General features: G+C 41.1%; 79 protein-coding genes. 36 read left to right on the top strand and 43 right to left on the bottom strand.

Annotated features, from left to right (window positions below; translation table 11 throughout):
• Positions 1-104 precede the first annotated feature (104 nt).
• The 3 genes from P8629_RS10265 to P8629_RS10250 are packed head-to-tail and all read right to left on the bottom strand — an operon-like array spanning position 105 to position 6,016.
• Positions 105-3,959, bottom strand: a complete 3,855-nt coding sequence (locus tag P8629_RS10265) for a YhdP family phospholipid transporter (protein WP_442908698.1) — start codon at positions 3,957-3,959, stop codon at positions 105-107.
• Positions 3,960-5,432, bottom strand: a complete 1,473-nt coding sequence (gene rng, locus P8629_RS10255; protein ID WP_278166043.1) for a ribonuclease G — start codon at positions 5,430-5,432, stop codon at positions 3,960-3,962.
• Between the two features lie 5 nt (positions 5,433-5,437).
• Complete coding sequence (locus tag P8629_RS10250; RefSeq protein WP_278166042.1) at positions 5,438-6,016, bottom strand: Maf family protein; 579 nt, start codon at positions 6,014-6,016, stop codon at positions 5,438-5,440.
• 114 nt (positions 6,017-6,130) lie between these two features.
• On the opposite strand from P8629_RS10250, the gene P8629_RS10245 reads away from it, so the two are divergent.
• Positions 6,131-6,520 carry a hypothetical protein gene (locus tag P8629_RS10245; RefSeq protein ID WP_278166041.1) on the top strand — a complete coding sequence of 130 codons (390 nt, stop codon included), beginning with the start codon at positions 6,131-6,133 and terminating at the stop codon, positions 6,518-6,520.
• A gap of 24 nt (positions 6,521-6,544) precedes the next feature.
• On the opposite strand, the gene P8629_RS10240 is transcribed toward P8629_RS10245, so the two are convergent.
• From P8629_RS10240 to rfaD, 6 genes are read right to left on the bottom strand one after another with little or no spacing between them, the layout of a single operon-like run.
• Positions 6,545-7,639, bottom strand: a complete 1,095-nt coding sequence (locus tag P8629_RS10240; RefSeq protein ID WP_278166040.1) for a glycosyltransferase family 9 protein — start codon at positions 7,637-7,639, stop codon at positions 6,545-6,547.
• Positions 7,640-7,654: 15 nt separating this feature from the next.
• On the bottom strand, positions 7,655-8,392 hold the full coding sequence (locus tag P8629_RS10235; protein WP_278166039.1) for a hypothetical protein: 738 nt from the start codon (positions 8,390-8,392) through the stop codon (positions 7,655-7,657).
• Complete coding sequence (locus tag P8629_RS10230; RefSeq protein ID WP_278166038.1) at positions 8,385-9,644, bottom strand: O-antigen ligase family protein; 1,260 nt, start codon at positions 9,642-9,644, stop codon at positions 8,385-8,387. The genes P8629_RS10235 and P8629_RS10230 overlap by 8 nt, the downstream gene beginning before the upstream one ends.
• A 13-nt stretch (positions 9,645-9,657) precedes the next feature.
• Positions 9,658-10,710, bottom strand: a complete 1,053-nt coding sequence (locus P8629_RS10225; protein ID WP_278166037.1) for a polysialyltransferase family glycosyltransferase — start codon at positions 10,708-10,710, stop codon at positions 9,658-9,660.
• Positions 10,703-11,743: a lipopolysaccharide heptosyltransferase I gene (gene waaC / locus P8629_RS10220; protein WP_278166036.1), complete on the bottom strand. Its 1,041-nt coding sequence runs from the start codon at positions 11,741-11,743 to the stop codon at positions 10,703-10,705. The genes P8629_RS10225 and waaC overlap by 8 nt, the downstream gene beginning before the upstream one ends.
• A gap of 2 nt (positions 11,744-11,745) precedes the next feature.
• On the bottom strand, positions 11,746-12,714 hold the full coding sequence (rfaD, locus tag P8629_RS10215; protein WP_278166035.1) for an ADP-glyceromanno-heptose 6-epimerase: 969 nt from the start codon (positions 12,712-12,714) through the stop codon (positions 11,746-11,748).
• Between the two features lie 101 nt (positions 12,715-12,815).
• Here rfaD and P8629_RS10210 point away from each other — a divergent pair, with 101 nt between their 5' ends.
• From P8629_RS10210 to panD, 5 genes are all read left to right on the top strand, one after another.
• Entirely contained in the window at positions 12,816-13,499 is a 684-nt protein-coding gene (locus P8629_RS10210; protein ID WP_278166034.1) for a tyrosine-protein phosphatase, read from the top strand.
• Positions 13,500-13,503: 4 nt separating this feature from the next.
• A complete protein-coding gene (msbA, locus tag P8629_RS10205; RefSeq protein ID WP_278166033.1) occupies positions 13,504-15,252 on the top strand; it encodes a lipid A export permease/ATP-binding protein MsbA in 1,749 nt (582 codons plus the stop codon).
• A complete protein-coding gene (locus tag P8629_RS10200) occupies positions 15,239-16,159 on the top strand; it encodes a lysophospholipid acyltransferase family protein (protein ID WP_278166032.1) in 921 nt (306 codons plus the stop codon). Before msbA ends, P8629_RS10200 begins: the two co-directional genes overlap by 14 nt.
• A gap of 140 nt (positions 16,160-16,299) precedes the next feature.
• Positions 16,300-19,089, top strand: coding sequence for a phosphoenolpyruvate carboxylase (gene ppc, locus P8629_RS10195; protein ID WP_278166031.1), 2,790 nt, complete (start codon positions 16,300-16,302; stop codon positions 19,087-19,089).
• 130 nt (positions 19,090-19,219) lie between these two features.
• The gene (gene panD / locus P8629_RS10190) at positions 19,220-19,609 is read left to right on the top strand and encodes an aspartate 1-decarboxylase (RefSeq protein ID WP_278166030.1); all 390 of its coding nucleotides are present in this window, start codon (positions 19,220-19,222) and stop codon (positions 19,607-19,609) included.
• A gap of 66 nt (positions 19,610-19,675) precedes the next feature.
• On the opposite strand, the gene P8629_RS10185 is transcribed toward panD, so the two are convergent.
• From P8629_RS10185 to pcnB, 6 genes are all read right to left on the bottom strand, one after another.
• Positions 19,676-20,458 (bottom strand): OmpA/MotB family protein, encoded by a 783-nt coding sequence (locus tag P8629_RS10185; protein ID WP_278166029.1) that lies wholly within the window; start codon positions 20,456-20,458, stop codon positions 19,676-19,678.
• Entirely contained in the window at positions 20,458-21,225 is a 768-nt protein-coding gene (locus tag P8629_RS10180) for a motility protein A (RefSeq protein WP_278166028.1), read from the bottom strand. Before P8629_RS10180 ends, P8629_RS10185 begins: the two co-directional genes overlap by 1 nt.
• An 82-nt stretch (positions 21,226-21,307) precedes the next feature.
• Entirely contained in the window at positions 21,308-22,159 is an 852-nt protein-coding gene (gene panC, locus P8629_RS10175) for a pantoate--beta-alanine ligase (protein ID WP_278166027.1), read from the bottom strand.
• 4 nt (positions 22,160-22,163) lie between these two features.
• Positions 22,164-22,949 (bottom strand): 3-methyl-2-oxobutanoate hydroxymethyltransferase, encoded by a 786-nt coding sequence (gene panB / locus P8629_RS10170; protein WP_278166046.1) that lies wholly within the window; start codon positions 22,947-22,949, stop codon positions 22,164-22,166.
• 8 nt (positions 22,950-22,957) lie between these two features.
• Positions 22,958-23,461: a 2-amino-4-hydroxy-6-hydroxymethyldihydropteridine diphosphokinase gene (folK, locus tag P8629_RS10165; RefSeq protein ID WP_278166026.1), complete on the bottom strand. Its 504-nt coding sequence runs from the start codon at positions 23,459-23,461 to the stop codon at positions 22,958-22,960.
• Between the two features lie 10 nt (positions 23,462-23,471).
• Entirely contained in the window at positions 23,472-24,926 is a 1,455-nt protein-coding gene (pcnB, locus tag P8629_RS10160) for a polynucleotide adenylyltransferase PcnB (RefSeq protein WP_278166025.1), read from the bottom strand.
• Between the two features lie 302 nt (positions 24,927-25,228).
• Between pcnB and P8629_RS10155 the strand changes: the two genes are divergently transcribed.
• From P8629_RS10155 to P8629_RS10140, 4 genes are all read left to right on the top strand, one after another.
• Positions 25,229-25,813: a rhodanese-like domain-containing protein gene (locus P8629_RS10155; RefSeq protein ID WP_278166024.1), complete on the top strand. Its 585-nt coding sequence runs from the start codon at positions 25,229-25,231 to the stop codon at positions 25,811-25,813.
• A 193-nt stretch (positions 25,814-26,006) separates the two neighbouring features.
• Positions 26,007-27,011, top strand: coding sequence for a tryptophan--tRNA ligase (gene trpS / locus P8629_RS10150; RefSeq protein WP_278166023.1), 1,005 nt, complete (start codon positions 26,007-26,009; stop codon positions 27,009-27,011).
• A gap of 296 nt (positions 27,012-27,307) precedes the next feature.
• Positions 27,308-28,513 carry an efflux RND transporter periplasmic adaptor subunit gene (locus P8629_RS10145; protein WP_278166022.1) on the top strand — a complete coding sequence of 402 codons (1,206 nt, stop codon included), beginning with the start codon at positions 27,308-27,310 and terminating at the stop codon, positions 28,511-28,513.
• A 2-nt stretch (positions 28,514-28,515) separates the two neighbouring features.
• Positions 28,516-31,665 carry an efflux RND transporter permease subunit gene (locus P8629_RS10140; RefSeq protein ID WP_278166021.1) on the top strand — a complete coding sequence of 1,050 codons (3,150 nt, stop codon included), beginning with the start codon at positions 28,516-28,518 and terminating at the stop codon, positions 31,663-31,665.
• Between the two features lie 278 nt (positions 31,666-31,943).
• Here P8629_RS10140 and P8629_RS10135 read toward each other — a convergent pair whose 3' ends face one another.
• The 7 genes from P8629_RS10135 to aroC all read right to left on the bottom strand — a co-directional run bounded on the left by P8629_RS10135 (position 31,944) and on the right by aroC (position 38,925).
• Positions 31,944-33,521, bottom strand: a complete 1,578-nt coding sequence (locus P8629_RS10135; RefSeq protein WP_278166020.1) for a SulP family inorganic anion transporter — start codon at positions 33,519-33,521, stop codon at positions 31,944-31,946.
• Between the two features lie 346 nt (positions 33,522-33,867).
• Positions 33,868-34,182 carry a pyrimidine/purine nucleoside phosphorylase gene (ppnP, locus tag P8629_RS10130; protein WP_278166019.1) on the bottom strand — a complete coding sequence of 105 codons (315 nt, stop codon included), beginning with the start codon at positions 34,180-34,182 and terminating at the stop codon, positions 33,868-33,870.
• An 84-nt stretch (positions 34,183-34,266) separates the two neighbouring features.
• Positions 34,267-34,716: a DUF2721 domain-containing protein gene (locus P8629_RS10125; RefSeq protein ID WP_278166018.1), complete on the bottom strand. Its 450-nt coding sequence runs from the start codon at positions 34,714-34,716 to the stop codon at positions 34,267-34,269.
• A gap of 27 nt (positions 34,717-34,743) precedes the next feature.
• Positions 34,744-35,139, bottom strand: coding sequence for a lactoylglutathione lyase (gloA, locus tag P8629_RS10120; protein WP_278166017.1), 396 nt, complete (start codon positions 35,137-35,139; stop codon positions 34,744-34,746).
• Positions 35,140-35,187: 48 nt separating this feature from the next.
• The gene (locus tag P8629_RS10115) at positions 35,188-36,465 is read right to left on the bottom strand and encodes an O-acetylhomoserine aminocarboxypropyltransferase/cysteine synthase family protein (protein ID WP_278166016.1); all 1,278 of its coding nucleotides are present in this window, start codon (positions 36,463-36,465) and stop codon (positions 35,188-35,190) included.
• 84 nt (positions 36,466-36,549) lie between these two features.
• Positions 36,550-37,728: an MFS transporter gene (locus P8629_RS10110; RefSeq protein WP_278166015.1), complete on the bottom strand. Its 1,179-nt coding sequence runs from the start codon at positions 37,726-37,728 to the stop codon at positions 36,550-36,552.
• Positions 37,729-37,824: 96 nt separating this feature from the next.
• The gene (gene aroC / locus P8629_RS10105; protein WP_278166014.1) at positions 37,825-38,925 is read right to left on the bottom strand and encodes a chorismate synthase; all 1,101 of its coding nucleotides are present in this window, start codon (positions 38,923-38,925) and stop codon (positions 37,825-37,827) included.
• 109 nt (positions 38,926-39,034) lie between these two features.
• Here aroC and P8629_RS10100 point away from each other — a divergent pair, with 109 nt between their 5' ends.
• On the top strand, positions 39,035-39,457 hold the full coding sequence (locus tag P8629_RS10100) for an acyl-CoA thioesterase (RefSeq protein ID WP_278166013.1): 423 nt from the start codon (positions 39,035-39,037) through the stop codon (positions 39,455-39,457).
• Between the two features lie 6 nt (positions 39,458-39,463).
• Here the strand turns inward: P8629_RS10100 and P8629_RS10095 are convergent, their stop codons facing one another.
• From P8629_RS10095 to mog, 8 genes are all read right to left on the bottom strand, one after another.
• On the bottom strand, positions 39,464-39,850 hold the full coding sequence (locus P8629_RS10095) for a hypothetical protein (RefSeq protein WP_278166012.1): 387 nt from the start codon (positions 39,848-39,850) through the stop codon (positions 39,464-39,466).
• Between the two features lie 153 nt (positions 39,851-40,003).
• Positions 40,004-41,044: an NADP(H)-dependent aldo-keto reductase gene (locus tag P8629_RS10090; protein ID WP_278166011.1), complete on the bottom strand. Its 1,041-nt coding sequence runs from the start codon at positions 41,042-41,044 to the stop codon at positions 40,004-40,006.
• Between the two features lie 67 nt (positions 41,045-41,111).
• Complete coding sequence (locus P8629_RS10085) at positions 41,112-42,299, bottom strand: pyridoxal phosphate-dependent aminotransferase (protein ID WP_278166010.1); 1,188 nt, start codon at positions 42,297-42,299, stop codon at positions 41,112-41,114.
• Complete coding sequence (ovoA, locus tag P8629_RS10080) at positions 42,300-44,429, bottom strand: 5-histidylcysteine sulfoxide synthase (protein WP_278166009.1); 2,130 nt, start codon at positions 44,427-44,429, stop codon at positions 42,300-42,302.
• 45 nt (positions 44,430-44,474) lie between these two features.
• Positions 44,475-47,279 (bottom strand): DUF748 domain-containing protein, encoded by a 2,805-nt coding sequence (locus P8629_RS10075; protein WP_278166008.1) that lies wholly within the window; start codon positions 47,277-47,279, stop codon positions 44,475-44,477.
• A 150-nt stretch (positions 47,280-47,429) separates the two neighbouring features.
• Positions 47,430-48,383, bottom strand: a complete 954-nt coding sequence (locus tag P8629_RS10070) for a carbonic anhydrase (protein ID WP_278166007.1) — start codon at positions 48,381-48,383, stop codon at positions 47,430-47,432.
• A 114-nt stretch (positions 48,384-48,497) separates the two neighbouring features.
• A complete protein-coding gene (prmB, locus tag P8629_RS10065) occupies positions 48,498-49,430 on the bottom strand; it encodes a 50S ribosomal protein L3 N(5)-glutamine methyltransferase (RefSeq protein ID WP_278166006.1) in 933 nt (310 codons plus the stop codon).
• A 42-nt stretch (positions 49,431-49,472) separates the two neighbouring features.
• Complete coding sequence (mog, locus tag P8629_RS10060) at positions 49,473-50,018, bottom strand: molybdopterin adenylyltransferase (protein WP_278166005.1); 546 nt, start codon at positions 50,016-50,018, stop codon at positions 49,473-49,475.
• 200 nt (positions 50,019-50,218) lie between these two features.
• Between mog and lon the strand changes: the two genes are divergently transcribed.
• Positions 50,219-52,855 (top strand): endopeptidase La, encoded by a 2,637-nt coding sequence (lon, locus tag P8629_RS10055; protein WP_278166004.1) that lies wholly within the window; start codon positions 50,219-50,221, stop codon positions 52,853-52,855.
• Between the two features lie 121 nt (positions 52,856-52,976).
• On the opposite strand, the gene soxB is transcribed toward lon, so the two are convergent.
• The 4 genes from soxB to dapA all read right to left on the bottom strand — a co-directional run bounded on the left by soxB (position 52,977) and on the right by dapA (position 61,125).
• A complete protein-coding gene (gene soxB / locus P8629_RS10050; protein WP_278166003.1) occupies positions 52,977-54,887 on the bottom strand; it encodes a thiosulfohydrolase SoxB in 1,911 nt (636 codons plus the stop codon).
• Between the two features lie 228 nt (positions 54,888-55,115).
• Complete coding sequence (gene purL / locus P8629_RS10045; protein ID WP_278166002.1) at positions 55,116-58,994, bottom strand: phosphoribosylformylglycinamidine synthase; 3,879 nt, start codon at positions 58,992-58,994, stop codon at positions 55,116-55,118.
• A gap of 73 nt (positions 58,995-59,067) precedes the next feature.
• Positions 59,068-60,261 carry a hypothetical protein gene (locus P8629_RS10040; protein ID WP_278166001.1) on the bottom strand — a complete coding sequence of 398 codons (1,194 nt, stop codon included), beginning with the start codon at positions 60,259-60,261 and terminating at the stop codon, positions 59,068-59,070.
• Positions 60,262-60,264: 3 nt separating this feature from the next.
• The gene (gene dapA, locus P8629_RS10035) at positions 60,265-61,125 is read right to left on the bottom strand and encodes a 4-hydroxy-tetrahydrodipicolinate synthase (protein ID WP_278166000.1); all 861 of its coding nucleotides are present in this window, start codon (positions 61,123-61,125) and stop codon (positions 60,265-60,267) included.
• Between the two features lie 192 nt (positions 61,126-61,317).
• Between dapA and P8629_RS10030 the strand changes: the two genes are divergently transcribed.
• Both P8629_RS10030 and P8629_RS10025 read left to right on the top strand, forming a co-directional pair.
• Complete coding sequence (locus P8629_RS10030; protein ID WP_278165999.1) at positions 61,318-61,797, top strand: peroxiredoxin; 480 nt, start codon at positions 61,318-61,320, stop codon at positions 61,795-61,797.
• A 42-nt stretch (positions 61,798-61,839) separates the two neighbouring features.
• Positions 61,840-63,249, top strand: coding sequence for a PhoH family protein (locus tag P8629_RS10025; RefSeq protein WP_278165998.1), 1,410 nt, complete (start codon positions 61,840-61,842; stop codon positions 63,247-63,249).
• A gap of 144 nt (positions 63,250-63,393) precedes the next feature.
• Here P8629_RS10025 and P8629_RS10020 read toward each other — a convergent pair whose 3' ends face one another.
• The 6 genes from P8629_RS10020 to P8629_RS09995 form a co-directional block, all read right to left on the bottom strand.
• On the bottom strand, positions 63,394-64,350 hold the full coding sequence (locus P8629_RS10020; RefSeq protein ID WP_278165997.1) for a LysR family transcriptional regulator: 957 nt from the start codon (positions 64,348-64,350) through the stop codon (positions 63,394-63,396).
• A gap of 141 nt (positions 64,351-64,491) precedes the next feature.
• Complete coding sequence (locus tag P8629_RS10015; RefSeq protein WP_278165996.1) at positions 64,492-65,478, bottom strand: ion channel; 987 nt, start codon at positions 65,476-65,478, stop codon at positions 64,492-64,494.
• Positions 65,475-66,722 (bottom strand): UbiH/UbiF/VisC/COQ6 family ubiquinone biosynthesis hydroxylase, encoded by a 1,248-nt coding sequence (locus P8629_RS10010; protein ID WP_278165995.1) that lies wholly within the window; start codon positions 66,720-66,722, stop codon positions 65,475-65,477. The genes P8629_RS10015 and P8629_RS10010 overlap by 4 nt, the downstream gene beginning before the upstream one ends.
• Positions 66,719-67,894, bottom strand: a complete 1,176-nt coding sequence (locus tag P8629_RS10005) for an FAD-dependent monooxygenase (protein ID WP_278165994.1) — start codon at positions 67,892-67,894, stop codon at positions 66,719-66,721. The genes P8629_RS10010 and P8629_RS10005 overlap by 4 nt, the downstream gene beginning before the upstream one ends.
• An 11-nt stretch (positions 67,895-67,905) precedes the next feature.
• Positions 67,906-69,237 (bottom strand): Xaa-Pro aminopeptidase, encoded by a 1,332-nt coding sequence (gene pepP, locus P8629_RS10000; RefSeq protein WP_278165993.1) that lies wholly within the window; start codon positions 69,235-69,237, stop codon positions 67,906-67,908.
• Positions 69,237-69,806 carry a YecA family protein gene (locus P8629_RS09995; protein WP_278165992.1) on the bottom strand — a complete coding sequence of 190 codons (570 nt, stop codon included), beginning with the start codon at positions 69,804-69,806 and terminating at the stop codon, positions 69,237-69,239. The genes pepP and P8629_RS09995 overlap by 1 nt, the downstream gene beginning before the upstream one ends.
• Before the next feature lie 295 nt (positions 69,807-70,101).
• Here P8629_RS09995 and P8629_RS09990 point away from each other — a divergent pair, with 295 nt between their 5' ends.
• A complete protein-coding gene (locus tag P8629_RS09990; protein WP_278165991.1) occupies positions 70,102-70,371 on the top strand; it encodes a cell division protein ZapA in 270 nt (89 codons plus the stop codon).
• Between the two features lie 374 nt (positions 70,372-70,745).
• A complete protein-coding gene (locus P8629_RS09985) occupies positions 70,746-71,324 on the top strand; it encodes a 5-formyltetrahydrofolate cyclo-ligase (protein WP_278165990.1) in 579 nt (192 codons plus the stop codon).
• A gap of 59 nt (positions 71,325-71,383) precedes the next feature.
• On the opposite strand, the gene ilvA is transcribed toward P8629_RS09985, so the two are convergent.
• Positions 71,384-72,907 (bottom strand): threonine ammonia-lyase, biosynthetic, encoded by a 1,524-nt coding sequence (ilvA, locus tag P8629_RS09980; RefSeq protein ID WP_278165989.1) that lies wholly within the window; start codon positions 72,905-72,907, stop codon positions 71,384-71,386.
• Positions 72,908-73,255: 348 nt separating this feature from the next.
• On the opposite strand from ilvA, the gene P8629_RS09975 reads away from it, so the two are divergent.
• From P8629_RS09975 to P8629_RS09935, 9 genes are all read left to right on the top strand, one after another.
• Positions 73,256-75,349 (top strand): TonB-dependent receptor domain-containing protein, encoded by a 2,094-nt coding sequence (locus tag P8629_RS09975; RefSeq protein ID WP_278165988.1) that lies wholly within the window; start codon positions 73,256-73,258, stop codon positions 75,347-75,349.
• Between the two features lie 79 nt (positions 75,350-75,428).
• Complete coding sequence (locus P8629_RS09970) at positions 75,429-76,055, top strand: SCO family protein (RefSeq protein ID WP_278165987.1); 627 nt, start codon at positions 75,429-75,431, stop codon at positions 76,053-76,055.
• Between the two features lie 16 nt (positions 76,056-76,071).
• Entirely contained in the window at positions 76,072-76,548 is a 477-nt protein-coding gene (locus tag P8629_RS09965; RefSeq protein WP_278165986.1) for a copper chaperone PCu(A)C, read from the top strand.
• 130 nt (positions 76,549-76,678) lie between these two features.
• Complete coding sequence (locus P8629_RS09960) at positions 76,679-77,173, top strand: hypothetical protein (protein WP_278165985.1); 495 nt, start codon at positions 76,679-76,681, stop codon at positions 77,171-77,173.
• A 177-nt stretch (positions 77,174-77,350) separates the two neighbouring features.
• Positions 77,351-78,013: a ribose-5-phosphate isomerase RpiA gene (gene rpiA / locus P8629_RS09955; protein ID WP_278165984.1), complete on the top strand. Its 663-nt coding sequence runs from the start codon at positions 77,351-77,353 to the stop codon at positions 78,011-78,013.
• A gap of 74 nt (positions 78,014-78,087) precedes the next feature.
• The gene (locus P8629_RS09950; RefSeq protein WP_278165983.1) at positions 78,088-78,591 is read left to right on the top strand and encodes a peroxiredoxin family protein; all 504 of its coding nucleotides are present in this window, start codon (positions 78,088-78,090) and stop codon (positions 78,589-78,591) included.
• Positions 78,592-78,662: 71 nt separating this feature from the next.
• On the top strand, positions 78,663-79,943 hold the full coding sequence (gene hemL, locus P8629_RS09945; RefSeq protein WP_278165982.1) for a glutamate-1-semialdehyde 2,1-aminomutase: 1,281 nt from the start codon (positions 78,663-78,665) through the stop codon (positions 79,941-79,943).
• 49 nt (positions 79,944-79,992) lie between these two features.
• Positions 79,993-80,538 carry an elongation factor P hydroxylase gene (locus P8629_RS09940; protein WP_278165981.1) on the top strand — a complete coding sequence of 182 codons (546 nt, stop codon included), beginning with the start codon at positions 79,993-79,995 and terminating at the stop codon, positions 80,536-80,538.
• A gap of 181 nt (positions 80,539-80,719) precedes the next feature.
• Complete coding sequence (locus tag P8629_RS09935) at positions 80,720-80,947, top strand: SHOCT domain-containing protein (protein ID WP_278165980.1); 228 nt, start codon at positions 80,720-80,722, stop codon at positions 80,945-80,947.
• Positions 80,948-81,138: 191 nt separating this feature from the next.
• Here the strand turns inward: P8629_RS09935 and P8629_RS09930 are convergent, their stop codons facing one another.
• Together P8629_RS09930 and mpl are read right to left on the bottom strand one after the other, a co-directional pair.
• Positions 81,139-82,158 carry a GGDEF domain-containing protein gene (locus tag P8629_RS09930; RefSeq protein WP_278165979.1) on the bottom strand — a complete coding sequence of 340 codons (1,020 nt, stop codon included), beginning with the start codon at positions 82,156-82,158 and terminating at the stop codon, positions 81,139-81,141.
• Between the two features lie 66 nt (positions 82,159-82,224).
• Positions 82,225-83,601, bottom strand: a complete 1,377-nt coding sequence (gene mpl, locus P8629_RS09925; RefSeq protein ID WP_278165978.1) for a UDP-N-acetylmuramate:L-alanyl-gamma-D-glutamyl-meso-diaminopimelate ligase — start codon at positions 83,599-83,601, stop codon at positions 82,225-82,227.
• A gap of 143 nt (positions 83,602-83,744) precedes the next feature.
• Here mpl and P8629_RS09920 point away from each other — a divergent pair, with 143 nt between their 5' ends.
• From P8629_RS09920 to P8629_RS09870, 11 genes are all read left to right on the top strand, one after another.
• Positions 83,745-84,902 (top strand): ribonuclease D, encoded by a 1,158-nt coding sequence (locus P8629_RS09920; protein WP_278165977.1) that lies wholly within the window; start codon positions 83,745-83,747, stop codon positions 84,900-84,902.
• 95 nt (positions 84,903-84,997) lie between these two features.
• The gene (locus tag P8629_RS09915) at positions 84,998-86,272 is read left to right on the top strand and encodes a 6-phosphofructokinase (protein WP_278165976.1); all 1,275 of its coding nucleotides are present in this window, start codon (positions 84,998-85,000) and stop codon (positions 86,270-86,272) included.
• A 176-nt stretch (positions 86,273-86,448) separates the two neighbouring features.
• Positions 86,449-87,288 (top strand): mechanosensitive ion channel family protein, encoded by an 840-nt coding sequence (locus P8629_RS09910; protein ID WP_278165975.1) that lies wholly within the window; start codon positions 86,449-86,451, stop codon positions 87,286-87,288.
• A 22-nt stretch (positions 87,289-87,310) separates the two neighbouring features.
• Positions 87,311-88,039 (top strand): DUF481 domain-containing protein, encoded by a 729-nt coding sequence (locus tag P8629_RS09905; protein ID WP_278165974.1) that lies wholly within the window; start codon positions 87,311-87,313, stop codon positions 88,037-88,039.
• Between the two features lie 354 nt (positions 88,040-88,393).
• The gene (locus P8629_RS09900; protein ID WP_278165973.1) at positions 88,394-89,191 is read left to right on the top strand and encodes a motility protein A; all 798 of its coding nucleotides are present in this window, start codon (positions 88,394-88,396) and stop codon (positions 89,189-89,191) included.
• 8 nt (positions 89,192-89,199) lie between these two features.
• The gene (locus P8629_RS09895; RefSeq protein ID WP_278165972.1) at positions 89,200-89,991 is read left to right on the top strand and encodes an OmpA/MotB family protein; all 792 of its coding nucleotides are present in this window, start codon (positions 89,200-89,202) and stop codon (positions 89,989-89,991) included.
• A 57-nt stretch (positions 89,992-90,048) separates the two neighbouring features.
• Positions 90,049-91,563: a multicopper oxidase family protein gene (locus P8629_RS09890; RefSeq protein WP_278165971.1), complete on the top strand. Its 1,515-nt coding sequence runs from the start codon at positions 90,049-90,051 to the stop codon at positions 91,561-91,563.
• Positions 91,564-91,576: 13 nt separating this feature from the next.
• Positions 91,577-91,801 carry an SHOCT domain-containing protein gene (locus P8629_RS09885; protein ID WP_278165970.1) on the top strand — a complete coding sequence of 75 codons (225 nt, stop codon included), beginning with the start codon at positions 91,577-91,579 and terminating at the stop codon, positions 91,799-91,801.
• A 168-nt stretch (positions 91,802-91,969) separates the two neighbouring features.
• Entirely contained in the window at positions 91,970-92,320 is a 351-nt protein-coding gene (locus P8629_RS09880; RefSeq protein WP_278165969.1) for a DUF3147 family protein, read from the top strand.
• A 93-nt stretch (positions 92,321-92,413) separates the two neighbouring features.
• On the top strand, positions 92,414-92,818 hold the full coding sequence (locus P8629_RS09875) for a hypothetical protein (RefSeq protein WP_278165968.1): 405 nt from the start codon (positions 92,414-92,416) through the stop codon (positions 92,816-92,818).
• Positions 92,819-92,942: 124 nt separating this feature from the next.
• Positions 92,943-93,668 (top strand): HupE/UreJ family protein, encoded by a 726-nt coding sequence (locus P8629_RS09870; protein ID WP_278165967.1) that lies wholly within the window; start codon positions 92,943-92,945, stop codon positions 93,666-93,668.
• The last annotated feature ends 70 nt before the right edge of the window (positions 93,669-93,738 follow it).

The raw sequence follows: 93,738 nt of genomic DNA, 5'->3' as shown, positions 1-93,738 counted from the left end.
GCCTTGGCTGCTTTATTTGGGCTCTGTTTGAAAGAGATGCGTATTCTAACCGCCACCCGTTTTTTTGCAACCCTTTTCTTTACTTTTTTTACAGTTTTTTCATTTTATTCTGAATCCAGAATTGATTGACCTTTAATTCCAGATTGCCCTTTAAGGTTTATTAGGTCTAGATTCAATCCCTTAGCCTTAATTTGTGGTGAATCAAATGTTCCTTTAACTTCATATCGATAAGTCACAAGATCTTCATTCACAATGGGGACTAATTTCATCAAGGCATAAGCGGCTAAACCGGCTATAGGGGTTGCCACACCACTTATCGCTGCGATAGCGGGAAGGGAACTGCCGATAGAGGGTGTAATCTCAGCTGATAAATCAAGTTCCTTTTGTACCAGATTCACTTCTCCAAACACTTTGGCTTTAGCCGCAGGTGCTTTTAGGTTGAGTTTCTCAAAACTAAACACCCCTCTATTAAATTGACCTTTTCCTTTTATTGAATCATATGCCAGTCCAGCATCAGTTACATCTTTAATATTTAATTGCAATCTTCTCGCAAGTGATTCAAAACTTAGCAACCCTAAGATTCTTGCTATACCAGGTTCTGCATCTTTGATCACTCCATCCTGCAACTCAAACGATACATCGCCTTTCAGCCCTATCAAAGAATAGCATTGGTAATTACCGTTCCAGTTCAAATCGACCGACATGTCTGCTTGTTTACCTTTAAACCCTTTCTTAAGACCTAAAAATAAAGTGACATTCTCAACATCATCAGAATCTGCTGTACCTGATAACTGACTAACGTTCTTCACTTTATCATATTGATACTGCCCATTAAAAACACCTTTGACCCCTTCAGGCTGAATATTAATCTTTGACAACGTCAACTTCTCAGAGGTATCTATTACATTAAACCTAAGTTGTGCAATTTTTTTACCATTAAGATTAATATTCTGCCCCTGGAAATAAATCTTTGTATCAGGAACAACCTCACTACTGGCCTCTTTACAGGGCTGTTTCTTCTCGAGTTCTTCTGGGTCTTTGACTGGTGAAACCATATTCAGCTTTGATAGCTTAACTTCATAGTCGCCATTTGAAAGTTTGCTTGCGACCGCCTCAACATCCTTTCCTTTAACACTGATCGCCAAATTTTCTAACTCATTTTCCTTAAGCGTTGTCCAGTTAACATCAACACCATTAAAATCATAACCGGCTAAAATCACTTTATTTAAATGCAGCTTAGAACTTTGCCATTTTGTATTGGTGTGTTTATTTTGCTCAGAAGAAAACTTAAAACCAAGCTTATCTTTTATTTCTGGCCAGATAGACAACCAACCGTCGAGATCTAAAGTATCTAATGAACCGGCAATCAAAAAAGCATCATTAGAAGCTTTCTTAGGAATTGGTTTATCTTCCCCAATAATTGCAGACAATTGATTAAACGATTTTTTAGAAAATGAATACTGAGTTTTGGCTTTTATCAAATCACCTAGGGCGAAACTAATATCAAGCAAATCATCCGCCACTTCAATTTTTGAGTGGAAAGCCTTAGGTCGAATATTAGACTCGCGCATATTTTCTTCATTTAACGGTGCTGGAAGAGAACTTTCCATCTTTGTTAAATCGACATCTGCGACCATTTTTATTCTTTCTTTCTTTTTAAATGGGATTTGAAGTGAGGTTTTCCATGGCAACAAGCCTTTATATAAAGACTCATTAAACTTTGCTTGGCCTTCCGAATTAATAAAAGCCACGCCATTTTTAGTTAAGACAGATGTATTGACTTCTCCGCCCTGAAAGAGAGCGGATATTTTTTCAGATGAAAGACTTTGTTCAGTAAAGTTAAGCTTTCCTTGAACTTCTGTAAACACCAATCGATCATATAAAGTTAAATTCACTTTATCGAAATCGATTCGAGCTTCAATAGCTTCTTCCTTTTTATCGTAACCATAAACCGGAATCCATATTTTAGAAAACACAATCGACACAAGGCCCGACAATTCAGCATCTTCTTGTAAAAAAGGTGACACCCCAATCTTTTTAGCCAAGGGTGTTTTTAAAAGGTACTCAATAGCGTTACTAGCATTCGCTTCAGCCTTACCTTTTACTTGAACGGCAATATTCTTTGTTTCCAAGTTGTTTATATCAACCACCACATCATGCCCGGCGACTTGGCCTAAATCGACTTTTTTCGATGTAATTTGCAGGTTATAAGGGGTAAACTTCAACTTTGCCGAAAAGCCCTTCAATGCTGGCCAATCTGGCTGAAACTGCAACACGGCCTTATGAATATCAGCGGTTGCCTCAAAAACACCTTCTTGATGCTTAAATGGAAAGTCATTCAAGTTTCCTTTTACTTTCAAATGTCCAGTAATATCATCACCCCCTACTAGAGCGGTCTTTAACCATTTTTCTAATTTAGAAGACATCAAACTGTATGGAAGGTATTTTTTGACAAAAACTAGACTGCCAGGCTGGATAGTCATGTCTAAATCAAGCTTTCCTGAAAAATCTCCTGTCGCAGTTAAATTGACAGGCATTTCATCAAGCGTGAAATGAGCATTAGTCGTTCGCCACTGACGATTTTTATGAACAAGTTGAAAATGCAACCCTTGCTTTACATCTAAAGCTATTGGGTAAGAACTAATCGCATTGATTGAAAGGTTAATTGGCGAGGGCGTCTTGAGCCAAATATCTTGGTGATTTTTTTCAATTTTTAAATCTTGTAAAGCCAGGCCTGGTAAATTTTTATCAGCTGGAAGCTGAATACTAGGTATTTCCAAGCTTAAATACTTTAACTCTAGGTTATCTAAATCAAGCAATCCATCAACATTCTTTAAGCTTAAGGTATTTAATTTTTTACCAAACCCTTGATAGTCAAACTTTTCCATCAGTAAGCTAAAAAAAGGTTTTACAACATTAAAGTCGACCTCATTTGCTTGAAACTTTAAGGTTTTATTATTTTTTAAACTTAAATAGATGGGGGATACGGTTTTTAAGTACTCTTTTCCAAAACGAATTTTTTCTAACTCAAATTGCCAGTTTTCTAACGCATCACCACTGAATTGGTTCGTCGCCACCCAGTTCAGTTCAGCCCCTATACTTTTTGGCAATAAATGATCATTTTCAGGCCAGGTTAAGTCCTGAGCATTACTGGTAATATGAAGCTTAGACAACTCTCCTTTTTTGACCTCAAGAGAAAGGTCTCCCAACAACTCACCGGTCGGTAAAATTTTAATCCAGCTCTCAGGCATCACTTGATATAAATTAGCCAAATTAAGAGGTGTCAAAAAATTAGCAGACAAGTCTCCTTCCTCAAGTCTCCCCCACAAGTTAATATCAAAATCGCCTTTTAACTGGAGTCGAGTAGAAAGCTTTTGCTGGGTTCGTACACTTAAAATGCCCCCGAAAGACCATTTAACACCCCGATACGCTTGAAAGGAATCAATGCCTAATGTGATTTTCCCTTTCTGTTTTGTTGTTGAACTAAATACAATATCTTCTAGGTTAACAACTTTCCATACCTTATTAAATGACACCGCCTTCCAGCTTGTCAAAACGGTATGCCATATATCCTCCCTGTTAGAAGGAGACGGCGCCTCTGAGTCTTCATTTACAGAACGTATTTCTGCATTCAAACCAGACACAACCAAGCGATTACCAAAACTTATATCAGGAACAAAAGGAGAAAATACATTTAAATCACCACTGGCAGATGCCAAACTTGCCGATAATGTAGCGTCTTGATAACTTACGCCTTGAACTTCAAAATCTAATCCAAGCCAGCTTTGGTCAATAGAAATTTTTTGAACTTTAATAGTGGAGTCATTCCACTTTTCAACATAAGACAAAAATTGGTCAGGCGCATATTGAACCCAGGTAATAACCCCCCTGACAATTAATAAATAAATAACAAAAAGGGCTAATAAAAAAAACAATAGCTGTTGAACGCGTTTCAACATTTAGGAAATCACCACATCGAATTGCTCAATAAAATAACCACTTTCCGCCTGAAAACGGATACTTTTATTTAAAAACGTTTCGAGCTCTGCAACATTTCCAGATGCTTCATCCAAAATATACGAGACAACTGGCTCTGAAGCGATGACTCGATAGTACTCCGCATCAAATGACTTAGCCATACGGGTTATTTCTCGAAACACTTCAAATGCAATAGTCTCTGGTGTTTTGACAGACCCTCTTCCATGACAAACGGGGCAAGGCTCACAAAGAATTCTTTCCAGACTCTCACGAGTTCTCTTGCGTGTCATTTCAACCAAACCTAAATTCGATATTTCGGTAATAGACGTTTTAACCCGGTCCTTTTGCAACTCCCTTTGCAACGCAGAATAAACAGAAGCTTTGTGCTCTTTGTCGTCCATATCAATTAAATCTAGAATTATGATGCCGCCTAAATTCCTTAAACGTAGCTGGCGTGCGATTGCCTGGGTCGCTTCTAAATTTGTCCGATAAATAGTTTCTTCTAAATTTTTGTGTCCAACAAACCCACCAGTATTAACATCAATGGTCGTCATGGCTTCTGTCTGGTCAATAATTAAATACCCACCAGACTTGAGATCTACACGCTTTTCCAATGCCTGCTGAATTTCATCTTCAATACTATAGAGGTCAAAGATAGGTCGTTCTCCCGAGTAGAGACCTAACTTGTCAGATAAATCCATCACATAAACACTCGAAAACTCGACCATCTTTTTATAGGTCTCTGCGGAGTCCACACGAATAATTTCAATCCGATCAATCGGTATATCTCTCAAAATATGTAAGTACAGTGGTAAATCTTCATAAATCAAAGCCGATTTTTTGACGCCTTTTGCTTTCTCTTGGATACCCGCCCACAGTCTTTGTAAATAGATTAAGTCCGCCCTAACTTCATGAAAGTTAGCCCCTTCAGCTACGGTTCTGACAATATAACCACCTTCAGATTCTTTCACTTCCGGTATGGCATTAATAACTTCTCGGAGTCGTTCTCGCTCTTCAGCACCTTCGATCTTTTGGGACACACCAATCATTTTCTCATCTGGCATATAAACCAACATTCTCGAAGGAATGGTGACATGCATAGTCAAGCGGGCTCCTTTTGAACTGATCGGATCTTTTACAACCTGAACCATTACCTTTTGACCAGCGTGCAAAAACTTTGTAATGTCTTCACAGTCTTCTTCAGTTTCTTTTCCTATTGCTCTTTTACAAATATCCGAAACATGTAAAAAAGCGGTTCTTTCCAGACCAATATCAATGAATGCGGCTTGCATCCCAGGCAAAACCCGATCAACTTTTCCAATATAAATATTGCCGACCAATCCTCTTTTATTAGCTCTTTCAATCCAGACTTCCTGAAGCACACCATTTTCAACCCAGGCGACTCGAGTTTCAGAAGGCGTCACATTCACTAATACTTTTTCTTCGTTGTACATAAAATTTATTCCGAGTAGAAATTTGATTCTTTAAGTAATTTATCAAGCTCGTATAAAGGCAATCCCATTACAGCGGAATAACTTCCTTCAATTTTTTCAATAAACTTTGCAGCCTGCCCTTGAATGCCATAGGCACCCGCTTTATCTTCAGCTTCACCCGTTGCCCAGTATTGTTCAAACTCTGAATCTGAAATAGATCTAAAAAATACTGTCGTTTGGCAGACGTCCGAATAAACAGCCCCGTCATTGACAATGGCAATCGACGTCAACACTGTATGCTTTTCACCTGAAAATGACATCAGCATTTGGTAAGCATCCATTTTATGCTTGGGTTTGCCAAATACTTTACCGTCTTTTAATATAATCGTATCACTTCCCAATACCCAAACATCCTTTCCGGGCACTTTATTAAACCCTGACAAGGCCTTTTCCACTGCCATTCTTAATACAAAAGATTCAGGGCTTTCATTCGGCAACCCCGTTTCTTCAACAGGCGCATTAACAAAATCGAATTGAATACCTGCTTGGTCTAATAATTCTTTTCTTCGAGGAGATGAAGAGGATAGATACAACCTACGTTTCATAAAATTTCTCTAGTTCTTTTTATCACATGTCTTTTCGTTTATGATTTATTCTAGTTTTAAGCGAAGCTTTATTCTACCTTTATATAAATCAGCTATGACAGGAGTTTCCAGACTTTGGATACTATCATTACAGACCACAGCCCTAAAAACCTTGAAGAAAAGTTTGAAAATCATTTTTTATATCAGACGAAAGACTATTCTTTGATGTGTGAAGAAACCAAAATCCCTTGGTTACAGATTATTCCAAATCGAGGGTTGGACGAAGCGTATGTGGCAAGCTTATATGGCGAGATTTATCGTTTAGCGGAGTACTTAAAAGAAAAAGGATTAGGACCACATTACAATGTGGCAAAAATTGGCAATAAACTTCCTTATTACCATATTCACTTGATTTTTAGAAAAACCAATGATGAGGTTTGGCCAGAGCCTGTCTGGGGTCAAACATTAATTAAAGACATATCCACCATAAATAATTTAAAAAAAATTTTGACTTCTTTTCAATGAAATAATTTATTTTTTATTAAAGACTTACAACAAGTCTCCTTTCTCAAATTCATTAATGACACCTAAAACTCTTTCAGGTTGAAGTTCCTTCATACAAACAATGCCGTTAGGACAAATATCTTTAAACTTGTATAGATAGCAAGGTGCACAAGAAACATTTTCAGCGATTAAGGCCTGATGCTTTTTATCATGAACAGGAAATGTTGATTCGGGTGGAAGCACATTAAAAAATGCAATCACATGCGGTTTATTAACGGCTAATGCCATATGAACAAAACCTGAGTCGACTCCAACGATATAGTCGAAATAGTCTAGCATCGCTAAAGTATTGACCACTGAATGACCTTCTACCTTTATCTCGCCCAACCCCCATTCTATTAATAATTGCTTACCTTTTACCACCTCCTTAGGAGCCACCAACATAATTGGTTCAATTTGATAAGATTTCAAACTAATTAACAACTGCTTCCAATATTCATCTTTCCATCTGCGCTTAGGGTCAGTTGAAAAAGGGTTAAACCCTAATAATTTATAATTGTTATTATGATTTTGTTTTTTCCAATTTTGAGCATACTCTCTATTTTTATTAGAAGTCCATGCCTCTCGTTGATATATGTCATGAGGAGAAATACCGATTGCACGAAGTAAATCAAAAATATTTTCTGGACGATACCTTGAATGAAACTCTAAGTGAAGCTGAATAGTTAATAGATGCTTAGTGCCATCATTATCATAACCAACACGATGTTTTACCCTACCCAAAAAAGCGATGAGTGCAGTTCGAAAAGTACCAGAAGGTAAGAATGTTAAGTCAAACTGGAATGCCTTTACTTTTTTAGCAATAGCAAAGCTTTGCTTTTTATCAAACAGCCAAACTTCATCTACATATGGACAGTTTTGCATTACCTCATATGTTAAAGGCCCTACCAGATTAACAATATATACATTCGGAAATGCTCGTCTCAACTCCCGAAAAAAAGGTGTGCTCATCATTAAGCCACCTAGCTGATCAATCCCTTGAATAAGAATTCTATTAACATCTGATTTATCAAAAAATTTCTTAATAGTCAAACGTTGATTAGGCTCAAAAAAATCTGGACTTGGTTTAACTTGATTCACAAAAAATCCCACCTACTAGTTTTCAAGCCATGCTTGTTTTATCCACGGTGCATAGCGGTATTTATCGTAAGGACCATACATTACATCTTCGGGATCAGGCTTACCATGAAACAAAACAATGGAAGTATTTTCCGGAAACGGAACCTCTCCTTTCGGCATTAAAAAAGGCATCTTTTTTCTAAAAAAATGCCCCCACTTTCCAAACGAAAACGGTGTTTTACTTTTTAAATCTACTTTAAAAGATTTAATTAGCTGCTTTGGATACACAATAGCATCCAGGTAAACATGTTCAATCCAATCCTGATCTCCATGCATATTATTAACAATCTTATCAGCCTGAATTTCAAAAGAATCCCAGATAAAATGATACTTATCTGGCGAGAAACACATCACAGAACTATTATATCTATCGGGTTCATCATCAGCAGAAATACATAGCTTATCGCTCAGCTGAACAAGAGGGTCAAGAGCTCCAAGAATCACAATATCCAAATCTAAAAATAAAACTTTATCTGCCTTTTCGGCACTTAAAAACCCTGACTTGAAGATCAAAAGCTTATACCACCAACCTTTTAAATCAAAATCAGCAGGTAACGATTGAACGATAACACCTTCGTCTAACCCGGTGGCATTTTCGGTTAAACATGTAAATGAGAAAGGTAATGTAAGATGACGATTTACCATTTTAAATAAACGGTTTACATATTCAGGACCATACTTGTTCCCCCACTTCAAACAAACAACCCTAATCATCAAATTTTCTCTCTTTAGAACTTAATGAAGAAACAACTACCGCGCCAAAGGACAGCATATATAGAATAGTGGTGTAAGTATAAGTAAACATCGCTCCAAATAAGAGAATAAACCATACTGAAATGATAAACCCAACACCATAAATAGCTTCAAACTTATGCCCCAATTGAAACCATCGCATAAATACAACAGCAGGGTACAAAACAAATAATACAAGTGCTAACAGACCAATAAAACCGGACAATACCCAATCCATTAAAAATTGATTATGAAGGTGAGTAAAAGTTGTAATCTTATGCTTTATACCGTCAGGATATTTTGATTGACTTGCGTAATACTTCAAATCTTCTTTATATTGGTTTGGGCCGACTCCGAAGAAAAAATTATCTTCAACCATGTCACTTCCAACATCAAACATAACAACCCTCAACCCCAAAGATGAATAAAACTCATTTTTCTGTGCTAATTGATAATCTCGAACAACATCGTTAACCTTATCCTTTGCCATATAACTGGCCATTCCTATCAACCCTAATGCACCGATTAAAAGCACTATTTTAATGCTTGGTTGCATCTTTTTTGCATTTATAACTGCATATACAGTTATAAAAACAATTGGGACTACCAACATAACTACTGCTGTACGAGATCCAACCCAACTTGACAAAATAAAAGCAACAACAAATAAAAACATAAAACGTTTTTGCCGTCTGATTAAAAATAACAGTCCAAATAAAAATGCCGTCAAAGGCAAAAAAAATCCTGTTTTACCAATATCTGCAAGAATGTTACCGTACCTATAGTTAAAGTTCCAATTTTGCGAAGTGGACATTTCGACGACTAACAATATAACTGCAAAAAATAAAGACGAATAAGCAACAGATTCCATCACAAAATCATCTAATTCAAATTTACTTGCGATCCAGAACCAAATCAGAAGCAATAAGATAAATCCTGAAGAAGATAAGCGCCAAATACCATCATCTACATAAGGAGGTCTTAACAAAAAACTTAAAATAAACACCATGGCATAAACACCACCACTCCAAATCCAACCTTTTTCAAGAACTGAAAGGTTCTTTTGAAAACTTCTATCTTTTGCAAGGCTAATCAAAAGCAACAAAATCAATACAAATATTACACCACTTACTTGAGCTAAACCCTCAAAGTACAAAGGCGCAATAGCCGCTGCTGTCATAAGAAAAAACAAACGTTTTTTCCATTCATCAGATAATTGCTTCAATGCTTTCAATTAAGTGTCCTCTTTATGTTTTATTAACAACCGTAACGTCAAATAACTTCATAACTGACAACAAAGGTCTTTCATAATCATTTTTTGTTTCAATATTTGCGATTACATTCAAATCATTCCTAAGCATTTTCGCAGTCAACATTACCGTGGTGTAGTCCCCAATAATATAGGCATGATATTTTAAGAATGGGATCAAAAACTCAAATGCCAAGGCACTTGGAAGAATCATGACATTATCAAACTGTTTCAAACCAAATAAATCTTGATCTTCAAACCTAGGATGGTATTTAACTCCAACTATTTGGCCTTTTGCGATTTTACGTTGAATTTGAGATTTTAAATTATCAACGTAATTCGGCATTTTTTTTATATCATTCGGATGAGGCAGAATAAAACAGACATCCATATTCGAGACAGTGGCAACATCACATTGAAATGAATCCAATAATTTAGCTGTCCAACTTTTTAAACAGCTATTATTGAACTGAGATAAATCCAGCTTTTTTACTTTCCTATTAATCAGACACGATAATGCTTTTTCCGGTGAGATCAGGATTGATTGATTGATATAAGAAGAGCAGCCGGGAGTATGCGGTTCTCGCCACCATAAACCATAAAACAGTTTTTTAATTAAACTATTTACAGTATATTTCAACCACGATCTCTGCCAAGCTAAATAACTATAAAGACCATCATCCAAATAGCTTGCGGTAATATTTTTGTGTCTTAACGTTAACTGATGCACTACAAATTGAAATTCAATTCGACGATCACTTCCGGCCACAACCTCTCTAATGTCATATTCGTCTATTAATGACTGTAAAAATTTAAAATTAGACTTACGCTCTTTTAATTTTTGAATACCTGAAGCCTTCCCGTACAAAGAAAAAACTTTTTTAAATGGAGAGCATGATAACTTTTCAAGTTCTGAAACATAAGGAGTTATGAACTTCTGATCAATAAAAACAAGAATGCAATTTTCTTCTCGGCCAAGTGCATCTATGAAACTCAGTAGTAAATTAAACGGAGTTGAAGGCACATAAAGGCAAATCTGATGATTATTCATTCAACTTCTTTTCCAAAGTATAAATAACAGTCTCAACATCAAGGCTTTCTAAAGATAAACGCTTCTGTTTATTCGTTTTAAATTTTTTGAGGTAAGCTTTAGAAAGTGGAGAGCATAAACATTCTACATAGCGCCCTTGGGCACCAACAATTAAAGGATCTGTTACCCGATACAAAACCACCATGGGTACATTTAAAGCGGAAGCAACATGAGACAACCCGGTATCAACAGAAACAACAAAATCTGAAAACTTTAATATTCGAGCCATAGTACTCAAACTAAGTGGTGCATTGGGCACCCAGGCCTGGTTATTTTTAACCGATTTCGCAATACGCCTGGCACGCTCAAACTCTGCTTGTGTTCCCCAGGGCAGCACAACTTTTCGCCCGTTTTCAACCACTTTTTGAAGTAACTCTATCCAATAGTCTTCTGGCCACAACTTTGTATCCCAAGTCGTTCCGTGTAAAAACACGCTATACACATCATCGCCAAACAGCTGAGTGAGCTCAGCAGGTTTAGACCAATCGGCAGTATTCAATCCATAGCGAATAGGAGAATTTAATGAATAATCATAGTTTAACGCTGTAGAAAAAAGTTGTCTGAGTCGCTCAATGGCATGTTGACTTTTAGGTACATGGATTTTTTCATCGTAACCCAAACTGGCTAGTGGCTCACGCGCACTATGCCAATCCAGACCGACTTTTTTACCCGTTTGAATTTTTCGTACAACCCACAAGCTTTTTAACAAACCTTGTGCATCAATCACAAAATCGTAATGATGTTGATTTACTTGCTGAAAAAATGCCTGCACGGCTTGGCGTGTTTCTTTTTTCCAAAAGGTTTGGCGCCACTTTCGTAGTTCAATTGGAAATACTTCATTTACTACTGGATGCCATTCGGGGATTTCAGAAAAAGACTTTTCCACCACCCAGTCCACTTTCAAACCAGGGATGGCTTGCATTGCATCGCTTAATGCAGGAAAGGTGTGAAACACATCTCCCATTGAGGACATTTTGACAATTAAAACCCGCATTATTATTTTGAGAAGTCCAACACTCTTGGGTTATCACTTAACCAGCGCAGGTATTTCCGCACACCTTCCGCAACTGTATGGAAAGGTTTGTCATATCCCGCTTCCCTTAAGCTCGAATTATCGGCTTGCGTAAAGCTTTGATACGCCCCTTTTAATCGATCTGGAAAAGGAATATATTCAATTTCACCCTGTCCATGAAAATCAATCACGGCATCCGCAATGTTTTTAAAGGGTTCAGCCGCTGCAGGTCCTAAATTAAAAATACCCGACTGTTCAGGATTTTCCATAAACCAAAGATTTACATTCACCACGTCTTCAATAAACACAAAATCGCGCGTTTGCATGCCCGCTTCATACCCATCATACGCGCCAAATAATTTTAATTTCTCGCCCGCCAACACCTGGTTATGCAGTTTAAAGGCTACACTGGCCATATCTCCTTTATGCTGCTCACGAGGCCCATACACATTAAAATAACGAAACCCAGCAACCTGGCTTTCAGCAAGAGGCAAGATACGTCTTACATATTGATCGAATTGAAACTTTGAGTATCCATATACATTCAAAGGTTTTTCATATTGCCGTTCTTCGATAAAAGTTGGTCCATCGCCATAGACAGCGGCTGACGACGCATATAAAAAAGGAATTTTTCGATTTAAACAATAATTCAGAATATCTTTAGAGTACTCATAGTTATTGTCCATCATGTACTTTCCATCCCATTCTGTTGTCGCAGAACAAGCACCTTCGTGAAAAACACACTCAATATCAGGCAAGCCTTCTTCAGCGAAGATACGGGATTGAAAGTCTTCTTTATCCAGATAATCTGCAATATCACAATCGGCAATATTAATGAATTTTTTACCATTCTTAAGATTATCAACGACCAAAATATCCGTTCGCCCTTGGGCATTTAAAGTTTTAACGATATTAGAGCCAATAAACCCCGCGCCACCTGTAACAACAATCATCAGACTTCCTTCAAAAAATACGAATGCTACAATTTTATCATTTTATCTGACACCAAAAAGAGTAAAATACCTCCTTTTTAAAGCAATATCTTGAGAGCTCAATGGCATTATTACAAACTAGGTGGCACAAAATAAAAGCATTATTTGAGGCATGGATTATAGACCATGAAATTCTTCGTGCTTTTTACCGCAACTTCCACAAGCTTTCTGAGAATGCTTATAGAAGTAATCACCCGGCCCCAAGAACAATCAAATCACTAAAAAAAAATTTGGGCATCAAAACCATTATTAACCTAAGAGGTCAAAACAGCTCTACCTTTAACCGAAATGAGTTCTCTGGACAATATAAACTTGAATTTGATGCTTGCCAAAAACATGATATTAAACTTTATACATTTAGGTTCTCATCAAGAGATCTCCCACAAGTAGATGAAATCATAGCCTTTAAAGAATTACTTAAAAAAATTGACTACCCTGTATTGCTGCACTGTAAATCGGGTGCTGACAGAGCAGGATTAGCCAGTACACTTTATTTGCATTTCATGAAGAACCAGCCAATTGAAAACATTCACCAGCTTGGTTTAAAATTTGGCCATATAAAGTGGGCAGAAACAGGCATATTAGATTATTTTTTTGACTCCTTTAAAACTTTTCACGAAACGCATCCTGACATTGAATTTATTGATTGGGTACAAGAACACTACGATAGAGACTTATTAAACAAAAACTTTAGAACTAATGCGCTCGGAAAATTCATTGTAAATAAAATTCTGCGCCGAGAATAAAAATATGAAAAAAGAAACTCGAATACTTTATTCAAGGTTGCTCAGTTACATCAAACCTTACTGGAAAAAAGTCATATTAACACTGGTTGCATTACTCGCTGCAGCAGCAATGGAACCACTCATGCCGGCACTGCTAAAGCCACTTGTTGATGACAGCTTAATTGCTAAAGATCCCCAATCAATCATTCAAATACCTTTGCTCATTTTATTGGTATTTGTTGTAAAAGGAGTGGCTGAATATATTAGCAAGGTCTCCAGTGAATGGATTGCCCACAAGGCAATTTTAGACATTCGGTCAGAAATGTTTGTAAAAGTTAACAACATGCCTCTTCAAAAACACTATGAATATACGACAGGCAAACTCCTATCTAAAGTTACTTATGACGTTCCTCAAGTAGGAAACTCGTTAAGCGAGGCATGGATTATCATTATTCGAGATTCAATGATCATCATTGGGTTAACTGGTTTTTTACTGTATACATCTTGGCAATTAACACTTCTAATGCTTATTATTGGGCCCGTGATAGCTATAATCATTGATAGAGCAAGTAAGCTCATGCGTAACTCCAGTAAAGAAATGCAAAATAGCATGGGAGAACTAACACAAAGACTAGAAGAAGGGCTGAACGGACATCGAGATATTAAACTCTACAATGCTGAAAAATATGAAGAAAACAGATTCTTCACCACTGCAGAAACCCTCAGACGACACACGATGGATGTGGTAAAAGTATCGGCGCTTAACGTACCTCTTGTTCAAATTTTAGCTGCCACTGCTCTATCAATTGTCTTATATGCCGCTTCACTAATGTCTTCTAAGGACCTTTTCACTCCTGGTGAATTTATCGCATTTATAACGGCAATGGCCATGATTTTTGAGCCCATTAGACGCCTAACCAACATTAATGAAACAATTCAAAAAGGAATGGCTGCATCTGAAAGCATTTTTGAGCTACTTGATCAACCAGATGAACCTAATAAAGGCTCTATAAAACTAGAAAACTGCCAGGGGCATATTACATTTGATAACGTAACATTTCGTTATCCCAATTCAGAAAAAACAGCTCTAAGACAACTTAACCTAACGATTGCATCAAAAAAAACAACGGCATTGGTTGGACAATCCGGTAGCGGGAAAACAACTTTGGCCAACCTCATTTCCCGCTTTTACCAAATTAAAGACCACGATGGTAAAATCACTATTGATAATATCCCTCTCAACGAGATAGAACTTACAAACCTCAGACAAAACATAGCTTTTGTGAGTCAAAATGTCGTTCTATTTAATGATACGATTGCATCTAATATTGCCTATGGACATGAAAAGTTTGATGAACAGGCGATTATCAACGCTGCAAAAGCAGCCCACGCTTGGGAGTTTATCGAAAAACTTCCTGAAGGATTAAACACCATTATTGGTGATAATGGCACTTTACTCTCTGGAGGACAACGCCAACGCTTAGCGATTGCCAGAGCCTTTTTGAAGAATGCGCCTATCTTAATCATGGATGAGGCCACCTCGGCATTAGATAACCAAAGTGAAAAACTGATTCAAGAAGCCATGAACACACTTAGACAAAATAGAACTGTGATCATTATCGCGCACCGTTTAAGCACCATTGAGAATGCAGATAACATTATTGTGCTGGAAGAAGGTACGCTTAAAGAACAAGGAACACACGATGAACTGATTGCCTTAAATTCTATTTACGGCCAACTTTACAAACAAGGCAGTCTCAGTGAGCAAGCTTAAGCCAACACAAAAGTTTAAACTCCAATTCCTTTGTCCTAAATACTGGGGAATATGGCTTGGTTTTTTACTGCTCAGGCTGATCAGCTTTTTACCACGCACTTTAAAATTTTTTACCGGAAAAAAAATTGGGCAGTTGCTTTACTATATTGCCCCCTCTCGGAAATCACTGGCTCGAAAAAATTTACAGTTAAGCTTTCCAGACACAGCTGAAGAACAGATTGAAATTATCCTAAAAGAGCACTTTGAATCGTTAGGAATCAGCTTAATTGAAACCACCATTAATCTATGGGGGAGTCACCGACACCCTCATAAGAAAAATGAAAAAATGCCATTTTTTACCTTTCATGGCTTAGAAAATCTACAAAAGTATCCGGGTCAAGGATTGTTGTTCGTTGTACCTCATTTCACGACAATTGAAACGACTGGATTAATGTTGTCTCATGTTACCCCTTTCCGTCCAATTTACCGTCAACACGATAACCCTTTAATGGAGTACCTCATAACCAAGAGTCGAACTTCAACACAGGATTCAGGACAATCGGTAGTACCCTTAGCAAATACCAATACTCGCGCCATGATCAAAGCACTTAAAGACAACGAAAACATCATGATTCTACCTGACCAGCGCTACAGGGCAAAAGGAAGCATTAAAGTGCCTTTTTTTGGTGTTGACGCCCCCAGCAATCCGGGCATTTGTAAATTGGCTAAATTGGGAAATGCTAAAGTGCTGCCGGTCTTTACAAAACGCGCAGAGCAACATTATGAAATCACAATTCTCCCAGGCCTGGACAATTTTCCGTCCGGTGATGATTATTCAGACATTTTAAGACTACACCAACTTTATGAAGCTGAAATAAAAACGAACCCTGCACAATACTTATGGACTCACAATCGCTGGGACCTCTAAAAAGAACGTGATTTTTAACTTTTTCGTGCGCAAAATTTCGAAAACTCTATGATTTTAGCGACTCGTCGCTCATATTTATGAGTGGAAAAATGCTATAATCCCTTAATATTTTTAAATTTAAATAAGCAACGGAACAAATAATGGCTAAGGAACTTCGTGATAAACAACTTCGATCTCGTGTAAAACTACTGGGTTCATTACTCGGTGAAGTTATTGAAACACAAGTTGGTAAAACCACGCTTGATGCAGTTGAAAAACTTAGAAAAGGTTATATCCAACTGCACGAAAAAGAAAACCCTGAGTTACGCAAAGAACTCAAAGCCTTTATTGAAGCGCAAACGCCTGACAACCTAATATTGATCATCAGAGCGTTCAACCTGTACTTTAGCTTGGTCAACCTCGCTGAAGAAGAGCACCAGTTCCACGAAAGACAAAGCCAGTTAAAATCAGACGGCCCTTTATGGATGGGTTCGGTTTTGAATACCATCAGTGAATTTAAGCAAGAAGGACTAGTTGCTTCTGAAGTTGAATCATTAATTAATAAGCTTTGCTACATTCCCGTCTTTACAGCGCACCCAACTGAATCAAAGCGTCGCGCTGTAATGGAAAATTTACGTCGAATTTTCTTAACCCTAGGCGAATTGAATGAAGCAGAAGCTTACAACAACCCTTATGCACAAGAAGAAGTCATCAAAAAGCTTCAATACCAAATTCAAGTTCTTTGGAAAACCGATGAAGTTCGTCGAATGAAGCCAACAGTAGAAGATGAAATTCGAAATGGTATTTATTATTTCCGTCAATCTCTGTTCAAGGCTGTGCCGACCGTTTACAGATATATGGAGCGTGCACTTGCTCGCCACTATCCAGAAGACAATATCCAAACCCCTAATTTTCTAAATTTTGGATCATGGATCGGAGGAGATCGTGATGGAAACCCGTTTGTCACACATGATACGACCATCAATGCATTGCTCATGCAAAGTCGTGCGGCAATCTATGAATACCAAAAACGTATATATGAACTCAGTTCACATTTAACTCAGTCGCGTTATATTTCAGACATCAAACAAGAAGTTATTAATCGTGCCACGATTATTGATGCCGACTTACAGGAGCGCGTTTTTCACAAACGTTCTGATCGTTTCCGTGATGAACCGTATCGACGCTTCTTATACTTGATTCACGGCCGTCTACAAGAAAACCTGAATTATATCGAAGCCCAACTGAACGATGAAACGGCCGAAAAACCGAAATTTGGTTATAACAGTGAAAAAGATTTCTTGGATGACTTGGAACTTATCTATGACTCACTATGTAGTCATGGTGATCAAGAAGTAGCCGACGCCAACCTGAAAGACCTGATCCGTTTGGTGCAAACGTTCGGTTTCTACTTAATGCGTTTAGATATTCGCCAAGAATCAACGGTTCACACAGATGCGGTTGCTGACCTTCTGTCACATTTAGGTATCGACTACGTAAGTTTATCAGAAGCAGAAAGATTAGACTTATTAGCACAGCAAGTCTCATCTCCAACCGTCATTGATACGCAACATCTAGATTTAAAAGAAATGACCGTTGAAGTATTAGAAGTCTTCAATGTCATGCGTAGAATGCGCGAAGAAATCAGTGAAAAAGCGTTCAACAACTACGTTATTTCTATGACACATGAAGCCAGTCATGTCATGGAAGTACTCTTCCTAGCGCATCAAGCGGGACTTGCTGGGTACAATGCGGGAGAACCTTATTGTAAAATTCGAGTTTCCCCTTTATTTGAAACAATTCAAGATTTAGAACACATCGTTCCAGTAACCTCTGCACTCTTTGATAACCCGACATACCATGCGCTTTTAAAAGCGTCAGGGAATCAACAAGAAATCATGCTGGGTTACTCAGATTCCGCTAAAGATGGTGGTAACCTATCATCGGCTTGGACCTTATACCAAGCTCAGCAACAAATTATGCAGCTTGCAGATGAATACAAAATTGATTGTCGTCTATTCCACGGCCGCGGTGGAACAGTTGGTCGCGGTGGCGGCCCAACACACAGTGCCATCTTGTCTCAGCCGACAGGAACCGTTCGAGGTGAAATCAAGTTCACAGAACAAGGTGAAGTTCTGTCTTACAAATATAGCAATGCTGAAACAGCGATGTATGAGCTCTCAATGGGCGTTACCGGCTTAATGAAAGCCAGTAAATGCCTTGTTAAACCTGCTCAAAAAGACAGTCCTGAACATCTGGAGGCCATGCAAAAACTGGCCAAAGAAGGTGAGCATGCTTTCAGAGAATTAACCGACCACACCGAAGGGTTCTTTAAATTCTTCTACGAAGCAACGCCTGTAAATGAGATTGGCTTATTAAACATTGGGTCAAGACCATCGCATCGTAAAAAAGGCAACTTATCAAAGTCATCGATTCGTGCCATTCCATGGATCTTTGGTTGGGCGCAAGCGCGCCTTACTTTCCCTGCTTGGTATGGTACCGGGTCTGCATTACATAACTGGATGCAAAACCAGAACCCGGAACAATTGAAAGAAATGTATGAAAACTGGCCTTTCTTCAAAGGCTTATTGAGTAATATACAAATGGCACTATACAAAACAGATTTAATCATTGGTAAAGATTATAGTGAACTTGGTCAAGATCAGACGCAAGCACAGCATATCTATAATATGATTTCTGAAGAGCATGTTCGTTCGGTAGAAACTTGTTTAGAAATTAGCGGTAATGAATACCTAATGGCGGACACCCCACAAGTTGCTCTCTCATTAACACGAAGAACACCTTACTTAGAGCCGTTAAACCATATTCAGATAGCGGTATTAAAACGCTACAAAGATGAATCTCTTTCTGATGAAGAGCGTGAAAAATGGTTAACACCGCTCTTAAACAGTATTAATGCAATTGCTGCAGGCATGCGAAATACAGGTTAATCTATTGCAAGTTAATAATTGCACATATTGTTAATGAATGTTCGTTAACAATATGTGCTTTTAAACACTTTTAAAAAAAATAAGTTATAATCTGCCACTCGCAAATTTATTCACTGAAAAGGTTCATAGCATGCAAATTACCTTGCTAAAATCTAAACTCCATCGTGTGACCACTACGCACTCTGAACTTAATTATGAAGGTTCATGTGCCATTGACGCTCATCTTTTGGAAGTTGCAGGCATTCGTGAATACGAACAAATTCAAATTTACAATGTCAACAATGGTAACCGCTTTACCACTTATGCTATTCGAGCAGAAGAAAACACTGGGATTATCTCAGTTAATGGCGCGGCTGCACACAAGGCAGCACCTGGTGACTTGCTGATTATCGCAACCTATGCAAGCATGGATGAAAAAGAGGCTGAGGAATTCAAACCGATTATGGTTTATTTTGATGAAAATAACCAAATCAGCCATACTCGGAACACGATACCAAAGCAAATGCAGCAAATGGCTTAGTATTACCCCTCATCATTTTAAAGCCCAATTTTGATTGGGCTTTTTCTTTTGTAAGCACTCGTATTATTATTCTATTTCAATCTTCTGACCCTTGATATGCTGATGCGTATGAGGAATCAAAATAATCTCTACACGACGATTTAAAGCATAAGCCGCTTCAGTGTCTCGATCATCAACTGGATGAGTATCTGCCACCCCTATCACTTGAGCCTGGTCAGGTGTGATAATGCGATCGTCGATGAGCTGCTGAATGACGGCAGCAGCTCTCGCACTGGATAACTCCCAGTTCGACTTAAAACGACCACTGCTAATCGGTCGTTTATCAGTATGTCCAATTGCCTTGACCAAAAGCGTGTTATCAATATGTTTTTTTAACTTTTGAAGTTGCGCTGCAAAGCCGGGCTTTAGATCCGCCTCGCCGGTCGGAAATGAAATTCGTTCGGGAAAAGACACTTTAACTTGTTGCCGGTCTTCATCGATCGTCACTTCGATATTACTGTCATGTTGAGACCGTTCATAGGTTTTCGCAATGCTTTCATACAAAGGCTTAAGCTTTTCAGGCAAAGGTTTTGAATCCGAATTCTGATTTAGATTTGAACTCAGTTCTGGCTTAGCCTGTTCTGATGGAATAGGATTAATTCGTTCTGTTTTTTTGAAATACTCCAACTGAACTTGATTCAATCCAGAACCATGTCCAAGTGTATTGGTCAGTGATTCGACAATCCCTTCATATTTCTTAGCATCCAGAGTGGACATGGCAAATAATAAAACAAAAACAGCCATCAACAATGACATTAAATCTGCAAAGGTCGCTAACCAGGTAGGACAATCGTCAGACTTCTTGACCATCAGGCAATCACTTCTTCAGATGAAGGTTTATTTTCCAGATAAGGAGACAACAATTCACGCATCATACCAGGGTTACGCCCTTCACTTATTGCCATCAACCCTTCAATAATCATGAATTGACGCACAGACTCTTCTTGCACCCAAGTGTTAATCTTATCGGCCATTGGCAAAGCAAACAAATTGGCAATCATGGCACCATACAATGTCGTCAGCATAGCAACCGCCATTGCTGGACCAATCGAACTCGGATCAGATAAGTTAGACAGCATCTGAATCAAGCCTACCAAAGTCCCAATCATGCCAAACGCAGGCGCCGCGCCGCCAATTGAAGCAAACACCCCGGCACTGGTTGTTGCGCGCTCTACAAATATTTTATTTTCTTCCATTAAAGAGCGTTTAATCACCTCTTTGGAATACCCGTCTACCAGCATTCGAACACCATGCCGATAAAAATCATGATTCACTTCGTATTTATCCAATACCAAAAAACCGTCTTTTCGGGACAGTCTTAATAAATCTTCTGTTAAATCAACCAGTTCGTTTTTATCTTTAATATCATTTGAAGGTAAAAGAACGCGAAAAGACATCCCAATAGCGTGAATAGCTTCTTTAAGAGAATACCGAATCATCGTCGCCGCAACCGTACCACCAATAACGATCATCAGGCCGGGAAGGTTCACAAAAATAAGAATAGAAGATCCCATCGACATCGCAGAAATGACAATAGAGATCCCAAGGAATAATCCAATAAACGTTGAAAAGCTCATGACGTAAAATTCATACCTACTTCAATAACAGCCAGGTCTGGCTATTTTTATTTGGTCTTTATGCAAACTTTGCCAACCTAAATCACATAATGACTAAAATATTATCTAACAAACGTGTATTTCCCAGTTTTGCGGCGGCCAAAACAACCAGCGACTTATCCTCTACCCCGGGATTTTCTAAAGAAACCGAATTTAAAACCTGTATATAATCAACCGAATCAAATCCATCAGATATCACTTGTTGAACAGCTGACTGACACAAAGATTCGTAATTTCGGTTACCAGACTGAATCGCCATCTCAACTGATTGTAGCGCAACAAAAAGCTTAGGCGCGATTAATCGTTGTGATTCTGTTAGGTATTGGTTGCGTGAACTAAGTGCTAAGCCAGCTTTATTCCGCACAATAGGGGCACGAATCAATGTTATCGGCATGGCTAAATCTTCAACCATTTGTTGCAACACCGCAAACTGCTGAAAGTCTTTTTGACCAAAAACGGCAATATCCGGTTGAACCATATTAAACAATTTCGCCACCACGGTAGTCACCCCATCAAAATGGCCAGGGCGTTTGTCACCTTCTAAAATCCCAGTCATTTTTTCAGGTGCAGTCACCAGGGTTTGTGTTTGTCCATGGGGATACATTTCATCCACAGATGGACAGAAAATAGCATCTGCTTGATATTGCTGAAGTAAGCTTTTATCAGCCTCAAATGTTCTCGGATACCGATTAAAATCCTCATTCGGGCCAAACTGGAGCGGGTTCACAAATACGCTGACAATGACTTTATCGCTTTTTTGTCGAGCCTCTTCAACCAGACTTAAGTGTCCGGCGTGAAGATTTCCCATTGTTGGTACAAACCCAATGGTTAAACCAGCTTCACGCCATTTTTGAACACTTGAGCGCAAGGCATCAACCGACTCCAATACATCCATATTTTTATCCTACACAGTGCTCAATGGCAGGAAATCGAACATTTTTGACATCTGCAACATATTGCAATAAAGCCGTTTGAATCGAATCGGCTTCAGACAAAAAATTCTTTGAAAATTTCGGCGCCTTACCAATCGTTAAACCAAGCACATCATGCAAAACAAGCACCTGACCATCGGTTTCATGCCCTGCGCCAATCCCAATCACTGGAATCGATAGCTTTTGTGTAATTTGTTTCGCTAACGCTGCAGGCACACACTCCAACACCAGCATATCCGCACCGGCGTTTTCTAACATTTCCGCTTCGTCCAGTAATCTTGCAGCTGATTCAGCTTCTTTTCCGGCAACTTGATAGCCTTTCTTCTGTACTGACTGAGGCAGCAACCCCAAGTGACCACAAACAGGTACACCTAAGTCGGAAAGTGCTTGAACCATTTCAACCACCCTTTTCCCACCTTCTAGCTTCACCATATTCGCCTGGCTTTCCTTCATCAATCGAGCAGCAGCATCTAAGACCGTTGATAAATCCATATCTGACATAAAAGGAATATCTGCAATACACCAGGCCTGGTGATTTTTTCTTTGCACCATTTGCGTATGATAAACCATGTCATTCAACGTGACGGGTAAGGTATTTTGGTGGCCTTGCACCACCATGCCTAAAGAATCCCCTACCAGAATGACATCAACCCCTGCTTCGACAGCCCAATATGCTTGACTGGCTTCATAGGCGGTTAAACAAGCGATTTTCTCTCCCGCTTGTTTCATTTTATGAAGTTTTGTTAACGTCATCATCTCTTTCAACTCTTCTCTACTTTTCTATCAGTCATTATAAACCCTTCCGGCAATTCCGAGATTAAATCCTTTATTCTAGAATGGTTTGGCAAGATTAAATCAGGCGAAATTTCAGCCATTGGCAAAAGCACAAAATCTCTTTCTATCATAAAAGGATGCGGAATAATTAAACGTTCCGTATGAAGGGTTTCATGACCATACAACAAAATATCTAAGTCAATTAAACGCTCACCCCAGTGACGTTTTTTGACTTTGCCTTGAGACGTTTCAAACGCCTGCAAACGATCCAGTAATTCAATTGGGCTTAATTGCGTCTTCAATAAAGCAACAGCATTCACAAAATCAGGTTGATCCTGTGGGCCTTGCGGTCGAGAAGAATACAAGCTGGAATGAGAGACCCACTGAGTGTTTGGCAAGTCTTTTAATGAGTCTAGCGCTTTTAACACCTGCATTTTAGGATCAGAAAGATTACTTCCCAATCCAATATACACCTCTTGCCATACTTTCATATCAACCGATTTAATCGTTAGAAGCTGAGCTGGATTCTGACGCTTTATTTGGGTTTTGATTACTGCGTTTACGATACGGATTACGGTTTCGTCTTGGACGACGACGCCCGGACTGATTTTTTTTAATATCATTGGCAAAAGCGACTTGCTGAACACTGTCGAGTGTCTGATATTCAGTCCACCAGTCAAACACCTCTTTAACCGAATCATCTCCAGCTGCGACGCGAACACCCATAAAGTCATAAGCAGCTCTAAAACGAGGGTGTTCAAAAAGTTTTTGTGGACGATTCCCCTGACGGTTCAACAAACGAAATTGCAAGCTCCAAATATCTTTGATTTGAGCAGTAAAACGTTTAGGAATTGACGTCGAATAAATTTGCTGATCAATGACATCATTCGCAGATGCAAACATCGCATCTTGCCGAGTGTAATCTTCAGCCAAATGTTGTTCCATGCGTTGCAACATTGGCTCCCAGAGCATGGCAGCAAACAAGAATGAAGGGTTCACCCCTTTATTGGCTTGTATTCTGGCATCGGTACTCTTTAATGCTTCAATCACCAGCATTCTTGGGAACCCTTCAGACTCCATCGACAAAAGGTGATGCGTTTGTGGGAACAAAAACGTAAACAGACCAAAGTGTCTCAGTTTTTCAAACACTTCTATTGCAACGCCGCTGTGGAACAATTTCAGCACTTCTTCAAACATACGGGCATGGGAAACATCTTTTAAAAGATGCGCCAATTCATAGATTGGGGCCTTGGTATTTGGTTCAATTTCAAAACCAAGCTTGGCGGCAAATCGAATAGCACGAATCATCCGCACCGGATCTTCGCGGTAACGCATTTCAGGGTCACCAATTAAACGTAACTGCCCTTTCTCGATATCTTCCATTCCGCCTGAATAATCCAACACGGAGAAGTCACGAATATTGTAATACAAACTGTTAATGGTAAAGTCACGGCGCCAAACATCTTCTTCGATGCTGCCATAGACATTATCTCGAACCAATCGCCCTGTATCATCCACTGCACGGGTATGATTGACTTGCTTGCGGTTTCTGCCGGCTGTCTTTTTCCCATCGCCATCACCTCGAAAGGTTGCGACCTCAACCACATTACGACCAAAATAGACATGCGCTAAACGAAAGCGACGACCAATCAAGCGACAACGACTTTTAAAAACCCCTTTAATCTGCTCAGGTTCCGCATTTGTGACCACGTCAAAATCTTTAGGCTCCAACCCCAGCAAAATATCTCGTACCCCACCGCCGACTAAATAAGCATCATAACCGGCTCTTTTCAGGCCATATAAAACATCCAAAGCTTCTTTATCGATTTGACGACGTGAAATGCCGTGTTGTTTGCGTTCAACAACTTTTAATACCGGGGGTTCTGAAAAATGGTTAGAAGTGCTATTAGAATCCGAAGAGAAAAAAGATTTAACTTTATTAAAAAATCGTTGCATATGTATTAAGAAAGGTTCGTATGGTTAAAGCAAACATTTTAACGACTTTTCACCAGACTGCAATCAGAAGCGAAGAATAACGTCCAATATACGTCATATTTCAACAAAACCTGGTTGATATTGTCTGTTTTCATTCATAACCACCTTTAAACCTCTTCTCATTACCGACCTATAAACCAATAATTTTTTTCTATCATTATCAATAAGATGAACTTATCACTCAATTCAAACTTTATATTATTGTTTTCTTATAAACTAAGGTAAATTACTTAACTGTTTTTTGACATCAACAGGAGATAATAATGAAAAAAACACTTATGCACTCTGTAACGGCTTTGACTTTGATCTTTTCGATTAACAGCTTTGCCTCCCCTGCGCCAACGGATCCAAAAAAGCAAACCCCACAAGGGCTGTACGCGGATTCTAAAGAAACCTATGCCATGATGAAAAAAGACCCAAGTGTCATTTTGGTGGACGTCCGTACGCCAGAAGAATGGCAATTTGTAGGCTATACCCCTATGGCACAGATTATGATCCCTTCTGTTAATTTCGATTTTACTAAGATGGATGATAAAAAAGCTCGCTTCGCTGATAAGGTCAACGACAACTTTGTTGCTGAGTTCGAAGCCAAGCTATTTGACCTTGGTGCTGACAAAAACACCACCTATGTTCTAATGTGCCGCTCAGGTTCTAGCCGTGCACAGCCTGCCGCCAAAATGCTTTATCAATATGGCTACAAAAACGTTTATATCATGACTGACGGATTCGAAGGTGGAAAACTAAAAAGTGGTGACCATAAGGGTTATCGCCTAAAAGCCGGTTGGAAATACAATGACCTGCCTTGGAGCTGGAAAATAAAGCCAAGCCAAGTGTACACGCCGATGTAACCAGGTTAAATCAAATAACTTAAAAACAATTCGTCGCTTGCCAATTCAAAGGCCAGCGGCGTCACTCCCTCCCTTATTTCTTATCGCTTTTTCGCTTGAAACATGCGAAAATATCGCGCTTAAAATCAATTTAAAAGGCTTATTTCAATACGCCTGATACTCTTTAAATCTTTTTAACTTACGGAAAACAGCAATGAGCAAACCGACTTTATTCAGTGGTATTCAACCCTCTGGCGACCTAATGATTGGAAACTATATCGGATCAATCAAAAATTGGGTAAACATGCAGGATGATTACGATTGTCTGTTTTCACTGGTTAACATGCACGCCATTACGGTTGAACAATCTCCAGAAGAACTGGCAAAACGCAGCTTGGACTTTGTCGCACTATATTTAGCAAGCGGCATTGATCCGGATAAAAGCACCGTTTTTATTCAATCTCACGTGCCTGCTCATGCTGAACTTGCCTGGATTTTAAATTGTTCAACCTACATGGGCGAACTGAACCGTATGACGCAATTTAAAGACAAGTCACAAAAACACGCGCAAAACATCAACGTTGGTTTATTTGACTACCCTGTTTTGATGGCAGCCGATATTTTGTTATATCAAACCGAAATGGTTCCTGTAGGCGCCGATCAAAAACAACATCTGGAATTGGCACGAGACATTGCAACGCGTTACAACAACCGTTTTGATCGTGATATTTTCAAAGTGCCAGAGCCTTTCATTCCGCCAGCAACCTCCGGGGGGCGAATCATGAGCTTACAAGACCCAACCTGTAAAATGTCAAAATCGGATGAAAACAAAAATAACTTTATTGGATTACTGGACGACCCAAAAACCATCATCAAAAAATTCAAAAAAGCCCAGACAGATTCAGGCTCAGAGATTTCTTACGACGTGGAAAATAAACCCGGTGTATCGAACTTACTTACGATCTATTCTGTTATCAGTGGTCAGTCTATCGAGGACGTGGTGGGGCATTTCGAAGGTAAAATGTACGGTCACTTAAAGGTCGAGCTTGGCGAGTTAGTTGTAGAGTATCTAAAACCGATTCAAGATAAATTCCACGAAATCCGAACGGATGAAGCCGAACTAAAGTCGATTCTGAAAAAAGGCGCTCATCAGGCACAAGAAAAAGCACAAAAAACGTTACACGACGTTCAAGAATCAATTGGGTTTGTTTTACCGTAACTGACTTTTTACTAGAAATGACCAGGCCTGGCCATTTCTAGTAACGCCCTCCCCCTTTCTTTTGTTAACCATTTAACCTCTAACCCTTCTATTTTTCGCCCCTCATTTAATAAACTTACAGTTTGTAGGCTTGATTATTTTATTCAAAAAAAACTAAAATGTTACATATTAGTAACGCACTATCATTTATAATCAACCTCTAACGATTGAAATAGTCGGAATTGGCCGTCATCTCGATACCGTTAGACATAAATGCCCCCTTCAACCACAAAATTAAATTAATGGAAGGTACACAAATGAAAGGCTTTCTAGCGTCTCCTTTTTTAAAGACTGGCAAATTGCTTTTAACCATTGGAATTATTTCCAGCTTAACGGCTTGCGACATGCTTGGACTAGGGGAAGACAAACCTCAACAAGCCAAACAAAAAAGAATGCCGCAAGTGAGCGTTCTGACGGTTCAAGAAACCACTGTACCTAAAATGTTTTCCATGACAGGTCGGGCGGAAGCATATGCCGTTGCTGAAATTCGCCCTCAAGTTGAAGGCATTATTACCAAACGATTATTTAAAGAAGGGTCTTTGGTTAAAAAAGGCGACATACTCTATCAACTCGACGATGCCAGTTACCAAGCGTTGTATGAAAATGCCAAGGCGGCGATTGCTCGATCAAAAGCGCTCTTGACTAATGCCCAAATTAAAGTAAAGCGAAATGAACGTTTGGTTAAAATCAATGCCGTCAGTGAGCAGGTACTGGATGATGCAAAAGCCTCGTTAAGAGAAGCGAAAGCCAATCTAGAAGCCAACCAGGCTGCTTTAAAAACCGCCTCTATCAATCTTGAACGCACCCAAATAAAAGCCCCCATCAGTGGTCAAATTGGTCGCTCTACCGTTACCAAAGGCGCGCTGGTTACAACGAATCAAGCCAATATACTAGCGACGATCCAGCAGTTAGATCCGATTTATGTCGATTTTTCTGTGCCGTCTAATTACGCCATGACCTTAAGAAAAGCCATGACGACAAAAGAGAATCAAAAACTGGCACAACATGAACCACATATTTTGTTTGAAGACGGCACAGAATACGAACATACTGGCAAAATTCAGCTTTCCGAGTTTGAAGTTAACCGATCAACCGACTCTATCATCTTAAGAACTGAATTCCCGAACCCAGATGCGATGTTATTACCCGGAATGTTTTTGCATGGCAGCATTATCATCGATTATCAAAAAAATGTTTTTCTAATTCCAAGTTTAGCTTTGCAACGTGACGCAGTGGGCAACGCCTTTGTGATGACGCTGAATTCTGAAGGTATTGTCACCGTTAACCCCGTCAAGGAAAAAGGGCTTTACGAAGATAAGTGGATCATTACGCAAGGCCTCAAGGCGGGGGATAAAGTCATTACCAAAGGATTGCAATATATTCGACCAGGCGTAAAAGCGGCTATTATCGGTGCGCCTGCATCCAAACAAAAAGCAACCTCAAACGCTAAAGAAGGACAGTAATCATGTCAGAAGAGACTGCACATAAACGTCGTCAATCTTTTGCGACCTTTTTTATCAATCGTCCTGTATTTGCTTGGGTCATCGCCTTTTTGGTAATGATTGCAGGTGCCATTTCGGTTGTGAGCTTACCCATTGCGCAATTCCCAGCAATTGCACCACCAACAATTGCCATTACCGCTACTTACCCGGGCGCTTCTGCCAAAACCATTGAAGACACAGTGACTCAAATCATCGAAACTAAGATGAAAGGGTTAGATGGACTGATGTATATGTCCTCTACCAGTGAGTCAACGGGACAAGGCACAATTAGCCTGAGCTTTAAAACAGGCACCGATCCTGACATTGCACAGATGCAAATACAAAACAAACTGCAGACCGCCATGTCTTCATTGCCTGAATCCGTTCAAAAACAAGGGATTCAAGTCACCAAATCCGTTAAAAACTTTTTAATGGTGATTGGTTTTATTTCACCAGACAAGAGTTTGAATGCGATTGATCTAGGCGATTATATTGCCACTCACGTCATTGATCAGATCAGCCGTGTTGAGGGGGTGGGTGACGTCGTTCAGTTCAGCTCAGAATACGCCATGCGTATCTGGGTAGACCCGTATAAACTAGCAAAATACAAGCTAGTGCCTGCAGATGTCGTGAACGCGATTAGAGCCAATAATGCAGTGGTCACTGCAGGTCAGTTAGGCGCTGTGCCAGCCGTTGAAAACCAGCCCATCAATGTCACGGTAAATCTGCAAAGCCGTTTAAAAACGACTGATGAGTTTAAAAATGTCGTCATCAAAACCGCGCAAGATGGCGCCACCATTAAAGTCTCCGATGTCGCGCGTGTCGAAATAGGGGCGGATACCTACACCAAACTGGCTCGATATAAAGGCGCACCTGCGGCTGGTTTTGCCATCAAACTGGCATCTAATGCCAATGCGTTGGAAACGGGTGATCGAGTCATTAAGCGCATGGAACAACTGTCTAAGTTCTTCCCTGCCGGAATGGATTACGTCAATGCGTATGATACGACACCATTCATCAAACTTTCGATTGAAGGAGTGGTTCAGACTTTAGTGGAAGCAATTATTTTAGTGGTTTTAATTATGTACCTGTTCTTAGGGAACTTGCGTGCCACCCTAATTCCAACCATTACCGTCCCTGTGGTGTTATTGGGAACATTCGGCGTTTTGTCTTACTTTGGCTACACCATCAACACCTTAACCATGTTCGCCATGGTACTCGCCATCGGGCTACTGGTCGATGATGCCATCGTGGTGGTCGAAAACGTCGAACGGGTCATGCATGAAGAAAACTTGCCTGCCAAAGAAGCGACACGTCGTTCCATGAATCAAATTTCCGGTGCATTAATCGGGATTGGGTTAGTCCTCAGTGCGGTTTTCTTACCGATGGCTTTCTTCCCTGGATCTGCCGGTGTCATTTACCAACAATTTGCGGTCACCATTGTTTCAGCCATGGTGCTTTCGGTAATGGCGGCGTTTATTTTGACGCCTGCCTTATGTGCAACCATTCTAAAACCTGTGGACAAAGAAGCGGAATCAAAAGGCTTTTTCGGCTGGTTCAACCGTAATTTTGACCGAGCGTCCAATGGATATGGCAAGAGCGTGAGAAGCATCATCAAGCACCGATTTGCTTTCTTTGGTCTTTATATCGCCATTGTGGCAGCGGTTGGTTTTTTGTATCACAAAACACCGGCAGGTTTCTTGCCAAACGAAGACCAAGGTTTTATGTTCAGTCAAGTCATGATGCCGTCAGGGGCCACACGTGAAGAAACATTGGCTGTCGTGAAAAAACTGGAAAACCATTTTCTGAATACAGAAAAAGACAATATCGAAGGGTTATTCACGGTATTGGGCTTCAACTTCTCAGGTACCGGTCAAAATACCGCAATCGCCTTTGTTCGACTCAAAGACTGGTCGGAAAGAACCGAACCTAGTCAAGGGGTGCAAGCAATTATTGGCCGCGCCATGGGTGCCTTTAGCCAAATCAAAGAAGCAATGGTTTTTGCCTTCGGCCCCCCTGCTGTTTTAGAACTTGGGAATGCCAGCGGGTTCGACTTATATGTCAAAGATAATATTGGTATGGGGCGTGAGCAGCTCTATAACGCACGGAATCAGTTACTGGGCATGGCTAGCCAAAACCCAAACTTAATAGCTGTGCGTCCTAATGGCCAAGAACCGGCTCCTGTGTTGGGTGTAACGGTTAATAAACAAAAGGCAGAAGCGCTCGGTCTGTCCGTTGCTGACATTAACCAATCCCTTTCAATTGCTTGGGGAAGTGCCTATGTCGATGACTTCATCAAGCAAGGCAAAGTGAAAAAGATTTACGTTCAATCTGAAGCCGATTATCGCTCAACACCGGAAAATTTCAATGACTGGTATGTACGAAATCAAGACGGTGAAATGATTCCGGCATCTTCGTTTATCAACACTTATTGGACAAAGGAATCACCTAAGCTGGAACGTTACAATGGGCAACCAGCACTTGAGGTTCTGGGAATGTCACCGCCTTCGGTGAGCTCTGGTCAAGCAATGGACACCATTGAAGCCTTAAGCAAAAAACTCCCTAAAGGTGCCAGTATTGAATGGACCGGCTTGTCTTATGAAGAAAAAGCCGCTGGCGACAAGGCATACTTACTGTATATCCTCTCCATACTGGTTGTTTTCCTGGCATTGGCGGCCTTGTATGAAAGCTGGAGCTTACCGATTTCAGTCATGTTGATTGTGCCACTAGGGATCCTTGGAACCTTAATCGCAGCCTTCTTAACAGGAAAGCCAAGTGACATTTACTTCCAGGTTGGCCTGCTCACCATTGTCGGCTTGGCCACCAAAAATGCCATCTTAATCGTCGAATTCTCTAAAGAATTGGTAGATGATGGTATGGATGTCGTTGAAGCAAGCATTCGTGCCGCCAGAATGCGTTTACGCCCAATCCTAATGACCTCTTTGGCCTTTGGGTTCGGTGTCTTGCCACTTGCGCTAAGCTCCGGAGCAGGTTCAGGAGCGCACAATGCTATCGGAACCGGTGTGTTAGGAGGGATGATCAGTGCCACCGCATTGGGAATCTTCTTTGTGCCGATGTTCTTCGTGATTGTTGAGCAGTGGTTTATTAAAAAGATGAAACCCCAGACCACATAACATCACTGAAAAATCAAAAAAATAAGCTCTAGAAACGACCAGGCCTGGTCATTTTTCTAGGGCTTTTTTTATATCCTGTTCACCTGTCGTAAATCATCCATCGTAACAGTACTCATGAACACCGAACGTTAACTCAATATGCTTTTATGCTCCCTTTCCTTTCTATCTACTTTTCTCATACACCAACTTATCAGACATAAAAAAACCTCGCTCAGGTAATCCTGGCGAGGTTTTGTATTAATCCCGTTGATCAAGTCAATCAACGTTAGGCAGAAAACTTATTTCCCGAGAGATACGTGATAGTGTGGATCTTCCGACACATTCACTTCTACTAAGTTTTCGGCATCTTTTAGTAATGCCTGACACTCTGGGCTCAAGTGTTTTAACACTATTTTTTTGCCTTCCGCTTTATATTTTTGGGTCACATTGTTAATCGCTTCCACTCCGGTATGGTCATAAACACGCGAACGTTGGAAATCAATCTGAACACATTCCGGATCGTGTTTAGGGCGAAACATTTCAATAAAGTTTTGAGATGACGCAAAGAACAAAGGGCCATTGACACGATAAATCTTACCTTGCTTACCGTCAATTTCTAGCTCTTCGGTTTCCACCATGACTTTCTGTGCATGTTGCCAGGCAAATACCAGTGCGGATACAACCACCCCTGCAATAACGGCAATCGCTAAATCGAAAATAACGGTCAAAACCGTTACCAACACCATGACAAACGTGTCCATTTTCGACATCCCGCGCATGATATTCCAACTCGACCAGTTAAACGTCGCAATCACCACAAAGAACATCAAACCAACCAATGCGCCAATCGGAACCATCTCAATCCAAGAAGAGGCAATCAATACAATTACTAATAACCCGAGTGCGGCCGAAATACCAGACAAGCGGCCTGTTCCTCCCGAACTCACATTAATCATTGACTGACCAATCAATGCACAGCCCCCCATGGTACCAAAAGTACCCGCAGTACAGTTTGCTGCACCTAATGCGATACACTCACGGTTACCTTGACCACGTGTTTCAGTGATGTCATCAATCAAGGTCATAGTCAACAATGATTCAACAGACCCGATAATGGTTAAAATAATGGCATAAGGTAAAATCACCCAAAGTGTTTCCAAACTGAAAAACCCTTCCGGTAGTGCCGTAAACCAACTCAGACCTTGGAAACCACCTTCATTTCCATCACCAAACACCAAGGATTCTAACGTTCCTGAAACGGAAGCTTTATCCCCTACTGTCACAGCATTCATATCAAAAAAGATTACTGCAAGCGTCACGAGGACAATGGCTGCTAACGCGGAAGGCACGGCTTTTGTTAAGCGCGGCAATAAATAAATAATTGCCATGGTCGCAATGATAATCCCAACCATAATCATTAAGGCATCGCCACTTAACCAAGCGCCTGTTGGGTCTTTAAACTGGGTAAACTGCGCCATTAAAATGACCAAAGCCAGCCCGTTAACAAACCCTAACATAACCGGACTGGGCACCATTCGGATAAACCGTCCCCATTTCATCCAACCAATAAATATCTGAAACACTCCCATCATTATGACCGCAGCAAATAGATACGAAGCACCATGCTCCATCACCAAATGCATCATAACCACGGCTAATGAACCAGCAGCAGCAGAAATCATACCTGGACGCCCACCAAAAACAGCGGTGATAAAACCAACAATAATGGCAGCATAAAGCCCAACTAACGGGTGAACTCCAGCAACAAAGGCAAACGCCACTGCTTCTGGGACAAGAGCTAATGACACCGTAATACCAGATAATGTATCTGCTTTATATTTACGCCAATCAAAAGCGTTGGGGGAGGCTTGATTCATTTGAAATCCTTTCTTAATTAAGACCGCGCAAATTTTACCAAAAAAAGCGTAAAATTAAGGTATTAATCAATACAACAAAGATACTAAAAAAACACTAACTCAATAAATTTAAAGGAAAAATATGTGGATTAACCATATCGGCGAAATCATGATTGCCGTTTTTGGCTTACTGATTTTGGTTCATTTCGGATTACATTTTTATTTTAAACTGCTCAAACGAAAAAAAGAAAAAGAGAAAGGTTCATCAAAAAAAGAAACGCCTTGAATGGAGGACTTCAGTCAAACACGTTGAAGTAAGCTAAAAATGACCAGGCCTGGCCATTTTTAGTCGATAAATTAAATCAGATTAATCTATATAAGAGCAGCTGTAATCTGCAACGGTATGTACTTTAATACCAAACTTTGAGTTTGCAGGCACATTAAAAGACTCGCCCGCAGAAATGGACTGCCATGCTGTTTCACCCGGAAGCAAGACTTCAACGTCACCCGCCAACATTTCCATAATTTCTGCCGCTTCTGTACCAAACTCATACTCACCAGGTAACAATAAACCCAATGTTTTTTTAGAGCCATCTGCAAATAACACCGTGCGACTGCTGACTTTTCCATCATAGTAAACGTTCGCTGCTTTAACGACCGTCACATTTTCAAATTGAGACATCATTTTTCCTTCATCAAACCAATTAAAAACGCGCGCCATTATAGCGGAAAGCATTGACAAAAATATGCTTTAAATTCATTCAGGTTAATGAGAAGCGAAATAAATCTCTCTTAAAAACAATAACAAGCCGATAATCAAAGCCCCCATCGCGACGATAAACAAAACGGCGATTGCCAGAGAGCCATTAAAGGCAAAGAAAGCGCTTAAAAACATGATCATAATCACCAACGCCACAAACAGCCCTGTCATGGTGCAGGCTAAAATCGCTTGGTTTAACAGATGCCGGCGTTTTTCCAATGCTTGTCTTTGCAGCCTGATATCGCTCGAGCGCTTATCAATTGGGTTCTCCGTTTTCTCGGTCAACAATAACCCATTGAGTCTTTCAGATTTTTCAACAATTCGAGAAAGCCGGCTGACCAACACCCCCAACAAACTTCCTACCCCGGCTAAAAGGAAAACCGGAGCCACGGACAGTTGAATCAGATGAGACACCGTATTGACCGAACTCACTTCAGAAGAAAATAGCTCCAGCATGATCGATTCCTTCTATTTCAAGGTCGTTTACGCACGTGAATGGTTTGCACCAATGAACTCGATCTGGTACCCATCAGGGTCTTCTGCAAAAGCAATAATAGTGCTCCCGGCATTCATCGGCCCTGCTTCACGGATAATTTTTCCGCCTGCTTTTTTCACCGCTTCCGCGGCGTCATAAACATCCGCTACTTCAATGGCGATATGACCATAGCCGTCTCCTAAATCATAAGAGCTGACACCCCAGTTATAAGTTAACTCTAACACGGTATGATCTTCTTCACTGCCGTAGCCTAAAAAAGCCAAGGTAAACTCCCCTTTTGGGTACTCTTTTTGACGCAATAACTTCATTCCAAGAACGTTGGCATAAAAATCAATCGACTTCTGTAAGTCACCCACGCGTAACATCGTATGTAAAAAACGCATATACTCTCCTATTAAGTTTAATGAGATCAATCACAATAGGGTTAAAATTTAAACCTTAACGTTATCTAACGCTTGTTCAATGTCTGCCAGAATATCATCGATATGTTCAATACCAACAGACAGTCTGACCAAATCTTCTGAAACGCCCGCTTTTTCAAGCTCTTCCGCACTTAATTGTCGGTGGGTTGTGGTCGCAGGGTGACAAGCTAAAGATTTCGCATCGCCGATATTGACCAAGCGAAGAATCATTTGAAGCGCATCAATGAACTGACCACCTGCTTCTCTTCCCCCTTTTACACCAAAGCTCAAAATACCGGATGCCAACCCTTTAGTGGTTTTTTGACAAAGTGCATGATATTTATCATTAGGTAAAGCCGCATAATTAACCCATGACACTTTCGGGTGTTGCTGTAAATACTCTGCCACTTTTAAGGCATTTTCGCAATGGCGTTCCATCCGCAACCCTAATGTTTCCAGTCCTTGCATCAACAAAAACGCACTATGCGGTGCCAATGCCGCCCCCGTATTACGCAAAGGAACAACACGACAACGTGCAATGAAAGCCGCCGCGCCAATATCACGCGTATACACCACGCCGTGATAAGAAGGATCTGGCTCGTTCAACATTGGAAAACGCTCTTTATTCGCCACCCAATCAAACTTTCCTGAATCAATCACAATACCGCCAATGGTCGTACCATGCCCACCGATAAACTTAGTCAACGAGTGAATCACAATATCCGCACCCAACTCAAATGGACGGCACAAATAAGGCGTTGCGACAGTATTATCCACCATTAGTGGAACACCATGCTTATGTCCGATCTCGGCCAGTTTGGCGACATCCACAACATTACCGGCCGGATTACCGATCGATTCACAGAAAATGGCTCGAGTGTTTTCATCAATGGCTGCTTCAAACGCTTCAAAATCATCCGCTGGAATCATTCGAACCTCAATCCCTTGTCGTGGCAACGTATGGGCAAAAAGATTGTAGGTTCCACCATACAGTTGAGTAGTACTGATGATATTATCGCCAGCTTGCGCTATCGTTTGAATGGCATAGGTAATGGCTGACATTCCAGAAGCTACCGCTAAAGCGGCCACCCCACCTTCCATTTCAGCCATTCTTTTTTCTAAAACATCGTTGGTGGGGTTCATAATACGGCTGTAGATATTGCCCGGTACTTTCAGATCAAATAAATCTGCCCCGTGCTGTGTGTTATCAAACGTATAAGATGTGGTTTGATAAATCGGCACCGCCGCTGCTTTGGTGGTTGCTTCTGATTCATAGCCATGATGCAACGCAATCGATTCAAGTTTCATCCGTATCCTTCCTGTGTTTTTATAGTATTAAATTGATTAAAACAAATCCTAGAATGCTTTCGAATAACTGTCAAATGAAAGACTTTAATTTGATCTTGAAATCATTTCATTTTGAGAGGATTCAATCCATTTTTGCGCAATGATAATCGCAAGAATAATGGAAATTGCACTGATACCAAACGCTAAATAAGCGCCGCCATCGTGCCATGCATACCCGGCAATAAGCATCCCTAAAGCGCCGCCCACACCATGGCTGGCTGAAGCATAAATTGCCTGCCCTTTACTTTGGTTATCTCCACGAAAGTGATGATCAATCAAATAAATGGCCGCCGCATGGAACAACCCGTAACTGGCTGCATGGAGCGTTTGTGCAAACAGAAGTAATGGTAAGGATTCAGGCACCAAGGGAATCATAACCCAGCGTAATAATGTCAACGCCAAACTCAACATCAACAAGAACTTCACCGAGTAGATCCGAAAAAGCGGTACCATCCAAAAAAACACCGCGATTTCTGCAATCACACCAACGGCCCAAAGCCAGGAAATGGTGGTTTTACTATACCCATAATCCGATAAGAAAATACTGTAAAAGCTGTAATAAGTACCATGAGAGAACTGAATCAGCACACTGACGATCAATAAACTAGCAACCCAAGGTTGTTTCACAACATTTAAAAACGAGCTGGTCGATTCTTTTTTAAACATAGGACCTTGTTCTTTAACCCAGAAAGTCGCTAACCAGATAATCAAGGCTAACAAGCATAAAAGCCAAGGAAAGGTTTGAATGGAAAAAACATCAATTTGCCAGCCGACCCATAAGACCGCCACAATAAAACCAACCGACCCCCATAATCGAACCAGTCCATAACGTTCTTTCACACCAGATAAGCTTCGGAAGGTATAGGATTCAAAAAGTGGCAAGGCAGCATGAAAGAAAAAGCTGAACCCGAAGACAGTCAACAATAACCCAATAAAAGAGTGATAATAGATCAAACCAAAAGAAAACAATAATGTCAGAAAAGCCGTCCATCTCAACCAACGAATGGTTTCACCTGTGCGATCTGACAACCACCCTAAAACGTTAGGTGCCACAATTTTGGTGCCGACAAAAACCGCCATCAACTGCCCAATTTGAATCGCATTAAACCCTAACGATTGGTAGTAAAGGCCAATATAAGGAATTAAGGCACCAAACAGCATGAAATAGAAAAAGTAAAAACTGGAGAGTTTGGGATAAGCCGTTCGGTAGTGCTGATCAGGCATGCAAAAACCTCAAGAAGGTTAGAAAATGAAAGCGATCATAAAAGTAATCCTTTCTTAAAACCAAATAGCGCTTCAAGAAAGGTGAGTGAATAGCATTTATTTTTCAGGATGTGCCAAATCCATGATAGGCGGTACAACATCACCATTCTGAGCGCGATTACGCATAAAGTGATCCATCAAAATTAACGCCACTTTAGCTTCAGCAATCGGGGTTGCTCGAATACCCACACAAGGATCATGACGACCTTTAGTGACCATTTCAGTCGCTTCCCCATCAGTATTGATGCTTCGACCTGGCGTCATAATACTGGAAGTCGGTTTCAAAGCGATATGCGCGACAATATCTTGTCCCGTCGAAATTCCCCCTAGGATGCCGCCTGAATGATTAGATACAAAGCCTTCTGGTGTCATTTCATCACGATGCTCAGTGCCGCGTTGAGCAGCCACAGCAAACCCATCACCAATTTCAACCCCTTTCACGGCATTAATACTCATCAACGCATGGGCCAAGTCTGCATCCAACCGATCAAAAACCGGTTCGCCTAGACCTACTGGAACATTTTTCGCAATAATTGAAATCTTGGCTCCGACAGAATCTTTTTGCTTAAGCAAGTTATCCATATACTGACGGATTTCTTCTTGCTTATCTTTATCCGGGCAGAAATACTCGTTATCGTTGTCGAATGGCCAAGAGACATTATCTACCGTAATCGGCCCAAGCTGAGAAAGATACCCTTTAATCTCAATCCCTAAGCGTTCTTTCAGATATTTCTTCGCCACAGCACCTGCCGCAACGCGCATCGCCGTTTCCCGTGCAGAAGAACGTCCGCCGCCGCGGTAATCTCGAACGCCATATTTTTGAGTATACGTATAATCGGCATGTGACGGACGAAACGTCTCCGCGACTTTTGAATAATCTTTAGAACGCTGGTCGGTATTGTGAATCAGAAGTCCAATCGGAGTGCCCGTGGTTTTCCCTTCAAACACGCCTGACAAAATCTGCACTTTGTCATCTTCGCGACGCGCCGTTGCATGCTTTGACGTACCCGGCTTACGACGATCCAATTCAATTTGAATATCTTCTTCCGACAGTTCCATCCCCGGAGGACAACCGTCAATAATGGCGCCTAATGCAATGCCATGACTTTCGCCAAATGTGGTGACACGAAAATTTTGTCCTAATGTATTACCCGACATAACGTATTTCTCAAATCGCTTTAATATTATAATCAGTGCATTATACTAGACCAGCCCAAGCGCACTCAAAATTATCTCTTTCAATTTACGTAAAAAACGGCTTTTATTTATGAAATGGCAGCATCCCTCACCATTTATTTTAGAACACACCGTCTCAGAAGAAGATTTGGATTTTCTTCGGCACGTGAATAATAAAAAGTATCTAAACTGGCTTGAATGGGCTTCTTGGCAACACAGCCTATCTGTCGGCATTGACCAAGCCTTACAGCAGAAAGTGGGGAAAATCATGGTGGTTAAACAACATGAGCTGAACTATCATGCCGGCTGTTTTTTAAACGATGAACTGCTCATTGGCACTTGGATTGGGGAGAAAATCGGTTGTTGCCAACGTAAGCGTTTTTATCAAATTTTTAGAAAATCCGATGAGCGTTTAGTGTTCTCAGGCCACACGCTTTGGGCCTGCATGGATTTAAAAACTTATCGCGGTAGCGTCATCCCTGACGAATTTATATCCCCCTACCTTGATAGCTAAACGAGCTTATTGATCCGAAAGTGTGACAATCAGGCCTTTATTGGAAAACCAATACCCACGTCCCATCCCGCTATTCGCCATGGTTCCCTGAATATTATGCTGACCTCTCACGACTGTCCCCACTGGGACCGCTTTACCTTGATAAAAGCAGTGTGGTGTTTCTAAGGTATATTCATACCGTCTGTGACTTTTATTTAAAACCGCTTTGCCTTGAATAATGCACCCTTTCGCTTTACCACTGATGACTTTCAACTTTACTGGCGAAGGATTTTCAGGTGTCGCATTTCCATAAAGTCCATTCAAGAAGATTGCTTCAACCTCAGAAGCTTGCACTGATCCCCCTGCTCCAAGCAACCCCAACACTAATACATAACCGACCTGTTTGATACTCATACTTACCCTCTTTTGAACTACATTGCTTTGTATCATTAATATCAAAGCGAACATCTGAATCAGATAGCTTCTATCCTACTGTCTTTTAGTATCAAAAGAACAATAGAATATCATGAGACGCTAATAAGTATAAGTAATACCCCTTATTAAAAATTAAGGCGAAGGAATCGTATATTGCGCATGAATGCGTTCAATTTGATGCAAAGTCTCTTCATCCAACGTGACATTGATAGAGTCAATATTCTCTTTTAATTGCGACATCGTCGTCGCCCCAATGATGTTGGCCGACAAAAATGGGCGACTATTCACAAAAGCCAAGGCCAATTGCGTTGGTGTCAGGCCATTGCCATGAGCCAACGCTGCATACAATTCAGTCGCTTTCACGGCATTATTATTAGAATAACGGTCATAGCCAGGGAACAAATTTAAGCGGGCGTTTTCCGCGGCAGTGCCATTCAAATACTTTCCGCTCAACACACCAAACCCTAAAGGGGAATAAGCCAATAAACCAACGTTTTCACGATGTGAGATTTCCGCCATCCCCACTTCGTAACTTCGATTTAATAAGTTATAAGGGTTTTGTACGCTAACAATTTTCTCCAAGCCTAATCGTTCTGCGGCTTGGATAAACGTCATCATGCCCCAAGGGGTTTCATTCGACAAACCAATATGTCGAATTTTGCCTTGTTTAACAAAGTCACTCAAAACTTCAAGCGTCTCTTCAACCGGGGTAAAAACATCTTCATCAGCCGGAACATAACCCAACTCACCAAAGAAATTCGTATTTCTTTCAGGCCAATGCAATTGATACAAATCAAGGTAATCCGTTTGAAGGCGCTTTAAAGACCCTTCCAGCGCCGCGGTAATATGCGCCCGATTGAATTTTGTTTTCCCCTCACGAATATGAAACGAAATATCGGAAGGCCCAGCGATTTTTGAGGTCAAAACAACCTCATTCCGCTTGCCGGTTTTAGTCAACCAATGACCAATTATTTCCTCGGTTTTACCATAGGTTTCAGGACGTGGTGGCACGGCATAAAGTTCAGCCGTATCCCAAAAGTTCACTCCTTGAGACAGCGCATAATCCATTTGTTCAAACGCTTCTGCCTGCGTATTTTGCTCACCCCATGTCATGGTGCCTAAACAGATACGACTGACTTCAATATCAGAATGTCCTAAGGTGTTATAAATCATGCTATCTCCTTAATGTGCCAATCTTTTAGATTAACTGTATCAATATAAAAATGCCCAGGCCTGGCCATTATTTTGAAAATGAAGTGGATAAGATCGCTTGCTTAAGTTGATCTAATGCCTGGGTTAAAGTTTGCTCTGAAACCGCCAAATTGATTCGCATAAATCCTTTACCCGCTTTGCCAAAACTTTCACCGTCATTCAGTCCCAGTTTAGCTTGCTGAACCAACCAGGTTTTCAATTCAGCCTGTGACTCAAACAACGCCGAAAAATCCAACCAAACCAAATAAGATGCCTCAGGAATCATCACTTTTACCTGAGGTAAAAATTCGTTGAAAAACGCTTTTAGGCGTTGAATATTTCCTAAAAAATGTTGTAACAATTGGTCTCGGTAAACCCGCCCTTCATCCGAGTAAGCCGCTTGTGTCGCAAGATAGCCAAACAAATTTAAATCTTGAATGGCATTGGCTTGACAAATTTTCAGATAAGCGGCTTTTAACTCTGGATTGGCAATAATGGCATAGCCAATCTGCAAACCACCCAAATTAAAGGTTTTACCGGGAGAGTTCAACGTAACGGTATTGTTTTTAAACTCTTCTGATAAAGAAGCCATCGGAGTATGTTGATGCTCTGGATACGTCATATCAGCATGAATTTCATCCGACACCACAACCACTTCATGTTTTAAACAAATCGCTGCGAGTTTTTCCAGCTCCGGTTTTAACCAAACCCGTCCAGAAGGGTTCTGAGGGTTACACAATAAAAACAACCTCACCTGATGGTCAATAATTTTTTGCTCAAACGCATCAAAATCAATTTCGTAACGATGATTTTTGAGTATTAATGGCGCTTCGACACACTGGTGATTTTCAATCGTCGAAGCCGTCAGAAAAGGCGGATAAACCGGCGGTTGTACCAACACGGCTTCGCCGGGGTTTGTAAACGCTGAAACAGCCATAAAAAAGCCATTCGCGACATTATGCGTAAACACAATATCAGAAGGTTCGACCTCATAATGATACTGTGCTTGCCAATTCACAATTGACTGATACAGCGAATCCGGCATGTGGTTATATCCCAGAATGGGATGTTCCAGACGTTTTTTCAACACCTCTAAAATGAAAGGTGGTGTCGGCAAATCCTGATCCGCCACCCACATGGGCAATACATCATCCGTGCCAAATAACTTTTGACGTAACTCATACTTTTCCGAACCCGTTCCCAAACGGGAAATGGCTTTATTAAAATCCAACTTCATTTAAGATTTCTTTTTCCATAAGGTTACTTCAGACACTGTGTGTTGAAATTTTCGCTGCGTTTCCCGAATCACAAAAGGCAGCTCAAATGGCGCTTGAATCAAATCGAATTCCGCATCTAATATCTTATGCAAGCCTTCTAACGTGGTTACATTCTCACCGCTGTTAGGATCTTTATACCCCCCTATCCAGTGTTCTTTGGCCGTAAATTCTTCTAACCAAGTATAAGGGGAAGCCAACATCAGAATTCCGCCTGCATTCAACCGTTCATGAATCATCTTCAAGAAACGGTTTGGTTCATACAGACGATCAATCAAATTCACCGCTACGACCATATCATACCCTGTCAAATGGGATTTCAAGTTAGCCGCATCCTGCTGTAGAAACTCACAGCGAGACGTAACGGCCGCCAACCCTAAGTCCGCTAACGTCTGTTCTTTAAAATCAACAATGTCACCTTCCATTGGCAAGGTGTATAGCACCGACCCTGTTTCTTTTAATTGGTTCGCCACTTGAATGAAACGAGCCGAAAAATCCAATCCGGTCACATGTGCAAAATGATGCGCCAGTTCAAAACTCGCACGCCCCACTGAACACCCAACTTCCAAAACACTCAGATCATGGCGTCTGGCAAAATCATTATCGGACTGAATCGTATGAATCGCTAATTCAGCATAGGCTTGAGCAAAATTGGGAACCCCAAAATGCTCTTCACCATAGTGAAACTCGCAATATTGCGACACCAGAGCGTCGGTTTCATAAGTGGAAAAATGCGTTTGTACTTTCTCAGCCGATTCAATGTAGCGAAACCCAGCGTGCTGGAAAAAATGACGACGGAATGCATAACGGGAATGCCCGTTGATTTCATTCCCGGTGGAAATCCAGCTGCCCCCTTTAAATAAATTATGCTGATTATCGAAAGTAGGCGTCGTGAAATCATCATATAACGGATGTACCTTAAACCCTTCATAAGGATAAATCGGGGTTTGCGTCCATTGCCAGGCATTACCAACCACATCAAAGAAATCGCCTGTTGCGAATTGGTTAACAGGGGTTGATGAGGCATATTGCTGTAAATTTATATTCGCCTCAGCTTGATGTTCAAGTGCATTGGTGTAATCTCGCAACCGTAAGTATTCATCTTCGCTAGGGAGCCGAATCGGGCGACCTGTTTCATGTCCTTTCCAATTGCAAAAAGCGTGCGCTTCCAGGTAATTGACCTCAACCGGCCAATCCCAAGGCATGGGTATTTCTTCGGTCAGACAACGTAACCACCAATCCTCGCCTTTCTTTATCCAAAAAGTGGGGTGTTTATCCGGTGTGAATTGTCGCCAGCGATTGCCCTCTTCATCCCAATACTCTGGATTGTCATACCCTCCCGCTTCTACAAACGCCAAAAACTCATGATTAGAAACTAAAAAAGCAGCCGCTTTAAACGATGCCACCTCCGCATGGTGCTCGCCATACTCGTTATCCCATCCATAGGTCTTGGCAGGGTCATGGTGATCAATATGCACCTCACCGGCCGGCACTTCAAACAAGATGTTCTCAGGTGCGTCATCGCTCTTGGGAAAGATAGGAAACAAAGTATGAGGTTGCACAGATTGAATGGGCAATTGGCGAATCAAAACCGATGAGGTTTCCAGGTGAATACGTTCATGTTCAATTCCCATCATAATCGGCCACATCTCACTGTCCCAATCAATCGGTAAAGTGAAGTCAACGGTATCAATTAATTGGTTGACCGCGTCACGCACCTGATTTCGATAAGCGCGAACGTCTTCTACACTTGGCCAATCATAATGCGTTTCATCCAAGTCATCCCAGGACATTTCGTCCACACCTATCGCACACATTGATTCTATTTCTGGATTAATACGGCTTGGTAATAATTTAGCTAACAGCAATTTATTCACAAAAAAAGTAGCCGTATGGCCAAAATAAAAAATTAACGGGTGACGAAGTTCACAAGGTCTCTCATAAAAGGCATCGTCGGTTTTAAGTGTTTCAAACAAGGACTCATAAGCGTTATAAGTTGCATTAAAGTACGCTCTGATTTCAGCTCGTTTACTGCTGACATCCCCTTGGTTTAAAACGATCAGTTTTGAAATTAAATCTTTTCTGCTTAACATGAAAGCTCCACAGCTACAGTTCTATTAATTTTTTTAACAAAGAAGCTACATTGAGAGTAAGACACCTGTTTCCGGCAGGTCTTCGAACGTAGGATGACAAGTCGTTAAGCGATGTGAACCAACGCCTCCTTGATCGACTAACCAATCTTTAACCTGGTTTTGTCGAGTTCGGGCTAACGCATAAAGCTTGTCTTGTAGTTTTTGATCTTTCAGCCCTTTTTGAATCCAATAATCGCGATCTCGCTGATTATAAAAACCACAGACTTTTAAAGTAATGCTTTTTTTCTTTTCCAACAGTGCAACAATTTTTTGCAAGTATTCAGCCATTCCCGGTTTGATTTTATTCAACCCAACCTCATAAGATATTGGCTGTAACGTTACTGTATTGGCTTGCTTAAAAGCATATTCTGCGGCTAAATAGATTGCGCCGTACGGTTGAAGTGTCATTGCCAACATGGCTTTTGATCCACTTTGCAAGGCATTGAGCATAGCCGTTTGTATGACCTGATCTAAGTGGAAGTTCGGATCTGATAAGTCGCCTTCAACTGGAACGTCTAATTCAATTTTGCCTTCGTTATCACGAAGTAAGTTCAGCGCAAGACTGGTCGAGCCTCCGGTTGCTGCCGCCCCATCTTGCAATTTTTGTTCATTAGATCCCACAGTAGCGAAATTTTCTTCTGCACTGCCGTCCAGTTCAAATCCTTTCAGGATAATATGATTTTTAGACTTGAGCATATCTTCTTTAATCTTGATATCCGAATCTAAGGTTAAAGCACCGCTTTTAATTCGATAACCAACAGTATCTTTAATCAAGGGAGAAAACTCATACAAATCCAGTTCTTTGACTTTCAAGTTTAAGTCCGAATTCACTTTCTGGCTAAAAGGTTGAATCTTTCCTTGTAACTCAATTTTAGAATATTTTCCCAGCGTCGCTTTAAGTGCTACAGGCGTTGCTGATGATGGTTTTTCAGAATCCAATGCACCCAACTCTAGCTGAGATATATGAATATTTTGCTTAATTTTCGAATTGAGTCCTTGAGTTTCAAACACAATATTATTCTGTCCTTTTAAAGACAGTTTTTCTAATTGCATAACAGCATTTTTTGTTTGCTCAGCGCCTGATTCAACAATAGTCGTATCCGTTTTCTTTTTTTCCTGTTGATCTACAATCCCTAAATCAAAGGACTTAATCAGACCTTGTACCTCTACAAAGTCATGTTGTTTGTTTAAGGTTAAATACCCCTCAAGATTATGAACATTTACCTTACCTAATTGGGTTTTATCAACACCGTCACTATTTTCGATCACAAGTTTTGAAACATCAACGCCACTGATCTTTATAAATGGAGAGTCGCTATCGACCTTTTGTCCAAGACCGATACCATTAAAAGACAATTTTGTTAACTGAACGGTCTGAGGAGACTTAAACAGCAGGTTTGATTTCAACTGTGCCAACTGCAGAATCGTCTTTTTTGACGCCGTATTACGAGCCAGTGCATTTGACATGCCCAGCTGACCTGATAAGGTAGCTGGCGTTTCTGTATCAGGTTGAACATCAACATCACCCTGCCACTGAATTAAATCACTGGTTGCCTTCATATCAGCCAAAATAACAGACATATTTTCTAATGCAAGTTGCGTGTCTTTTAATTCAATCTTTTGTGCATTTTTTGCCGAGCTGGTTTTCGTATCTTGATAAGCAAGCGGTCCTTTCCAGAAAAGGGTTTTGATTTTTGTATTTAAAGCTTCTTTCTTAAAAACAGACTGAGACACCATAAGTTGGTTATGTGCCTCAACGGATAAACCTTTCAGGCGTTGTTTAACCTTCACTTGTCCTAGCCAGTTCAAATCTTGTAGCTGAAGGGTTTGTTCCGGTTGTGTCAAAGCAAACTGTTCTAACTGCCATTTTCCATCTGCGTTCAGCGTATAATCATCCTTATGGGTTTCATAAGATAGCTTTCCGTCCCAGCCGATCATTTCCGATGCAATTTCAAAATCTTGTTGCTGCAAAGCAAAGTTGCGAATATCAACTTGCCCAGTTTGTTGCACATCAATCTTCCCAAAATGGTTACGGAATTCGATATTTAACTTTCCAGAAACAATCCCAGAAACATTGTTCCATTCTTTTGGCAGATACCCCTGATAAGGGTGTAAATCAAAATCACTGATTTGAACCGGCCCTTTGATCACCTGCTTTTCTGAAAAGAGTTTCGCATCTAACCTACCTGTTAATACCCCTTCAGTGTCTTGAATACGAAAATTAAGCTGTGAATACTCGTCAGGCTCCCAGTTAGCGGTTTTTGAGACTGAAACATTTTCAAAATGAAGGGCTTTACTAATCTCTGGCGTTTTAAGATTCAAGGTTGCATTTTGCAAAACCAAGTTTTGAACCCCCAACCCCCAAAAAGCCTGCTTTTCTTGCGCGCTTTCAGCGGTTGTTAAAGGCTGTTTAATGTTTAATGGAAACGTTATCCCACCCACTCGAACATATTCATTCGGCTGATAAACCAGAAACAAAGAGGTATCAAACACTTCTAACGTTTGTAGATTAATATGCTTTTGTAATAAATCTAACCACGCTAAGTTGACTTTGAGATGCCCCACCTCAAGTTGTTGTTTCTGCTCCGTTGACACCGTCAGATTAAACAATTCCAAACGACCACTGAAAGGATTAATAATGACTTTTTCGAGCTGAGCGGATTCTGCGCCTTGTTGAACAAGGGCATACTCAATCGATTTTTTAAGCATCAATGGTAGAAATAATAGAAATAGAGCTAGCGCAAAAGCGGTCAGGATTAAGGATTTGTAAAGGGTTTTAAGGGACTTCCAGCGTAATAGAATGGCTTTCATGCGTCTTTCAGCTCTTCAAATAATGAGATTAATTCATTGTAACAGAAAGATTTTAAATGCCATAGGCGGTAAAACATACTAAAAACGGCCAGGCCTGGCCATTTTGAATAGTCTTCAAAGTTACTTCTAAAAAGAAGTTCGCTTTATCGGCTAATAAAGCTCATAAACCGGGTTTTCTTGATTACGATCCGGCCAAGATTTCAGAAGTGTTCGAGCATTTAAATTTTGAACAGGGCGAGCATTAGACCCTAAGTACTCGTGCATTTTTTCTAATTGAGTCACCGATGCTTGAATTGGCTGCTTAAACACCATCCAGTAAACCCCTTCTGAACAAGGTGGCGTGGTCAAAGAACCACTGTATTTATAAAACTTTTTATCTGCCGGAAAAAATTTTGCTGGATGAATCTTAACGAATTCATGAATTTCTTGTTTCTTTAAACGCGTTGGCAAATAAGGCATCAATTCGGCTAAGGCCTTATTCTTTGCTCCTTCCTTGAATAAAATGGCAATTACAGCAATATTTCCATCCCCATCCTTGTGTACCAAATGCATTTCCATTGGATAATTAAATCCGTCTCTCTGATGCTCAGAAGGCGTATGGAAGTGGTATTGCAACAATTCATATCGATGACCGTTAATTTTAATATAGCTGCCTAACGGGATATTTACTTGCAACGTATGACCATTATTCACTAGCTTTAATGCCGTTTCACGATAATACACATCAAATCCAGGCAAACTCGTGGTTCCAACCGATTTTTGGGGTTTTAAATTAATAGGAGATTGGTTTTTACCCGTTTTACAGGTTGCAAACTCAGGTGCAAGTTCCCCCCAATACCTAGGCCCTTCTTTTTCGAAGTATCCCCAATGAGGTGGTTTTTTCGGTTTCGGCTTAGCTTTGGGCTTTTCTTCAGCTTTTTTCTGATGATCCGCCACCTTTGTAGTTTGATCTTTTTCTTTGGCTACAGGACTGGTGGTTGCCGATTTTTGTTCTTGTTTTTTTGCTTCAGCACCAAGGTCAATCAGTGGCGCGGCCATATTATTTACAGAATAAAGAGGCAGAGCGACCAATAGAGTCACGATAAAGCTAAACCGTTTCTTCATTTGTCTTCCTTAAAATTAGCGTTTTTTTGACAACAGTTTTCTAATAAGACTTCTTAAGCAAATAATTAACCAATTTGAATTATTTTTAGTTGGTTTGAATAAGTGATGCGCCTTTTAAGGGCGTACCCGCTGATTTAAAATATCTTGAAAAACGTCTAACTCAGATTTTTGAATCGCAAAAACTCCTTCGCCGCCATGTTCAAAATCAAACCAATAAAAAGGAAGTTCCGGATAGGCTTGCTCTAAATAAAATTGAGACACACCCACTTCCACAATCAAAGCACCGTCATCCGTTAAATGCGCTGCTGCTTCGGCAAGAATTTGGCGAACTAAATCCAATCCATCTTGACCGGCTTCCAGACCTAAACGAGGCTCCTGTTGAAATTCTTCTGGCAAGGCATCCATTTCAATTGCATCAACATAAGGGGGATTTGAGACAATTAGGTCATATTTTCGCCCCTTTAAAGCTGAAAACAAATCTGACTGAATCGCGGTCGCCACTTCATTTAAATGATACATATCGATATTTTGTTGCGCCACTTCAAGGGCTTCAGGAGAAATATCAACTAAATCAACCGTCGCATTCGGACAAGCTTGTAAACTGGCCAACCCAATACAACCACTGCCAGTACAAAGATCCAAAATACGATGAACCGACTCAGGCTCTACCCAAGGACGGTATTCCATATCTATCAATTCAGCAATCGGAGAGCGCGGCACCAACGTCGCTTCAGAAACTTTAAATTTAATCCCTGCAAACCAAGCTTCACCGGTTAAATACGGAGTCGGCTTGCGACTTTCAACTCGCTGACGGAATAAATCTGTTACCTCTCGTTTTTCCGTAATCGTCAAACGAGACAGTAGGTACGTTTCTGGAATATCCCATGGCAGCCTCAAAGCATAAAAAACCAACACTCTAGCGTCATCAAAAGCATTGTCTGTCCCATGGCCAAAAGAAAGTCCAGCTTTTTGAAACAAGGTTCCTCCCCATCTGACAAAGTCACTCACTGTTTCCAAGTGTTCATATTGATAATTAAAATTTGTCATGCTGTTCTCTCTTTTTAGCGTTTAGACATCTATTGGGTAAATTTAATTTGGTTTTTTAGCGTGTTTTGGACGGAAAGCTTTAACAAAACTGTCATCGGTTTCCAAATAAGCCCCTTCAATTAAATCAATGCAATATGGCACCGCAGGGAATACCGCTTCTAAACACTCACTAATGGCAGATGGTTTACCTGGTAAATTAATAATCAAACAGGCACCCCGTGTCCCAGCGATTTGTCGTGACAAGATGGCTGTCGGCACATATTGCAAAGAAACCGCTCTCATTTGTTCTGCGAACCCATCAAGAATTTTATCGCACACTTCAGCGGTTGCTTCCGGGGTCACATCACGCTTGGCAGGTCCTGTTCCACCCGTGGTTAAAATCAAATCACACTGCTCTTCATCCGCCAATTCTTTCAAGGTTGTTTCAATTAAGGATTGCTCGTCTTCAATCACTTTTGCAACAGGTGTCCATTTCGAGGTCAGTGCTTTTGAAATCCATTCTTGCATTGCCGGACCCCCTAGGTCTTCATACTCTCCACGGCTTGCTCGGTCAGAAACGGTGACAAATCCTATTTTGATCTCTTTCATGGTTCTTTTTACCTTCTTTTCTTCAGCTGTTTTTACTTAATTGTGCATATCATACTGCATAACAAGAAAACAAAGAACCAAAGCCGTTTTTTGCTACGCTAAAATTTACGGGGATTTTTTCAAAAATTATCACATTTTTCCCTTGAATTTACAGCTTTCTCCCCCATTAAAAACACATTGAATTAAAAAAGACTCTATACATGACACACCGCAATGACTCAAATGATTTAGAAACCGTAGAAATTCAAGAACTTGAAACTGAAATGGACGATTTAATGAATGAAGAAGAAATCGAATTTAATGAGTTTGTAGACAATACCTCTGAGTTTGAAATGGCTGAATCAGATCAACAAAATGAAGCGCTTGATGGCGAGCATATTGCCAACGATCACACTGACACGGATTCAACCATGACTCAACTGGTGACGGCAAATAGCTCTAAACCGGATTCGTTATATCTGTTACCGGTTAAAGAACGTCCTTTTTTTCCGGGTCAGACATTGCCAATTATCTTGGACAAAGAGTCGTGGTCAAAAACAATCCAGAAAGTAATTGATGAAAAAATCCATTATATCGGGATTATTTACGTAGAGGTAGAAGACCACCACAAAGCCAAGCCAAAAGACTTTTCTAAAACTGGTACTTTAATTCGTATCCACGAGCCCAAAATTAAAGAAGATTATATTCAGTTGATTGCTGAAGGGGTATGTCGTTTTCAAATCACCGACTGGCTCAGTAGCTCAGCGCCTTTTCGTGCGAGAGTCAATTATCCAAACGACATACGCAATGGAAGCCCAAAAGAGTTCAAGGCTTATGGCCTGGCCATCATGAATGCCTTTAAAGAACTGCTTCCGCTTAACCCACTTTATAGCGAAGAACTGAAGTATTTCTTAAACCGATATAGCGCATCTGACTCTCAGCACTTAGCTGATTTTGCTGCCAGTTTAACGGCAGCCAGTAATGAAAAATTACAGAATTTATTAGATACGTTGGATTTAAGTGAACGCTTGGAAAAGGTACTCTCTTTATTCAAACATGAAATTGAGGTCACCAAACTTCAATTTAATATTCGTGAACGCGTGGAAGAAAATCTGAGTCAACAACAAAGAGAGTTCTTCCTACACCAACAGCTTAAAGAAATTCAAAAAGAATTGGGCATGGTCAAAGATGACCGTACAGCAGATGCTGATTTATTCCAGGAACGTCTAGACAAACTAGAGTTGTCAGAAGAAGCAACCAAAAAAGCAGAAGAAGAGCTGGGAAAAATCAATATGCTTGACCCTCAGTCTCCTGAATATGGTGTGGCTCGTAACTGGCTGGACTGGTTAACACAATTACCTTGGGGAAAATATAGCGACGACAAACTAGATCTCGGTCGTGCTCGAAAAATTCTCAATAAAGGCCATGATGGTCTAGGGGATGTTAAAGATCGCATCCTGGAGTTTTTAGCCGTGGGTGCTTTAAAAGGTGAAATTTCGGGTTCCATTATCTGCTTGGTCGGCCCTCCTGGTGTCGGGAAAACGTCCATCGGCCGATCAATTGCCGATACGCTGGGTCGTAAATTTTATCGTTTTTCGGTTGGCGGAATGCGTGACGAAGCAGAAATCAAAGGACATCGTCGTACTTACATTGGTGCCATGCCGGGTAAATTTGTACAAGCATTAAAAGATTGTGAAACAGCCAACCCGGTGATCATGTTGGATGAAATCGATAAGATTGGCTCTTCCTACCAGGGGGATCCTGCTTCTGCGTTATTGGAAGTACTTGACCCTGAACAAAATTCAGAGTTTATGGATCATTATATGGATCTGCGTTTTGATTTATCTAAAACGCTGTTCGTCTGTACGGCGAATACGTTAGACAGCATTCCGGGCCCCTTACTGGATCGAATGGAAGTGATTCGCCTATCTGGTTACATCACTGAAGAGAAAATTCAGATTGCCAAACATCATTTATGGCCGTCTTTATTAGAAGATGCTGGATTAAATAAAAAGCAAATTCAAATCACTCCTGCGACGATTCGCCACGTAATCGAAGGCTATGCTCGTGAGGCAGGCGTTCGAAACCTGAAAAAACAATTGGCCAAACTGATTCGTAAACTGGCGATTAAGTTCGTCAACGGAGACTTGGAACAAACCACATTGCACGTCAATGACTTGGAAGACATGCTGGGGCAACCAAGGTTTACCCCTGAAAAAACCAATCAGCAAATGGGAACGGTCACTGGCTTGGCCTGGACTTCTATGGGGGGTGCGACGCTCACAATTGAAGCCAGCCGAGTTCACACCTTGAACAGAGGGTTCAAGTTATCTGGCCAACTAGGTGATGTCATGCAAGAGTCTGCCAGCATCGCTTACAGCTATATCGCTTCAACTTTGGATAAATATAAAGCAGACCCCGAGTTTTTTGATAAAGCTTTTGTTCATCTGCATGTACCCGATGGCGCTACCCCAAAAGATGGTCCCAGTGCGGGTGTCACGATGGCAACAGCATTACTGTCACTGGCGCGTAATGAAGCGATTAAAAAGCCTTTAGCCATGACCGGAGAACTCAGTCTAACCGGACAGGTATTACCTGTGGGTGGAATTCGTGAAAAAGTGATTGCGGCAAGACGTGTAGGGATTAAGGAGCTGATTTTGCCGGATGAGAATCGTAAAGATTATGATGAATTGCCAGATTACTTAAAAGAAGGCATGACACTTCACTTTGCAAAACACTTTGACGATGTTGCAAAACTGACTTTTCATATTCGCAGTAAATCAAGTGCTTTAAAAACCTATTTAAGCAAAGCACCAACTAAAGATATAGAAAAGAAGACAGAAGAAATCTCTCAGTAACACTCAATCGCTTTAATCAAAAACCACCAGGCCTGGTGGTTTTTTTATGCCCAATAAAAATAATTAGGCAATAAAAAAGCCCGCACAAGGCGGGCTTTTTATTAATGATTAATCTTAAAGATTAAGCCATTTCACCTGGGTAATCTTCGATACCTGGGTTGTTTTTAACACCTTTCAGCTTAGGATGGTTTACTTTCTTAAGCTTCATGTCGTTTTTGTGGTTACGTAGGTAATCTGCAGCAACATCCCACATTAGTCGACCATCACCAACAGACTCAACCTGCGCCCAACCAGCAACACTATAAGTTTTGTTTGCTTCAAGTGGCGTACCATCATCGAAACGCATATCAGAGATACGGTTCCCTAATGTAGCGTTTGGCTCACAAGTGTAGTCCATCCCACCTAAACGAACCATATCACCACCTGATTGTAGGTATGGATCTTTTTGGAATAGGTTTTCACAGATACCTTCTAGGATATCTTTCATTTGAGCACCAGTCACTTCAGACTTATACGTTTCACCATACGTCATTGATGTTTCATCCATGACACGTTCCATAGTGATTGTTTCACCTGCTAGAACAGAAGTCCCCCAGCGTACACCAGCTGACATCGCGATTTGCGCATCGTGCTCTTCACGTAAGGAGTTTACGATAATCTGATCCCAAGTTCCCATGAAGTTACCACGACGATACAAAGTATCTTCTGCAACCGCTAGTTCTTCGTTTAAGATTTCGCCATATGTTTTACCTAGGCGGTCTTTGTTATATGCACGTGAAGGATCACGAGACTCAACGATAGACTTGTCATACACTTTTGTATATAGGTGATCGATGAATGTTTGAACTGTTTCGTCTGCCGGTAAAACGTTAGAGAAAACAGGAAGCAAGCTGTAATTTACACCACGTAGCTTACCGTTTTGGATATCTAAATCCATACAACCAACGAACTTACCGTTAGAACCTGCGTTTGTTACGTGACAAACACCACCTTCCGGCGTTTTAACTGGCGTTGTTTTTGGAACACCATCATGTGTATGACCACCGAAGATTGCATCAATACCATTGACACGTGAAGCCATCTTCAAGTCAACATCCATACCGTTATGAGAGATCATTACAACAGCTGCAACTTTTTTCGTTTCACGAATTTCGTTTACAGTTTCTTGTAAGGCAGCTTCACGAAGACCGAATGACCAGTCTGGGAAGTTAGATTGCGGATTAGCATTCGCAGTACGAGGGAAAGCCTGACCAACAATCGCGACACGCTCACCATTGATGATTTTGATAGTGTAAGGCTTAAATGCACGCCCTTCATCTTCATCATATAACCCAGTACCGTTATGGCGATCAACCATATCACGGTAAGAATCGCCGAATAACGAGTCTTCCTTAACACGAATGTTCTGTGCTAAGAATTCACCTTTGAAGTTATTTAGGTTTGTTAAGACTTCGTTTTCTTTATAAGTGAACTCCCAGTGACCCGTCATCACATCAACACCAATTAGGTTTGACGCTTCAACCATGTCTGCACCACGTGTCCAAAGAGCTGTCCCTGAACCGTGCCATAGATCACCACCATCCATTAACAATGTGTTTTCACGACCACCAGCCGATTCACGCAACTTGTCTAGTAATGTTTTAAGGTGAGCAAACCCACCAACTTTACCGTATTGCTCTGAAGCATCTTGGAAGTTTAGGTAAGTGAAAGCATGCGCTAAAGGCGTGTTTTCTTTGATGTTTAATTCTTTTAAAAACTTATGCCCGACAACATGTGGTAATTTACCAAATGCAGGTCCAGTTCCTAAGTTAACATTAGGCTCACGGAAGTAGATAGGCTTTAACTGGGCGTGTGTGTCTGTGATATGTAATAAACGAACTTTCCCTTTCATTGGTAAGTTATACATATCCATTGATGCTGGTGCACCTTTATAATCTGGGCTTGTAGACATAGCGCTGGCTGTACCAGGTAGCATACCGGCTGCTGCAGCCATAGACATTACATGAAGAAATTCACGACGATTTAAAGACATAGTGCCCTACTCCGTTTGAGATTTAAAAAAGCCGTTTCAAGCCTTCCACTTGAAACAAGGTCGAAAAATAAAGTTGTATAACATTAAAGAAAGGCCTATTAAAAGTCAAATAAACTAAAGTTATCACAAAAATAATTTTATTTATACGTTATAAAAATCACTTATAGTAACGTTAACTCTGTTTTTAGAACCAATAAACCTTTTATTGTTTTATCAATAAGTTAGAAATTAACCAACCCATTTACGGGCATTACGGAATAGACGCATCCAAGGCGCGTCTTCTAACCAATTATCTGGATGCCATGAGTTCTGAACGGTTCTAAATACACGCTCCGGGTGCGGCATCATAATGGTTACACGACCATCCGTAGTCGTTAATCCAGTCATGCCTTCTTCTGAACCATTTGGATTAAACGGATACGCTTCGGTTGGGTTGCCAGTCGAATCGACATAACGAACCCCAACTAGGCCATCAACATCCTGCGCAGAACGCTGACCAAAATCCATACGCCCTTCACCATGTGCAACGGCAACAGGGATGCGCGTGCCTGCCATTCCTTTTAAAAGAATAGAAGGAGATTCTTGAATCTCAACCAGAGAAAAACGAGCTTCAAATTGCTCAGACTGGTTTCGAACAAATTTTGGCCAGCTTTCTGCACCAGGGATAATCTCTTTTAGGTTTGACAGCATCTGACAGCCATTACACACCCCTAATGAGAAGGTATCTTCGCGATTAAAAAAGCTTTCAAAAGTTTGACGAGCGGTTTCATTAAACAGAATGGAATTTGCCCAGCCACGTCCAGCGCCCAGCACATCTCCATAAGAGAACCCACCGCAAGCCACTAGCCCTCGATAATCTTCAAATGAGACTTCACCAGAAAGAACGTCAGACATATGCACATCAACCGCTTCAAAGCCAGCACGGTCAAAAGCAGCTGCCATTTCTTGCTGGCCATTAACACCTTGCTCACGTAAAACAGCCACTTTCGGACGATCTTGACGTGAAAAGCCAGCGGTAATGTCTTCATTCTGATCAAAAGTCACGACAGGGTTAATATGAGTATTATCATCTTGCTCAATGGCATCAAACTCTTGCTTAGCACAAACTTCATTATCTCTTAGAGCTTGCATACGATAACTGGTTTCAGACCACCAGGCCTGGTAGGTTTTGCGCGTGCCTTTTATAAGACACTTACCATGAGCGGTCACTTCGATTTGACCAGAATCACACGGTGAACCAATCCAGTGAGCCGCATCAGCCAACTGATATGATTCAAGAAGCGCTTCAACCACTTCCTTATCATCTGCTTTAACCTGAACGACAACACCGACTTCTTCTGAACACAGTGCAGAAACTGCTTCGTCACCTAAAGCGGTCGTATTTAATGTTAACCCACAATGTCCAGCAAATGCCATTTCCAATAAGGTGACTAAGAAACCACCATCGGCACGGTCATGATAAGCCAATATCAAATCATCGGCCATTAACGCTTGAACCAGATTAAATAGGTTTAATAGATCTTCAGCTGAATCCAAATCTGCTGATACATCTCCCACTTGATTATAAACTTGAGCCAAACAGCTTCCACCCAACCGGTTCTGCCCTCGACTTAAATCAATGGCTAACAGTTCGGTCTCACCTAAATCAGTTCTTAATTGTGGCGTGACGGTTTTGCGCACATCTTGAACCGGTGCAAAAGTAGTAATATTCAAAGAAACCGGAGAGGTAACCGACTTAGATTGATCACCCTCTTGCCAGACGGTCTTCATCGACATGGAATCTTTCCCAACCGGAACAGCAATGCCTAACGCTGGACAAAGTTCCATACCGACTGTTTCAACGGCATCATACAAAGCCGAATCTTCACCCGGGTGACCGGCTGCAGCCATCCAATTCGCAGAAATTTTAATATCACTCATTTTTTCAATTTTGGCACAGGCGATATTGGTAATGGCTTCCGCAATTGATAAACGGGCAGAGGCTTTCGGGTTAATCAATGCCACAGGTGGGCGTTCACCGGTTGCCATCGCTTCACCGGTATACCCTTTATAGTCAGAACAAGTTACCCCAGCATTCGCCACAGGCACTTGCCAAGGTCCAACCATTTGATCACGCGTGACCATCCCGGTGATACTGCGATCCCCAATGGTAATTAAAAAGTTTTTGCTCGCAATGGTTGGCAACTTTAATAAACGTTCAGTCACATCATTAAAATCCAATACCGCAGGTTCGAACCCTGGCTGCGGAATCAAACGAGACTCAACCGTACGATGCATCTTAGGCGGCTTGCCTAGCAACACATTCAATGGCATATCAACCGGGTTGTTATCAAACACAGTATCATTCACGACCAATTCTTGCTCTTGCGTCGCTTCACCAACAATCGCATATAAACATCTTTCGCGCTGACAAATGGCTTCAAACTGTTCGATTTGGTCAGGATAAATCGCAATGACATAACGTTCTTGTGATTCATTACACCAGATTTCCATTGGCGACATTCCAGGCTCGTCATTTGGAACATCACGCAACTGGAATTTTCCACCGCGCCCAGCATCATTTACCAACTCAGGGAAAGCGTTCGATAAACCGCCTGCTCCGACATCATGAATTGAAGCGATTGGAGAATGATCCCCTAAATAAGTACAACGATCGATCACTTCTTGAGCACGACGTTCCATTTCAGGGTTTTCGCGCTGAACGGAAGCAAAATCTAATGTTTCTGAACCGGCACCACTGTCTACAGATGACGCGGCACCTCCTCCCAAACCAATCAACATGGCGGGCCCGCCTAGCACAACCAGCTTAGCACCAACAGGGATTTCATTCTTTTGAATATGCTGCTCACGAATACTACCCAAACCACCGGCCAGCATGATTGGTTTGTGATATCCTCGAACCTCTTCACCGTCATGGGTAATCAACGCATTTTCATAAGTACGGAAATAGCCATTAATTGCAGGACGACCAAACTCGTTGTTAAAGCCTGCCGCACCCAAAGGACCTTCAATCATAATTTCAAGCGGACTGACAATTCGAGACGGTTTCCCGTACACCGCCTCCCAAGGCTGCTTGAAACCAGGAATATTTAAGTTAGAAACAGTAAAGCCTGTTAAACCCGCTTTTGGCTTAGAACCACGCCCTGTCGCACCTTCATCACGAATTTCACCACCAGAACCGGTTGCTGCACCCGACCAAGGGGAAATCGCCGTTGGGTGGTTGTGTGTTTCGACTTTAATTTGGAAGTGAACATTTTCTTCACTATATTGGTACTGACGGGTTTCAGGGTTCGGAAAGAAACGCGTTGCTTTTGAACCTTCAACCACTGCTGCATTATCACTATACGCAGACAAAACCCCCTGGGGATTCTTCTGATAAGTATTTCGAATCATACCAAACAAAGAGATTGGTTTATCGACGCCATCAATCGTCCAATCAGCATTAAAGATTTTATGGCGACAATGCTCTGAGTTAGCTTGTGCAAACATCATCAGCTCTGCATCGACAGGATTACGTTCCAGCTTTTTAAAAGCTGACACCAAATAATCGATTTCGTCTTCAGATAAGGCCAACCCCATCTCAGAATTGGCTTTACTTAGTGCTTCAGCCCCACCATTCAATACATCAACCGTTTGATAAGGTTTTGGCGACTGGTGAGAAAATAACCTTTTTAAATCATCCAATGAATGAAATACCTGCTCAACCATACGATCGAACAATAGTGCTTCCATTGCGGCGCGATCTTCTGCTGCGACACCTTCTAGAAAATAGACAACACCTCGCTCAACTCGGTGAATGGTTTCAATCCCGCAAGTATGGGTAATATCGGTCGCTTTAGAAGCCCAAGGAGAAATGGTTCCTAAACGCGGTGTCACAATACAAGCCGTCTCATTTAACTCCGAAGCCAAATCATTTTCGGTATCGTTTAGCAACATTCCTAGCTTCATCAAATCTGAAGAGCTCAACGATTGAGCCTCTTCATTTAGTTCAACCGCATAAATAAATTGCGACTGTAAACTAGAAATACGCCCTATTTTTGAGAGCTTATTTAAAAGTTGGTTTAAACGATACTCGGAATGAGCCGAATTTCCCCAGATAATTTGCATAGTCTTTCCTTATACAAAAAACCCTCGGCATAAAACCAAGGGTAAATAGTAAATGATTTGAAGTGAATGTGTTTTACTGCGTCAGCAATCCTAAGGATTCAAAAATGTAACGACACTTTTCTGATGTTAAAGGCTCTGATGACTCAGCGGTTTCCACTCTTAACAAACTGCCACTCGAACGGTCAGGCGTTTGTTCATTAAGCGCTTCAATCGTAAATTTAACGCGCTTCGGAATATATTTTTCAGCATCATCGTCACTGCGCCAAAATGCCAATTTTGAACCAAAGCTATTTTCTTTTCGCGCTGAATCCGGAACAATGACCCAAACTTCTTTTGTGGCGGGTTTAACATGCTCATAAAACCATCCAGAACGATACAACATGGCTTTCAAATAAGACCAGGTTTCCGCAGGAGAAGCGTTCACTTTCAAGCCGTTATTTAAATCTTCTTGATCGGCGTTAATTTCATTCTCGGTGATTTGTATCGCTTTTAAAGACTCACCTTGAGATGCGCCAAAGAAAATCATCGACTGATAAAGCGCCTCTGCCTCAATCAACGGATTATAAGGCTTCACCTTCCAACCTGAATCCACTACGACAGCACTCTCTTCTGAGTCAGCAACACTCGGGTCAGACACCATGTAGTGATGAAAATACAAGCGCGTAACATCTTTGTCAGCATCGTATTCAACTTGAGCAATCAGTCGATCATAAATGCCATCCGCCAACTCCGGACGCCAGCTGTTCAATAATTTTGTCAAAGGCCCTTGATCATCTAATGGAACAAGCTCTTTACGAGGTACAAATTCCGTACGGATAAACCCGGTATCTTTACGCGCTTCTTGGATCGGCATTCCCAAGGAAACTAAAAAGGACTGTACGCCTTCCCAGACTTTTTCGCTCGACATGCCTTTGATTTCCAACCAGCGTTCAGATAAATTTGATTTAACTGCCAGATGATCCGCTCGATACGTTGGAATATAACGATACTTTTCTTCTAAGGTTCCAACATTTGAAATAGCAACATCGAACTCATCTTGCTTATTGGAAGGTTTAAACAGATTTGGCGGAACAGCTAAGTCTTTTGACAAGCTTTTCTCAGTATCTCGATAAGAGGTGTCGGCATCATAATCCAGAACACTGTCCGCATTCTTTTCACTTGAAGGGGTCGAAGAACACCCTGTTATTAGTAACGAGAGACTGATTGTGGCCATAACAACAATCGAACCGCGGGAATTCAAAAAGGGTTTCTTAGTTAGAAGAAACATAAATTATAGTGCTCCTGCAGTTTGTAAAGCTTGGCGCACCAATGCATGGTATTTTTCAGACAAAGGCGTTAACGGTAAACGAATCGCCCCACCCATCAAGCCCATTTCTGCCATAGCCCATTTAACAGGAATCGGATTGGCTTCAACAAATAAGTTTTTATGCAACTCCGTTAACGACGCATCGAGCATTCTTGCCTTTTCTGCATTACCGGCAATTGCTTCGTCATACACTTCAGACACTAATGCCGGCATTACATTAGCCGTAACGGAAATGCCACCATGCCCACCTTCTAAAATAAAGTCGACAGCTGTAGCATCATCACCGGTATACAGATCAAAATCCTCATCAACGATTTCTTTTATTTGACTGACACGACTGACATCACCGGTTGCTTCCTTCACACCAATGATATTATTAATCGTCGATAAACGCCCGATGGTTTCCGGCAATAAATCACACGCCGTTCGACCTGGAACATTATAAAGAATCTGTGGGATATCAACTGTTTGCGCAATTTTCTTGTAATGAAGATACAACCCTTCTTGCGTTGGCTTGTTGTAATAAGGCGTCACCAACAAACAAGCATCTGCACCGACTTCTTTCGCAAACTGCGTCAATTCAATTGCTTCTGTGGTTGAATTCGCGCCAGTCCCTGCAATGACCGGAATACGACCCGCAGCTTTTTCTACCACAAAACGAACCACGTCACGATGCTCGTTAAAGTCTAACGTGGCTGATTCACCTGTTGTTCCCATCGCAACGATGGCTTTAGTCTTGGATTTGATATGAAACTCGATTAATCTTTCAAGCGCATCAAAATCCACAGATTCGTCCCCCATCATGGGTGTGACCAAGGCCACCATACTCCCTCTAAACACGATGATTTTCTCCAACAAAATGAATGTAAAATAAAAGAGTAATATTACCTTTTAACCCCCTTTTCTTCAAGCGATTATTTTCCTTATTCCTGCTTTCGACAGGATAAATATTTTTTCATAAATTTTTCATTGAACAATTAAATTAAACCTTGCATACTGGTTAAAAAAGGAGCCAAAATGACAACAACACCTCTTCAAATCGGACAAAAAATTCCCACCTTCTCACTTGATGCGACCAACGGACAAACCGTCACAGAAAATGATTTAACGGGACACTACACTATTATCTACTTCTATCCTAAGGACGATACCCCTGGATGCACAACCGAAGGACAAGACTTCACACAAGCATATTCGGACTTTAAAGCTGAAAACACTACCATTTACGGCGTATCAAGAGATTCCATCAAAAAACATGAAAACTTCAAAAGCAAGTTCGACTTTCCCTTTGAACTCATCTCAGATCCTGACGAAACTCTTTGCAAAATATTTGATATCATCAAACTCAAAAAGAATTATGGCAAGGAATACATGGGAATCGAACGCAGCACTTTCTTAATCAACCCAGAAGGAGAACTCATTCAGGAATGGCGAAAAGTCAAAGTTCCTGAGCACGCAACAGAAGTTTTGGAAGCCGTAAAAAATGTAAAGAACTAACCTAAATCTGGCGCAAGCCACATTACGATAGGATGCCATTAAATGACTGACAGCCCAAATAGATTGTTTATTCTTGATACCAACGTTTTAATGCACGACCCTATGGCGCTTTTCAACTTTGAAGAGCATGATATATTCATTTCCATGACCGTTCTCGAAGAGCTCGATGCCGGCAAGAAAGGGATGTCAGAAGTTTCTCGTAATGTACGTGAAACCAACCGACTGATCGATCAGATCATTAGCAATGCAAGCTTTGAACAAATCAAAACAGGATTGGACCTAGAGCGCATCCACCCAAACAAGGAACGCGGAAATTTACATCTAGGAAAACTGTTCTTTGAAACTGAACCGATGATTGCTCAACTCCCGGAGACCCTGCCGAGCCACAAAGCGGACAATCATATTTTACAGACTGGATTAGCGCTTAAATTACAATACCCTAGTCGCAACGTCACCCTGGTCACAAAAGACATCAACATGCGCATCAAATCGTCTACTGTTGGCCTCCACTCTGAAGATTACTACAATGATCGCGTACTAGAAGATGCCGACCTTTTGTTTAGCGGCTGGGAAGTCTTACCGGAACATTTTTTTGAAGAAAACTTCAGCAAAATGAAGTCTTGGCAAGAAGACAACAAAACCTTCTATGAACTGGAATTAGACGAAACGCATCATTGGTACCCAAACCAATGCCTTCTCAGCACAAACGAGTCTGGTTTTAGCGCCATCGTTCGCAGCGTTGAAAAAAACATTGCCACATTAGAATACATGCATAATTTTGAGCAATCAAAACGCAGTGTCTGGGGCATCACTGCCCGCAACCAAGAGCAAAACCTCGCTTTGAATTTCTTAATGGATCCCAATATTGACTTTGTCTCACTACTTGGAACGGCGGGAACGGGTAAAACTTTGCTAGCCCTGGCTGCAGCATTAGAACAAACACTTGATGAGGGGATTTACAATGAAATCATTATGACTCGCGCCACCATCCCAATCGGTGATGATATTGGTTTCTTACCAGGAACAGAAGAAGAAAAAATGACACCTTGGATGGGGGCACTAATGGACAACCTGGAAGTTTTAACCCATTCAGATGGGCACATTACAGACTGGGAAAAAGAATCGACTCAAGAGCTACTCAACAAACGCATCAAAATCAAGTCGCTAAACTTTATGCGTGGCCGAACCTTCCAAAACAAATTTATCATTATCGATGAATCGCAAAACCTGACCCCGAAACAAATGAAAACATTAATCACCCGCTCAGGTGAAGGCACTAAAATTGTTTGCCTCGGTAACATCGGCCAAATTGATTCACCCTACTTAACCGAAACCACGACTGGGTTGACTTACATCGTGGACCGATTTAAGAACTGGCCTCATAGTGCTCATATCACTCTCAGACAAGGAGAACGCTCTCGCCTGGCAGAATTTGCATCTGAGTGTTTATAACGCTAACCATATGAAAATTAAAAAGCGCGCTTACCTCACTGAGATTAAGCACGCTTACTTAACCAACAACACAAACAAAAAAGCCCCAAAAATAACCAGACCTGGCTATTTTTAGGGCTTTTTATTAAGAGACTTTTTCGTCGCTTATTTAGAAGTATACTTTTGCATATCCTCTTCGCTTGGCAATTTAAATCCTTGCTCAACCGCTTTTTCTTTACAGTATTCAACAGCAAAATCCAACAACTCACCAACTGCACGATGACGGAATTTGTGTTTTTGGCGTACATGAGAGAAAGGTCGATCCAAAGGAGGATCTAAGGGCAATGCCTTCAGCGTACCAAGTTGCAACTCTTTTGATATCGTCGTTCTTGATACAATGGCCAGACCAACATCTGATTCAACAGCCATCTTGACAGCTTCAGGACTTCCTAACTCCATCACAACATTTAAATCAGAATAACTCAAGCCTTGTTCACGAATGTAATTATCAATTACCGAACGAGAACCAGAACCCTCTTCACGAGAGATATAACGATACTTACGCATATCTTCAATAGAAATCTTATCACGATTTGAAAGTGGGTGGCCATGTGGCACAATTAGTACCATCTCGTCTAAACGACATACTTCCACTTCTAAGTTTTTGTTATAAACAGGCGCTTCTACAACCCCAAGATCAATCATATTATTTTCGACCATGGCGACAATCGCATCGGTATTTCCAACCTGAAGACGAATATTAACGTCTTCAAATTGTTTTTTGAAAGCCCCTAATAAACTTGGCAACATATATTCGGCAATTGTCGTACTGGCACCAATCAACAAACTTCCGGTCACCTCGCCGGTAAGCTCCCTGACCTCACTATTCATCTTGTCATAATGATCCAGTATTTTTTCCGCATAATCGTAAACAATCTTACCCGCATCTGTCAGAGTGATCTTATTATGCGTTCGGTCAAACAATCTGGTGTTAAAAAACTCTTCCAACTGCTTAACCTGAAAAGTCACCGCAGGTTGCGTCATATGAAGCGTTTCAGCTGCTTTAGTAAAACTTAATACTTTTGCTACTGTGTAAAATACTTGAAGCCGTCTATCAGCCATTATGAAAATGCCTTTTCGTCTAAAAAACTATCGTGACTAGACTATAGTTCTATCTTTAAAAAATGTCAAAGTTAATTTTATGGCTCCCCCTCAGTAAAGCTTATATCGACAAATGCTTAAGCACTTTTCTTTATGAATTTATTAGGTTTTTTTATTATCACTTACTTTTGAGATGGTACGTCTTAATTCTGATAAAAGCGCTTCATTCTCCTGCCGCATCTTTTGCAGAATTTCTTCTTTTTCCAAACGAACCCTTTTATCCAAATACCCCAGACTATTATCAAACCTTTCAGCATGAAATGATTGCATTCTTTTTTCTAAACCATCCACCTTAGTAGACATTTCCGACAAAACTTCTGACAACCGTTTTTCATTTAATTCAGCTTGAACATCCAAATGATCTTGCATCTTTTTAATGTGATTCAGAATATCCTTTTCTCTTTCCTTTTGCTCTGAACCAATTAAAAAAGCTGAAATATTTGCCATGACCAACGAGAATAAAATAACCCCAATGATAATCAAGGCTGCCCCGAATAATCGCCCTTCTCCAGTTAGAGGAACAATATCTCCATACCCGACCGTGGTAATGGTGACTAAGGCATACCAGACGCCATCCGTGAAATCTACCTCTTCAATTACCGAAAAAATTGCACCGGCCAGAATAATAAAGAAGAAAGCGCCTGACAGAACCAAGCCGAAACTGTTTTGCTTCAGTAAATTGACCACGTCCGCAAAAACATCAAGCACCACTCTTAAAAACAGAACCAGCCTCAAGCCTCGTAAAATGGCTGCCCAGTCATTGCCATAATCAAACCAAGGAAAAACGAGAATAATAATCAACACATTCAGCCAATTATGTTGAATATAACGCTTACGATCATCTACCAGCCATAAATTAACCACTAGCTCGGTTGTGAACACCCCCCAAACTAAAACAGAAATCCAAAAACTGTCTTGAAGTGTATCGGAATAATCCAACACCAATTGAATAACGACGACCAGGAGCGCTAAAAAAACAGCATACGAGAGATAAGCCCCCACTTTAACCGCACGAGCATTCTCGTTTGGTGAAACTCCTTCTACACCCAGCAAGGCTTTAATATTCGACCTTCTTAAATTAAAACTCATAACTGCGCTAACTCCGGCAATACTTCCCGACCTTTTAAAGCTTGGCCCATTAACCAGTTCTTAATAGGTTTGGCCTGGTCTGCGAATGGTAAAATGCGTTTGCGAATTTCATTTTTAAGCGGCATATTTTGTTTGAAAAGCCAGTCAAATCCTTCCATTGAACGTTGCACTATGACATTATCTCCCCTGCGCCATCGCTCATAACGACGTAACACACTCAAACGACTCCAGTCTTTATCAGAGGCTTCACGGGATTGAGACAGCGTTTCAATTAAAGCAGCGGCATCCAGTAGACCAAGGTTAACCCCCTGACCCGCTTGTGGATGCACAGTATGAGCAGCATCACCCACCAACGCAAAATGCGGTTTCACATACTGTGCTGCATGGCGCCTAACCAACGGAAAGGCCGTCCGCTTCGCCACCTCAATCACCTGCCCCAGCTTCTCACCAGACGCATGTGTAATCGTTTCAGCAAACACCTCATCTGACAAAGATAACGCCCATTGCATTTTCTCTGTTGGCAAATACCAGGCAATTGAGCTCCAGTTGTCTTGCATGGCTAAATAAGCAAACGGCCCATCAGATTGATAACGCTGCCAACAAGTATCTTGATTCGGTAAACTGGTTTTAACACAACCAACTACCGCGCATTGTCCGTAATCATGCTCCTTAACCTCAATGCCAGCCATATCGCGTGTTTTCGAAAAAGCACCATCCGCCCCCACGACCAACTTTGTTTTTAATTCAATCGAACTATCCAGCTCCAAACGAGCTTGATCAGCCTGCAATGTTAATCCGGTTAAAGCATGCCCAACCAAAACCGCTATCTTTTCATGGTCGATAATTTCGTCCCACAAGGCGGCTTGAATCACTTTATTTTCAACCACATACCCTAAATTAGGCTCATGAATTTCTTTTGAAGAAAAATGTACTTGCGCATCAGACACCGATTCCCAAACATGCATATCAGTAAATGCGTGGTAACGACGTTTCTGCACACCTTTCCAAGCACCTAAGTTTTTTAAAATATTTTCAGAAGCACGCGTTAACGCACTGACACGTGTTTGCATAGGCGCGGTAGCATCCCAATTTAAATCAGGGGCTTCGCGCTCCAACATTAATACTTCAAAGCCTTTTTTTGCTAGCCCTAAAGCGATTGTGGCACCAACCATACCACCCCCGACAACCACAACATCCCAAATTTTAGACTCTAGTGTGGATTTTGAGTGTGCGCTTTTGTTCATTTCATGCCCATCGTCATTTTGGTAAAGCGTTTTCTAAGGGATGGAATCACGTCCATTGCCATCAATCCCAATCCTCTCAGGTGACCGACGGCAGGTGCTTCTGTCTGAAACACCTGAATCAACCCGTCCGTCAGTCCCATAATTTTTTCATGCTGCGTTTTACGTTCATCGGCATAATCCGATAATAGAGACCACTCACCTAAATCAGTGACATTTGTTGCCTCATCTAAAAAAGCCTGAATATCACTGATACCCAAATTTAATCCTTGAGCGGCAACAGGATGCTGAGTATGGGATGCATTTCCCATCAGTACAGCACGCGGCTTAATAAAGGTCGGGACATAGGTTTCGGTCAGTGGATAAAACACGCGCTCACTCACAGAAATAAAAGCACCTAATCGCTCTCCCATTCTTTGAGAAAACGCCTGTATAAAATCTTTATCGTCAAGCGCTTTAACGTGCTCGACCTCTTCGGCTGGCACAACCCAAACAGCTTTACTTTCATGTTCCTGCATCGGCAACAAGGCAACTGGGCCTTGTTCTGTAAAGCGCTCAAACGCCCAACCGTTTGGATGTTGTTCCGTTTCAATTTTGGCAATCACCCCAAACGCTTGATAATCTTTAATCTCAATCGGGAGGTCTAACAATTGTCTGACCGTCGACTGCGTGCCATCGGCACCGATCACTAAATCCACCTCAAAAGTTTGCTGGCCACTTAGTGTCTCTAATTGCACCCGCTGTTTATCCTCTTGCAACTGAAAATCTACCAGACCTGACTGAGAAAATAACGTCACCCCCTCCAGCCCAGCGGCATTTTGCCACAACACATGGCCTAGATCAGAGGCAGTCACACTGTATCCCAAAGCAGGCACGTTCATTTCAGATGCGTGCAAATGGGTTAAGCCCAAATAGCCTTTTTGCGAGACATGAACATGCTCAATCGGTGTAGTGCAGGGTTTTAAATCAGACCAAATACCGAGCGTATCTAACGTACAAACCGATCCATAAGTTAACGCTAAAACGCGGCCATCAAACGACCCTTTCTCTCCTTGGTCAAAGGCATTTTTTTCAGCCAACACAACCGTTCTTCCGGCTCGCGCTAATCCAATGGCCAAAATCAACCCGACTGGACCACCGCCTGAAATAAAGACGTCTCTTTTTTCAATTGTCATGCTGATCCTTCTTAATCACGATTTTGTGCCATCCATTGTTCAATTTCCGCAACGCTTCTTGGAAGCCCTGTTGTCAGAACGTCATGCCCGGTTTCCGTCACCACAACATCATCCTCAATTCGAATCCCAATACCTCGGTATTGAGCATCAACGTCTGTGCAGTCCTTGGAAATATAAAGCCCAGGTTCAACCGTAACGACCATGCCAGCTTGAAATGTACGCCATTCACCTTGTTGTTTGTAACGCCCGACATCATGGACATCCATGCCTAACCAATGACCAGTACCATGCATAAAGAAACGTTTATAGACTTCCTCTTCAATAAGCTGATCAACATCCCCCTGCAAAATATCTAAATCTAGCAACCCTTGCGTCAATACTCTGACAGACGCTTGATGCATGGCATCATAACTCACACCTGGTTTAATAGCGTTAATGGCGGCTTGCTGCGCAGCCAATACCGTTTCATACAAAGCAGCCTGAGGCTTTGAAAACTGGCCATTGGCCGGAAAAGTAGACGTAATATCACCGGCATAACAGGCATATTCAGCACCGGCATCGACCAAGACAAGATCCTGTTCTTGAATCCGCGCGTTGTTTTCGGTGTAATGCAACACACAGGCATTATCGCCACCCGCCACAATCGTATTAAAAGCCACACGTGGGGAGCCGTTTTGTTTAAAAGCATTTTCTAAATCAGACTGCACTTGGTACTCGTATTTACCCGATGCCACCGAACGCATCGCTGCCAAATGACCTTTGACCGAAATTTGGGCGGCTTGACGCATCCATTCAATTTCTTGTTTCGATTTAATAACGCGCATCTCATGCAAGATCGAATCTAAATCATGTATCTGAGTCGGGGCTTGAATACCTTGGCGCGCTTTAGCTTTTTGTGCCTGAATCCAGCTTGAAGCCAAATCTGACCATTCTGACAATTGCGCAAAAGTAAAAAACAAACTATCCACTCCAGCAATCAAATCAGCTACCTGATCTTCAAAATCATCAATTGACCAGGCCTGGTCAATATTTAACGTTTCGGGTGCTTTATCCACCCCTAAACGTCGACCTTGCCAGATTTCTTGCGCTTCATCTTTAGGCCGTAAAAACAAAATACTTTGCTGTGTTGCCTTTGAGGCGCCAGAGCATTTAATCAGCATCAGAACAGCATCGGGTTCTGTAAATCCCGTTAGATAATAAAAGTCCGACTCAGCACGAAACTCATACTCGACATCACGATTCCGAATTTTCTCTTCTCCTGAAGCAATAAAAGCGACACTATTCTCAGGCATTTTTTTAAATAATGCGTTTCTACGTTCTTGAAATAAAGTCATCACTGCCATTAATGCAAAGTATCCGTTGGTGCGTCCTGCATCATAATAGGAGACCCTTCAACCGGGTTCAGATCTTCATTAATCGTCAAAACACCGATTTTGACAAATTCGACCAACTGCATAAAGTCAGATTCCTCCTGATCACTGGCATCTTCCAAACCATCTATTTCGATACGGGCAATATCACCAAAGTCACGGAATAATTCCGCCACTTCTCCGGTTAACTTCTGCTCTGACTGTCCGGCCAAGCCCATGCCATATAAAAACCCTTCACACCATTGTCCCAACATTGCTGCACGAGCAGGCAAAGACTCATTTTCATCAGGAAGACAAAGCATTAATTCAAACCCTGAACCATTTAGCGATTTATCTGTCTCTAAATACAGTTCATGTAACGCCACCAAAAAGCTTTCTTTGACGGACTTCACATCTGCTTCTTCTAGAATTTTTTTAATCCAAGCACTTTCTTTTAAATTTGCATCACCACACATAAGCCCGATGAGCATCCCTTGCAAAAAAGACGGAGATTCCAGTTCAGGGTAAGGTTGTAACGCTTCATTTATTTGATCAAATTCCATTCCAGACGAATCCATTTTATTTATTTAAATTATAATTTTCGAACGCTTAACAAATGTCTTTTAGATCTTAAACAAGACCCTTATTTGCTAGAATTCATGCATTTATCAGCAAATAATACCATGAGCGTTTTGCTTAACCAAATAGACAGGGAATTTTTAAATTTTTTCAAGGATGACAAACTCAAATTAAATGCGTAATATATAATTTAGCAAGCGTTGTGTATTGATAAACATTCTTCAATGTTTCAACATCAAGCTTTGATTTTTTTAAACAACCCCTTTACGTGAGAATTCCATGTTAACGTTATCTTTAATGAACCACACTTTTGAAGTTCCATGCGAGCCTGAAGACCGTGAACGATTAATTGAAGCTGCCACGCTTCTGGAAGACAAACTGGATCAAGTCACCACGCTAAAAGGAGAAAGCAAAGTTTTAATGGTGGCACTGAACTTATGCTATGACCACCTTCAAATGAAACAAGAAACCACGCAATACTGTTTACGTCTTGACGAGCAAATAGAAGACGCGATTACTCAGGTTGCCAGTACGTCAAAAGAAGACTAACCGCGCTTACAATCGTTGACAGACTGAGCCGTCTCATCAAAGCACACCCTCTTCTATAGAATGTTTTAATTTGCAACCCATTTCAATCAAAACAACTGATAAGAAAATCTATTTTCACCCTATTAATCGCCATATAAATTGATATAATAATGACTCATACGGACTAGGTTCAAATCCCCTGCCGATAACAATGATCCCGGGGCCAGAAACTTTAGACGGTGAGAATCTCGCTTATGTCCGAGAATCCTAAGTCTTTAGTCGAGGCTGCCACCTGAACTTAACGGTTCAGGGATAATGGCCTAGTTCGTATTCCTATTTAAGTTTGAGATATCAGGGTCTCATCGATTTTAGTAACTAAAGAGATTCATCACAGCATGAACTTAAGAAATACTTGTCGAGAAAAACGCAACCAGCTGAGCCCTGAACAACACTTTCTTCACGCTAAAAGCGCTTCTCATCTATTATTACGATCTAATTGGTTACAACGGCCCAAGCGTATTGCTGTGTATTTTTCACAAGACGGCGAACTCAATACCGAACCGCTCATTGAAGCATTATGGCAAAGAAACCATCAGGTTTTTTTACCCGTGCTAAAAACCTTGCGTGGTCGCCATATGGCATTTGCCGAGTACACACCTGAAAGTGAATTAGTTCCGAATCAATTTGGTATTTTAGAACCGCAGGTTCAGAATCAACACCATTTAACCGGTCAGCAATTAGATTTAGTCTTAATGCCACTCACTTGCTTTGATTTAAAAGGCAACCGGATTGGAATGGGTGGTGGATTTTATGACCGGACGTTTCAGTTCAAGCGTTGGCAAACCCATCGTCATAACCGGCCAAAACTAATTGGTTGGGCGCATGAATGCCAACAAGTTGAACACATTCAACCCGAACCTTGGGACATTCCTTTAGAAGGATTGGTCACCGAAAAACGTCTCTACACGTTTTGAATGAAAAAATGACCAGGCCTGGTCATTTTTGATGGCGGCACTGTTTTCGTTCCGAAATCCTATTCAATCGGCTTTAAGAACAATTGATAACCAATATTGTCTTGCTCTGAGAAATAACGGTAGCCTAAATTATCCAAATACGCTTCAAATTCAGGCTTTTGTTCCGGTGGAACTTGTACTCCGACCAACACGCGACCATAAGCGGCGCCGTGGTTTCGATAATGAAACAAACTGATATTCCATTCTTCACTCATCTGAATTAAGAACTGTAACAATGCGCCAGGGCGTTCCGGGAACTGAAAACGATACAAGAGTTCATTCTCGACCCCTTTTGCATGGCCGCCGACCATAAACCGTAAGTGCAATTTGGCCATTTCATCATCGCTCAAATCTTCCAGCTCATAGTCACATTGCTTCAACTGCTTAATCAATGCTTCTTTTTCAGCCGTGCCCCCTTCGGTTCTCACTCCAACAAACACCACAGCTTTTTGACGGTCTGAGTAACGGTAATTGAATTCGGTAATCGCGCGACGATCGCCAAGCAACTCACAGAAACGTTTAAAGCTTCCTGGTTTTTCATCAATGGTGACCGCAAAAATGGCTTCACGCTTTTCACCAATTTCTGTTCGTTCGGAAATATAACGCAACCCATCAAAATTCATATTCGCGCCACTGACAATCACCGCCATATTCAAGTCGGCCACGCCTTTTTCTTCCACAAACTTTTTCATTCCCGCCAATGCGATTGCGCCCGCAGGCTCGGCAATCGCACGGGTATCTTCAAAAATATCCTTAACCGCAGCACAAATCTCATCGGTTTTGACGGTCACCATTTCATCAACACAAGTTTGAGCTATACGAAAGGGAATTTCACCGACTTGTGCAACGGCCACGCCATCTGCAAAAATACCGACCGACTTAAGTTTGACCCGCTCTTTCGCTTTAAGTGCTTCGGTCATGCAAGCCGCATCTTCCGGCTCAACACCGACAATACGGGTTTCGGGAGACACTTGCTTAATTACTGCCGAGATACCTGCAATCAGACCACCCCCGCCAACTGGAACGAAAATCACATCAAAAGGCTTGCTTTGACGCAGCATTTCCAATGCAATCGTTCCCTGACCGGCAATTACATCCACATCATCATAAGGCGGAATATAGGTGTAACCATTTTCTTCGCACAACGTCTTTGCATGGGCCGCCGCCTGATCGTAAGCGTCACCATGCAACACCACTTCCCCGCCCAGATTTCGAACGGAATTCACCTTAATCGTCGGTGTCGTTCTAGGCATGACGATGACGGCTTTAATGCCCATTTTCGTTGCTGACAGCGCGACGCCTTGCGCATGGTTCCCTGCCGACGCGGCAATCACACCACGTTCTTTTTCCGCATCCGTTAAATGGTACAGACGGTTATAAGCGCCTCTTAATTTAAATGAGAAAACTGGCTGCAAGTCTTCACGCTTCAACCAAATATTATTACGAACCCGACGTGAAATCAGCGGAGCTTTTTCTAAAGGCGTTTGCTCAGCCACATCATAAACAGGGGCTTTTAAAACTCGGCGCAAGATTGTTTCAGGCATTCAGGATTCCTTATGGTTGAAAGTCATTTAAAATACATTTTAGACGGTATTGAAGCATAACAAAACCGCCACCCAGCATTATTTTAAATTGAGGGTTGAATTCCCTATCGCCGCAACTTTTTCTTGATTCATTATGACTTCGTAACATCACGAAAATTATCCCAGATCAAGACTTAAGAATTCCTCAATCCTGTAGCAATCTTTTAGACAGGGTCACCACACTCTCTTAAGACTTTGATTAAATTTTATTACGTACAATACCCTCAAATAAAATAAGCCCTCTAAGAATATTCTATAAAGACATCATCTGGGTACAAATACAACACCTTTCCCTAAGGAACTTTAGAAATGAATCAGTCACCTCTCTATATCGCTATATTAGCAGCTTTATCCACATCGACACTTAGCTCAGTATCTTATGCCGAAACAGACAAACTGAAAAAAATAACCGTTGCCGCAACCGTGGAGGAAGCTGCACCACAGGAAGAGACTCACACTAGCGCAGAACTGTTGGAAAATGGGAACAGTGAAACAGGTGACGTGCTTCGTCAAATCAACGGAGTTTCTGCAGCACGAAAAGGCGGACATGGGTTGGACCCTCAAATTAGAGGGCAACAATATGCTCAGCTTAATATTCTTTTGGATGGCGCTAAAATTGAAGGAGGATGCCCTAATAGAATGGACCCACCAACATCCTACTCTGAAGTATCTTCTTATGATGAAATCGTGGTTATTCGAGGCGTTAACAGCGTTTTAAATGGTCCAGGTGGAAGCGGAGGCACCATTTTATTTAACCGTCAAAAACCAACCTATAATCCTGAAAAACCTGTTTCAGGGGAAGTGTCCATTGGAAAATCGAATATCCTGAACTACGAAACCAACGCTGAAGTTCAAACGGTGGGCAAAACCGGTTATGTGGTCGTTCAAGGCTCCCGTAAAGATGCCAACAATTATACTGATGGAAATGGCGATGTCGTTAAATCGAGCTATAACACAAACCAGGGCCACATTGACTTAGGTTGGACTCCAAGTGACAACCATCATTTAAAGCTTTCTGCCGAGAAAAGTCGCACTGAAGATGCGTTATATCCTGGCGCCGCAATGGATGCCCCAGAAACCGAAGGTACGATGCTGCGTTTAAAGTATGAAGGTCGTCAATTGTCAGAAGCCATTGCCGATGTCGATATTGATTTATACCGTTCTACGGTTGACCATGTCATGAACAACTTCGACCTCAGAACCCCGCCTTCTCCAACAATGAAGAAAGAAACGCCGACTTCAACAGAATCGAATGGCGCAAAAATTAAATTAACCAGCCATCTTGGAAAAACACAGTTCGATTACGGCATGCAATTGGAAAGTATCAATAAAGATGCCACTTTATGGAATCGCTCGGTCACGCCTAACACTTCGTTAAACTACATGTGGCCAGATGTGACAAACACAACAAAAAGTCTTTTTGCGGAAACCAACACCCTACTGTCACAACAAAGCAATTTAATTGTCGGACTACGCTATGACCAGGTTGATGCCAAAGCCGATAATATTAACCAAGCTCCAACGGGTGCGCCAGGCAACACCCCTAGTTCAGTCTATGCCAAAACCTATACAGATTACAATGGAGAAGACTCTGCAAGCGAAGACAATCTTAGTGGGGTACTTCGATTTGAGAATACGTTTGCGCCAAACTATAAATGGTATTTAGGTGCCAGTCACACCAAACGAACGGCCGACGCGACCGAAAGATTTATGTCGAAATGGGGGATGATGAGTGGCACACAAACCAGCTGGGTTGGAAACCCGAATATCAAACCCGAACAGCATAACCAAATCGATTTAGGCATCGGCAAAAAAACAGCACAACTCAACTGGAATGTTTCAGTATGGTACGACAAGGTTAATGACTATATCCTGAGAGACTTAGCCACCAATCAGTATGACAACGGTATTAAAACAACCGCCAAAGATAAAACCGAAGTGTATGTTAATGTCGATGCCGAACTCTATGGTGCTGACTTAGAAGCCGATTATAGAATGACACCGGCTTTTACTGCAGGAGGACAATTCAGTCTAACGAAAGGTCGTAATACAACCGACAATCGTAATATTGCAATGATTTCTGCCCCAACCGGCTCCTTACATGCAACCTATCGTCCAAGTAACTGGCACTTAGGTGGCCGTTTGAACTTTGCGCTAGAGCAAACTGACATCGATAAAGCCTACACTCCCGAAGCGAACCACGGCGAAACCCCAGCTTGGAACACGTTGGATATTTACGGAGGGTATCAGTTATCTAAAACCTGGCAAATTAATGCAGGGATCGACAATCTAATGGATCACGCTTATTATGATCACTTGAGCTATGACCCTGTCGACCCAACGGTATATAAAAACAACGAACCTGGACGTAACTACTGGGCCAAAGTAACTGCGAAGTTTTAATTAAGCTAATTGTTAACACATAAGGGCGTTAAACGCCCTTTTTTGACAATTAAAGAGACCTTAAAGGCTTCTTAATTTTATGAAAAAAAGTATTTTTTTAATCCTGATCACCATCCTAATTATAGGAGTGAGTATCATTGTATGGCTAGCACCGCCCACTCAGTTCCTGACGTCCTCTGACTCTAACATGACGACCGCTTCTATTCCTCAAAAACCTGATGGAGGCGATTTCACTTTGACCTCCTCATCTGGACCGATTTCCTTGTCTGACTACGAAGGCAAATTGGTGTTACTTTATTTTGGCTATACCTTTTGTCCGGATATCTGCCCCACTAATCTGGGCAACATTGCCATGGCTTATCAACAATTGACCCCTTCGGAAAAACAACAAATTCAAATCTTATTCATTTCGGTCGACCCTAATCGAGACACGCCTGACAGACTAAAACAATATGCCGACTACTTTAATAGCAACATGATTGGTTTAACCGGCACAAAATCGACGATTGATGAGATCACACATCGGTACGGTGTGGTTTATGCCATTCATCAAGAAAAACCCGATGAGACAACTTATTCCGTTGATCACTCGGCATTTACTTATATAATTAATAAAAAAGGTGAATTGGTGAAACAACTTCCCCATGCCACCAGTCCAGATATTTTTACACAACAAATCCGTCATTTCATGACTCAACACCCCTAAAACTGGAGCGATAAAAATGCGTTTTCAATTCAATTTCACCTCAACTTTTTTAATGGCATGCCTCTCAATAACGAGCTTCAACGTCTTTGCCAATGACGCTTCCGTTATTGACGTTGATAATGCCTATATTCGTGAAGTGCCTCCTGGCGCCATGGCAACCGGCAGTTTTTTAACCCTTAAAAATAACAGCGAACAAGAAGTCCGTTTAGTTGGCGCGACCTCTGACGTCGCTAAAAAAGTTCAGCTTCACACTCACATTAACGACAATGGCGTCATGAAAATGCGTCAGATCAAATACATTTCAGTGGCCGCACACCAAGAAACCAAACTTCAACCAGGTGGGCTCCACATCATGTTCATCGGCTTACAAAAAGAATTAAAAAAAGGTCAGACTATCCCTATGACGCTTAAATTCAAAGATGGCAGTCAAAAATCATTAATGATCCCTGTGAAATCCGTTATGAACTCTATGAACAATCTGGATCACCACTAATTCTTTTTAGAGTGATTTTGCTCTCACGGGCAATCACTCATCCATACTCTTTTCAGACTTATCCCTTGAAAAAAAAACCTTTGTCTCTATACTCATCAGACCAAAATTAAAAAACAGAGGCCTCAAGTTCATGATGAGTAAAAACTTCGCCCTTTTAGCACTGGCGGCAACTACCGCATTGTCTTTCTCTACAGCGTCTTATGCGGATAAAAAAAATCCACTGGACGATGTTAAAACACTTAAGTTATGTGTCGATTACAGCACATTGACATCTGATGCAGATAAAACCTCTTACATGAAAGAACTTGATCGCCGTGGACAATTAAGCGTTCAAGATCATGACAATTTTGCAAAAAAACAAGTCGTTAATGGCTCTACCATGTGTGGCATGTATATGACGCTTGGAAAGCCATTGACAGAGAAAGGAAAGCAACTTCGTCCAATGGTTTACAAAGTGGTTCATGTCTATCCAACGCATTACTATGTCACTCAAATGGGAATGGTGGTTGCAACTTACGAACGCAAAGAAGGCCAACTTCCTCCTAAATTAACTGAAGAAAAACCTAAGACTCAAGCCCCCCCAGTGATGTATCAATCACCTGGCGGCACACCAATGCATCATTGATAAGCTTTTTCGTAACGCAGGGTGTTATTAAATAACACCTTGTGCTTCGGTCATATTCAAAGATAAGTTTAAGTTAAAAGGCTTATCTCTTCTGCGTTCTCATACTTAATCTATACTTTTTACGCTAAAGTGATTAAAATATGCGCCATTATTAATAATGAATTAGAGAATAACAACATGACACAAGATGAATTAAAACAACAAGTTGCTATGGCGGCAATCGAATATGTCGTTCCAGATACTTACATTGGTGTAGGAACAGGCTCTACAGCAAACTTCTTCATTGATGAACTGGCTAAAATTAAAGGAAAAATCAAAGGGGCTGTTGCCAGTTCTGAAGCAACAGCAGAGCGTTTGAAAGGTCATGGTATCCCGGTATTAGAATTAAACTCCGTAGATGAAATGTCCGTATACATTGATGGTGCTGACGAAGCCGATGCCGGTCTAAACCTTATCAAAGGTGGCGGTGGTGCTTTAACGCGTGAGAAAATCGTTTTAGCCGTTGCTAAACAATTTGTATGCATTGCGGACGACAGTAAAAAGGTTGACGTTTTAGGTAAATTCCCACTACCGATTGAAGTAATTCCTATGGCGCGTAGTTATGTCGCACGTGAAGTCGTTAAGCGTTTCGGTGGTGAGCCGGTTTTACGAGAAGGCTTTACAACAGATAATGGCAATGTCATTTTAGATATCCATGGCTTGGAAATCACTGATCCGGTTGCAATGGAAACAGAACTAAATAGCATTGTTGGTGTAGTAACAAATGGATTGTTTGCAGCGCGAAATGCTGACATCTTCCTATGTGGTACTGCTAACGGCGTTGAAACCATCAAAGCTTAATTCAAGCTTATCAAGGTTAACGTGGGTGCATGCCACGTTAAACCAATATTATTTCCGATATCCAGAGCATTGAAATGAATAAAATTGGCAGCAAGCTATTCGGCATTCTCGTTTTACTTTTACTCGGCACATTACTTTATCTGACCGTTTTTTCAGATGGGTTAGGAAAAGCGCCGGAGATTACCGTTAAAACAGCACAAGGTGAAAGTATTCAGCTTAATAAGCCTATGAAGCCGGTTTTAGTTAACTTCTGGGCCACAACATGCCCAGGCTGCATTACAGAAATGCCTCATTTAGCACAAATGAAACGGAAATTTGGCGATAAGTTTGAACTGGTGGCTGTGTCTATGAACTATGACCCGGCTGAGCAAGTAAAAAAATTCATCGCCAAAAACCCTTATCCATTTTCATTTGTCCAAGACATAGATGGCAAAATAGCCGAAGCCTTCGGCGGCGTTTTATTAACTCCAACCAGTTTTTTAATTGCGCCGAATGGCAACATTGTTTATCAAAAAATCGGTGAAGTTGACTTTGATATCGTTACCGAACGCATCAAAAAAATGACACCTGATTTATAAACAGTCCTCTAAAGTTATTGAGTGAATGCTCATTTCAATTTATTGCAACACAACTATTCACAGGAAAAACCATGTCAAATTCTCATACCTTATTTGAAGCAGCTCAAGCCCACATTCCTGGCGGAGTCAATTCACCCGTTAGAGCATTTAAAGGTGTGGGTGGAAACCCTGTATTTTTTGAATCAGCGAAAGGCGCTTACTTAACTGATACTGATGGCAAGCAGTATATTGATTATGTTGCTTCTTGGGGGCCAGCCATTCTAGGTCATACACATCCTGACGTTATTAAAGCCGTTCAAGCTCAAGCTGAAAAAGGACTCTCTTTTGGCGCGCCGACCGAAATCGAAACTACAATGGCAGATATGGTTTGTGACTTAATCCCTTCTATGGACATGGTCAGAATGGTAAGTTCAGGAACGGAAGCAACCATGACCGCCATCCGTTTGGCTCGTGGTTATACCGGACGCGATAAAATTGTTAAATTCGAAGGCTGTTACCATGGGCACTCTGATTCATTATTGGTGAAAGCGGGCTCTGGCGCGTTAACCTTAGGGGTTCCTTCTTCTCCAGGTGTTCCAGCTTGTTTGGCAGAAGAAACCCTAACCCTCACCCATAACGATTCGGAAGAAGTGAAAAAAGTCTTCTCTGAAATCGGGGATCAAATAGCCTGTATTATTGTTGAACCTGTTGCCGGAAATATGAACTGTATTCCGCCGGAAGAAGGTTTTCTAGAAACCCTTCGTGAAGTCTGTGATGAAAGTGGCGCGGTTTTAATCTTTGATGAAGTCATGTGTGGCTTCCGCGTTGGACTGACAGGCGCTCAAGGTCGCTACAACATCACCCCAGACTTAACCACTTTTGGGAAAGTCATCGGTGGCGGCATGCCAGTGGGTGCGTTCGGTGGTAAAAAAGAAGTGATGCAACACATTTCCCCTCTAGGGCCTGTTTATCAAGCAGGGACTTTATCAGGCAATCCCATTGCCATGACAGCCGGGCTCAAAACACTGGAACTCATCAGTGAAAAAGGTTTTTTTGAAGCGCTAGAAGCCAAGACAACCAAATTGGTTAACGGGTTACAGCGTGTCGCGGACGAAATCGGTATTCCTTTTACCACCAATCAAGTTGGTGCTATGTTCGGTTTCTTCTTCTCTGAGGAAAAAAACATTCGACGTTTTGCACAAGTGACTGAAGGGGATATGGATCGCTTTAAAACTTTCTACCATGGCATGTTGGATGAAGGTATCTACTTAGCTCCATCAGCGTTTGAAGCTGGTTTTGTTTCTTCTGCTCATACCGATCAAGATATTGAAGATACTATTGCCGCTGCGAAAAAAGTCATGGCGACGCTTTAATATCGTTTAAATCAATAGTGACTCTTCTTTGGGTCACTATTTCCTAACTATGACAAACACATTCGATAAAGACACACTGATTTCTCTTTTCAATCAAACCTTTCTTACTTTAAGAAACACCCAACTGGTTTGCTGTGAAGATGAACCGATTTATCGCCCTGCCGACCCAAATAACAATCACCCCCATCATCGAATTATTTTTGCCCATGGATTTTTCGCATCGGCCCTACATGAAACCGCCCATTGGTGTGTTGCTGGCTCTAAAAGACGATTATTAGAAGATTTTGGTTATTGGTATCAACCCGATGGACGCTCTCCACAACAACAAGCTGAGTTTGAAAGAGTCGAGATAAAACCCCAAGCGCTTGAATGGATTTTTTCGCTGTCGGCTGGGTTCCCTTTTGTTTTCAGTGCAGACAACTTAGCAGGCAATGCAGTTCCTTCGAAAAGCTTTCAACAAAACGTTTTAAAACAAGTAGGCATATATCTAACCCAAGGTATGCCAGAAGATGCTCAGATATGGTCTCAAGTTTTATTAAACCATTATCAACCCGAATACCAACTTTCTGCCAGCCTATTTAAACTTCCTAGCTAACCCTTATTCCCACCTCATACAAGAAGCATTAACCCAATTAATTAGCGTTTTTTGAAATGTAGGACTAAAATAAAAGTGAACATAAAAAAACACCACATTCTCTATCTATCTGAAAGAGTCTAGTGGTCAGCAACCGCGATGAGACGATAAATACGAAATGGCTCCTAGAAAAAGGAGGGACATGATGTATAACGACCATACAATGTGGGGCTTTATGGGAGGCGGTATGTGGATATTCTGGCTGATCTTCATTATCGTTGTTCTTTTACTGATTAAAATCTTTAATACTATTACCAATAACGCCGGCAAACCGAATGAAACAGCTTTGGAAATATTAAAGAAACGGCATGCTAAAGGCGAAATTTCGAAAGAAGAGTATGAAGAACGTAAAAAAGAGTTAGAGCTCTGAATGAAGCTCAATAATCACTAGAAATAAATAACTTAATAAAATTGCACTTAAATCAAAAAACGGCCAGGCCTGGCCGTTTTTAAAACATATCACATAGTGATGGCTTATTTTTTAGGCTTGCTAAAAATAGCCCACCCTAGAAGAGCCATCAATAAAATAAATAAACCAATTTCAAGGAATGCCCACATTCTTTATTCGTCGATTTTAATGACTTTGCCGTTTTGACCTTCCTTGATCACATCGAGCCCTTTTTGAATTTTATCATTGACCGTCTCAATATCATCATAAACCGCAACTTTAACAATCACAGCGCTCAATGATATATTTTTAATCTCTTGCTTCTTATTTTTAACAACAACTTTCTTGCTATGAATGATGGTTCGAATACGTTCAATATAATCCGGAATTTTATGGATTGGAAAAGATGGCGGAGGGAATACCGCCAGTTCATCTTCATTCAGTCGCATCATTTCCCATTCTTCTTCGGTTTCGGTTTGAATGATTTTTACCACCAAACGAATAATACTGTCACCGAGTAACCAAGAAAAAGCTTCGTTGTAATAATCCAAGTCCGTAATATCAAACACAATAAAATGTCTTTTGGAAATAACGCCTGACATGGATTCTTTTAAAAATTCAGCTAATGTTTTTTCAAAATAACTTTTATCCGGCAAGCCCGTTAAGAAGTCACGACTCATGCTTTGTTCTATTTCAATGACATTACTCTGAACCGACTCCAGTTCTTTGACATTTTTTTGCATCCAGAGCGTAGTTTCAACCGAATTGGTTTCAACTGTTTTCAATTCCATAATCGCTTCAGAAAGAATAATTTCAATCGCTTCTCGAGTTTCAGCCACAGTCAGGCTGTTTCGCATATCACCTAATGTGTCTTTATGTCCATTAATGCTTTCAACAAACTCGTGAATCTTGGCTTTTAAATCATTGGCTTTATTGATGATCTGACTGGTACTTCGGTTAATTCCCAAAGTATCTCTAAAATATTCTTTTAAGACATAGACCTCGTAAAGTTTTTCATAAGAGGCATCAGAGATTTCTTGGCCGGTAGAGAGTAATGATTTCACTCTAGAAATGAGTGCTTTATTCTGACCCAAATAATACATAAACCAAATGCTAAAAGTCACTGGAGACGGTTTAATATTATGCTTCGTTAAATGCTCAATCGCTTTTCTTGCGATGACTTGGTGATTCATACTCATCCTTCTAGCTTCAAATTTTTATTCATAACGTTCTGCCCTTTTGGCTCTGACCACAAAGCATCAAACCGAAAACTTTTGCTGTAAAGCATTTAATAGTCGTTGATGTATCCCACCAAAACTACCATTACTCATTATCACGACAGTATCCCCTGGCAAAATATCCGCTACCAGCAAATCGAGTAGATCATCATAGTTATCGGCTGTTTTAACAGGGACTTTAAAAAGTTCCGTCTGCATTGACCAATTCCAATCAGGATCAATAAAAGCATAAACCGAATCTGCCTGTTCAAATGCTGCAGGTAGGCGACTCTGGTGTACGCCCATTCGCATCGTATTGGAACGAGGCTCAAACACGGCAATCAAACGCCCAGAAGTTGAGCGAGTGTCTAATTGTGATTTCATTCCGGATAAAGTCGTTTGAATCGCGGTGGGATGATGGGCAAAATCATCATAAATCACAATATCGTTAACTTTGCCCACTTCCGTCATTCTTCGACTGACACCTTCAAAAGCATTCAACCCTTGAACTGCCTCTTCTACTGGGACACCACAATGCTGCGCAGCAGCGATTGCACTCAAGCCATTACGAACATTATGTAACCCGGTCATATTCCAATGCACTTCCCCTCGGGACTGCCCTTGGTAATAAACTTCAAAGCTCGTGCCATCTTTTGCTAACAGGCGATACGCCCAGTCAGCATCCGCAGCGTTTTCACCTTGGCTTTCAACGGGCGTCCAACAGCCCTGTTTAATGACTTCATCAATATTCGACTCATCGGATGGTTGAATAATCAACCCATTACCCGGTACTGTCCGGATAAGGTGATGGAATTGTTTTTGGGTCGCCGCCAAATCATCAAAAATATCGGCATGGTCAAATTCTAAGTTATTCAGTACACATGTACGAGGATGATAATGAACAAATTTTGAGCGTTTATCAAAAAAAGCCGTATCGTATTCATCCGCTTCAACCACGAAAAATGGCGACTCACCTAATCGTGCAGACACCCCAAAGTTTTGCGGCACACCTCCAATCAAAAACCCTGGCTGAAGCCCTGCATGCTCTAAAATCCACGCGACCATCGAAGCTGTGGTGGTTTTACCATGCGTCCCCGCAACAGCCACCACCCAGCGATCTTTTAAGATATTCTCCGCCAGCCATTGAGGGCCAGAGGTATAAACTTGTTGTGTATTCAACGTTGCTTCAACCGCAGCGTGTCCTCGGCTTAATGCATTTCCAATCACAACAACATCAGGTGTTTGAGGGAGAAATTCTTCTGCGTAAGTTGAAACTTGAATTCCTGCTTGTTCCAGCTGAGTACTCATCGGGGGATAGATAGCGGTATCAGAGCCGCTGACGCTGACGCCCATTGATTTTGCAAGCTGGGCAATTCCACCCATGAATGTTCCTGCAATACCTAAGATATGAATTTTCAACGATCTTCCTTTTTAAGTCGGTGCGAAAAACGCCCTACTTTGTAACCAATTTTTTATCACTAAGGCGTATCTTATTGAAGATTTCTTAAAAAGCCAATGAGTTTTGCTTGCTCAAACGCAAACAAGCCCTTAAACTTCTTGCTATGAATTATATAATAATTGACCAGCAAGCCGATTTAGAGGCCTTTTGTGCGCTTCTTAACACTTGCCCTTGGATTGCAATCGATACCGAGTTTGTTCGAACAGATACTTATTTTTCTATTCTCAGCTTAATTCAAATTCAAACCCATGACGGTCAAGCGGCCATCATTGATCCGTTAGCAATCGAAGATTTAACCGCTTTATGGTCAATTCTAACCAACCCCAGCATTCGAAAAGTCTTTCATTCGGCACGCCAAGACATTGAAGTATTGTACCAAGTCTCCGGCCAGATGCCGGCTGCCATTTATGACACCCAAATTGCCTGCTTATTTTTACATCACGGTGACTTGGCAGGCTTAGCCAGAGTGGTGAAATCGGAACTAGACTTCACCTTAGAAAAAGACCAAACTCGAACCAATTGGCAGCAGCGCCCATTGACTGAAAAACAACTGGAATATGCCATCAATGATGTGCGCTATCTAGCGCCGCTTTACGAAAAGTTACAAGCAGAATTAACCAAGCAACAACAGTCTGCGTTAGAAGAAGACTTTCAGGCTCTCTTAAATGAAGATTTATATAAAATCGACACCCAATCAGCCGGTAAGAAAATTAAAGCCACCAAAAAACTCTCCCGCAAAAATAAAGCAATTGCTTACAAATTAGCGGAATGGCGTGAGCAATTTGCCATCGACAACAATAAACCGAAACGCTGGGTCATGTCAGATGAGGTATTGGTTGCGATTGCGAAGCGCCCTCCTAAAACGCCAGAAGCACTCTATAAAGTTCCCCATATCAAAGCTTCTTCGGTTAAAAACCACGGCTCAGAATGGGTGGCGCTAATTGATGAGGTTTTTGAATCACCTGACAGCTGGCCAACCTCCCCAGCACCTTCTACCCCACCAACGCCACAAGAAGAGGTGTTGATCTCCGTTGGATTTGCACTCATTCAACAGATTGCAATTGATTACAACATCAACCCAAACAATATCGCCAATAAAACCGACCTTTTTAAAATGATTCAATCTGACTCTTTTAAATTAAGCGGCTGGCGCGGACTTCTATTAAGCACCCCTTTTAGCCAGTTTTTACATAACCAGGCAGGATTAAGCTGCCATGAAGGAAAACTGGTTCAAAACACTTTCACGCCAAACACACATTAATATCTCTTATAATCTTGCTTAGTCGTCAATGCAGTTTCTGCTGAGAATGCTTTTTGGCACAGCAGACTTTATTCTTTCAAAAGGATTTTTAAACCATGTCTCACCCTAAAAACGTGATTTATGCCCAAGCAGGTGGGGTCACGGCTGTCATAAATGCCAGCGCCGCCGGCGTCATAGAAATGACCAAACGTCACCCTGAAACCTTTGGAAAAACCTATGCAGCCATTAACGGCATTGTCGGGGTATTGGAAGAACGCATGGCCGACACTTCTCAGTTTGATGAGGCCACGCTGGACCACTTAAAAACGCAACCTGGTGCTGCTTTTCAAGCCTGTCGATTCGACCTGGACACCATCGAAGAAAATCCAGCGCAATATGCACGTGTATTAGAAGTCTTTCAAACCTATGATATTGGTTACTTCTTTTATAATGGTGGAAATGGTTCCATGCTCACCGCTCAAAAAGTCGCCGACTATTGTTCAGACCATGGCCACCCAGTCACTTGCATCGGTGTTGCGAAAACCATCGACAACGATTTAGCCTTGTCTCACTGCAGCCCTGGCTTTGGTAGTGCTGCAAAATACATTGCAACCAGCTTATTAGAAGCGACCATGGATCTGTTTTCCATGCACAATACGTCAACAAAATTTTTTGTGCTAGAAGCCATGGGCAGAAACACCGGCTGGTTAACCATCGCTGGCGGATTAATCAAAACTGTTTTACCGGATGTCCCACTCATTGTCTTGTCCGCTGAACGTGCTTTTGAGCAAAAGACATTTCTTGAACGCGTGGAAACCTTAATAAAAACCCATGGGTATTGCGTTTGTATCGTTTCAGAAGGTCTGACCGATAAGCATGGCAACTATATCTCAATTGAAAATATCGAACACACTCACAACAATAACTATACCCAGCTTGGTGGCGTAGCCCATACCTTATCGAATTTAGTGGCGAATACCTTCAACTGTAAGACACACAGTGCGGTTCCGGACTATCTTCAGCGTTCTGCTAGCCATATGGTTTCTGAAACCGATTGGGAAATGGCTTATCGAGCAGGTAAAGCCTCTGTTCAAGCTGCTTTAGAGGGATATCATGGCGTTTTACCAACCATTGATGTTATCAGTCAACACCCGTTGGTTTGGCGTTATCAAAACGTTGATTTGTATCAGGTTGCCGAATTGGAAAAACGCGTGCCAGATGCATTTTTAACTGAAGATGGTATGGATATCACACAAGAGGCACTTGATTATCTTCAACCCTTGATAAAAGGCGAAAGACCTGTCAAATATCATAATGGGCTTCCGGATATCGCGCCGCTTCAGTTTGATTTGGTTTCCCCTGTATTGTCTGCTTATAAAGCAATCAAATAAACGGTTCATAAAATTAGCCAGGCCTGGTCAATTTTTAGTTAACCAAGACCAGGTCAACACCCTTTATTTTATAAGGTAGAAATAGGCTCATTCAGCCGATTTCAGTTCACATCCGTAAATTTTCCATTAAACTATATCCGTATAAAAAATACATGACAGATTAAATAAGGATTCTTATGAATTTTGACAACTTTGATATGACTGGATTTTGGGAAACGTTTGTAATTGATTGGGGAACCAATATTTTATTAGCCATTCTCACGTTTATTATTGGGCGTTTTGTAACCAAAATCATAAGCAAAATCAGTAAAAAATTGTTGGCAAAATACCATACGGATGAAATGCTTGCGAACTTCATCATGTCCATCCTGAATGCTTTATTATTACTGTTTGTCATCATCGCAACCCTCAGCCAATTAGGTGTCGATACCACATCACTGGTCGCCTTGATTGCAGCAGCTGGGCTCGCAATTGGGTTGGCTCTGAAAGATTCTTTACAGAATTTCTCTGCCGGTGTCATGTTGATTATTTTCAAGCCTTTTAGAATCGGCAATTATGTCGAAGCGGCGGGTACTGCGGGCATTGTTGAACATATTGGCATTTTCAGTTCACAATTTCGAACAGGCGACAATAAAGAAGTCATCATTCCGAACGGAAAAATCTACCAAGGAACCATTACCAACTACTCAGCCAAGACTACTCGGCGGGTCGATATGGTATTTGGCATTGGTTATGATGATGACATTAAATTGGCCAAAAAAATCTTACAAGAATTGGTTGAAGCAGATGATCGTGTTTTAAAAGAACCAGAACCCTTGGTTGCTTTATCTGAACTAGCAGATTCAAGTCTTAACTTTATTGTCAGACCCTGGGTTAACGCTTCAGATTACTGGGCACTCAAGTGGGACATGAACGAAAAAGTAAAACAAGCATTTGATGACGCAAATATTAGCATCCCCTACCCTCAAATGGATGTCCATATGAATCAATCTAACAACGAATCAAATTCAAAATAAAAGAAAGAAAATAGGTGTATTAATGAAAAAACGTATCCTCCTCGTCGCACTCACAACAGCATTAACAGCTCAACAAAGTGTTGCCAAACAACAAAAACTCGGGCTTAGCGGCTCAGGGGAAGCAGGTTATTCAAACACAACGGGTAACACGGATACAGAATCGTTGTTTGCATCGCTAAAATCAAGCTACACACAAGAAAGCTATAAACTCAAAGCACTGATTGAAGCACAGAATAAAAAAGAAGACAATGTCCGTACACAAGAGCGTTATGTTGGTGACTTTCAGGGAGACAAGTACTTTTCAGACTATCAAGATGCCTACGGGTTTGGGCAACTTCGTGCAGAGAATGATCGTTTCGCAGACGTCAATTTAAACACCTACCTATTAGTCGGTCTGGGGTATAACTTCATTCAGGAAAAAGATTTAATCCTGACCGCTGAAGCCGGTATCGGTAACCAATCCACAGACTACATCAAAGAAAGCCCAGAAGAAGATTTTTCTCAAACAATCGGTAAACTATACGGTAACTTTGAGTATGGTTTTAACCCGAATGTTCGCTTCTTACAGGATGCCACGGTTTATGCCGGTGAAAGACAAACGCATTATGAAACCAATACTGGGTTAAAAGTTAAGTTAAACGGTCATTTAAGTATGAAAGCAAGTTTTAAATACCGCTTTAATGACAACCCAGCCGCAGGCAAGAAGAAAGAAGATACTGAAACGCTAATCACGCTGGTTTACGACTTTTAAACCGCTTCATTTTAAGGTTAAATAAAGATTAAAGCCGAGGAACGCCTTGGCTTTTTTGACCAACAAACATTCTTGTTATTGCTGCCCTCTCCCTTTTTCTTTTACTCAATTGACCTCAAAACACTTCTAAAGCGTAAAACCATTAGTTAGTACTTTATGCATTTTCACCATTCAATGTCAAACAGCGTACAAGCTCAAGACACTTTCCAAAAGAAAGAGAAAATGATAACTTATTCAAAATTAATACTTGAAACCATCGTAAGTAAAAATAATAATCTTAAGACCTAATAATACATTCAAGTCATGCCATTTATTGTAGTACAGTAAAGCGACCCATTTTAAATAAGGTTTTTTATGCACATTTCTTTTACAGCGTTGATGGGATACATTCTTGGCTTAGGCCTTTTCATTCTTGCCGTGTATCTAAACACGGACAATTATTTAATGTTTTTCAGTCTGTCTAGTTTATTAATGGTGCTAGGAGGAACGATTGCTGTTGCAATGATTTCATTTGAAGGCATTAACGTTTTATTGGCCATGAAAGAAATTTTCGCTACCTTGGCAACGGCAAAAGTAAATACCCGCAAACTTTATAATGATGTCGGTGTTTTAATCGATTGGGCCATAATCGTCCGAAAAGAAGGACTTCGTAAATTTGAAAATACAGTAGTACTCTCCAAGGATGAAGATCAAAATTTTTTAGGTCAATCTTTTTTGTACCTTTTATCCGGCTACAAAGGCGACAAATTGATGACATTATTAGAACATACTCGCCAATCTATGTATGATCGCAAAATGATGCAAGCAAAAGTTTTAATGGCAATGGCCTCTGCAGCTCCAGCCTTTGGAATGATTGGAACACTGGTCGGGCTTGTCATTATGCTGAACAGTATGGAAGGCGATCCTTCAAAAATAGGAGGCGGTCTTGCCGTTGCTTTGCTAACAACGCTTTATGGCGTTTTGATGGCGCAATTAATTTTCAAACCTGCTGCACGAAAAATTGAGCAAAAACAAGAGCTAGAAGCTTATCGTAACCATATCCTGACAGAAGGTGTTTTGCTTATGGCGGAAGGAGGGTCTCCTACACATATTCAGGATGCCATGAATGCTTTTTTAGACCCACACTATCAATTTAAGCGTGCTGGAACCTAGGCTAATGTATGAAAGATTTGTACAAAGACATTTCCGACAAAGAATTAGCTGGCTTAATTCAAGAGCACCCCGAATTTCAGAAAAAAACTCGGGCTAGTTTAAAAAAACAATCCGTTGATAATGAAGGCGGACAAGACGAATGGCTCATCACTTATGCTGATGCCATGACTTTGATTTTAGCTTTTTTTATTTTGATTCTCTCTATTTCAGAAATTAAACAAGACAAATTTGAAGCGTTACAAACCAATTTAGGTCAAGGTTTTTTGAAAAAGGAAAAAGTAATCAACCCTTTACAAAACCTTGAATCTACTCTTTCGAAAGTGTTAGAAAGCAACCAAATTGATCCAGTTCAAGCCATGACACTTAATGAGAACGAGCTTCGTATTGACCTTCCTGGTGAATTACTTTTTGAAATAGGGTCCACTAAACTAGAACCCAAGTCTAAACAATTAATCACAGCCCTTGCCAAAGAAATAAAAGCCTTCCCTCTGCACCAGTATCTTATTGAGATTGAAGGTCATACCGATGATACTCCGATCAATTCAATCCGATTCCCCTCTAACTGGGAGTTATCCTCGGGTCGAGCCATTTCCGTTTTAAAAGTATTTTTTAATACGGGAATTAACAAACAACGCTTAAAAGCAATTGGTTATGCCGACACACGTCCAAAAAAACCCAATAGAACAGAAAAAGGCATCGCCATTCCCAGTAACCAAGCCACTAATCGTCGCGTAGAAATCAAAGTGGCTAAATCCTCAATTGGAGCACTAACATCATCTGAATCCGGATTCAACCCGTAAAAGGCTTTGAATCAATGACCGATAAAAACAACCCTCACATAGCTAACAGGAGTCGACATGAAAAGACGTCAATTTATACAAAAAAGCTTGATTGGACTGACTCTCCTTCCTCATCCAGGCAATGCGATGGGAACATTGTTAGGGGGCGTCGGACAAAATGATTTTACCCACCCTATTTTTCCTAAAGTGGATTTTTACGTTCCTGACTTAGAACAAGGTCAAAACCTTAATGGACAACAACACTTCAAATTAACGCTACAAGAAGGAAAAACAAAAATCCTACCGGATGTCACGACCCAGACAATCGGTATTAATCAAAGTTTTTTAGGCCCCGTCATTCGGGTCAAAAAAGGTCAAAAGCTTCGAATGGAAGTTACAAATCAGCTAAATGAAGTTGCGGCACTCCACTGGCATGGCATGATTTTGTCTGCAACAGAAGATGGAGGACCTCACCAACCAATTTCTCCTGGAAAAACCTGGATAGCTGAATGGGATGTTATTAACGAACCTTCAACATTATTTTATCATTCACATACGCACCAACATACCGGTTCACAGGTTTGGCGTGGTCTCGGTGGACAAATGCAAGTGGTTGATGAAGAACGAGATGCCGAACTTGGACTGCCCCATGAATATGGAGTAGATGATTTCCCTGTCATTCTCATGGATCGTGCTTTTGATGAAACCGGAGAATTTATCTACAGCAATGAACGGATAAACAAAATGCAAGGCATGCACGGCGACACAATGCTGGTGAATGGCCGAGCCAACTCCGTTTTACACCCTAAAAAAGACCGTATTCGTTTAAGGCTGCATAATGCCTCCAATGCACGTTTTTATAATTTGATGTTTTCGGACAAACGTTCTTTTCAAGTCATTGCAGGAGACGGCGGTTTATTGGAAACACCACAAACCCTCAATCGCCTTCGCTTATCGCCCGCAGAACGTGCTGAAATTCTGGTTGATCTGTCCGATCGCCAACCCTTCTCACTAAAAACCCTGGCGGGTTATGGCAATTTATCCATGGGAATGGGCGGTATGATGAGAGGCTCTTCTACGTTGGATCGAGATTATGATTTATTTCACATCGACCCCAGAAAATCCGAAGCAACTAAACCCTTTATGATTGAGCGTTTAATCCCATTACCTAACTGGTCTAATGTCGAAATAGCACAAACTCGAACCATGAATCTGGAAATGCAAATGGGACCTAGAATGATGTTTGGTTCAGGTGGCTTTACCATCAATGGAAAAGCGATGGCCATGAATGTGATAAATGAACGTTTAACTGCGAATAGTTTTGAAGTTTGGCACCTTAAAAACCCTTCAATGATGCACCATCCTTTTCATATTCATAATACTCAATTTAAAGTATTGGACCGAAATGGCCAAAAACCTTACCCATGGGAGCAAGGATTAAAAGATACAGTGACTGTTCATCGCGATGAAACAGTCAGAATATTGTTACCGACTGGTCCTTATCATAACAATCAAGAACCTTATATGTACCACTGTCATATCTTAGAGCATGAAGATGCAGGCATGATGGGGCAATTTGTTGTAACGGCCTAAAAAGGAGAACGCTATGTTTAATTACGATCATACTTGGGGATTTATGGGAGGCGGAATGTGGTTACTCTGGTTAATTTTCATTATTGTTATATTTTTATTGATAAAAAACTTCAACACATCTTCCAATTCAGCTTCAGAACACAATGAAACTGCTTTGGATATTTTAAAAAAGCGATTTGCCAAAGGCGAAATAACGAAAGAGGAATTTGAAGAAAGTAAAAAAGCATTAAAGGAGTAAACAACAATATATTTAAAAAATGCTTTGATGGTTCATTTAAAGAAAAACGGCCAGACCTGGCCGTTTTTTTTATAAACTTAATTGTATTTTCAACATAAAACACCCCCCTAATGATTATATAATTTTAATGCAAACTTCTTGCTTCCCCTTTATATAAGAGAGATATTAATGCCTTATTATTTATTAAAAATATCCATAACAGTAATACTGATCGTTGTGATATCTGAAGTGGCAAAACGTAGCAGCTTAATAGGAGGCATTCTTGCATCCATCCCTCTTGTGTCTGTTTTAGCAATGATCTGGCTTTATATTGATACTAAAGATATTCAAAAGGTATCGGAACTATCAATCAGCATTGTGTGGCTTGTCATTCCATCTCTCACATTGTTTGTTACTTTACCCATTCTTCTAAAAAAAGAGATTAACTTCTATTTAAGTTTAATGATTGCTATAAGCATGACAGCCGTCGTTTATTTTTTAATGATATGGGCTCTAGGAAAGCTAGGTATCAAATTGTAATGGTTTAATTAAACCCTCTAAACAGCTTTAATCAATAGTAAATATAAATTGAGTATAATTGTAAAAACATAAACAAGTTAACTAAACAAATACGTGATCAAATTACGACAACACTTCCCGCTTCTTTTTACCTTTATCATTGCTTTTATCACTATGCAATGGGCTTCTGTACATATTCATTTAGCAGAAAACCATACACATGATGAAATTCACTACCATGAATTGGAAGGTCACGCCCACAATTTAACACCCCCCCATTCCGATACAATAGGGTCATTTCATCTAGCAAATGATTTTAATACTATTGAACTGGATAATCAGCTCAATCCCCCACCAGGAAAACATAACATACCTGATCAAGCAACGGTTCCAAGTTATTTTCAACAATATTCCTGTGTACAAACCGCCTGGTTTGAACCCTCTTTAACAGATAATCTCTTTTACCATCGCCTCGAGCGATCAGACGCTAACCCTCGCGCCCCTCCTCATTTCTCATAACAGTTCACACATCTAAAATATATTTAACCCTATCAAGCTATCACGACACCTTGAATAAATTGTTATTGAGAAAAATATGCTATTTTTGTTTAAAAAATCACGATGGTTAATAGCCGCACTTGTAATGCTGGTAGTTAGCCAGGCTTTTGGGCATGGTATGTCAGAAGCCGAAAAACAAACGATTATCGATGGCGGCAATCTAAGCTACCTGTGGATTGGGGCAATCCATATGCTGTCAGGTTATGATCATTTATTGTTCATATTCGGTATTATCTTTTTTTTAACTAAGTTCAAAGACATTATTAAATACATAACGGCGTTTACGCTAGGCCATAGTGTCACGCTTATCTATGCCACATTTAATGGCATTCAAGTCAATTACTTTTTAATTGATGCCATTATTGCTTTAAGCATTTGCTATATCGCCTTTGCCAACCTTGATGGATTCAAAAAGTATCTAGGTATTAAGCCACCAAACTTACTGTTAATGATTATCGGTTTAGGTTTAATTCATGGTCTTGGACTCTCTACACGCTTACAGCAACTGCCTTTAAACCAAGATACTTTATTGATGAATATTATTTCTTTCAATATCGGTATTGAACTAGGGCAAGTTATAGCGTTAACAATCATGCTACTTGTGATGGCTTTATTACGCAGATCAACACTATTTAAACCTTTTAGTCTTATCTCCAATTATGGACTTATATTTTCCGGTTTGTTTCTATTCATAATGCAAATGCATGGGTATTCTCATATCACTAACCCAGATGAATTTGGCTTTAGTTCTGACAATCATATCCATGAACATATCAAAATGGATGAAGAGCGAGCCGCCCAGGTTACATAGATTCAACAAGCAAGTGCAACACCTAGGAATAGAAAAAGGTTAGCTAATGAGCTACCTTTTCAGTTCCCCA

Origin of the sequence: Hydrogenovibrio sp. 3SP14C1, assembly GCF_029625905.1 — a bacterium.
In the GTDB taxonomy this organism is placed as follows: Bacteria; Pseudomonadota; Gammaproteobacteria; order Thiomicrospirales; family Thiomicrospiraceae; genus Hydrogenovibrio.
This window is presented reverse-complemented; position numbering and strand designations above follow the sequence as displayed.

Excerpts from the sequence above, each read along its gene's own strand:
- P8629_RS10265 (WP_442908698.1), bottom strand. The coding sequence starts at position 3,959 with ATGTTGAAACGCGTTCAACAGCTATTGTTTTTTTTATTAGCCCTTTTT.
- rng (WP_278166043.1), bottom strand. The coding sequence starts at position 5,432 with ATGTACAACGAAGAAAAAGTATTAGTGAATGTGACGCCTTCTGAAACT.
- P8629_RS10250 (WP_278166042.1), bottom strand. The coding sequence starts at position 6,016 with ATGAAACGTAGGTTGTATCTATCCTCTTCATCTCCTCGAAGAAAAGAA.
- P8629_RS10235 (WP_278166039.1), bottom strand. The coding sequence starts at position 8,392 with ATGATTAGGGTTGTTTGTTTGAAGTGGGGGAACAAGTATGGTCCTGAA.
- P8629_RS10225 (WP_278166037.1), bottom strand. The coding sequence starts at position 10,710 with ATGAATAATCATCAGATTTGCCTTTATGTGCCTTCAACTCCGTTTAAT.
- waaC (WP_278166036.1), bottom strand. The coding sequence starts at position 11,743 with ATGCGGGTTTTAATTGTCAAAATGTCCTCAATGGGAGATGTGTTTCAC.
- rfaD (WP_278166035.1), bottom strand. The coding sequence starts at position 12,714 with ATGATTGTTGTTACAGGTGGCGCGGGGTTTATTGGCTCTAATATCGTT.
- P8629_RS10210 (WP_278166034.1), top strand. The coding sequence starts at position 12,816 with ATGGCATTATTACAAACTAGGTGGCACAAAATAAAAGCATTATTTGAG.
- msbA (WP_278166033.1), top strand. The coding sequence starts at position 13,504 with ATGAAAAAAGAAACTCGAATACTTTATTCAAGGTTGCTCAGTTACATC.
- ppc (WP_278166031.1), top strand. The coding sequence starts at position 16,300 with ATGGCTAAGGAACTTCGTGATAAACAACTTCGATCTCGTGTAAAACTA.
- panD (WP_278166030.1), top strand. The coding sequence starts at position 19,220 with ATGCAAATTACCTTGCTAAAATCTAAACTCCATCGTGTGACCACTACG.
- P8629_RS10185 (WP_278166029.1), bottom strand. The coding sequence starts at position 20,458 with ATGGTCAAGAAGTCTGACGATTGTCCTACCTGGTTAGCGACCTTTGCA.
- P8629_RS10180 (WP_278166028.1), bottom strand. The coding sequence starts at position 21,225 with ATGAGCTTTTCAACGTTTATTGGATTATTCCTTGGGATCTCTATTGTC.
- panC (WP_278166027.1), bottom strand. The coding sequence starts at position 22,159 with ATGGATGTATTGGAGTCGGTTGATGCCTTGCGCTCAAGTGTTCAAAAA.
- panB (WP_278166046.1), bottom strand. The coding sequence starts at position 22,949 with ATGACGTTAACAAAACTTCATAAAATGAAACAAGCGGGAGAGAAAATC.
- folK (WP_278166026.1), bottom strand. The coding sequence starts at position 23,461 with ATGAAAGTATGGCAAGAGGTGTATATTGGATTGGGAAGTAATCTTTCT.
- pcnB (WP_278166025.1), bottom strand. The coding sequence starts at position 24,926 with ATGCAACGATTTTTTAATAAAGTTAAATCTTTTTTCTCTTCGGATTCT.
- P8629_RS10155 (WP_278166024.1), top strand. The coding sequence starts at position 25,229 with ATGAAAAAAACACTTATGCACTCTGTAACGGCTTTGACTTTGATCTTT.
- trpS (WP_278166023.1), top strand. The coding sequence starts at position 26,007 with ATGAGCAAACCGACTTTATTCAGTGGTATTCAACCCTCTGGCGACCTA.
- P8629_RS10145 (WP_278166022.1), top strand. The coding sequence starts at position 27,308 with ATGAAAGGCTTTCTAGCGTCTCCTTTTTTAAAGACTGGCAAATTGCTT.
- P8629_RS10140 (WP_278166021.1), top strand. The coding sequence starts at position 28,516 with ATGTCAGAAGAGACTGCACATAAACGTCGTCAATCTTTTGCGACCTTT.
- P8629_RS10135 (WP_278166020.1), bottom strand. The coding sequence starts at position 33,521 with ATGAATCAAGCCTCCCCCAACGCTTTTGATTGGCGTAAATATAAAGCA.
- ppnP (WP_278166019.1), bottom strand. The coding sequence starts at position 34,182 with ATGTCTCAATTTGAAAATGTGACGGTCGTTAAAGCAGCGAACGTTTAC.
- P8629_RS10125 (WP_278166018.1), bottom strand. The coding sequence starts at position 34,716 with ATGCTGGAGCTATTTTCTTCTGAAGTGAGTTCGGTCAATACGGTGTCT.
- gloA (WP_278166017.1), bottom strand. The coding sequence starts at position 35,139 with ATGCGTTTTTTACATACGATGTTACGCGTGGGTGACTTACAGAAGTCG.
- P8629_RS10115 (WP_278166016.1), bottom strand. The coding sequence starts at position 36,465 with ATGAAACTTGAATCGATTGCGTTGCATCATGGCTATGAATCAGAAGCA.
- P8629_RS10110 (WP_278166015.1), bottom strand. The coding sequence starts at position 37,728 with ATGCCTGATCAGCACTACCGAACGGCTTATCCCAAACTCTCCAGTTTT.
- aroC (WP_278166014.1), bottom strand. The coding sequence starts at position 38,925 with ATGTCGGGTAATACATTAGGACAAAATTTTCGTGTCACCACATTTGGC.
- P8629_RS10100 (WP_278166013.1), top strand. The coding sequence starts at position 39,035 with ATGAAATGGCAGCATCCCTCACCATTTATTTTAGAACACACCGTCTCA.
- P8629_RS10095 (WP_278166012.1), bottom strand. The coding sequence starts at position 39,850 with ATGAGTATCAAACAGGTCGGTTATGTATTAGTGTTGGGGTTGCTTGGA.
- P8629_RS10090 (WP_278166011.1), bottom strand. The coding sequence starts at position 41,044 with ATGATTTATAACACCTTAGGACATTCTGATATTGAAGTCAGTCGTATC.
- P8629_RS10085 (WP_278166010.1), bottom strand. The coding sequence starts at position 42,299 with ATGAAGTTGGATTTTAATAAAGCCATTTCCCGTTTGGGAACGGGTTCG.
- ovoA (WP_278166009.1), bottom strand. The coding sequence starts at position 44,429 with ATGTTAAGCAGAAAAGATTTAATTTCAAAACTGATCGTTTTAAACCAA.
- P8629_RS10075 (WP_278166008.1), bottom strand. The coding sequence starts at position 47,279 with ATGAAAGCCATTCTATTACGCTGGAAGTCCCTTAAAACCCTTTACAAA.
- P8629_RS10070 (WP_278166007.1), bottom strand. The coding sequence starts at position 48,383 with ATGAAGAAACGGTTTAGCTTTATCGTGACTCTATTGGTCGCTCTGCCT.
- prmB (WP_278166006.1), bottom strand. The coding sequence starts at position 49,430 with ATGACAAATTTTAATTATCAATATGAACACTTGGAAACAGTGAGTGAC.
- mog (WP_278166005.1), bottom strand. The coding sequence starts at position 50,018 with ATGAAAGAGATCAAAATAGGATTTGTCACCGTTTCTGACCGAGCAAGC.
- lon (WP_278166004.1), top strand. The coding sequence starts at position 50,219 with ATGACACACCGCAATGACTCAAATGATTTAGAAACCGTAGAAATTCAA.
- soxB (WP_278166003.1), bottom strand. The coding sequence starts at position 54,887 with ATGTCTTTAAATCGTCGTGAATTTCTTCATGTAATGTCTATGGCTGCA.
- purL (WP_278166002.1), bottom strand. The coding sequence starts at position 58,994 with ATGCAAATTATCTGGGGAAATTCGGCTCATTCCGAGTATCGTTTAAAC.
- P8629_RS10040 (WP_278166001.1), bottom strand. The coding sequence starts at position 60,261 with ATGTTTCTTCTAACTAAGAAACCCTTTTTGAATTCCCGCGGTTCGATT.
- dapA (WP_278166000.1), bottom strand. The coding sequence starts at position 61,125 with ATGGTGGCCTTGGTCACACCCATGATGGGGGACGAATCTGTGGATTTT.
- P8629_RS10030 (WP_278165999.1), top strand. The coding sequence starts at position 61,318 with ATGACAACAACACCTCTTCAAATCGGACAAAAAATTCCCACCTTCTCA.
- P8629_RS10025 (WP_278165998.1), top strand. The coding sequence starts at position 61,840 with ATGACTGACAGCCCAAATAGATTGTTTATTCTTGATACCAACGTTTTA.
- P8629_RS10020 (WP_278165997.1), bottom strand. The coding sequence starts at position 64,350 with ATGGCTGATAGACGGCTTCAAGTATTTTACACAGTAGCAAAAGTATTA.
- P8629_RS10015 (WP_278165996.1), bottom strand. The coding sequence starts at position 65,478 with ATGAGTTTTAATTTAAGAAGGTCGAATATTAAAGCCTTGCTGGGTGTA.
- P8629_RS10010 (WP_278165995.1), bottom strand. The coding sequence starts at position 66,722 with ATGAACAAAAGCGCACACTCAAAATCCACACTAGAGTCTAAAATTTGG.
- P8629_RS10005 (WP_278165994.1), bottom strand. The coding sequence starts at position 67,894 with ATGACAATTGAAAAAAGAGACGTCTTTATTTCAGGCGGTGGTCCAGTC.
- pepP (WP_278165993.1), bottom strand. The coding sequence starts at position 69,237 with ATGGCAGTGATGACTTTATTTCAAGAACGTAGAAACGCATTATTTAAA.
- P8629_RS09995 (WP_278165992.1), bottom strand. The coding sequence starts at position 69,806 with ATGGAATTTGATCAAATAAATGAAGCGTTACAACCTTACCCTGAACTG.
- P8629_RS09990 (WP_278165991.1), top strand. The coding sequence starts at position 70,102 with ATGTTAACGTTATCTTTAATGAACCACACTTTTGAAGTTCCATGCGAG.
- P8629_RS09985 (WP_278165990.1), top strand. The coding sequence starts at position 70,746 with ATGAACTTAAGAAATACTTGTCGAGAAAAACGCAACCAGCTGAGCCCT.
- ilvA (WP_278165989.1), bottom strand. The coding sequence starts at position 72,907 with ATGCCTGAAACAATCTTGCGCCGAGTTTTAAAAGCCCCTGTTTATGAT.
- P8629_RS09975 (WP_278165988.1), top strand. The coding sequence starts at position 73,256 with ATGAATCAGTCACCTCTCTATATCGCTATATTAGCAGCTTTATCCACA.
- P8629_RS09970 (WP_278165987.1), top strand. The coding sequence starts at position 75,429 with ATGAAAAAAAGTATTTTTTTAATCCTGATCACCATCCTAATTATAGGA.
- P8629_RS09965 (WP_278165986.1), top strand. The coding sequence starts at position 76,072 with ATGCGTTTTCAATTCAATTTCACCTCAACTTTTTTAATGGCATGCCTC.
- P8629_RS09960 (WP_278165985.1), top strand. The coding sequence starts at position 76,679 with ATGATGAGTAAAAACTTCGCCCTTTTAGCACTGGCGGCAACTACCGCA.
- rpiA (WP_278165984.1), top strand. The coding sequence starts at position 77,351 with ATGACACAAGATGAATTAAAACAACAAGTTGCTATGGCGGCAATCGAA.
- P8629_RS09950 (WP_278165983.1), top strand. The coding sequence starts at position 78,088 with ATGAATAAAATTGGCAGCAAGCTATTCGGCATTCTCGTTTTACTTTTA.
- hemL (WP_278165982.1), top strand. The coding sequence starts at position 78,663 with ATGTCAAATTCTCATACCTTATTTGAAGCAGCTCAAGCCCACATTCCT.
- P8629_RS09940 (WP_278165981.1), top strand. The coding sequence starts at position 79,993 with ATGACAAACACATTCGATAAAGACACACTGATTTCTCTTTTCAATCAA.
- P8629_RS09935 (WP_278165980.1), top strand. The coding sequence starts at position 80,720 with ATGATGTATAACGACCATACAATGTGGGGCTTTATGGGAGGCGGTATG.
- P8629_RS09930 (WP_278165979.1), bottom strand. The coding sequence starts at position 82,158 with ATGAATCACCAAGTCATCGCAAGAAAAGCGATTGAGCATTTAACGAAG.
- P8629_RS09920 (WP_278165977.1), top strand. The coding sequence starts at position 83,745 with ATGAATTATATAATAATTGACCAGCAAGCCGATTTAGAGGCCTTTTGT.
- P8629_RS09915 (WP_278165976.1), top strand. The coding sequence starts at position 84,998 with ATGTCTCACCCTAAAAACGTGATTTATGCCCAAGCAGGTGGGGTCACG.
- P8629_RS09910 (WP_278165975.1), top strand. The coding sequence starts at position 86,449 with ATGAATTTTGACAACTTTGATATGACTGGATTTTGGGAAACGTTTGTA.
- P8629_RS09905 (WP_278165974.1), top strand. The coding sequence starts at position 87,311 with ATGAAAAAACGTATCCTCCTCGTCGCACTCACAACAGCATTAACAGCT.
- P8629_RS09900 (WP_278165973.1), top strand. The coding sequence starts at position 88,394 with ATGCACATTTCTTTTACAGCGTTGATGGGATACATTCTTGGCTTAGGC.
- P8629_RS09895 (WP_278165972.1), top strand. The coding sequence starts at position 89,200 with ATGAAAGATTTGTACAAAGACATTTCCGACAAAGAATTAGCTGGCTTA.
- P8629_RS09890 (WP_278165971.1), top strand. The coding sequence starts at position 90,049 with ATGAAAAGACGTCAATTTATACAAAAAAGCTTGATTGGACTGACTCTC.
- P8629_RS09885 (WP_278165970.1), top strand. The coding sequence starts at position 91,577 with ATGTTTAATTACGATCATACTTGGGGATTTATGGGAGGCGGAATGTGG.
- P8629_RS09880 (WP_278165969.1), top strand. The coding sequence starts at position 91,970 with ATGCCTTATTATTTATTAAAAATATCCATAACAGTAATACTGATCGTT.
- P8629_RS09870 (WP_278165967.1), top strand. The coding sequence starts at position 92,943 with ATGCTGGTAGTTAGCCAGGCTTTTGGGCATGGTATGTCAGAAGCCGAA.